The organism is Austwickia chelonae NBRC 105200 (assembly GCF_000298175.1).
GTDB classification, from domain to species: Bacteria; Actinomycetota; Actinomycetes; order Actinomycetales; family Dermatophilaceae; genus Austwickia; species Austwickia chelonae.
Window position 1 is genome coordinate 1 of record NZ_BAGZ01000024.1, and the last position, 84,673, is coordinate 84,673.

The 84,673-nt window shown below is 67.0% G+C and carries 71 protein-coding genes, 1 pseudogene and 1 riboswitch; of the genes and pseudogenes, 46 read left to right on the forward strand and 26 right to left on the reverse strand.

Going from position 1 to position 84,673, the window contains the following annotated elements:
* The 3 genes from AUCHE_RS16835 to AUCHE_RS14645 all read right to left on the reverse strand — a co-directional run.
* A partial coding sequence (locus tag AUCHE_RS16835; protein WP_006504106.1) for a hypothetical protein occupies positions 1–377 on the reverse strand: 377 nt, incomplete at its 3' end.
* Between the two features lie 303 nt (positions 378–680).
* Positions 681–1,424 carry a hypothetical protein gene (locus tag AUCHE_RS14640; protein WP_006504107.1) on the reverse strand — a complete coding sequence of 248 codons (744 nt, stop codon included), beginning with the start codon at positions 1,422–1,424 and terminating at the stop codon, positions 681–683.
* Between the two features lie 10 nt (positions 1,425–1,434).
* Entirely contained in the window at positions 1,435–2,661 is a 1,227-nt protein-coding gene (locus tag AUCHE_RS14645) for a TerC family protein (protein WP_006504108.1), read from the reverse strand.
* Positions 2,662–3,050: 389 nt separating this feature from the next.
* Here AUCHE_RS14645 and AUCHE_RS16840 point away from each other — a divergent pair, with 389 nt between their 5' ends.
* Positions 3,051–3,236: a hypothetical protein gene (locus AUCHE_RS16840; RefSeq protein WP_143115265.1), complete on the forward strand. Its 186-nt coding sequence runs from the start codon at positions 3,051–3,053 to the stop codon at positions 3,234–3,236.
* Between the two features lie 177 nt (positions 3,237–3,413).
* On the opposite strand, the gene AUCHE_RS14650 is transcribed toward AUCHE_RS16840, so the two are convergent.
* Positions 3,414–3,920: a hypothetical protein gene (locus AUCHE_RS14650; RefSeq protein ID WP_006504110.1), complete on the reverse strand. Its 507-nt coding sequence runs from the start codon at positions 3,918–3,920 to the stop codon at positions 3,414–3,416.
* A gap of 258 nt (positions 3,921–4,178) precedes the next feature.
* On the opposite strand from AUCHE_RS14650, the gene AUCHE_RS14655 reads away from it, so the two are divergent.
* Both AUCHE_RS14655 and AUCHE_RS14660 read left to right on the forward strand, forming a co-directional pair.
* Positions 4,179–5,435 (forward strand): saccharopine dehydrogenase family protein, encoded by a 1,257-nt coding sequence (locus AUCHE_RS14655; protein WP_006504111.1) that lies wholly within the window; start codon positions 4,179–4,181, stop codon positions 5,433–5,435.
* Complete coding sequence (locus AUCHE_RS14660; protein WP_052024949.1) at positions 5,432–6,448, forward strand: ROK family protein; 1,017 nt, start codon at positions 5,432–5,434, stop codon at positions 6,446–6,448. The genes AUCHE_RS14655 and AUCHE_RS14660 overlap by 4 nt, the downstream gene beginning before the upstream one ends.
* On the opposite strand, the gene AUCHE_RS14665 is transcribed toward AUCHE_RS14660, so the two are convergent.
* The gene (locus tag AUCHE_RS14665; RefSeq protein ID WP_006504113.1) at positions 6,403–9,336 is read right to left on the reverse strand and encodes an FAD-binding and (Fe-S)-binding domain-containing protein; all 2,934 of its coding nucleotides are present in this window, start codon (positions 9,334–9,336) and stop codon (positions 6,403–6,405) included. The two genes, AUCHE_RS14660 and AUCHE_RS14665, sit on opposite strands and share 46 nt — an antisense overlap.
* Before the next feature lie 182 nt (positions 9,337–9,518).
* Between AUCHE_RS14665 and AUCHE_RS14670 the strand changes: the two genes are divergently transcribed.
* From AUCHE_RS14670 to AUCHE_RS15940, 3 genes are all read left to right on the forward strand, one after another.
* Positions 9,519–10,091, forward strand: a complete 573-nt coding sequence (locus AUCHE_RS14670) for a TetR/AcrR family transcriptional regulator (protein ID WP_006504114.1) — start codon at positions 9,519–9,521, stop codon at positions 10,089–10,091.
* 297 nt (positions 10,092–10,388) lie between these two features.
* Positions 10,389–10,856 (forward strand): hypothetical protein, encoded by a 468-nt coding sequence (locus tag AUCHE_RS14675; RefSeq protein WP_006504115.1) that lies wholly within the window; start codon positions 10,389–10,391, stop codon positions 10,854–10,856.
* 52 nt (positions 10,857–10,908) lie between these two features.
* Positions 10,909–11,211 carry a hypothetical protein gene (locus tag AUCHE_RS15940; protein WP_006504116.1) on the forward strand — a complete coding sequence of 101 codons (303 nt, stop codon included), beginning with the start codon at positions 10,909–10,911 and terminating at the stop codon, positions 11,209–11,211.
* Between the two features lie 27 nt (positions 11,212–11,238).
* On the opposite strand, the gene AUCHE_RS14680 is transcribed toward AUCHE_RS15940, so the two are convergent.
* Positions 11,239–12,303 (reverse strand): nitronate monooxygenase, encoded by a 1,065-nt coding sequence (locus AUCHE_RS14680; protein ID WP_040322825.1) that lies wholly within the window; start codon positions 12,301–12,303, stop codon positions 11,239–11,241.
* 88 nt (positions 12,304–12,391) lie between these two features.
* Positions 12,392–13,642 carry an MFS transporter gene (locus tag AUCHE_RS14685; RefSeq protein ID WP_006504118.1) on the reverse strand — a complete coding sequence of 417 codons (1,251 nt, stop codon included), beginning with the start codon at positions 13,640–13,642 and terminating at the stop codon, positions 12,392–12,394.
* 132 nt (positions 13,643–13,774) lie between these two features.
* Here AUCHE_RS14685 and AUCHE_RS14690 point away from each other — a divergent pair, with 132 nt between their 5' ends.
* Positions 13,775–14,845: a tartrate dehydrogenase gene (locus AUCHE_RS14690; protein ID WP_006504119.1), complete on the forward strand. Its 1,071-nt coding sequence runs from the start codon at positions 13,775–13,777 to the stop codon at positions 14,843–14,845.
* 71 nt (positions 14,846–14,916) lie between these two features.
* Complete coding sequence (locus tag AUCHE_RS14695) at positions 14,917–15,681, forward strand: response regulator transcription factor (protein WP_006504120.1); 765 nt, start codon at positions 14,917–14,919, stop codon at positions 15,679–15,681.
* Positions 15,682–15,720: 39 nt separating this feature from the next.
* Here the strand turns inward: AUCHE_RS14695 and AUCHE_RS14700 are convergent, their stop codons facing one another.
* From AUCHE_RS14700 to AUCHE_RS14710, 3 genes are all read right to left on the reverse strand, one after another.
* Positions 15,721–16,050, reverse strand: a complete 330-nt coding sequence (locus tag AUCHE_RS14700; protein WP_006504121.1) for a pentapeptide repeat-containing protein — start codon at positions 16,048–16,050, stop codon at positions 15,721–15,723.
* A 218-nt stretch (positions 16,051–16,268) separates the two neighbouring features.
* Complete coding sequence (locus AUCHE_RS14705) at positions 16,269–16,940, reverse strand: SanA/YdcF family protein (RefSeq protein ID WP_006504122.1); 672 nt, start codon at positions 16,938–16,940, stop codon at positions 16,269–16,271.
* 5 nt (positions 16,941–16,945) lie between these two features.
* Entirely contained in the window at positions 16,946–18,325 is a 1,380-nt protein-coding gene (locus AUCHE_RS14710) for a UTP--glucose-1-phosphate uridylyltransferase (protein ID WP_006504123.1), read from the reverse strand.
* 152 nt (positions 18,326–18,477) lie between these two features.
* On the opposite strand from AUCHE_RS14710, the gene AUCHE_RS14715 reads away from it, so the two are divergent.
* The 6 genes from AUCHE_RS14715 (at position 18,478) to AUCHE_RS14740 (ending at position 23,727) form a co-directional block, all read left to right on the forward strand.
* Entirely contained in the window at positions 18,478–20,271 is a 1,794-nt protein-coding gene (locus tag AUCHE_RS14715; RefSeq protein ID WP_006504124.1) for an aminotransferase class V-fold PLP-dependent enzyme, read from the forward strand.
* Between the two features lie 53 nt (positions 20,272–20,324).
* Positions 20,325–20,633, forward strand: coding sequence for a monooxygenase (locus AUCHE_RS14720; RefSeq protein ID WP_006504125.1), 309 nt, complete (start codon positions 20,325–20,327; stop codon positions 20,631–20,633).
* Positions 20,634–20,721: 88 nt separating this feature from the next.
* Positions 20,722–21,027 carry a hypothetical protein gene (locus AUCHE_RS14725; protein ID WP_074788573.1) on the forward strand — a complete coding sequence of 102 codons (306 nt, stop codon included), beginning with the start codon at positions 20,722–20,724 and terminating at the stop codon, positions 21,025–21,027.
* Positions 21,028–21,141: 114 nt separating this feature from the next.
* A complete protein-coding gene (locus AUCHE_RS14730) occupies positions 21,142–22,128 on the forward strand; it encodes an ABC transporter ATP-binding protein (RefSeq protein ID WP_006504127.1) in 987 nt (328 codons plus the stop codon).
* Between the two features lies 1 nt (position 22,129).
* Complete coding sequence (locus AUCHE_RS14735) at positions 22,130–22,975, forward strand: ABC transporter permease (RefSeq protein WP_006504128.1); 846 nt, start codon at positions 22,130–22,132, stop codon at positions 22,973–22,975.
* On the forward strand, positions 22,972–23,727 hold the full coding sequence (locus AUCHE_RS14740; protein ID WP_006504129.1) for an ABC transporter permease: 756 nt from the start codon (positions 22,972–22,974) through the stop codon (positions 23,725–23,727). Before AUCHE_RS14735 ends, AUCHE_RS14740 begins: the two co-directional genes overlap by 4 nt.
* 69 nt (positions 23,728–23,796) lie before the next feature.
* Here the strand turns inward: AUCHE_RS14740 and AUCHE_RS14745 are convergent, their stop codons facing one another.
* Complete coding sequence (locus tag AUCHE_RS14745; RefSeq protein ID WP_281242677.1) at positions 23,797–25,254, reverse strand: glycoside hydrolase family 1 protein; 1,458 nt, start codon at positions 25,252–25,254, stop codon at positions 23,797–23,799.
* Between the two features lie 313 nt (positions 25,255–25,567).
* On the opposite strand from AUCHE_RS14745, the gene AUCHE_RS16845 reads away from it, so the two are divergent.
* Positions 25,568–26,287, forward strand: coding sequence for an AMIN-like domain-containing (lipo)protein (locus AUCHE_RS16845; protein WP_143115264.1), 720 nt, complete (start codon positions 25,568–25,570; stop codon positions 26,285–26,287).
* 47 nt (positions 26,288–26,334) lie between these two features.
* Here AUCHE_RS16845 and map read toward each other — a convergent pair whose 3' ends face one another.
* Entirely contained in the window at positions 26,335–27,108 is a 774-nt protein-coding gene (gene map / locus AUCHE_RS14760; protein ID WP_006504132.1) for a type I methionyl aminopeptidase, read from the reverse strand.
* A 235-nt stretch (positions 27,109–27,343) separates the two neighbouring features.
* Between map and AUCHE_RS14765 the strand changes: the two genes are divergently transcribed.
* From AUCHE_RS14765 to AUCHE_RS14785, 5 genes are all read left to right on the forward strand, one after another.
* Positions 27,344–28,555, forward strand: a complete 1,212-nt coding sequence (locus AUCHE_RS14765) for an alanine racemase (protein ID WP_006504133.1) — start codon at positions 27,344–27,346, stop codon at positions 28,553–28,555.
* 310 nt (positions 28,556–28,865) lie between these two features.
* Complete coding sequence (locus tag AUCHE_RS14770) at positions 28,866–30,173, forward strand: D-arabinono-1,4-lactone oxidase (RefSeq protein ID WP_006504134.1); 1,308 nt, start codon at positions 28,866–28,868, stop codon at positions 30,171–30,173.
* Complete coding sequence (locus AUCHE_RS14775; RefSeq protein ID WP_040322857.1) at positions 30,173–31,420, forward strand: MFS transporter; 1,248 nt, start codon at positions 30,173–30,175, stop codon at positions 31,418–31,420. The genes AUCHE_RS14770 and AUCHE_RS14775 overlap by 1 nt, the downstream gene beginning before the upstream one ends.
* A gap of 231 nt (positions 31,421–31,651) precedes the next feature.
* Positions 31,652–33,109, forward strand: coding sequence for a tyrosine phenol-lyase (locus AUCHE_RS14780; protein WP_006504136.1), 1,458 nt, complete (start codon positions 31,652–31,654; stop codon positions 33,107–33,109).
* A 130-nt stretch (positions 33,110–33,239) separates the two neighbouring features.
* Entirely contained in the window at positions 33,240–34,367 is a 1,128-nt protein-coding gene (locus AUCHE_RS14785) for a DUF1648 domain-containing protein (protein WP_006504137.1), read from the forward strand.
* A gap of 98 nt (positions 34,368–34,465) precedes the next feature.
* Here AUCHE_RS14785 and AUCHE_RS14790 read toward each other — a convergent pair whose 3' ends face one another.
* A complete protein-coding gene (locus AUCHE_RS14790; RefSeq protein ID WP_006504138.1) occupies positions 34,466–35,302 on the reverse strand; it encodes a S1 family peptidase in 837 nt (278 codons plus the stop codon).
* Positions 35,303–35,512: 210 nt separating this feature from the next.
* On the opposite strand from AUCHE_RS14790, the gene AUCHE_RS15945 reads away from it, so the two are divergent.
* Positions 35,513–36,019 (forward strand): rhodanese-like domain-containing protein, encoded by a 507-nt coding sequence (locus AUCHE_RS15945; protein ID WP_006504139.1) that lies wholly within the window; start codon positions 35,513–35,515, stop codon positions 36,017–36,019.
* A 44-nt stretch (positions 36,020–36,063) separates the two neighbouring features.
* On the opposite strand, the gene AUCHE_RS14800 is transcribed toward AUCHE_RS15945, so the two are convergent.
* Positions 36,064–37,113, reverse strand: a complete 1,050-nt coding sequence (locus AUCHE_RS14800; protein WP_006504140.1) for a homocysteine S-methyltransferase family protein — start codon at positions 37,111–37,113, stop codon at positions 36,064–36,066.
* 144 nt (positions 37,114–37,257) lie between these two features.
* Positions 37,258–37,452: riboswitch (cobalamin riboswitch) on the reverse strand.
* A 283-nt stretch (positions 37,453–37,735) separates the two neighbouring features.
* Between AUCHE_RS14800 and AUCHE_RS15950 the strand changes: the two genes are divergently transcribed.
* Positions 37,736–38,575, forward strand: a complete 840-nt coding sequence (locus tag AUCHE_RS15950) for a class I SAM-dependent methyltransferase (RefSeq protein WP_006504141.1) — start codon at positions 37,736–37,738, stop codon at positions 38,573–38,575.
* Positions 38,576–38,814: 239 nt separating this feature from the next.
* On the opposite strand, the gene AUCHE_RS14810 is transcribed toward AUCHE_RS15950, so the two are convergent.
* The 4 genes and pseudogenes from AUCHE_RS14810 to AUCHE_RS17635 all read right to left on the reverse strand — a co-directional run.
* Positions 38,815–39,657 carry a S1 family peptidase gene (locus AUCHE_RS14810; protein WP_006504142.1) on the reverse strand — a complete coding sequence of 281 codons (843 nt, stop codon included), beginning with the start codon at positions 39,655–39,657 and terminating at the stop codon, positions 38,815–38,817.
* A gap of 460 nt (positions 39,658–40,117) precedes the next feature.
* The gene (locus AUCHE_RS17965; protein ID WP_081578267.1) at positions 40,118–40,597 is read right to left on the reverse strand and encodes a trypsin-like serine protease; all 480 of its coding nucleotides are present in this window, start codon (positions 40,595–40,597) and stop codon (positions 40,118–40,120) included.
* A gap of 29 nt (positions 40,598–40,626) precedes the next feature.
* Positions 40,627–41,451: a hypothetical protein gene (locus AUCHE_RS14820; RefSeq protein WP_040322835.1), complete on the reverse strand. Its 825-nt coding sequence runs from the start codon at positions 41,449–41,451 to the stop codon at positions 40,627–40,629.
* 253 nt (positions 41,452–41,704) lie between these two features.
* A pseudogene (locus AUCHE_RS17635) lies at positions 41,705–42,331 on the reverse strand (diphtheria toxin); the annotation flags it as partial.
* A 1,293-nt stretch (positions 42,332–43,624) separates the two neighbouring features.
* Here AUCHE_RS17635 and AUCHE_RS14825 point away from each other — a divergent pair.
* Positions 43,625–45,016 (forward strand): MFS transporter, encoded by a 1,392-nt coding sequence (locus AUCHE_RS14825; RefSeq protein WP_006504145.1) that lies wholly within the window; start codon positions 43,625–43,627, stop codon positions 45,014–45,016.
* A 110-nt stretch (positions 45,017–45,126) separates the two neighbouring features.
* Positions 45,127–45,417 (forward strand): YciI family protein, encoded by a 291-nt coding sequence (locus tag AUCHE_RS14830; RefSeq protein ID WP_006504146.1) that lies wholly within the window; start codon positions 45,127–45,129, stop codon positions 45,415–45,417.
* 42 nt (positions 45,418–45,459) lie between these two features.
* On the opposite strand, the gene def is transcribed toward AUCHE_RS14830, so the two are convergent.
* The gene (gene def, locus AUCHE_RS14835) at positions 45,460–46,218 is read right to left on the reverse strand and encodes a peptide deformylase (RefSeq protein ID WP_006504147.1); all 759 of its coding nucleotides are present in this window, start codon (positions 46,216–46,218) and stop codon (positions 45,460–45,462) included.
* Positions 46,219–46,351: 133 nt separating this feature from the next.
* Between def and AUCHE_RS14840 the strand changes: the two genes are divergently transcribed.
* From AUCHE_RS14840 to AUCHE_RS14860, 5 genes are all read left to right on the forward strand, one after another.
* Positions 46,352–49,372: a glycine--tRNA ligase gene (locus tag AUCHE_RS14840; RefSeq protein WP_143115266.1), complete on the forward strand. Its 3,021-nt coding sequence runs from the start codon at positions 46,352–46,354 to the stop codon at positions 49,370–49,372.
* 228 nt (positions 49,373–49,600) lie between these two features.
* Complete coding sequence (locus AUCHE_RS14845; RefSeq protein WP_006504149.1) at positions 49,601–50,431, forward strand: ABC transporter ATP-binding protein; 831 nt, start codon at positions 49,601–49,603, stop codon at positions 50,429–50,431.
* The gene (locus AUCHE_RS14850; protein ID WP_006504150.1) at positions 50,428–51,252 is read left to right on the forward strand and encodes an ABC transporter ATP-binding protein; all 825 of its coding nucleotides are present in this window, start codon (positions 50,428–50,430) and stop codon (positions 51,250–51,252) included. Before AUCHE_RS14845 ends, AUCHE_RS14850 begins: the two co-directional genes overlap by 4 nt.
* A 120-nt stretch (positions 51,253–51,372) precedes the next feature.
* Positions 51,373–52,863, forward strand: coding sequence for an ABC transporter substrate-binding protein (locus AUCHE_RS14855; RefSeq protein ID WP_006504151.1), 1,491 nt, complete (start codon positions 51,373–51,375; stop codon positions 52,861–52,863).
* A complete protein-coding gene (locus AUCHE_RS14860) occupies positions 52,860–54,647 on the forward strand; it encodes an ABC transporter permease subunit (protein WP_006504152.1) in 1,788 nt (595 codons plus the stop codon). The genes AUCHE_RS14855 and AUCHE_RS14860 overlap by 4 nt, the downstream gene beginning before the upstream one ends.
* Before the next feature lie 87 nt (positions 54,648–54,734).
* Here AUCHE_RS14860 and AUCHE_RS14865 read toward each other — a convergent pair whose 3' ends face one another.
* On the reverse strand, positions 54,735–56,366 hold the full coding sequence (locus AUCHE_RS14865) for a methyl-accepting chemotaxis protein (protein WP_006504153.1): 1,632 nt from the start codon (positions 56,364–56,366) through the stop codon (positions 54,735–54,737).
* A gap of 126 nt (positions 56,367–56,492) precedes the next feature.
* On the opposite strand from AUCHE_RS14865, the gene hisC reads away from it, so the two are divergent.
* The gene (gene hisC / locus AUCHE_RS14870; protein ID WP_006504154.1) at positions 56,493–57,608 is read left to right on the forward strand and encodes a histidinol-phosphate transaminase; all 1,116 of its coding nucleotides are present in this window, start codon (positions 56,493–56,495) and stop codon (positions 57,606–57,608) included.
* Between the two features lie 49 nt (positions 57,609–57,657).
* On the opposite strand, the gene AUCHE_RS14875 is transcribed toward hisC, so the two are convergent.
* Entirely contained in the window at positions 57,658–58,236 is a 579-nt protein-coding gene (locus tag AUCHE_RS14875) for a hypothetical protein (RefSeq protein WP_006504155.1), read from the reverse strand.
* Positions 58,237–58,552: 316 nt separating this feature from the next.
* Between AUCHE_RS14875 and pdhA the strand changes: the two genes are divergently transcribed.
* From pdhA to AUCHE_RS14890, 3 genes are read left to right on the forward strand one after another with little or no spacing between them, the layout of a single operon-like run.
* On the forward strand, positions 58,553–59,767 hold the full coding sequence (pdhA, locus tag AUCHE_RS14880) for a pyruvate dehydrogenase (acetyl-transferring) E1 component subunit alpha (RefSeq protein ID WP_006504156.1): 1,215 nt from the start codon (positions 58,553–58,555) through the stop codon (positions 59,765–59,767).
* A complete protein-coding gene (locus tag AUCHE_RS14885) occupies positions 59,764–60,744 on the forward strand; it encodes an alpha-ketoacid dehydrogenase subunit beta (RefSeq protein ID WP_006504157.1) in 981 nt (326 codons plus the stop codon). The genes pdhA and AUCHE_RS14885 overlap by 4 nt, the downstream gene beginning before the upstream one ends.
* A gap of 13 nt (positions 60,745–60,757) precedes the next feature.
* Positions 60,758–62,620, forward strand: a complete 1,863-nt coding sequence (locus tag AUCHE_RS14890) for a 2-oxo acid dehydrogenase subunit E2 (protein WP_006504158.1) — start codon at positions 60,758–60,760, stop codon at positions 62,618–62,620.
* Between the two features lie 100 nt (positions 62,621–62,720).
* Here the strand turns inward: AUCHE_RS14890 and AUCHE_RS14895 are convergent, their stop codons facing one another.
* A complete protein-coding gene (locus tag AUCHE_RS14895) occupies positions 62,721–63,974 on the reverse strand; it encodes a benzoate/H(+) symporter BenE family transporter (protein WP_006504159.1) in 1,254 nt (417 codons plus the stop codon).
* 126 nt (positions 63,975–64,100) lie between these two features.
* The gene (locus AUCHE_RS14900; protein WP_040322839.1) at positions 64,101–64,967 is read right to left on the reverse strand and encodes a maleylpyruvate isomerase family mycothiol-dependent enzyme; all 867 of its coding nucleotides are present in this window, start codon (positions 64,965–64,967) and stop codon (positions 64,101–64,103) included.
* 144 nt (positions 64,968–65,111) lie between these two features.
* Between AUCHE_RS14900 and AUCHE_RS14905 the strand changes: the two genes are divergently transcribed.
* Positions 65,112–67,061 (forward strand): cytochrome c oxidase assembly protein, encoded by a 1,950-nt coding sequence (locus AUCHE_RS14905; RefSeq protein WP_006504161.1) that lies wholly within the window; start codon positions 65,112–65,114, stop codon positions 67,059–67,061.
* 53 nt (positions 67,062–67,114) lie between these two features.
* Here the strand turns inward: AUCHE_RS14905 and eccB are convergent, their stop codons facing one another.
* The gene (gene eccB / locus AUCHE_RS14910) at positions 67,115–68,770 is read right to left on the reverse strand and encodes a type VII secretion protein EccB (protein WP_281242678.1); all 1,656 of its coding nucleotides are present in this window, start codon (positions 68,768–68,770) and stop codon (positions 67,115–67,117) included.
* Between the two features lie 97 nt (positions 68,771–68,867).
* Between eccB and AUCHE_RS14915 the strand changes: the two genes are divergently transcribed.
* Together AUCHE_RS14915 and AUCHE_RS14920 are read left to right on the forward strand one after the other, a co-directional pair.
* On the forward strand, positions 68,868–70,277 hold the full coding sequence (locus AUCHE_RS14915) for a type VII secretion protein EccE (protein WP_040322841.1): 1,410 nt from the start codon (positions 68,868–68,870) through the stop codon (positions 70,275–70,277).
* Positions 70,274–70,951, forward strand: a complete 678-nt coding sequence (locus AUCHE_RS14920; protein ID WP_006504164.1) for a hypothetical protein — start codon at positions 70,274–70,276, stop codon at positions 70,949–70,951. Before AUCHE_RS14915 ends, AUCHE_RS14920 begins: the two co-directional genes overlap by 4 nt.
* Before the next feature lie 8 nt (positions 70,952–70,959).
* On the opposite strand, the gene mycP is transcribed toward AUCHE_RS14920, so the two are convergent.
* Together mycP and eccD are read right to left on the reverse strand one after the other, a co-directional pair.
* Entirely contained in the window at positions 70,960–72,273 is a 1,314-nt protein-coding gene (gene mycP, locus AUCHE_RS14925) for a type VII secretion-associated serine protease mycosin (RefSeq protein ID WP_006504165.1), read from the reverse strand.
* A 20-nt stretch (positions 72,274–72,293) separates the two neighbouring features.
* Complete coding sequence (gene eccD, locus AUCHE_RS14930; RefSeq protein ID WP_006504166.1) at positions 72,294–73,643, reverse strand: type VII secretion integral membrane protein EccD; 1,350 nt, start codon at positions 73,641–73,643, stop codon at positions 72,294–72,296.
* Positions 73,644–73,729: 86 nt separating this feature from the next.
* On the opposite strand from eccD, the gene AUCHE_RS17820 reads away from it, so the two are divergent.
* The 10 genes from AUCHE_RS17820 to AUCHE_RS14985 all read left to right on the forward strand — a co-directional run bounded on the left by AUCHE_RS17820 (position 73,730) and on the right by AUCHE_RS14985 (position 84,635).
* On the forward strand, positions 73,730–77,671 hold the full coding sequence (locus tag AUCHE_RS17820; RefSeq protein ID WP_006504167.1) for a type VII secretion protein EccC: 3,942 nt from the start codon (positions 73,730–73,732) through the stop codon (positions 77,669–77,671).
* A 328-nt stretch (positions 77,672–77,999) separates the two neighbouring features.
* The gene (locus AUCHE_RS14940; protein ID WP_006504168.1) at positions 78,000–78,311 is read left to right on the forward strand and encodes a WXG100 family type VII secretion target; all 312 of its coding nucleotides are present in this window, start codon (positions 78,000–78,002) and stop codon (positions 78,309–78,311) included.
* A gap of 59 nt (positions 78,312–78,370) precedes the next feature.
* A complete protein-coding gene (locus tag AUCHE_RS14945) occupies positions 78,371–78,655 on the forward strand; it encodes a WXG100 family type VII secretion target (protein ID WP_006504169.1) in 285 nt (94 codons plus the stop codon).
* Positions 78,656–78,820: 165 nt separating this feature from the next.
* Positions 78,821–79,135 (forward strand): hypothetical protein, encoded by a 315-nt coding sequence (locus AUCHE_RS14950; RefSeq protein WP_006504170.1) that lies wholly within the window; start codon positions 78,821–78,823, stop codon positions 79,133–79,135.
* Between the two features lie 58 nt (positions 79,136–79,193).
* Entirely contained in the window at positions 79,194–81,914 is a 2,721-nt protein-coding gene (locus AUCHE_RS15955; RefSeq protein ID WP_162137266.1) for a cell envelope integrity protein TolA, read from the forward strand.
* Positions 81,914–82,210 carry a hypothetical protein gene (locus tag AUCHE_RS14965; RefSeq protein WP_006504172.1) on the forward strand — a complete coding sequence of 99 codons (297 nt, stop codon included), beginning with the start codon at positions 81,914–81,916 and terminating at the stop codon, positions 82,208–82,210. Before AUCHE_RS15955 ends, AUCHE_RS14965 begins: the two co-directional genes overlap by 1 nt.
* The gene (locus AUCHE_RS14970) at positions 82,207–82,740 is read left to right on the forward strand and encodes a YbaB/EbfC family nucleoid-associated protein (protein WP_006504173.1); all 534 of its coding nucleotides are present in this window, start codon (positions 82,207–82,209) and stop codon (positions 82,738–82,740) included. The genes AUCHE_RS14965 and AUCHE_RS14970 overlap by 4 nt, the downstream gene beginning before the upstream one ends.
* Entirely contained in the window at positions 82,737–83,051 is a 315-nt protein-coding gene (locus AUCHE_RS14975; RefSeq protein WP_006504174.1) for a type VII secretion target, read from the forward strand. Before AUCHE_RS14970 ends, AUCHE_RS14975 begins: the two co-directional genes overlap by 4 nt.
* A complete protein-coding gene (locus AUCHE_RS14980; protein ID WP_006504175.1) occupies positions 83,048–83,866 on the forward strand; it encodes a WXG100 family type VII secretion target in 819 nt (272 codons plus the stop codon). Before AUCHE_RS14975 ends, AUCHE_RS14980 begins: the two co-directional genes overlap by 4 nt.
* A gap of 16 nt (positions 83,867–83,882) precedes the next feature.
* Positions 83,883–84,635, forward strand: coding sequence for a hypothetical protein (locus AUCHE_RS14985; RefSeq protein ID WP_006504176.1), 753 nt, complete (start codon positions 83,883–83,885; stop codon positions 84,633–84,635).
* Positions 84,636–84,673: the final 38 nt, after the last annotated feature.

Consider the following 84,673-nt stretch of genomic DNA (forward strand, 5'->3'; position numbering starts at 1 on the left):
CTGCGGGCGGTCCGGCGCACCTGGAGGGTGATCTCGGCGGCGCGGCGGGTGCGCGGGCGATCCGAGCCCCTGTCGTGCAGGGGCAGATGCCGGGTCATGTGGATGAGGTGGACGTTCATGATCTCGTCTTTCTTCACTGGTCTTCGGGGTGACAGCCCTGGTCGGGCGGCGGGCTGTCGTGCATCGTCTAGGTGGGTCGGACGGGGTTCTTCGCGCCGCAGGACGTCGTCGACCTTCCCGGCGCTCGCGGGCAGACTGACGGTCGGTGGCCGACCGGTGGGTGCCGCCGCGGGGCAGGCGTCGTCGTACGTCGATGCGGTGGTGGTGTCGTAGCCCTGGCGATTCGACGGTGAATCGGCGCTACGGGGCGGCGGCATCGGGCCTGGCTCTGTGCTGCCGCGGGGGCGCGTCCCTGCGCGTGTGTGTCGGTTCTCAGACTGCCTTATCACCTGGGGGGTGGGGCAACTGATTTTGCATACCGTGGGTGGCGTGTCGACGGGGCGGGGTGTGGACGGCCGGGCGGGTGTGGGCCACCGGGCTTCGTGGAGAGTCTTTCTGGGGTTGTCCCGGGGTGTCTTCGGTGCTCCCGGGGCTGTTGTCGCCGCTGCCCGGTCGGTGAGAAGGGGATCTCACCGGCCGGGCAGCCCCGATGTCGGGTTCGGGATCGGTCCGGTCCGGGATCATCCGGCGGAGGACTTCACCTTCTCGAGTTGTTTCGTCAGTACTTTCTCGAGGACTTCTTTGTTGGCCTTCTCGTCGACACCGGTGAGACTCAGGCTCACCAGGTTTCCTCCTTGCGGGGCGCGCACCATGTCCAAGGAGATCTTCTCGGTGCCCATGGTGATGTCCATCCCCAGTGCCGAGGATCCCTTCGTCTCATAGGTGGGTTTGCGGAGTTTCACCGACAGTTGCTGGCCTTCCCGGGAGAGGTCGAAGGAAGGGCAGGTGCCGACTACTTTCTGCGGGTCCGGCAGCTCGGGGAAATTCTCCTGATATCCGCGGACGGTGACGGAGAGTTCTCGCCCACCGATAGCGGACTCCGAGGGCTGGGAGAAAGTCAGCTGCGCGTACGCCGACGGTTTACCGAGCTGGGCATTGAACTGGGCGAGGGCATTTCGGCAGGCTTCGGAAACCCCTTCGGACTGGTTGAGGAATTCACTGACGGAGGTGTCCTCACGTTCGGGAGCGACTTCGTTGGCTTCCCCGGCCGACCAGTTCTGTCCGGGGATGTCCCCGGTCTCGACGAGCGCGCCGCGGACCTTCTCCTGGGTGACCGGTCGGTCTCCGCCCCCGCAGCCGGCCAGGGCCAGAGCGCCCGCGACGAGGACGAGGAACGCTCCGGTGGTCCGGCCCGCACGCCCCCGGACCGTCGGCGCCGCCTCGGCGGACGCGGGGTGGGGGATCGCTGTCTCAGGAGAGGTCACGGGTTCCGTCCTAGGCTTTTTCGGGCGGCGGCTGCCGGTTCTCGGTCTCCGCCGGTTGCTGCTGGAGGTAGCGGTCGTGTGTCTCGTGGGCTTCCTTCAGCCGGGCCAGCAGCTGAGGCTCTTCACGGATGAGACGACGGTACTTCACGGGTAGCGCTGCCAGCGCGGCTTCCTCCTGCATGAGGCGGCTGTAGTTCTGCTCGCGGACGGCCTGGTCGCTCTCGAATCCGAGGTCGAGATATTGGTCGACATGGCGACGGATGTTGTTGATCGTGGTGACCGCTTTCCCCCGGGGGCTCAACAGGGAAGCGATGACCGTGAGCGCGAGCACACCGACGATGACCAGGAGGGAGAACTCGACCGAGATCTCCACGACCTTCACGGGGTTTCCGTCGTTGATGATCGCCACATTGTTTTCGTGGAGGGCGTGCAGGATCAGTTTGATGCCGATGAAGCCGAGGATCGTCGCCAACCCCCACGACAAATAGATCAGTCGATCAAGTAGACCGTCCAGTAGGAAGTACAACTGCCGGAGTCCCATGAGGGAGAAAGCCGTTGCGGTGAAAACGATGAAAGTGGATTGAGTGAGCCCGAAGATCGCCGGAATGGAATCCAACGCGAACATGATGTCGGTGCCGCCGATCGCCACCATGACGAGCAGCATCGGAGTCATCACACGTTTTCCGTCGACCGTCGTGAAAAGTCGGTCGCCATCGTAATGATCAGTTGTATGGATGAATTTCTTGGCGATTCGGATGATCACATTGTCCGCGTCGTCGTTGTCATGGCCGACGAGCATGTGTCCCGACGTGGCCAGGAGGACCACTCCGAAGAGGTAGAAGACCCAGGCGAACCGGTCGATCATCGCGGCGCCGACGAAGATGAAGGCCGTGCGGGCGATCAGGGCGATCACGATGCCGAAGAGCAGGACCTTCTGCTGGTCCGCGCTGGGCACCCGGAAACTGCTCATGATGATCAGGAAGACGAAGAGGTTGTCGACCGACAGGGCCTTCTCCGTGATGTAACCGGCGAAGTACTCGGTGCCCATCTGGGAACCGCCGAGGGCGAAGAGACCGAGACCGAAGACGATCGCGATACCGACGTAGAGCGCCGACCAGATCGCCGCCTCACGCAAGGTCGGCGTATGGGCCTTGCGGACGTGGAAGAAGAAGTCGTAGACGAGCAGGGCGACGATCAGCGCGATGGATGCGATCCAGGCCGACAGGGAAACGGTCATGGAGGGCCTCAAGGTGGTGTGGGGACGTCGGAACGGGGGAACGCGTCGGCCGGTTCCTTTGTTCCTCAAACGGATATATCGGCTGAAGCAGGGCGGGTCGCCGGGGCGAAGGATTGCGGGCCGGGCTGGGAATCCGAGAGGGGCGCGCTCACGGAGAAGGTGAATTTTCCATAAAAATCGGTCGACGGAGCGCAAACATCGACCACGACCGTGCAGGTGGCGAGACTTAAACGGTGCGAACGAGTCTTAACAGTCAGGTCGTCCGACACGAATGTCGACATTTACTGGTGACTTTAACTGCAAAGGTTCAGTAAAGTTAACCGCGTCGGTGAGGGCCGACAGTGACATGGAAGTCACTTGAGGGGAAGAACTATGGAGGCCAACTGATCATGGGTGTCACCACGATTACGCAGGACACGCAAACAACTCCGGTCGCGAGGCGGCAGCTGCGCCACGTCGAACTCCAGGGGATCGACGCGAGCCGCATCATTTCCAGCCTGTCGGGACGAAATGGCCGGAGCTGGCCGACGGCCTCCCAGGGCAACGATTCTGAAAACGTTTCCAACACACAATGAAAACGTTTTCAGACCCCTTGAAAACGTTTCCACCGGCATAAGAAAGGCCAGTGAGAACGACGGAAAGTCACGACAACACCAGAGCGAACACACAGAGGGAGGGCCGCTGACAGCAGCCCTCCCTCTGCGGCGTCCCAGGCCGACCCGCCACGGACACTGCCGACCCGACAGCCACACTCACCCCGCGCGATGCCTCCCCGCCGGACGAACACCCTCCACCAGACGCTCCCGCCATTCCACACCCAGATCCACGACCTCCAAAGAGATCTCACCCCGCCGATCCAAACCGCCCACCAGGGCCTTCGCCGAATCGCGGGCCTCCTCACAGGCGAAAAGCAACACCGCACGACTCCCCGGATGCGCCGACGCCACCAAGGACAACGTGAACATGTCCCGCGCCAGATGAGCACCGGCATCCTCCGGCAACACACCCTGATACGAGATCGGGATCACGAACAGGTCCTCGTCCGGGGAAACCCCGTCCACCTGCACGATCTGATCACCCTCCAGACGCACCGTCCTCGGCGCCAACGGCGGCACATCCTGCCCCGCAGCGAACACGGTCAACATGTCCCGCTCCGCCATCGCCGGAAGCAACGACGGATGCACATGCCTGGGCGGGCGCACCTTCGCCACGGTCTTCTTCGTCACAGTCGTCGCCTCGGCGGCGGTGTCGATGTCCATCGTGATCCTTCACATCCGAGGATGGGCGGCAAGACAAGAGGTCTCCCACACCCCATCGGCCCCGCCCACGAACCGCTGAAGGGTTCCGAACGGACACTTTTCGGTGTGCGACGGCGTGTCGAACAGACACGCCGCACGGCCGCACCCACCCCCACGACGACCGGCCGACGACCCAGCACGGACACTGATCGACAACGGTCTTGCGCACCTGCCCCAAGAAGCCCACCAGATCCCCCCGACATCGGTAGCGTCACCACCATGCACGAACGCGAATACGACATCGTCCTCTTCGGTGCGACCGGCTACGTCGGCAGGCTCATCGCCAGACACCTCCTGCACCACGCCCCGGGCGACCTCCGCATCGCGCTCGCCGGACGATCCCTCAACCGCCTCGAAGCGGTCCGCCGCTGGCTCGGCGGAGAAGCCGTCTCCTGGCCCGCGCTCCGCGCAGACTCCGAGGACATCCCCTCCCTGCAGGAAATCGCCCGCCGCACCCAGGTCGTCATCTCCACCGTCGGCCCCTACCACGGAAGAGGACTCGCCCTCGTCGGCGCCTGCGCCACCGCAGGCACCCACTACACCGACCTCACCGGAGAAGTCCTCTTCGTCCGAGACAGCATCGACTGCTTCGACCGCGCAGCCCGAAACAGCGGAGCCCGCATCGTGCACAGCTGCGGCGCCGACGCCGTCCCCTCCGACCTGGCCGTCCTCACCACCGCGCTCGCCGCCCACCAAGCCGGCGACGGCCACCTCGCACAGGTCGACGCCTACTGGCGCGACCTACGCGGCGGCGCCTCCGGCGGCACCCTCGCCTCCCTCGCCGAGGACATCCGCGCCAGGCAGACGGACCGGGACAAAGCCCGCCTCGCCGCCGACCCCTACGCGCTGAGCCCCGCCCGGGACGACGAACCCGAACCACGCACCGTCCGGAACCGCCTGCACGTCGGACGGGCCCGCAGCATCCCCCACTGGGAGACGCCCTACCTGCTCTCCGCCTTCAACGCGCAGATCGTGCGCCGCAGCAACGCCCTCACCGACTGGTCCTACGGACGCACCCTCCGCTACCACGAAGCACTCACCACCGGACGGAGCCCCCTCGGCGCCGTCCGCGCCGGAGCCCTCGCCACCGGCCAAGCCGCACTGGTGACCGGATTGTCCTCCGCCCCGACCAGGGCGCTGTGCCGACGGATCCTGCCCGGCCCCGGCCAAGGACCCAGCGAGATCTGCCTCGCCAGAGGACGCTTCATGGTGGAACTCCACGCGGAAACCACCGGTGGCGCGTCGTGGATCACCCGGTTCGGCGCCCGCAAGGACCCCGGATACACCGGCACCGCCGCGATGATCGGCGAATCGGCGCTGGCCCTCGCCCTCGGCGAACAGCTCCCCGACCGGGCCGGGGTCCTGACACCCGCCACCGGGATCGGGAACATCCTCACCGACCGGTTGCGCGCCCAAGGGTTCATCATCGACACCCGCCGGGAGAGCGGCGGCCCCGAACCGACACCCACCCCATGAACGGACGCTCCCTGCGCGAGCTGGTCGTCGCCGTCCACATCGACGGCATCGCGATCTCCGCGACACTGGTCGACCACGACGGCAACCTGGTCACCGGCGACGAAGGCGAACTCGTCTACCAGGTGGCCACCCCCACCCGGCGAGGCGGGGACGCCGTCGTCGCCCAGACTCTCCGTCTGATCGAACAGGCCCGCAGCACCGCACCCCGGGACCACCGGACGGTCGCGGTCGGGATCGGCAGCGAAGGAGTGATCGACCGCTCCGGGCAGGTCGTCTCCGCACCCGCCCATTTCACCGGGTACGCCGGCACCGCACTGACCGCCCGGATCACCGCCGCAGCACACCTGCCCGTGCACGCCGCCACCGACGTGCACGCCTACGCCCTCGGCGAGGCCTGGCGCGGCGCCGCGGCCGGCGCGAACACGGCGATCTTCATCGGCGTCGGCTCCGGAGTCCACGGATCCCTACTGATCCACGGCCGACCCTGGCAAGGCGCCCGATGCGTCGCCGGGCAGATCGGCCACACCATCAGCCCGCAAGCACTCGGCCTGACCTGCACCTGCGGCAAAGAGTCCCACGTGGAAGCCGTCGCCTCCGGGCCGGCCATCCGCGCCGAGTACGAACGACGTGGCGGCGGACACCTACCCACCGGACAAGGGGTGATCTTCGCCGCCGAACGCGGCGAACCGGTCGCCCTGGAGACGGTCGCTTTCTGCGCGGCCGCCCTCGGCACCACCGTAGGGGCACTGGCCAATGTGGTCGACTGCGAGATCGCGGTGATCGGCGGACCCGTCCCCGAAGCAGGGCCCTGCTGGTGGGCCCCCATGGAAGAAGCCCTGCGCGCCACCCTCATCGAGGAACTGACCGGCCTGCCCGTACGTCGTGCCGAACTCGGCCACGAAGCCGCCCTGGTCGGAGCAGCCAGACTGGCCTGGGACACTGCCGAACGAGCCGCCCGGCAGGCCACCTACTCCGGCACGTCCCCCACACCCCGACCCCGGGAATGGCTGTGACCCCGTCCGGGTAACGCCCGCGCCAACAACTCGGCCAGATGCCTGGCCTGCGCGCCGGTGCCCTGCCCCACCTGGGTGCGACAGCTGAAACCGTCGGCGGCGACACGAGCCCGGGCACCACCACCGGCGCGGACCTTCGGATACAGCTCCCGTTCGGCGCACGCCTGGGAGACCTCGAAATGTCCCGGCTCGAAACCCCAGTTGCCCGCCAGCCCACAACATCCGGCACCGACCTCGTCGACCTGCCAGCCCAACCGGCCCAACACCCGACGGTCCGCCTCGAACCCCCGCCGGGCACGCTGATGACAATGCACCTGGGTGACCAACGGACCCGAACCGGCCACCGCGGTGAACGGCCAGACGGCACCCCCCTGCCGCGTCCGCGCGTCGACGAACTCACCCAGGGTGTGCACCGCCGTCCCCAAGGCGACAGCGCGAGCATCGTCGGGGAACAGCTCCGCGGCGTCGGCGAGCATCACCGCGCAGCTCGGCTCCAGGACGACGACATCTCGTCCTTCGGCCAGATGCGGGGCCAGGACGTCCAGGGTGCGGCGCAGCACACGACGGGTCATGTCGAGCTGGCCGGTCGAATGCCAGGTCAGACCGCAACAGACCGGGGCAGTGGGGACGACGACCTCGCAGCCGAGTGCTTCCAGGACCCGGGTCGCGGCGATGGCGATCTGCGGACTGTGGTGGTTGTTGAAGGTGTCCGGCCAGAGCACCACGGGGGTCGCGTTCTCGGGGCGCGCGCCGGGGTCACGTCGGCGGTTCCGCCACCAGGCGACGAAGGACATCGACGCGAAGGGGATCATCCGGCGGCGTGGTTCGACCCCGGCCGCGCGGAGGGCGAGGCGTTCGACGGGTCGGATCGAGAACATCCTGTTGGCCAGGGGGCCCAGACCTGGGGCCGCGGAGACCGCTGCGGAGACCACGGGGAGCCATCCCATCGAGTAGTGGGCTCTCGGCCGGATCCGCCCGGCGTAATGACGGTGCAGGAATTCGGACTTGTAGGTCGCCATGTCGACATTGACCGGGCATTCGGTGGCGCACGCCTTGCACGACAGGCACAGGTCGAGGGCTTCGCGGGCCGCTGTCGACCGCCATCCGTCGAGATGTTCGCCACGGACCATCTCGGCGAGCACCCGGGCCCGTCCTCGCGTGGAGGCGACCTCGTCCTTCGTGGCCTGGTAGGAGGGGCACATCCCGCCGGAGGCGTCTCGGCAGAGGCCTACGCCGACACAGCGGGTGACGGCTCGGGCGAAACTGCCGCCGTCGCCGTGCAGGGCGTGCACCGTGGTGACGTCGTGGCTGCGCAGCCCCGGGCCGGGGCGCAGGTCGTCGTCGAGGGGTTCGGGGTCGACCAGCACTCCCGGGTTGAACACCCCGTCGGGGTCGAAGATCGTTTTGAACCGGCGGAAGAGGGCCAACATCTCCGGGGAGTACATGGTGGCCAGCAGTTCGCTCCGGGCGCGTCCGTCGCCGTGCTCCCCGGAGACCGAACCGCCGTACCGGACGACCAGTTCGGCCGCCGAGGCGATGAAGGCGCGATAACGGTCGACGCCTGCGGCGGTGGCCAGGTCGAAGTCGATCCGGACGTGCACGCAGCCTTCTCCGAAGTGCCCGAAGGGGATGCCCTGCAGTCCTTGCCGGTCCATCAGGGTGTAGAGGTCGCGGAGGTAGGCGCTCAGGTTCTCCGGGGGGACGGCGGAGTCCTCCCAGCCGGGCCAGGCTTCGCCGCCGTCCGCGCGGCGGGTCGTGATCCCGGCGGCGTCCTCCCGGATCTTCCACAGGGCACGGCAGGCGGCGGGGTCGGTCACCACGACTCCGCGGGCGACGGCTCCACCCACGGTGGCCGGGTCGTCGTCGCCGGGGTCGTCGCCGCGGGCTGTCGCCGCTGCCAGGAGAGACTCCGCGGCGGCCTGTGCGGCCTGCGGGTCGGCTCCGGCGACATCGCAGTACAGCCAGGCACCTCCCGGTGGAAGTTCCCGGCCGGCGTCCTCCCGGCCCGGCCTGGTGCGCAGCGCCGCCACCAGGTCGGCACCCATCCCTTCGACGGTCAACACGCCGGGGACCCTGAGCCGGGGCGCGGCCGCGGCCGCCGCGAACGGGTCGTCATAGGCCAGGACGAGCAAGGCCGTCGCCGCGGGCGGTTCGACCAGGGCCACGGTCAGTTCGGTGAACACCCCCAGGGTGCCCTCGCTGCCGGCCAGCGCCTTCGCCACGTCGAAACCGTGTTCCGGCAGCAGATGGTGCAGGCCGTACCCGGACACCTGCCGGGGGAAACGTCCCAGCTCGCGGCGGATCAGCTCTTCGTTCCCGGCGACCAGCGTCCGTAGGGCGTCCTCGATCACCGGGTCGGAACACCATCCTCGTCCGGCGGCGATCTCGCGCCCGTCGGCCAGGATCAGGCGCACCGTGGTCAGGTTCTGCGCGGACGTGCCCCAGGCCACCGAATGGGAACCGCAGGCATTGTTCGCGACCATCCCGCCGATCGTCGCGCGGCTGTGCGTCGACGGGTCCGGGCCGTAGGTCAGGCCGTGGGCGCGGGCTGCTTCCCGGAGGGTGTCGCAGATGACACCGGGCTGCACCCGAGCGGTACGGGCCACCGGGTCGATCGCCACGATCCGGTTGTGGAACCTGCTGTGGTCCAACACCATCCCCGTGGAGACGGCATTCCCGGCGACCGAGGTGCCGCCGCCTCGGGGAACCACCGGCCATCCCTGTTCCCGCGCTGCTGCGATCGCGGCACGCACCTGCGCCACCGATCCGGGCTCGGCCACTGCGGCCGGCCAACGCCGGTACAGGCCCGCATCGGAGGTGTACGCGGCGCGCGTCGTCGCATCGGTGCGGACCGGCGGGTGCCGGTCACCGCGGGAAGGTTTCTGCACCGGCTCTCCTCCTGAGTCGGAACGGCCCCGGCAGATGTCCTCCGGGACGTCCTTCGACAGTACTGCCCGCAGGCCGGGTGCAGCGGACGGACGGACAGCCCGTCGGCGGGGTCGACCCCGAAGCGCCGGGGCATCCTTCGTACACTCCCTCAGGAGAAGACCACCCAGGCCAGGAGTGCGCCGTGCCGAAGATCCAGGCCCCCACCGTCGCCGAACACCGTGCGATGAGACGACGCGCCGTCGTCGACAACGCCGTCTCCCTGCTGGTCGAATCCGGTCCTGCCGCGCTCACTCCGGCCGCGGTCGCCAAGATGACCGGGTTGGCCCGCACCAGCGTCTACCAGTACTTCCCCACCGGCGGTGACCTGTTGGGTGCCGCTTTCGAGGAGCTGCTGCGCGGATGCCGCCGCGATCTCGACGAAGCGCTCGCCCAGGCCGGTGACGACATCGACGCCCGCATCGACGCCTATGTCCGTACCACTCTGATCGCTGCCCGACGAGGGCATCGGCCTACTCTTCTGGCCGGGGTCGAACCGCCGCCGTCCTGCCGGGAGCGGCTGCGTGAACTTCACCGGGAGATCGCCCGCCCGCTGCGCGACATCGTCGTCGACACCGGGGTCGAGGACGTCGATACGGTCACAGCGCTCGTCGAGGGGACGGTCCATGGCGCGGTGACTCTGTTGGAGCGGGGTGTTCCTCTGGAGGAGGTCGTCGGACGGACGGTGGTCTTCCTGCGGCGGGCGTTGGCGGTGTAGCGCGTCCGGGCCGGGGGCTCGTGGCGAGTCTTGTGTTCAGGAAGACCGACTGACCGTTGAGGGGTTGTGCGGCGGCTCGTGCGGCGGTGAGTCCATGCGGTTTCGCCCTTCCCCGGTCGGTATGTCGACAGTTAAAGTGCCCTCAGGAATACATGTCATGTGGTTCATGGGTGGGGCGTTTCACATGCGGCTCGGGGTGGATTTTCCCTCGCTTTGAGAAGTGAGTTCCAGGCAAGAGATCGCCGCGCGTTCTTGCACTCGTCGAGAGTCAACTGTCCATTTCTGAGGAGGGTGTCGATGACTTCCAGGGTCAAGCGGATCGTGACCGGTGTGGTCTTGGGGGCGGCGCTCGTCGGTGGGGTGGGTGTGGTGGCCAGGGCTGTCGCGACATCTGGTGGTCAACCGGAGGTCAAGGAGATTTCTGTGCCTCCTCCAGGGGCGTCTCGGGAGGCCAGGTCGGCGAAGCCGTCATTGCCGCCGGGGCAGGTGCCACCGGGCCAGGAGGGGAGGCGGGACGAGTTGTTGAGTCATTTTCTGACGAACGACAAGGGCCAGCATTATGGCAAAATGGCTGACGGTGCGGAAATCGGCGTCATGCCTGATCTGATTCAGGCCAGGGCAACCAATGGCAGGGTCGGCTATATCCTGGTCAACGATCTGGACGCGGCGGGATATTCTCAGGATCCGGTCCGGATTCCTGTTTATGATGTGAATATGGAAAAAGTGCTCGGGGAATATGTATCCGGTGGCGGCTCAGAACCGTGAGGTTGCCTGTTTCCACGGGGTGGGGGCTGTTTAAACCTGCCCGACATCACTCATGATCGATGGTATCTACTCATGTAAAGTGGGGAAATTCGAGGTGGCCAAGCGTTCGTCGGGGAACTCCTGGGGTGAGCTCACCCTCTGGCTGGCATTTGCCCTGGTCATGATCGTCTTCGGTCTCGAAAATATTTATCGAGAGCCATCCCCGACGATGCCGTTGATCATTTTCTACTGGGCGCAAGTAGCAGCGGGAGGATCACTTTTCGTGGCCTTTGTGCTGGGCGTGAAAGGCAAGATCGCAAAGAGCCCCCGAACCGCCGCCGACGAGGGTCCTGTCTCTCCCCGGAAGAACCGGTGATCCACCGGCACGTCGAGGCCCTACGGTCTACCGGCACTCGCCCCCGGCCAACCGCCGGACGATCTGGGCCGCGGGCTCCTCGGTAGCGGCACGCCACCCGGAACCGGCCCACACGGACACGCCGCCGAGATCACCGGCCGCAGCAGCCGCAGCCCTCAACGGAGCCGTCAGCCGGCGCACGTCAGGGTAGGCGCTCGGGGCCTGCCCGTCGTGCTCCGCCACGAAACGGTTGCGCAGCCCACGCGCTGCCCGCCCCGTGAACGCCCGGGTCACCGTCGACACCCCGGCCGGATCGGAAAGCGCCATCCGATGGACAGCCCCGGTGCCGGCCTCGGGGGCGAGCAGGAAAGCAGTCCCGACCTGGACGGCCACCGCCCCGGCAGCGCGGGCGCGTTGCAGATCCCCGGCCGTGGTGACCCCTCCCGCGGCGATCATCGGCAGACCGAGGTCGGCGATCATCGGCAGCAGCGCCAGATGGTCGAGAGTGTTGGGGACATCGTCGACACGGTGGGTCCCGCGGTGCCCACCGGCCTCGAAACCCTGCACGACGAGGGCGTCCACGCCGAGATCACGGGCCCGGCGGGCTTCCTCGACCGTCGTGACCGTGGCCAGGACGGAGGTGCCGACCGCATGCAGGTCCTCCACGAGTCCAGGCCCGGGCAGGCCGAAGGTGAAAGAGACGACCGCAACCGGATCGACGAGAGTGAGCAGCGCGATCTTCTCGTCCCACTGATCCGACCGGTCGTACTCCTCGTCCACGAGCGAGACCGGCAGGTCGACCCCCAGCCGCCTCGCATCGGGCAGCAATGCACCCCGGTAAGCAGCCAGATGGGTACGGACCTCCTCGGCGCGGGCACCGGCCGGGGGAGCCTGCGGAACGAAGAGGTTCACCCCGAAAGGACGTTCGGTGAGCTCACGCACCAACGTGATCTGAGCCGCGAGGTCGACAGCGGAGGTATCACCGCCTGCCAGGAAACCCAGCCCGCCTGCGCCACAGACCGCCGCGACCAGTTCCGGGGTGCTCGGGCCACCGGCCATCGGCGCGGCGATCACCGGAGCAGCCAACTGGGACAAGTCGATACGAGCAGCCATGGTCTCCACCCTGCCATGGCGCCTCGAGGAACCCGCCCCGGCGCACCCCGACCGGAAAGACCCCCGCCCGGAAAGACTCCCGCCCGGATCAGCCGGCCATCCGGGCCAACGGGCCGAGCCCACGCCGCCCGTGCACCAGGTGGTACAGCGGAAGAGCCAGCAGGACGACCACGGCGAGAACGCCGTACATCCCCCGATATCCGACAGCGGTGACGACGACACCCAGGAACATCGGACCCAACCCGGTGCCGACGTCGAACAACAGGAAGAACGTGGACGTGGCCAACCCGATGCGATGCGGCGGAGCCAGCGCGGCGACGATGGCCTGAGCACTGGACATGAGGGTGCCGAAACCCACGCCGCACAATGCGGACGAGGCCAGGACGGCCCCCGTCGAATCGGCCACGGCGAGCAGAGCCATCGATCCGGCGAAGGCCAACAGCGTCGGATACATCACGATCCGGTCGCCGCGCAGGTCGAGGAGCCGACCGGTCAACGGCCGACAGGTCACCGTGGTCACCGCATAACCGAGGAAGAAGAGCCCCGCCGCTTCGGCGAAGCCGGCCTCCGTGGTGAACGGCCCCAAGAAGGTGAGCACCCCCGAATAGGCGGTGCCCAACAGAGTCATCAGGACGGCGATCGGCAGAGCCGAGGTCTCCACGACCTCGCGGGGATGGTAGCTGTGCGCGGCGCGACGCTGCTCGGGCGTGACCTCGACCCGCGGCAATCGCACCCCCAGGGCGAAGACGGTGCCGAACAGGCAGAAGACCGTCCCGACGAGGAAGGACGCCCGGATCCCCCAGTGGTGCCCGATCGTCAGCCCGAGCAAGGGCCCTGCCGCAGTGGCCAGGGTGGACGACAGACCGAACCATCCGGTTCCTTCACCACGCCGACGAGGAGGGATGACACCCTGCACGCTGGCGGACATGGCCGTCGAAGCAGCGCCGAAACCGAGCCCGGCGACGAACCGGGCAGCTTCCAACATCCCCAGCGTGGGAGCGACGGCCTGAGCCCCGCTGAACAGCGAATAGACCAAGGTCGCGGCGATCAACATCTTCTTACGGCCGACGATGTCGAGATATTTCCCGGCGAACACCCGCGCCACGATGGCCCCGACGATCAACATCCCGGTGGCGATCCCGGCGTCGACGGCATCGGCCCCGAAGGCCTGCCGGGTGTACTGGGCCATGGTCGGCATGAAGAGGTAGAAGACCATGGCGAGACAGAAATTGCTGGTCCCCAGCAGGATGAACGAACGTGTCCACAGGTGTTCCGGTTCGGCCCAGACGTGTGCCGACGGCCCCCTCGGGATCCATTCCCGGCGAGGTCGTGCCCCCATTCCCCGATCATCCTTCCCGCACCTGACGAAATGCCCAGTCAAGGGTAGGGGAGCGGCTGCCGTCCGTCGTACGTCGGTTGCGTGCTAGGCAGAATGTCTGCACAGCACAGTGCGCGGACGATACTGTGTCGCATGAGAATCCATCGGATCGCCCTGATTCCTGGTGACGGCATCGGCCGCGAGGTACTGCCTGCGGCCTGGGCGGTACTGACCGCTGCGGGGGCCCGGCACGGTTTCTCGATGGCCGGCGAGGAGTTCGACTGGGGATGCGAACGACACGCGGCGACCGGCGCGATGATGCCGGCCGACGGGATCGCCCGGCTCCGGCACGCGGACTCGATCCTCCTGGGCGCCGTCGGTTACCCGAGAGTCCCCGACCACGTGAGTCTGTGGGGGCTGCTCATCCCGTTGCGCCGGGAATTCGACCAGTACGTGAACCTGCGCCCGATCCGGGTCTTCGAGGGCGCGCCCGGCCCGCTGCGTGAGGCAGTGGGCACCGACCTGGTGGTGGTCCGGGAGAACGTCGAGGGCGAGTACTCGGACGTCGGCGGGCGGTCGTACGTCGGGACACCCTGGGAGCAGGCGAGCCAACAGTCCCTGTTCACCCGCCGCGGGGTGGAACGGGTGGCCCGGTATGCCCTGGACCTGGCCGAGCAGCGCCGCGGCAGGTTGACCAGCGCGACCAAGAGCAATGGCATCATCCACACGATGCCCTTCTGGGACGAGGTGGTGGCCGACCTGGTCGCACAGCGGCGCCTGGCGGGCCAGGAGGTGGACTTCGGATCCGAGCACATCGACGCCCTCGCGGCGAAGATCGTTCTACGACCGAAGGAGTACGACGTGATCGTGGCCTCGAACCTGTTCGGGGACATCCTGTCGGACCTGGCCGCAGCAGTGGCCGGGTCGATCGGGATCGCCCCGGCAGGGAATATCAACCCCGAACGGGAATTCCCGAGCATGTTCGAACCGGTGCACGGATCCGCACCGGATATCGCCGGTCAGGCAGTGGCGAATCCGTTGGGCGCGATCTGGGCCGGAGTGATGATGCTCGAACATCTGGGGGAAGCGGAGGCCGCCGCTGAGATTTTCAGCGCCATGACCGCTGTTATCAATCATTCCCGTTGTCTCACACCGGATTTAGGGGGATCAGCGAACACTCGAGAGGTGGTCGACGCTGTCATCGAACGCCTCTCCGCGGGCTGACCTGCGCATCGGACATCACAGGAGCAGACGTTCCACTCACAATGAAGTGAGCTGGAGGGCCGGGAGATGACATGACGCAGCGAAGACAAGTCCTCATCGTCGACGACGAGACCCATATCCGTCACCTGCTGCGGCCATACCTCGAAACGGACGGTTTCGCCGTCGACGAGGTGAGTACCGGACTCGACGCCGTCGACACGGCCCGACGCATCCACCCCGACGTCGTCCTGCTCGACCTGGGACTGCCCGATATCGACGGACTCGAAGTACTACGACGCCTCCGCACAGGCAGCGACGTCTGCGTCATCCTGGTCAGCGCGCGCGCCGACGAGGTCGACAAACTGGTGGGACTGGCCGTCGGCGCGGACGACTACATCACCAAACCGTTCAGCCCCCGCGAGGTCGTCGCCCGCGTCAACACGGTGCTGCGTCGGGCCAGCCGGGCGCTCGGCCACCCCATGTTGATCGAGGCCGGGGAGATCCGGCGCTTCACCGACCTGATCGTCGACTGCCGCCGCCGCGAGGTCTACGCCAAGGGACGCGAGGTCGCCCTGTCCACCTTGCAGTTCGACCTGCTGTGGACGCTGGTCGAGGACCCGGGAAGGGTTTTCTCCCGGGCGAAACTCCTCGAACGTGTCTGGGGGTACGACTTCTACGGCGACGAACGGGTCGTCGATGTGCACGTCCGCAACATCCGTAGAGCCTTGGGTGATGACGCGGCGCATCCGAGGATGATCGGCACCGTGCGCGGTGTCGGCTACAAATTCCTCCTGCGCCCCCAACCGTTCACCTGGTCGGGGGCGCACTCGGTCGCCGGCGCGGGTATCCCCGAATGACCTGCGCGGGGCTGTCGACGACGTCGGCCCGCTGCCGGGTCAGCCGAAGAGTCCGGCCTCGGCCCAGAACGCGATGACGTCCTGATCGGTGGTCGGCGCATCGACCTTGCTCTGGGTGAAGTTGCTCTGGGTGAAGTTCGACTGCGTGAAGTTGGACTGGGTGAAGTTGGACTGCGTGAAGTTCGACTGGGTGAAGTTGCTCTGGGTGAAATTGGACTGGGTGAAGTTCGACTGCGTGAAATTGCTCTGCGTGAAGTTCGACTGCGTGAAGTTGCTCTGCGTGAAGTTGCCGGCATGCGCGCTGCCGCCGATCCCACCGGCAAGAGCGAGGCCGAGAAGAGCAGCAGCGGCGATACGGGAACGGTTCATGAGGTCCTCCTGGAAGCAACGGTGGAACGTGTTGAGGACCAGACAAGTCGCAGCCTGTGAAAGCACCGGTGCTCACCCTGTGAAGCTTCTGTGAAGTGCGCGGATACCCAGAAAAGGAGCCCCCGGACACCGGCGGTCACCAGTGCTCCGACCCCGACGACGACAGCGACCCGGCCTCCCGCTCGGCACTCGCGGAAGGTCGGGTCATCCTCGACAGATCAACCTCGGCGGACAGCGTCCGACAGGGACGACTCCGGCTCACCCAGTAGCGGATCGCGGCGGGAGAGCACATCCCAGGCCGCTTTCACCCCGGCGAAGAACTCCCGCTGTTCACCGGCCACCCACGTGTCCTCGCTCAGCCGGCCGCTCTCGTCCCCCACGCCCACCGCATCCAACCCGAGCGCCCGGCAGATCGCCAGCGCCCGAGGCAGGTGGTAGCTCTGACTGACCAGCACGACCGAGGTCACCCCGAAGACATCCCGCGCACGACGGCACGAGTCGTAGGTATCGAGACCGGCGTGGTCGCGGACGATCCGATCACCGGGCACCCCGGCCTCCACCAGGTAGTCGTACATCGACTGCGGCTCGTTGTAATCGGCACGTCGGTTGTCCCCCGAGACGAGGATCGCCCGGACCGCGCCCCGGTCGAACAGGTCGCGGGCCACGTCCAATCGCCCCGCCAGATATGGCGTGGGAGTGCCGTTCTCGCGCAATCCCGCACCCAAGACGAGCGCCACCTCCCGATCGGGGACATCACCCGCCGGATACGACCGGCCCCGGGAGGCCACCCGCACCCACAGCCGACTCAGCCCGAGGGCACCACAGACCGCCCCGGCACCGACCCCGGCGAGACAGCCCACGCCGAGAAGGGCCCGTCCGATCGGCCTCACCCGGCTTACCGCAGCACCGCGCCGTCAGGAATGCTCTGCGGCTCGTCGTGCTCCGCCAAGGAGACCTCCCCGACGCAGGAGACTCCTGCGCCGAACGACCAGTCGCCGCGCACGGTCAAGGACACCGTCTCCTTCAACGAAGGGGAACCGTGCGGGAAACGCTCCTCGAAGTCGGTGATCCGCCGGTAGTACCGGTCGTCCAGGTTCACGGTGGGGATGCACGCGCTGACCCGGGCGACAGTGCCATTCCCGGCGACCCGGTAGGCGTCCGAGCGCATCAACAGCAGATCGTTGGTGGTCTTCACCGGGAGGAAACGGGTGCGGTCGACCTCGATGGCCTGGGCGCCGTCGAAGATCTCCACGGCGGCCCCCATCGCGCTCTCGATCTGGTACACCTTCGGCGACGACGGGTCGGCAGGGTCGACCGTCTTGGCATTGCGGATCAGCGGCAGCCCCAGGACGCCGTCCCGGGAACGCAGCACGTCCAGAAGCTGTTCGAGGTCGAACCACAGGTTGTTGGTGTTGACGAAGGCGTGCACCTTCTCGTCGGTGAAATGGACCATGTCCTCGTCGGAGGTCTGCGCCGTCTCACGCAGGACGAGACGTCCGTCGGCCTTGCGGACGGCCAGGTGCCCGCCCTTGCGGTCGCCGACGGTGCGACGGCAGACCTCGGCGGCATAGGGCGCCCCGGAGGCGGCGAACCACCCGGCGATGCGGGGATCGGGGGTGGCGCCCAGGTTGTCCGAGTTGCTGACGGTGGCATAGCGGAAACCCATGTCGATGAGTTTCTCCAGGATGCCGGTGGCCAGCAGCGCCGTGTAGAGGTCGCCGTGTCCGGGCGGGCACCACTCGAGTTCGGGGTCGTCCGGCCAGGTGACGGGGGTGAGATCGTCGGCGCGCAGCTTGGGTTCGGAGTTCTGCACGAAGTCCAGGGGGAGCCCGTCGTAGGCGATGTCGGGGTGGGCCTTCATCGCTTCGAGGGTGTCCGCGCTGGTGCGGAAGCTGTTCATGAACAGCAGGGGTAGACGGGCGCCGTACTCCTGGCGGGCATGGCGTACCTGGGCGCAGATCAGGTCGAGGAAGCTGCGTCCGTCGCTGACCTCGAGCAGGGATTTCGCCCGGGACATCCCCATGGAGGTGGCCAGGCCGCCGTTGAGTTTGAGGACGACGGTGCGGTCCAGGGCGGCCCGGGCCTCGTGGTCGTCGATGTCGATATCGGTCAGATGCGGGGGGCGGGGGAGCGGGTCGATGCTGCTCTCGGGGATGAGGCCGGTGGCTCCGCCCTCGAGTTCTCGGTAGTAGTGGCTGAAGACGTCGATCGCTTCCTGGCAGATGCCCTCCCGGGCCATCTTGTCCTGCGCCTGTGCCAAGCCCTCTGCGCTCATACGGCCAGCTTATCTGGGGCACAGGGAGATCCCGGGTGGGAGCGCATGCTTAACAAGAGGTTTGCTGCTCAACTCAAAAGTTAATCCAGTGTTATGGAAGTCGGAAACAGATTGCTCTTGTCCTCAGCCACACCACAGCGCAACGTAGGGACATGACCAGCGCCGCGCAGCCCCAGAACCTGACCGACACACCAGGGTCCACCCTCCCCGGCGACCCCGGGGAGCCACACGAACCTGCCGCCGCGCCCGTCGAGACCCCCCTGCTGCGCACCATCCGCGAAGCCGTCATCGGCGACGACCTCGTGATGACCGGCCCCTACGGTCCCCGCCGGGTCACCTACGCCGACTACACCGCCTCCGGGCGGGCCCTGACCTTCATCGAAGATTTCGTCCGCGACGCCGTCCTGCCCTCCTACGCGAACACCCACACCGAATCCTCCGGCACCGGCCTGCAGACCACCCGCCTGCGCGAGGACGCCCGCCGCATCATCCACGAATGTGTCGGTGCCGACGACGGCGACGCCGTCATCTTCTGCGGAGCCGGGTCCACCGCCGCCATCGACAAGATGGTCGGCATCCTCGGCATCCGCATCCCCTCCGAACTCGACGACCGACACCGGCTCAGCGACCACATCCCCGCCGACCAACGCCCCGTGGTCTTCATCGGACCCTACGAACACCACTCCAACGAACTGCCCTGGCGGGAATCCACCGCCGATGTCATCGAGATCCGCGAGGACCGCGACGGACACATCGACCTCGAGGAGCTCGAAGCCCGGCTCGTCGAATACGCCGACCGACCGTTGAAGATCGGCTCCTTCTCCGCCGCCTCCAATGTCACCGGCATCGTCACCGATACCTGCGCCGTGGCCACCCTGCTGCACCGGCACGGCGCCCTCTCCTTCTGGGACTTCGCCGCAGCCGGGCCGTACATCGACATCGACATGCATCCCTGCCAGCAGACCTTCCCCGACGCCCACAAGGACGCCGTCTTCCTCTCCCCGCACAAGTTCGTCGGCGGCCCCAGCACCCCCGGCGTGCTCGTCGTCCGTCGCGAACTGTGCCGCAACCGGGTGCCCGATGTGCCCGGCGGCGGCACCGTCGCCTACGTCAACCCGGTCGACCACAGCTACCTGCCCGACGTGGTCCACCGCGAGGAAGGCGGCACCCCCGCCATCGTCGAATCGATCCGCGCCGGTCTCGTCTTCGACCTGAAACGGGCCGTCGGTGTCGACGTCATCCGCGCCTTCGAGGACCACTACCTGCGCCGTGCCGTCCGCTCCTGGACGAGCCACCCGCAGATCGAGATCCTCGGCAACCTCGACGCCGAACGCCTCTCGATCACCTCCTTCGTGGTGAAAGCACCCTCCGGGAAGTACCTCCACCACAACTTCGTGGTGGCTCTGCTCAACGACCTCTTCGGGATCCAGTCGCGCGGTGGCTGCTCGTGCGCCGGGCCGTACGGGCACCGGCTGCTCGGGATCGACCTGGAGCAGTCCAAGGAGTTCGAGGTGGAGATCACCGGCGGCTGCGAGGGCATCAAACCGGGCTGGGTGCGGGTCAACTTCAACTATTTCGTCTCCGAACGGGTCGTCGACTACGTCGTCCGGGCCGTGGAACTCGTCGCCGAAGAAGGATGGCGTCTGCTGCCCGACTACCGTTTCGACCCGGCCACCGGCCGGTGGCGCCACCAGGCCGGGCCGGTCGAGCCCCCGCTGCGACTGTCGATGCTCGACTGGGACGAAGGCCGCCTGACCTACCCGTCCTCCCATGTCACCGCCCCGGAACGTGCGCTGGCCGGGTATCTGGACGAGGCTCGGGAGATCTTCGCCGCGGCGGCCGCCGACCCGCACCGTGACCCGCAGACCTGGGGTGTGCCTGCGGCCTCGGCCGAATTCGAGCACCTGCGCTGGTTCGAACTGCCCGCAACCAGCCTGGATGAGTGAATCTGACTGGTACCAAATGGGATCCGACTACCGTGCGGTGTCATGCTGAGGCGATGACGACCGTCCTGTTGCAGATCGACTTCCCCTCCCAGGGCCCCTGGAAGGAGGAGATGTCCCAGGCCTACGCCGGGCTCGCCCGACAGATCGCGGACGAGCCCGGCCTGCTGTGGAAGATCTGGACGGAGGACGAAGCGCAAGGCATCGCCGGCGGCGTCTACCTCTTCACGGATCGCACCCACGCCCAGGACTATCTGACCCGGCACGAAGCCCGCCTGGCCGGATTCGGCGTCACCGATATCCGCGCCCGGATCCTCGACGTGAACTTCCCCCTGAGCGCACAGACCCAGGCCCCGGTGCGCTGAGGGCCCTCGAGCCCGCCCGCGCGTCGCCGCAGGACAGGTCGCCACTCATGTGAAAATCCGGAGAAATCAGACTTTTCCGGGAGTGTTCATGAGTGAGCTCAGGTCGGAGGAAACCAGCCCCAGGTGGTCCTGGCCACGACTCGACGGCGTCGAATCCACCCTCGGAGTCGTCATGGCCGTCACCACGATCCTGCTAGTGGTCGGGCTCCCACCGCTGTCCCGCACCGCCTTGACCGTCGTCCTCACCGGGGCGGCGAGCCTGCTCTGCCTCTACCTCGGCGTGAAAAAGGGCTATCGCGGCGACCGCGAACACACCCCCTACTACTTCGTCGGTGCCCTGGGCTGGGGCATCCTCTCGATGTCGATCTTCCTGAGCAGCCGCGCCGGCCACTGACCCGCCGCGCCGGGGTCGGCTCCGCCGACCGAGAGGACGAACGGATCAGCCGCGGAAAAAGACAGGAAACGCAGACCCGGAATGGCTAGCGTGAATCGACCACGAGGAGAGCCGATGAGCGACGGCAGCACCGAGGAACCGCCCGAGCCCGGAGACGCACCGACCCACTCGGACCACGAACTCGTCCGAGCCCGCGCCCTCCGCAAGAACTACGGCACCTTCGAAGCCGTCAAAGCCGTCGACATCACCGTCCGCCGCGGCGAACTCTTCGGCTTCCTCGGCCCCAACGGCGCCGGAAAATCCACGACCATGCGCATGATCGCCACCGTCAGCCCCCGCACCGGCGGCGACCTCAGCGTGCTCGGCCTCGACCCGGCGACCGACGGATCCCGGATCCGCGCCCGACTCGGCGTCTGCCCCCAGGAAGACACCCTCGACAAAGAACTGTCCGTCCGGGAGAACCTCACCGTCTTCGGACGATACTTCGGACTCTCCCGCTCCTACCTGCGAGAACGCGCCGACGAACTGCTCGACTTCGCCAATCTCACCGAGAAGGCCCAGCACATGGTCGACGAACTCTCCGGCGGGATGAAAAGGCGACTCACCATCGCCCGATCACTGGTCAACACCCCCGACCTGCTCCTCCTCGACGAACCCACCACCGGCCTCGACCCGCAGGCCCGACACCTGCTCTGGGACCAGCTCTACCGCCTGAAACACTCCGGAGTCACCCAGATCCTGACCACCCACTACATGGACGAAGCCGAACAACTGTGCGACCGGCTCGTCGTCATGGACGACGGCCGCATCGTCGCCGAAGGGTCACCGGCCGAACTCATCCGGGCCCACTCCACCCGGGAGGTCGTCGAAGCCCGGTTCGGAGTGATCACACCCCAGGAGATGGCGACGGTCGCCGCACGACTCGACGGCCTCGTCGACCGCGCCGAATTCCTCCCCGACCGGGTCCTGCTCTACACCGACGACGCCGACCACACCCTGTCCGCCGTGCACAGCCGGGTACGCGCCGAGACGACCTTGGCCCGCCGCTCCACCCTCGAAGACGTCTTCCTCCACCTCACCGGCCGGGCCCTGGTCGACTGACATGTCCGCCACCCCCGAGCTGCCGACACCCACCACCATCCCACCGGGACCCCCACCCGGACCGCCCGGCCACCTGACCCTCGTCGCCCGGCAGCTCGACTACTGGGCCACCGTGTACCGGCGCACCTGGCGCGGGTCGGTCGTCAACTCCTTCGTGACCCCGGTGCTCTATCTCACCGCGATGGGGGTCCTGCTGGGACGACTCGTCGACGGATCGGGCAGCACCGTCGGCGGAGCACCCTCGTACCTGCACTTCGTCGCACCGGGCATCCTCGCCGGGCACGCCATGCAACTGGCCACCGGCGAGGCGCTCTGGCCCGTCCTGGGCAAACTCAAATGGGACAAGACCTTCTTCGGGATGATCTCCACCCCGTTGCGGGCCGTCGACATCTTCGGCGCACACCTGGCCTTCATCACCTTCCGGGTCGCCACGGCCTGCGCCGTCTTCATGGCCGCCATGGTGCCCTTCGGGGTCTACCGCACCTGGTGGGGAGCCCTGCCCGTCCTCCTCACCCAACTGCTCATCGGCGTGGCCTTCGCGACACCCTTCTACGCCGTGGCCGTCTCCGCGCAGAACGAATCCCAGTTCTCGATGATGATGCGGCTCATCGTCATGCCGCTCTTCCTGTTCTCCGGGGCGTTCTTCCCGATCACGAACCTGATCGAACCCCTGCAATGGGTGGCCTGGGCGACCCCGCTGTGGCACGGCGTCGAACTGACCCGCATGTTCATGTCCGGCCCGGTGTCCTGGCCGGCAGCGGCCGGTCATGCCACCTATCTCGCGGTCCTGGCCGGCGCCGGAGCCTGGCTCTCGATGCGACGCCTGGAGAGGCGGCTCAGCTCATGAGAGCGTGGCATCTCGTCGGCCGACATGCCCTCTCCTACCGGCGCGCATGGTTCGTCTTCCTCAGCGGTTTCCTCGAGCCGGTGTTCTACCTGATGTCCATCGGTGTCGGCGTCGGAGCGATGATCCACGACGTCCAGGTCGGTGGAGAAGCCGTCCCGTACGCGGTCTTCGTCGCCCCGGCTATGCTGGCGGCCTCCGCGATGAACGGCGCGATCATGGATTCCACCTTCAACCTGTTCTTCCGGATGAGATACGACAAGTTGTACGAATCGGTGCTGACCACGCCTCTGACGGTGGGGGATATCGCTCTCGGCGAGCTCATCTGGTCGCTGTCGCGCGGTGGGATCTATGCCGCGGGTTTCCTCGGGCTGATGGCTGCGATGGGTCTGACCCTGTCGTGGTGGGCCTTCTTGGCCCTGCCGTCGGCGCTGCTCATCGGGTTCGCCTTCGCCGGCGTGGGCATGTGGGTGAGTTCCCGTGTGCGCAGCTGGCAGGACTTCGAATTCGTGAACCTGGCCCTGATGCCGATGATGCTCTTCTCCGGCACCTTCTTCCCCGTGGACGCCGTCTCCGGGCCGGTGCGCTGGGCCGTCGAGGTGACCCCGCTGTACCGGGGAGTGGTGCTCTGCCGGGAACTGACCATGGGGGTGCCCGGTTGGGCGAGCATCCTCTCGGTGGGATACCTGCTCGCGATGGGCAGCTGCGGGTTGTGGGGTGCACGGCGTCGACTCGCCCGGCTCCTCATGAAATGACGACGCCCGGGCCGGCGCGCCGGCCAACCGGTGGCCAGGCAAGCGCACCCGACCACCGGCCCCCGCAGGTCACCGCAGCGAGGCGCCCTTCGACGCGATCACATCGCGATACCAGCCGAAAGACTTCTTCCGGTACCGGGCCAGGGTGCCCGAACCGTCGTCGTGACGGTCCACGTAGATGAAGCCGTACCTCTTCGACAGCTCGGCGGTGGACGCGCTGACCAGGTCGATCGGCCCCCACGTGGTGTACCCGAGCAGGTGCACGCCGTCGGCGAGCGCTTCCCGGACCTGCACCAGGTGGTCGTTCAGATAGGCGATGCGGTAGTCGTCGACGACGGTTCTCACCCCGTCGACCTCGACCAGTTCGTCCTTCGCGCCGAGGCCGTTCTCCACGACGAACAAGGGTTTGCCCCACCGCTGCCAGTAGTCGTTCAACACGATGCGCAGTCCGACCGGGTCGATCTGCCATCCCCACTCGCTGGCCGGGATGGTCGGGTTGGGGACGCCGCCGATGATGTTGCCCTGGCCGCTCACCCGTTTGGCCGGATCCGCCGTCTCGCAGACCGACATGTAATAGCTGAAGGACACGAAGTCGACGGTGTGCTTCAGATCGGCCCGATCCTGTTCGGTGACGGCCAGCTCGACGCCCTCCTCGCGGAATCGGCGCAGCAGATAGCCCGGGTATTCGCCGCGGCAGTGCACGTCGGCGAAGGCGTAGTTGACCTCCTCGGCCTTCTTCGCCGCCAGGACGTCCCGCGGGTCGGGCGACAGCGGGTAGGTCGGCATGGCCAGGACCATGCAGCCGACCTGCGATCCGGGGATCATCTCGTGGGCCATCCGGGTGACCCGCGCCGAGGCGACCAGTTCGTGGTGGATCGCCTGGTAGAGGTCGGTCGGTGTCAGCTCGTCCTTCGGTGTCGGGATGCCACCGGACATGAAGGGTGCGTGCACCACCGAGTTGATCTCGTTGAAGGTCAACCAGTACTTCACCCGGTGGCCGTACCGGTCGAAGAGCACCCGGCAGTAGCGCTCGTAGAACTCCACGAGCCGGCGGTTCGTCCACCCGCCGTATTCACGGGCCAACGCCAGCGGCGTCTCGTAATGGCTGATGGTGACCAAGGGTTCGATGCCGTGCTTCTCCAGTTCGTCGAGCACCCGGTCGTAGAACGCCAATCCGGCCTCGTTCGGGGTCTGCTCGTCACCGCGGGGGAAGATCCGCGACCAGGCGATGGAGAACCGGAAGACGGTGAACCCCATCTCCGCGAACAGGGCGATGTCCTCGGCGTACCGGTGGTAGAAGTCGATCCCCGCCAGGGTGAGATTGTCCGGGGTCGGCGCTTCACTCGGCGGGCCGGCCAATCCGCCGTGCGGCATGACATCCCGGATCGACAGCCCCTTCCCGTCGACGTCGTAGGCGCCCTCGATCTGGTTGGCGGCGGTCGCGCCACCCCACAGGAAGTCGTCGGGGAAAACTGCCGGGTCGGACATCAGGTCTGCTCCTTCGCGGATGGGGTCGACCACCATCATCCGTCGGGAGTCTCCCCGCGGGGGAAGCGCCCGGCCGGTGTCCTGCGTCCGTCGCCGACGCACCCGGAAATCTCTGATCCCGGGAATGTCCGTGTCATCATCTATGGTCGGCAGGATGATCGCAGGTCAAGACAGGCCACGAGCCGAGGACACTCGATCGTCCCGGTGACGACGACGGTCACCGAACGGCTGCAGTCAGGTCACCAAGGCGTCACGATCACCGCCACGCGCTTGAGAGTGTCCGGAACCTGCGCTGATTCTGGTAGGAAAGACGACGCCCGACCGGCTGACGTCGACCACGGAGGAGTCCGAGATGAGCACGAGGTTCGACACTCACCAGGTGAGCACGAACACGGGAACACCGCGCACTCTGCGCCGCCCGGCCGCGACCAGGTTGAAGCGTGCCCTCGCCGTGGCCTGTCTCCCGCTGGTGGTGGCGTCCTGCGGCGGGCAGGAGAAGATGGCGAACACTGCTTCGACGTCGTCGATGACGTCCTCCTCGAGTGCTTCCTCCACATCGCCTTCCCTGCCGACGGTCGGCACCTCGACGAGCAGCACCCAGAAATGCAGCTTCGACGGTGCGTTGACCACACCCGGCGACACCGCCCTGTCGAAACTGACCGTCACCGGGGTGCGCACCGGCAAACAGGACTGCTTCGACCGGCTGGTCATCGACCTGTCCGGCGACGCCAGCAAGAAACCCGGCTACCAGGTCCGCTACGTCCCCCGCGTCCTCCAGGACGGCTCCGGGAAACCGGTGACCCTCCGCGGCGGAGCCTTCCTGACCGTCGGTGTCGGCGCAGCCTCCTACGACGCCTCCGCGCAGCCGACCTTCATCCCCGCCGACAAGAACGAACTGTCCGATGTCACCGGCTACGCCGCCTTCAAACAGGTCGCCTGGGCCGGGAGCTTCGAAGGCATGACCACCATCGGCATCGGCGTCCGCGAAGAACTGCCCTTCAACGTCCAGGTGATGGACGAAGGCGGCAAGGTCCGTCTCGTCATCGACGTCGCCCACCAGCGTTTCAGCTGACCGTCGCCACCGGCGACACGTCCCGCCCGGGCCGGACGGCAGCCACCTCACACGCCGGGGCGGGCCGTCAACACCAACGGGTCGCCCTTCGTGACCGCGATGGTGTGTTCCGAATGCGCGCCCCGCGAACCGTCGACGCTGCGCAGCGTCCACCCGTCCGGATCCGTCACCACCTGGGCGGTGCTGTGCAACAGCCACGGCTCCAAGGCGAGCACCAACCCCGGACGCAAGGTGATCCCCTGACCGCGGAAACCGTTGTTCGGCACGTGCGGTTCCTGATGCATCGTCCGCCCCACCCCGTGCCCCCCGAACTTCAGATTCACCGCATACCCGGCCAGGCGGCACACCGACCCGATCGCCGCGGACACATCCCCCAACCGGTTCCCCGGCCGGGCCGCAGCGATCCCCGCAGCCAAGGCCTCCTCCGTGGTCGCGATCAACCGTCGGTCCTGCGCCCGCGCCGTCCCCACGATCACACTGCGCGCCGAATCGCTCACCCACCCGTCGACCGACACCGCGAAATCCAGGCTGAGCAGGTCGCCGTCCCGCAAGGCGTAGTCGTGCGGCAGCCCGTGCAGGACGGCATCGTTCACCGACGTGCAGATGACATGACCGAAGGGCGAACCACCGAAGGACGGGTGATAGTCCAGATAACAACTGGTCGCACCCCGCTCCCGGATGGCCTCGTGCGCCCAGGCGTCGATCTCCAACAGATTGGTGCCCACCTCCACCCGGGAACACAGGTCGTCCAACACCTGCGCGACGAACTCCCCGGCCGGGCGCATCTGCTCGATTTCCTTCGGTGAACGACGGTAAGCCACTCGGCTGCCCTCCAGCGTCGACGAACTACGGATGACCGGGGACCTCGCGCCGCCGGACCGCGCCCCCGCGCGGCCACCGCACCGGCCCCACCCCGCCGTACACCGGGCGCACCCGGCAGGACAGCGCACCGGACCCCACCGATCACCGTAACGGACGCCCGGGCTCCCCGGGCGGAGGGCCACCGCACCGTACGCTGACCGCGACCGGCCGCACCCCAGGCGAAGGAGCCCCACCGTGTCCGACGACCGTGACAGCCCCGGCGAGGAAGTCCGCGCCGCCGTCACGGCCGCCCACGCCGCCGGCCTGATCCGTGCCCCCGCCGCCGTCGTCGACCTCGACGCCTTCACCGCCAACGCCCACCTCCTCCGGGCCTGCGCCGGGGACCGCCCGATCCGGATCGCCAGCAAATCGATACGTTGCCGGCCGCTCCTCGAACGAGCCCTGGCCTTCCCCGGTTTCGCCGGAGTGATGGCCTTCTCCCCGGCCGAGGCCCTCTGGCTCGCCGACCACCCCGACAGCCGGTTCGACGACATCCTCGTCGCCTACCCGAACCCGGAACGGACGGCCTGGGCCGCACTGACCTCCTCGGCCGGAGCCGCCGAACGGATCACCGTGATGATCGACGACGACACCCAACTGGGTGACACCACCGACGCCACGACACCGATCCGGATCTGCCTCGACGTCGACGCCTCCCTGCGCATCGGCCCGGCGCACCTGGGCGCCCGACGCTCACCGTTACGCACCCCGGAACAGGCCGCCGCCCTCGCCCGCCGGCTAGCGACCCGCCCAGGATGCCGCGTGACCGGGCTGATGTTCTACGACGCCCAGATCGCCGGCCTGCCGGACCGGTCCGCACCGGTCCGGATGATGAAGGCCCTGTCCGACCGCGACCTGCGCCGACGACGCAGCGACGTGGTCGCAGCAGTCGCCGCCGAACTGGACCGGCTCGGCGCACCCCCGCTACGCCTGGTCAACGGCGGCGGCTCGGGCAGCCTGCGGACGACCGGAACCGACCCCTGCCTGACCGAGCTCGCCGCCGGGTCCGGACTGTACGCACCGACAGCCTTCGACGGCTACCGGGGATGGACGCCCCGCCCGGCGTTATTCCTGGTCACCCCGGTGGTGCGCCGTCCCGCGCCGCGCATGGTGACGGTCTTCGGCGGGGGATATGTCGCCTCGGGCCAGGCAGGGCACTCGCGGCTGCCGCGTCCGGTGTGGCCGTCGGGGTTGCGGTTGACGGCGGCGGAGGGTGCGGGTGAGGTGCAGACGCCCTTGCGGGTGGCGCGGGGCGGCCGGGTTCCGCGGGTGGGTGAGCTGGTGTGGTGGCGTCCCACCAAGGCGGGTGAGCCGTTGGAGCGTTTCGACCGGGTGTTCCTGGTCGGGGGTGGGCGGGTGTGCGCTACGGCGGCGACCTATCGGGGTGAAGGGTGTGCCTTCGGGTGACCGGGTGTCGTCCTCTCCGGGGGATCGGTGGGTGCCGTTCGGCGCTCGGGTGTTTCGTCGGAGGTGTCCGGTGCCCGGGGTGTGTTTGCGTCGGGGGTGGGCCGGGAACCACCGGGCGGTGCCCGTTGGTTGGAGCGGTGCGGTGGAGGTCCTGTCTTCAGCAGGCCGGGGTGTGTCCGGTCTGTCGCCGTGGACGAGGTGCGCCGGTTGCCGGGTGGCCGGGCCTGGATGAGGAGGTACGGGGATGATGCGTGGTCCGATGTCGGTCGACGGCCTGGCCGAGGAGGATGTGCCGCCGGTGGACGGGACGGTGGCATGGCGGAATTGGGCGGGCACGGTGGAGGCCTTCCCTGTCCGGCGGGTGTCGGTGCGGGACGAGGACGAGGTCGTCGCGGTGCTGCGTGGCGCGGTGGAGGAGGGTTTGCGGGTCAAGGCGGTCGGTGCGGGGCATTCGTTCACCGGGGCGGCGTACACCGACGGTGTATTGGTCGATCTGTCCGCGTTGGCGGGTCTGCGGGGGGTGGTGGCGGATGGTGCGGGGGCGCGGGTGCGGGTCGGTGCGGGGACGACTTTGCGCGAGTTGAATGTCCTGCTCGACGAGTCCGGTCTGGCGGTGCCGAATCTGGGTGATATCGACGCGCAGACGATCGCGGGGGCGATCAGTACCGGCACTCATGGCACGGGGGCGACCTTCGGGGGTCTGTCCTCGTTCGTGACGGCATTGCGTGTGGTGACTGCCGACGGGCGGGTGTCCTGGTGTTCTCGGGCGGAGGATCCGGAGTTGTTCGCTGCGGCCGGTGTGGGTCTGGGGGCTTTCGGCGTGGTCGTCGAGGTCGAGTTGGCGTGTGTGCCGGCTTTTCGGGTGCGGGCGGTGGAGTCGCCGGAGAGGCTGTCGGAGTTGCTTCCGCGGTTGGACGAGGTGATGACGGAGCATGATCATGTCGAGTTCTTCTGGTTCCCGTACACGGATTCGTGTCTGGTGAAGCGGCATGACCGGTTGCCGCCGGAGGATTCTTCGGGGGTTCCGTTGCCGGAGTGGCGCCGGTTGTGGGCCGATGACGTGGTCGACAACAGGTTGTTCGCGGCGGCGAATCGGGCGGTGGTCCTGCGTCCGTCGTGGGTGCCGACGGTGAATCAGGTGGGTGCGAAGGTGATTTCCCGGCGGGAGTACACGGATGTCTCTCATCGGGTGTTCGTCTCGCCGCGGACGGTGCGTTTCCGGGAGAGCGAGTATGCGGTGCCTCGTGACGCGGTGGGGGAGGCTTTGGTTTTCCTGCGGGACTGGTTCGAGCGGACGGGTGAGCCGGTGACCTTTCCGTTGGAGGTGCGTTATACCGCGGCGGATGATCTGTGGTTGTCGACGGCGTCGGGCCGGGATACGGCGTATATCGCGGTGCATCAGTACGTGGGGCAGGACCATACCCGGGTGTTCCGGGTTTTCGAGGATGTGATGGACCGGTGTGACGGGCGGCCGCATTGGGGCAAGCTGCACCGGTTGACGGCGGATCGTTTGGCGGCCTTGTATCCGCGGTTCGGTGATGCGTTGCGGGTGCGGGATCGGGTGGATCCGGGTCGGCTCTTCGCGAATCCGTATCTGGATCGGGTGTTGGGGGAGTGATGTCCGGCGGGGGGCACGGCTCGGGCCGGTTGGAGTCGGCCAAGGTGGCGACGAGTCTTGTCTTTGCGCTGAACGGGTGGACTTTTGCGACGTGGGCGGGGCGTATCCCGACTCTTCGGGAGGATCTCGGGCTGTCTCCGGGGCAGTTGGGTCTGGTCATGTTGGTCGGTTCGGCGGGTTCGCTGTTGGGTTTGCCTTTTGCCGGGCGTCTGGTGGGTCGTTTCGGGGCTGCGTGGGCGGTGCGGACGGGGGCGGCGCTCAGCTTGTCCTCGCTGATGGGGGTGGGTTTCACGGCGGGGGTGCTTCATTCGGTTCCGGTGACGGCGGTGCCTTTGTTCCTGTCGATGTTGGGTATCGGGATCTGGGATGTCTCGATGAATATCGAGGGTGCGGCGGTCGAGCATCATCTGGGGCGGACGATCATGCCGCGGTATCACGCGGCGTTCAGCTTGGGGACGGTGTTCTCGGCGTTGCTCTCGTCGGGGTTGACGGCTGCGGGGGTGCCGATCGTCGTGCATTTCTGGGTGGTTTCGCCGTTGATCTTTTTCGCGGTGGCCTGGTGTGTCCGGGCTTTTCTGCCGCGGGCGCAGGAGGCCGACGAGGCGGGTGTCGGGCAGGTGGGGGGTGTGTCGCCGGCGGTGGATCCTCCGGCGGGTGGGTCGGCGTGGTGTGAGCCGCGGACTCTTCTGATCGGTGTGGTCACCATGGTGGCGGCGTTCACCGAGGGTGCGGCGAATGACTGGTTGTCGGTGGCTTTCATCGATGGTTATCGCTTGCCGCAGTGGGCGGGGGTGTTGGGTTTTGCGGTCTTCTTGGGTTTCATGACGGCGGGGCGTTGGTTCGGGGCGCCGTTGTTGGACCGGTACGGGCGGGTGCCGGTGTTGCGTGCGTTGTTCGTCCTTGCCGGGGTGGGGTCGTTGTTGGTGGTCTTCGGGACGGCTTCTTGGGCTTATCTGGGGGCGGCGGTGTGGGGTGTGGGGGTTTCGTTGGGTTTTCCGGTGGGGATGAGTGCGGCTGCGGATGATCCGGGGCGGGCGGCGGCTCGGATGAGTGTGGTGTCGACGGTGGCGTACGGGGCTTTTCTGATGGGGCCGCCGGGGTTGGGGTGGTTGGGTGATCATGTCGGCGTATTGCGGTCGTTGGGTGTGGTGTCGGCGTTGTTGCTCTGTGCGTTGGTGGCGCTTCCGGTGGTGGGGGAGCGTCCTCGTGGGGTGTCTGGGAGGGGCGGTGGCGAGCCGGGGGTATAGCGTGAATTTCGGTGGTAATGAGTGTTTTTCGTGTTTCATGCGGGTTGATCACCGGTCGTGCCGGCTTCTGTGGCTGGACGCAATGTCCAGCTCCCCGCAGCGACACGCTGAATCGCTGGACAAAGTGCACAATCTGCTTACGTAACAGTGGACGCAATGCCATGATGAGCGGCATTGAGGTACGCGAAGTGCCCGAAAAATCGTCGCTCGTCCACTCGTCAGGAGGCCGTGATGTCACCCATACGTACCCAGGCCGCTGAGCCCTACCGGATCAAGACCGTCGAACCCCTCACGATGACCACCCGCGCCCAACGCGAACAGGCCATCAAGGACGCGGGGTACAACACCTTCCTGCTGCCCTCGAAGCTCTGCTACATCGACCTGCTCACCGACTCGGGCACCTCGGCGATGAGCGACCAGCAGTGGGCGCACATGATGGTCGGCGACGAGGCCTACGCCGGCGCCAAGTCCTTCGACCTGTTGAAGGACACCGTCGAGGAGGTCTACGGCTTCCCGTACGTCGTGCCCACCCACCAGGGGCGCGGCGCCGAACACCTGATCAGCCGCATCCTCATCAAGCCGGGCATGCACGTGCCGGGCAACATGTACTTCACCACGACCCGTCTGCACCAGGAGATGGCCGGGGCGACCTTCCACGACGTCATCATCGACGAAGCCCACGACCCGACCGCCGCCCACCCCTTCAAGGGCAATGTCGACCTCGCCAAGTTCCAGAAACTGATCGACGAGGTCGGCGCCGACAAGATCGCCTACATCAACGTCGCCCTCACCGTGAACCTGGCCGGCGGGCAGCCGGTCTCCATGGAGAACATCCGCGCCATCCGCAAGATGTGCGACGACAACAAGATCATCATGTGGTCCGATGCGACCCGCCTCGCCGAGAACGCCTACTTCATCCAGGAACGCGAAGAGGGCTACGCCGACAAGTCCTGCGCCGAGATCGTCAAGGAGCAGCTGTCCTATTTCGACGGGCTCACCATGTCCGGCAAGAAGGACTGCCTGGTCAACATCGGTGGCTTCCTCGCCATGCGCGACGAGAAGATCCTGATCGCCGCCCGCGAACTCGTCGTCGTCTTCGAAGGCATGCCCTCGTACGGCGGTCTGGCCGGCCGGGACCTCGAAGCGATGGCCATCGGTCTGCGCGAGGCCGTCGACGACCACTATCTGGCCCACCGCATCGGCCAGGTCCGCTACCTCGGCGAGCGGCTCCTCGAAGCCGGGATCCCGATCGTGGAACCCATCGGCGGGCACGCGGTCTTCCTCGACGCCCGTCGTTTCCTGCCGCACGTCCCCCAGGACGAGTACCCGGCGCAGGCGCTGGCCGCCGAGCTGTACGTCGAGTCCGGGGTGCGCTCGATGGAACGGGGCAATGTGTCCTCCGGGCGCGGCCCCGACGGCAAGGACCGATTCCCCGCATTGGAGCTGGTCCGGTTGACGATCCCGCGTCGGGTCTACACCGACCGGCACATGGACGTCGTCGCCGACGCCGTCATCGAGTGCTACAAGAACCGCGAGCACATCACCGGCCTGAAATTCGTCTACGAGTCGCCGACGCTGCGTTTCTTCACCTCGCGCTTCGAGCCGCTGGCGGCCTCGGTCGTCGCCGAGCGCGTCGACGCGATGGCAGGCCAGGTACCGCAGACGAACCCGGGGCAACTCGTCCCCTGACGTCCTCCCCGGCCGTGGGGCCCGAGCCTGCAGCGGACTGTGTTCCGCTGTAGGCTCGGGCCCTTCGTCGTGCGCGACACCACGAGCAGTCCACCCTTTCGACCGAACCCACCGAATCAGGTGAACCCGCATGACCCTGTGGCTCCTGCTACCGCTGACCGCCGTCGTCGCCCTGGGCCGGACCATGTACCTCCTGCCCTCTCGCACCGCTGACACCATCCCGCTCGGCGTCCGCGTCCCGAACACCCACACCGGTCACCAAGTCATCCGCGACGCCATCGCGACCTACCGACGCCGAGTCCTCGTCATCACCGCCCTCACGACAGTGCTGGTGGCCGCCGTCTCCGCCGCCCTCGACCGCGCCGGAGGACAGCTGCGCCCCACCGGGGTAGGCGTCCTCGCCCTCGGCGCCATCGTGCTCATGACCGTGGCCGCCGGCGTCACCATGAGCCGCTGCGCCGCGCCGATCCGCCACGCCAAGGACGAACAAGGCTGGTACGACAGCGTCCACGTCGGCCTGGTCGCCTCCCCCGACCCAGAGGAACCTTCTTCCGACGTGCCCTGGGCATGGCATGCAGCCGCAGCACTGATCCTCGCCGGAACAGCCGCCTACGGTGCCACGACCTACGACTCGATGCCGGCCGCCGTCGTCACCCACACAGGCATGGACGGCCCGGACTCGTGGGCCGACAAGAGCTTCTGGTCGGTGTTCTCCCCGCTCCTGCTCGGTGCGGCACTCGCGGGGATGATGCTCGCCTTCGCGGTACCCCTGGCCCGCCGCCCGCTGCCGCCCCTGCCCGCGGGCGACATCGAACGGGCACGCGCCATCGCCCGCGCCAAGGCGGGCGCCACCCAGAAAGGGCTGGCGTTGAGCGCAGTGTCCGCTGCCGCCGTCTTCTCCCTCTTGAGCATCGGCACGTGGACCGAGGCCGCCTGGACGACACCGGCGGTGCTGCTGACGGCGATGGGCAGCACCCCGGTCATCCTGATCACCATCATGCTGAGTCACCCGCTCGCCCACGAGAACACGCCGCGCGCGCAGGGTGCGGGTGGCCCTGAGTCGCCGGACGGCGACAGGTACTGGAAGTGGGGTTTTTACAACAACCCTGACGATCCCCGCATCATGGTCGACGGCCGGACGGGTCTGGGCAGTGACCTCAACCTTGGCCATCCGTTCGGTCGTCTCATCACCATCGCCGGTGTCGCTGTGCTCGTCGGTGGTGTGGCCTTGCCGATTCTGGCCTGGCTCGGCGGGTGACCTTGTTCGTGTCGCTGCGTTGACATTCTTCCGACGGGGCGGGCCCGGCCGTGTCTTTGCACGGCCGGGCCCGGTTCATGGTCGGTTCGGGTCGGGGGTCACAACCCGAAGGTGTTCCACAGTGTGGCGGAGGCCGTCGAGGCGAAGAACGAGGGGTGTTCGGCCTGTCCGCAGAACTTGCCCCAGGAGACGATGCCGATCTGGTAGAGGCGGCCGGCGTGTTTGCGGACCAGCGGGCCGCCGCTGTCGGCGAAGCAGGCGCCTTTACCGGCGGCTCCGCCGCACAGGTCGGTGTCTGCGTTGAACTCGTGGCCGCCGGCTTCGGCGCATTTCGCGGTCGGATGCAGCGGAATGGTGACCTTGCGCAGCGTCTCGGGGGTCTCTCGCCCGCCGGAGGGGTTGGTGGTTCCCCAACCGATCACGGTCGCCTGCCCGGATGTGGTCAGGTGGGTCGCTCCTCGCGGGGGAAGTGCCACCGGTGTGATCTCGTGGACGGGTTCGCTCAGCCGCAGGATCGCCGCGTCGTGTCCTACGACTTCGCCGTACCGGGGGTGCACGATGATCTCGGCTCGGCCGTCGACTGACTTGATCCCGCGGGTGATTCCTTGGGAGGTGTCGGACAGGGTCGTCCGTCCGATGACCACGCTCAGGCCTTCGGCGGATCCGCCGACTCGGGAGCTGACGCAGTGGGCTGCGGTCAACACGGTGTTCGCGTCGATGAGTGATCCTCCGCAGAAGTGCCGGTCTCCGTCCTGGATGGACACCATGAAGGGGAACTCGTTTTCCTGGGCTTCGACGCCACCGATGATCTTCGGTGACGGCTTCTCCTCGACCGGTGACGAAGCGCGGGCGGCGCCGGGTGCGAGCAGTCCGCTCACGAGCATCGTCGCTGCCGCCACACTCAGGATTCGGCCGGTTCGGTTGGACATGGACATGTGTTGGAGCTCCCCTCGGGTGGGTGACGCATCTACGGATGCGATCAGAGTAGGGACGTGCGAGGTCGTCCCGGTCGGGAACAGTCCGGATGTTGTCCTTCTTTGCCGAGGCCAGACCAGGGCTTGGGGGCAGCTATATCCGGCGACCCGGTCTGGTGTCGGGCTAGCCTGGGTGCGAAGGGGATTCCTCCGCAGGGCCAGGGAGAGCAGATGACTGATGCGCGCGTGGGCAGGTCGACTACCGGAGCACGGCCGGGGGTGACCTTCGTCGTGTGTGCCGCTGTGGTGCTGGTAGGGGCGGCCGGGTGCTCGTCCGGGGACGGCATGTCATCGTCCGGGGGGTCGGTCACTTCGCGGAGCGCGTCGCAGGGTGTCTCGTCGAGGGCGGGCGGGAGCAGCGGGAGGACTCTGGAGGCGGAGGCTTTCGACAAGGCTGCGCAGGCTCCGGGGACGGTGCTTCTCGACGTGCGTACTCCGCAGGAGTACACGCAGGGACACCTGCCGGGGGCCCGCAATATCGATATCGCTGCCGCTGATTTCCGTCAGCAGCTCGAGGGCCTGGACCGGAAGGTCCCTTACGCCGTGTACTGCCGGTCGGCCAATCGTTCCGCTCAGGCGATGAAGATCATGAAGGATCAGGGGTTCGTCGACGTCTACCACCTCGGTGGGGGAGTCGTCGGCTGGCAGAATTCCGGACGGAAGCTCGTCACCGGTTGAGTGCTGCTGCCGCCCCGAGGGTTTCGTCGGGGCGGCAGGTTCGTTCAGGCGCGGTCGCCCAGGGCGACGATGTGTTCGGGCAGGCGGGCGTTGTCGCCGTACATGAAGTGGTTGTTCATGCGTTCGGAGAATCGGCTGGCCTCGGTCGTCCGGCCGACGGCTTCGGCGACCTGACGGATGAGCATCGGCGAGGCGCCGCAGCATACGCCCAGGTAGCGGACGTCCATGCCGTAGGCGAGCCGGGCGAAGGCGTCGATCTCGTACCGGTTGGTCGACAGCGGGTCGAGCGCGGTGGGGAAGGCCCGTCCGTGGGGGGAGGGGACGGTGGCGGCCGGGTCGGACAGATTGAAGAAGGTGGGTTCTTCCTCGGTCGTGCGGTAGGGGATCGGCAGCGCGGCGACATGGCAGCTGACGGCTTCGCGGATCTGTTGGAGCCAGGGCAGCATCGTCCGCGGTCCGCGGAAGCAGTTGAGTCCGACGACCTGGGCGCCGCCCTGTTCGAGTCGTCGGGCACTGTCGACGATGCCGACGTCGTCGGACATCCGGTTGCCGGCCATGGGGGCGAGGGTCATCACGACGGGGAGTCCGCTGGCGGCGGCCACTTCGAGGGCGACCTCTGCTTCGCCGGCGTAGTAGAAGGTCTCGCCGATGATGAGGTCGGCGCCTTCGTCGACGGCCCAGCCGACCATCTCCTCGAACATGCCGCGGACCTCGGCCTGTCGTTCCGGGTCGGCGGGATCCCAGATGTTGGTGTTGGAGATATTGCCGGCCATGAGGTCGCCGGGGCGGGCGTCGGCGACCTGCCGGGCGATCTGCAGGGCGGCCCGGTTCAACGGTTCGAGCAGGTCTTCCTTGCCGATGACCCGCATCTTCTCGCGGTGGCCGTTGTAGGTGAAGGCTTCGACGATGTCCGAGCCTGCACGTTGGAAGTCGGTGTGCAGGGTGCGTAGGGCGTCGGGGTTCTCCAGGGCGACTTCGGGGACGAATTCACCGGCGGTGAGATATCCGCGTCGTTCCAGTTCGAAGAGGAATCCTTCGGCGCAGATCACCGGTCCGGTGTCGAGGCGTTCGGTCAGGTCGTGTCGGTCGCTCATGCTGCTCTCCTCGGCAACGATGGTCGTTGCCTCCCCGGGGAGAGAAACCTGTGCCCGGGTCCGGTGAGGGACGCGGTGTGCGGTGGACATGATCCGTCGGGCGGATGTGTGTCGTCATGGCCAGGCCATCTCTCGTGGTTCGGCATCTGTGTGACGGCGCAGGCGGTCTCCTGACTTCCGGATCGAACGCTCGCCTCGGCCTTCCCGAATCTGGATGATTCAGTGGCATCGTCGAGGCGGAGCTCTCCGGTCACAGTGGCGAGGACCGTGTCGGGCTTGCACCGACTTCCCGTTTCTGCACCGAGCCAGCAGTATATGGCCTGCTGCGAGCCAGTTCGTCCACGCAGGAAAGGGATTCGCAAACGGGGGTGGGTTCGTCGAAGGCCGACGAGGCTGCCCTCGGTCAGCGCTCGGTCGGCGCTCGGTGACAAGGGCGGCGAGAACGGCCGGTGAGCGCACCTTCCCAGAAGAACCGCGCAGCTAAGGTTACCCTTACCACCTGTCCGGGGAGAGGTGCCCCGGACGCCTCAGCTGGCGTGGCACCTCACGATCTCGACCGACATGCGATGAGGACCTCCACGAGGCCTCTTCCACCACACTGCGATGACTTCGAGGGAACGTTATGGCCATTGACAAAAACACAGAGCCGCGCCCGTTGTTCGGCAACGCCGTCGGTTCCACTCTCGTCACCGCGTTGTACGCGCGCGCCTTCGGCGCGCAGATGTTCGACGTGCCGGAGTGGGAAGATCCTCAGGCGTTGCAGGCATGGCAGGCTCTGGCGCCGTTGGCCGCGGAGCAGGGCATCGACCTGGAGAGCCTGGTCCTGAAAGAGGACGTCAACGTCGTGGGCACCATCCGTCGCTCCCAGGCACTGGACAGCCGGGTATGCGAGTTCGTCGCGGCGCATCCAGGAGCGCAGATCGTCACGCTCGGAGTGGGGTTGTGCAATCGTGCTTCTCGGCTCGCCGACCTGGACGCGGAATGGGTGGGGGTCGACTTCCCTGCGGTGGTCGACCTGCGTCGTCGGTTGCTTCCCGAGGATGCGACCCGGCTCGTGGCGGGGTCGGCCACAGATCGGCCATGGTTGTCCGAGATCGACCCCACCCGGCCGGCGGTCTTCGTCGCCGAGGGATTCCTCATGTATCTCGATCGGGCGCGGGTCACCCAGCTCCTGGTCCGGATCAGCGACCGGATGTGTGCCCCTGTGCGAGTCGTCGCCGACATGCATCACAGTCTTTTCGTCCTGCCCACCTCGCCGATCACGGGTAGGACGGGTGCCGATTACCACTTCGGGGTGAGCAGCCCGCAGGCGTTCGCCGAACTGTCCCCTGGGTGGAGTCTCGTGGGTGCCGACGACACGATGGCACCGATCAAACCTTCGTCCGCGCGGATCTCCCGGGTGTTCGCCCTGGCCACCAAGGGGATGGCTTTCGGCGTCGTCACGATCGAGAACGACAGGTAGTCGCGCCGCCCCCGCCGATGTCGTCGGTGGCGAGGACCGTGTCGAGCTTGCACCGACTTCCCGTTTCTGCGCCGAAGCCACCGAGCTGAGGGCGTCCCGTGGTGCAGATCGCTTGCGGGTGAAGGTTTTTCTGATGAACGTGCCCGCCTCGCCGGGGTATGGGCGAGGCGGGCACGTGCCTTGTGGGCCGTCGGGGACGGGGTCAGCCGTCCTGCTTCGGCCGCGGGTGCGGGCGGCTCTTAGAAGCCGAGGCCTTCCCGGACCAGTTCCGATGCGGTGGAGGTGTAGAAGCCGGGGTTGTCCTTCTGTGCGCAGCCTCTACCCCAGGACACGATGCCGATCTGGTAGAGGCGTCCGTCGACCTTGCGCATGATGGGGCCGCCGCTGTCGCCACGGCAGGAGTCCTTGCCTTCGACGCCGGCGCAGAAGTCGGTCTCCGAGTTGTAGTCGGTGCCGCCGGCCCGGGCGCAGAAGGCCGGGCTCTGGATCGGGACGTTGACTTTGAGGAGACGGTCGGGGTACTTCGGCGGCCAGGACGGGCGGGTGGTGCCCCAGCCGACGACGGTGGCTATCGAGCCGGGCTTGTACAGGGCGGTCGATCCTGGCTCGGGCAGGGTGGCCGGGGTGATGTCGTTCACCGGCTTGTCCAGGTGGATGAGGGCGGCGTCGAAGCCGGACTGCTGGCCGTACGACGGGTGCAGTCTGATGTCGGGTGCGTCGTCGGTGAAGCGGACTTTCCGTTCGACGCCCTGGGTCTTGTCGGACAGGACGGTGCGTCCGATGACCAGCGTCATCTTCTTGGCGCTCTCGGCGGTTTCGTCGTTCACGCAGTGGGCTGCGGTGAGCACGGTGGTGGAGTCGATGAGTGAGCCACCACAGAAGGGCTTTCCGCTGGTCTGGAGGGAGACGATGAAGGGGAATTCGCCGTCTTTCGCGGGGGTTCCGCCGATGATGAGCGTCGAGCTGTCGGCTTCACCGCTCGGTGGGGCGGCGAAGGCCGTGCTTGAGGCGAGTGTGCCCCCGATCATAGTTACAGCTGCGGCCATGCCCAGGAAGCGGCCGATAGGCCTGGAAGTAGACATGTGCTGGAACTCCGATCTACTGAATGACTACGGACGCGAAGATCATGATCATTAATGATTCTGATTGTCACGATCTGCAGCCGATTCCTTGACGTTCTTTACCCATATCGGGCGAGTCTTTGAGTTCGGCGGTATATTGCATGACTCGCTGAAAATATACAGGGTTGATCGGATGCCCGTTTCGCGGAAGCTTCGGGTGGTCAGATGGTTCATCTCGAGGGTATAAGGGTTTTACGGGGCCCCGACCAGGCCTTTTGCGGGTGATATGCGCTGCTGATCAAACGTATGGATACATATTCTCCACTATTCCTGATATGTATCTATTCGATCTCGGGCCTCTGTCTCTGTGTCGATTTCATTCAGGAATGAATGGGTATTCATCTGATGTATTCAACGCCCGTCCTTCGGGGTGAAACTCAGAAATGTGGATGGCCTGGCCGGGGTCATACCGGGTTCTGGGTCAGCGGCCCAGGCCTTTCCAGATGGCTTCCGATGTGGTGGAGGTGTAGAACCCGGGGTATTGCTTCATCCCGCAGCGCAGACCCCAGGAGACGACGCCGACCTGGTAGATACGGCCGTTGTGCTTGCGGATGAGGGGCCCGCCGCTGTCGTGCTTGCCGGAACCGCGCCCGGCCGCTCCGGCGCACAGGTCGGTGCCCGGGTTGTACTTGTTGTCACTGACCTTGGTGCAGACGGCATGCGACTGGACGACGATGTCCGTCTGGCGGAGGCGGTCGGGGAGAACGAGTGGCTCCTTCTCCCGGGTGGTGCCCCACCCCAGGAGGGCGACGGTGCTTCCCGGTGACCCGGTTCGACAAAGGCACTGCCTTTCTCGCCTTGCGGCGGCAGCTTGTCCTGGTGACGGGTGTTGTTCTGCGTCTTGGACGAAGTACGCCTGTGGTGGGTCGACCGGACCATCGACCCACCACAGGAAGAGAATGCAGTGTCTCCGAGGAGACTCAACTCATGTCAAAGTGTGTTCGAAGAATCGACCTTGTAGACCAGAGATACCTTGTTGGCGGTGATGACCTTGTTCTCGACGATCCTCTGGCCCAGGATGTCGACGGTGGGGTTCTTGATGGTCCCGTTTTCGTGTTCATTGGTCACATAAGACAGGTGAAGAGTTGCGGGGCTGCTCGAGCTCAAGAAAATCGGGCGGCTGGGACGGCAAAAGGCCAAGTTCCCTTCAGTCTCGAAGCAGGCCATAGGGGTCTTAATGCCGTTTTGCACAACAAAGGACCTGGGTCCATTTATTTTCAAAAATTTACTGTCAACGGCAACGGCGGCGCGTACAAAGGGGATCTCTTTGCCCTCCTCGGCGCTCAACACAATTCGCTGGAACTTCATCCCATAAGGGGAACCAATATGAAGTTTGGCATCTTCTTCCGTCTTCCAGCCAGCGCGTAACCCAAGTGAGACTGCGGGGCGGACGGAATCTGTGGCCTCAGTGGGAGGATTGGCGGCAGCGCTGCTGAGGTGGGTGGCCAGGTCGACAATGGTCTCCACCAGCTGGTAGACCAAGAGACCGAAGTCAACAGCTTCGCCGACCACCGGAATTGCCTGTGCTGCGAGCAGTCCTGCGAGCGAGATCGACTGTACGACAATCTCTTCGGTGTTTTCGTGCTTGATGCCGTCTGCGATTCCCAAGGCTTGGCCGAGGCCAGGAACCACGCTCAACGTCGCGGCAGTCTTGGTCAATGCGTCTGCTTTGGGGTCGGTGAAAGCCTGTGCGACTGCGACCCCCCCATGCTGCGGTCGAGGCTGCTGCACCAACTTTTCCAGAAGCTCGGGCACCTTTCAACGCTGAGAATGACTCATGTTCAAGGAGTGCATTGTGAAGCGCTGTTGTCTTTTCGACGCTAGGGGCCTCGCCGCGCTGGTGGTGGGTAGAAAGCTTGTCCATAAATTCTTTATCAGCATGCACCTTTTTGGTGAGGGCGTCTGCTTTTTCCCGAACATTCTTCCAGTTGATTTTTGAGAGGCATATCTTCCCCGGGCTTCGTTTGGCACGCACCGCTGAGGTGCTTGGGCAATTCGCCATATTCATGTAGCTGTTCATGGCATCTTGGCCGCGCTTACCAAGGTTATCAAACCTGACCTCCGTCTCTACTGAGAGTTGCTCAGCATCCTTCCAGTTGTGGATGAACTCGGAGTCCTCGGTGCCATCGGCAAAGGGCATTTTTAATACCACTCTATTTGCGCCATCCCCGTATTTTTCAAGGAATGATTTATCATTGAGCTGATCGATGAGGGGCTTTGCTGAATCGAGCCCTAATTTCCCTTTCAGTTCCGCTGCTGAGAGTGATTTAACGGCAAGAATCCTGGTTTTTCCTGGATAGGTGACCCTCACAACTCCGCCAGCTTTACCGCTAAGGACGCTTTCGTCACTGACTGTATATCCTGCCGCTGCATGCTTATTATCGGTGGTGTAGAAGCCTTTCCAATCCGGATCATTATTTCCCTGGGATCCTTTTTCGGGCTTTTTGATTCCGGTTAGAACCGCATTGAAAGATTCAGGCTTTGCTCCGTGATAAGACGTGAAACTGTCGACAGTCGTCGACTGGTCTTTCAGTACGACGTCATTCGCATATGCGGCGGGGAGCGCGACCAGGTGCGCGACGGCCATCAGACTGAGGGCGGTCAGGCCGGCAGCCGGCTTGAGGGCTTTTTTCATCGTCTGTTCTTTCTGTGTCAGGTGGAATGCGCCGCGAAATGGGCGCGATGAAATGGACCTACGGCGTCGCCGGGGTGCTGTCGGCGTGAAGGGCACGCGTAGGTGGGGGAGCTGGTGCGGTAAATCGCCCGTGGTCGATGTGTGCGACCGTTCTTGGCGGGCGGGGGATGCCTCAAGAAAAGGGCATCAAAAAATGGCGGGTCCTCCGGTGCTGAGAGGGCAGTGTGTCCATGCCCAGGAGATTTCTCCAGGGCAGGCGTCAGCGCGTCATGGCGACCCGCCATGGCTGGTGACGGTCTCGCGTAAGGCTCCCCTTCCTGTATATATGCATCATATATTCCGCAGCATGGAGGATAGCACCCCGAATGAGGGAAAAGACAACAGGGCAAAAGCCGCTAAAGTGGGCGAATCGATGCTTGATTTCTCAACTGTCGCGCCATATGGGACTCATCGGCCGAAGTGAATAATCCAGGCATCATCGGCAAATAAGGAATTCTTGATGAAAAGAATCTCGCCGACATTACGGAGAGGAGTCCGTCTGCCCGGTGGGAGCGATCGGCATCTGGATGGCGCCAGCGGGGGAAAGGCGGGTTCTGGCGCTCCCGCCTGGTCACTCCGCCCGCCCTGAGATATCGGAAAAGAAAAGGCGCGACTTTTCGGAGGGCGCGCTGAAAAGTGCCCCATTTTCGGTACAGAAAAAGGCGACAGGAAATCTGCCGCAGCATGAGATCCAGGAAGGACGGCCGTCCCGTCCCATCGCGGGCGGTGGAGAGAACCCGCCACCGCGGCGGCGAGGGCGGCGATCTTCAAGCATCCGCCGGAAGTAGTGGAATTCGGGCCCTGACCCGTCGAAGAGGGAGATGTGGCGGGACGCGACAGCGACAGAACAGCATTCGGAGACCGGCACGGTGGGTCACGCGGTGGCTCCCCGTTCCGTGACCGTGGGCGGCCGATCCGGAGCTCTCGGCGCGCGGGGATCGCCGTGGGTGACCTATCTCCTCAATCTGGCGATTTGCCCTCGCCGAGCAGATTTTGCAGGATTAAAGAGGAGTACTCGCGTCATCGTCCGTCCAAGGGAAGCCCCACGGACCTGCCGCGCCGCTCCGGTGGTCCTTTCCTGCTCTCCCTGTTCCCTGCACAACTGGCGTCACCGGTCGACAGACCGGATCCCCCGGGCGCTTTCACCCCTGGAATCCCGGCCGCGGCCGGGCACAGCCACGACGAAGTGTGTCGGGCCCCCGCCCTACGAGATCGGCCACATCCCCATCAACGTTGATTCAAGCGAGGTCTGACATGAGCAATGCCCCCTCAGCCACTCCGAAGAGTGGCGAATGGCTCGACAGCTGGGATCCCGAGGACGAGGCCTCCTGGGACAAAGGACTGGCCTGGAAAACCCTGTGGGTGACGACCTTCTGCCTGACCCTGTGTTTCGTTGCCTGGTTCCTTCCCAGCGCCATCGTGCCCAAGCTGAACGCCCTGGGATACTCCTTCTCCAAGGAACAGCTGTACTGGATGGCCGCCATGCCAGGCCTCGCCGGTGGTCTGCTCCGCATCATCTGGATGGTCCTGCCCCCGATGATCGGCACCCGCAAGATGGTCGCCGCCACCACGCTCATGCTCGTCTTCCCCACCGTCGGCTGGGGAGTCCGCGTGATGAGCCCCACCGCCCCCTACTGGGAGCTCATGATCCTGGCCTTCCTGGCCGGCATCGGCGGCGGCGCCTTCTCCGGGTTCATGCCCTCCACGTCGTACTTCTTCCCCAAGCGTCTCTCCGGTACCGCACTGGGTCTCCAGGCCGGCATCGGCAACCTGGGCGTCTCCCTGGTCCAACTCTTCGTCCCGATCCTGATCGGACTGGGCTGGCTCGGCGTCATCGGCGGATCCCAGCAGATGAAGCAGGTCGGTAAACCCTCGGTGACCGTCTGGTACCAGAACGGAGCCTTCTTCTGGATCCCGCTGATGGTGTGCGGCGCGATCCTGGCCTGGATGATGCTGAAGTCGGTGCCGATCAAAGCCAACATCAAGCAGCAGTTCGACATCTTCAACAACGTCGACACCTGGTGGATGACCCTGCTGTACATCATGACCTTCGGTACCTTCTCGGGTCTGTCCGCCCAGTTCGGTCTGCTCACCGGAAACCTGTACGGCGCCGCGAACCCCGCGATCGTCTCCAAGGCCGGTGAACTCCTCGTCGCCGGCTACACCGTTCCCGACCCGGTCAAATTCGTCTTCTGGGGTCCGCTGGTCGGCGCCGTGGCACGTTTCGCGTTCTCCCCGCTGACCGACCGGATGGGCGGCGCCATCTGGACCTTTGTCTCCGGGATTGGGCTGGTCGCCTCCATCGCCTTCACGATGACCGCACTCACCCCCGACACCTCGTCGGCCGCCGCCCTGCAAGGCGGATTCACCCGGTTCTTCTGGGGAATGATGGCGATCTTCCTGTTCGCCGGCATCGGTAACGCCAGTACGTTCAAGCAGATGCCGATGATCTTCGAGAAGCGCCAGGCCGGTGGCGTCATCGGTTGGACCAGCGCCATCGCAGCCTTCGGGCCCTTCCTCTTCGGCATCGGCCTGACCATGATGTCGGCCGTGGCCTTCTACGCCATCGGAGTGGTCTTCGCCGTCCTGTGCACGGCCATCACCTGGATGCGCTACGCCCGGCCGGGGGCACCGAAAGCCAGCTGAGCAGAGACACGGAATGTTCCCGGAGCCCGACAGGCTCCGGGAACACCGTGATGCGTGGACGGAACCGGAAGGCGCACCCCCGATCCCGAGAGACGCCTAGGGTGGGGGCCATGTCGATCTACGCCGTGCACTACACCTACACCGATGACAGCGACACCATCGCCGAGAAGCGCCCCGCCCACCGCGCCTACCTCGCCGAACTCGTCGAAGCCGGACACCTGCTGGCCTCCGGGCCGTACGTCGGCGTCAGCGAGGCACTGCTGATCTTCACCGCCGATACGGCCGACGCCGTGGAAGGCTTCCTCGCCGGCGACCCCTTCCAGAAAGCCGGGCTCGTCGCCACACACACCGTCACCGAATGGAACCCCATCCTCGGCGTGCTCAAGGACTACACCGCCTGAACGACCCCGCCCGCCCTGCTCGCCGGGGCCGTCCCCCGATCACTAACCGGACGCAGCGACACAGTCCTCGACATCCGGCGGCTCGGGGGACAGCTCCGCAGCCGGCGACTTACCCAACGCCAACGCACGCTCCTCCCAACGATCCCAGGTGTCCTGCTTCTCCGACTCCATCGCCTTGAGCACCCGGCGACGCTCACGACCGTTCAAATGGTCGATGTACAGCTTGCCGTCGAGATGGTCGCACTCGTGCTGCAGACATCTCGCCAACATCCCCGTGCCGTTGACCACCACCGGCTTGCCGTACATGTCGACGCCGTGCACGACAGCAGTCGCCGGACGGTTCACCGCCGCACTTGGCCCGGGCACCGACAGGCAGCCCTCCTCGTCCGCCTCCCGATCGGCCGGACGACGGTCACGCACCTCCACCACGGGGTTGATGACATGCCCGACATGACGCACCCCGTAGGCGTCATCGCAGTCGTAGACGAACAACCGCAGATCGACACCCACCTGATTCGCCGCCAGACCGACACCATGACAGCAGGCCATGGTGGCGTACATGTCGTCGATCAACGACCGCAACGTCGACCCACCGAACTCGGTGACCTCCCGGCACGGACGAGCCAGGACGTCCTCACCGACCGTGGTCACCCGGAGCCGCTGCCCCCGACGGGTCTCGGCGAGCACCTCCGGTAGCCGGTCCACCGGGATCCCGTCGATCCGCGGACGCCGATCCGCTGGAGCGGCAGGCCCCTGTCTTCCACGCTGTACCGAACCGAAAGCACCGAACACCGAAGTCATGCCCCCATCATGGCCGATCCGGTACGGAGAACCCGACCGAACACGCATGCTCCCTGGTGGCAGGCACCCGCACCCACCTGCACGCCACACGGCCACCGCGGACGGTCGCCGGTAGCCTAGAGACGTGCTGACGATGCAAGACGCCCTCCGGAAACTGGCCGACTACTGGACCGAGAAAGGCTGCCTCACCGTGCAGCCCTTCAACACGGAGGTGGGAGCGGGCACGATGAACCCGGCCACCGTGTTGCGGGTGCTCGGCCCCGAGCCCTGGGATGTCGCCTATGTCGAACCATCGGTGCGACCCGACGACTCCCGCTACGGCGAGAACCCCAACCGGTTGCAGATGCACACCCAGTTCCAGGTCATCCTCAAACCCGAACCCGGCGACCCGCAGGAGCTCTACCTGGGCAGCCTCGAAGCCCTCGGCATCGACCTGGCCGCCCACGACGTCCGCTTCGTCGAGGACAACTGGGCCCAACCGGCCATCGGCGCCTGGGGGCTGGGCTGGGAAGTCTGGCTCGACGGCATGGAGATCACCCAGTTCACCTACTTCCAGCAGGTCGGCGGGCACAACCTCGACCCGATCCCGGTCGAACTCACCTACGGCATGGAACGCATCCTCATGGCCGTCCAGGGAGTCACCCACTTCAAGGACATCGTCTACGCGACCAAACCCTCCGGGGAGACGATCACCTACGGTGAAGCCTTCGGGCAGAACGAATACGAGATGAGCCGGTACTACCTCGACGACGCCGACGTCGAGACCAACCGGGCGCTCTACGAGAGCTATGTCGCCGAAGCCACCCGCATGGTCGAGGCGCGACTGCCCGTCCCGGCGCACTCGTACATCCTCAAGTCCAGCCACGCCTTCAACGTCCTCGACGCCCGCGGAGCCATCTCCACCACGGAACGGGCGAAGGCCTTCGCCACCATGCGCCGCCTCATGCGCGACACCGCCACCCTGTGGATCGAACGTCGTGCAGAACTCGGCCACCCCCTGACCCGGGAGGACGCCCCCGACCTGCAACTCGTGGCCGACCCGGACGAGACCCCGCTGCCCACGACCCCGCAGACCCTCGCCTTCGAGATCGGCGTCGAAGAACTGCCCCCGCACGTCCTGCCCGACACCGTCGCCCAGGTGCGGGCCGCGCTGACCGAGAAGCTCGGCGCCACCCGCCTCGCCCACGGTGCGATCACCGTCGACGGCACCCCCCGACGCATCGTCGCCGTCGTCGAAGACGTCGCCCCCGAGGAACCCGACGCGACCCGTCAGGTCAAAGGCCCGAAGTGGCAGGCGGCCTTCGACGGGGACGGCGCGCCGACCAAAGCCCTCGAAGGGTTCATGCGCGGGCAGAAAGCCACCCTCGACCAGGTCGTCAAAGCCGAGATCGGCGGCAACGAACACGCCGTCGTCGAAGTGACCCAGGCCGGACGCCCCGCCCTCGAGGTGCTCACCCAGGTGCTCGGCGAGACGGTCTCCGGGCTGCGCGCCGAGAAGAACATGCGATGGAACGACCCCGAACTGGCCTTCTCCCGGGCCATCCGGTGGCTCGTCGCCCTGTGGGGCCCGGCCGTCGTACCGGTCACCGTGTCCCAGTTGACCGCCGGACGCACCACCTATGTGCTGCGCGGCGCCGCACAGCCCCACCTGGACGTCGCCCGGGCCGAAGACCTGCTGCCCTGCCTGCGTGACGCCGGCATCGACGTGCACATCGCCGAACGTCGGGCGTCCGTGGTCGACCAGGCCACCCGGCTGGCCGCCTGCTTCGACGGTCGGGTCGACATCGAAGCGGAAGCTGCCGTCATCGACGAGATCACCAACCTCGTGGAGAAACCGCACGGCATCATCGGTGGTTTCGACGCCCGTTATCTCGACCTGCCCGAGCAGATCCTCACCGCCGTGATGCGCAAGCACCAGCGGTACCTGCCGGTGCGGGACGACTCCGGCGCGCTCATGCCGTACTTCGTCACCATGGCCAACGGTGACTGCGACGACGACGTGGTCTGCCGGGGCAACGAGTCCGTGCTGCGAGCCCGGTACGAGGACGCGCTCTTCTTCTGGAATGCCGACCTGAAGACCGACAAGGTCGACGACTTCGTCCCTGGCCTGGCCAAACTCACCTTCGAGAACCGGTTGGGTTCGGTCGGGGAACGCGCGGCCCGGATCAAGGACGTCTCCACGGCCCTGGCCGGGCTGCTCACCGCGCGCGGTGCCGGGCTCGACGACGACGGCGCGGCCACCCTGGAACGTGCCGGGCAGCTCGCGAAGTTCGACCTGGCCACCCAGATGGTCGTCGAGATGAGTTCGCTGGCCGGTTTCGTCGCCCGCGAGTACGCGGTCCGCAAGGGGGAGTCCCGCGCGGTCGCCGACGCCCTGTACGAGATGGAACAGCCCCGCACCCAGGCCGATGCGGTCCCGGCATCGACGCCGGGTGCACTCCTGGCCCTGGGCGACCGGTTCGACCTGCTCATGGCGATGTTCGCGCTGGGTGCCAAGCCGACCGGGTCGTCCGACCCCTTCGGTCTGCGCCGGGCCGCGCTGGGTGTGCTGCGGATCCTGCGTGAACGTGAGGAACTGGCGGCGTTGACCCTGCGGGACGGCCTGGAGGCCGCGGCGGCCCGGTTGCGCGTCCAGGGTGTGGAGGTCTCGACGGACGCCGTCGACGCGGCGGAGGAGTTCACCATCGGCCGGTTCGCCCAGCTGCTGCGGGACGAAGGGGTGCCGGCCGGTTTCGTCCAGGCCATCCTGCCCGGGGCGGGTTCGCCCGGTCGCGCCACAGCCGTCCTGGCCGACCTGCGTTCCTTGTCGGAGGACGAGAGCTTCCGTCAGGTGGTGGCCGCTCTGCAGCGCATCGACCGGATCGTCCCTGCCGGGACCGAGGCCACCTACCGGGCCGAGTTGCTCGGCGAACCGGCCGAGGTCGAGCTGCGGGCCGCGGTGGAATCCGTGTCCTCCCGGCCGGGCCGCACCGTCGCCGCCTATGCGGTCGAGGCGTCCGGGCTGATCGCGCCGGTGGCCCGGTTCTTCGACGACATCCTCGTCATGGCGAAGGAAGAGGACGTGAGGGCTTCTCGTCTGGGCTTGTTGGCGACCGTGCGGGCCACCGCTCCGGAAGGCGTCGACTGGCGGGCCCTGGACATCGCCTTGGGCTGAATCGTTCGAGGAATTCTGCGGGGGCGTCCGGATCAGTTCCGGGCGCCCCCCGGCCTGATGGTTGATGCCTTGGGAATGACCTCTCATGTCAGGGGTTTCGGGAAGGGGTATCCAGGCGCGCAGGCGCTGTGATCAGGGGGTTGTCCGGGAGATGTCCGGCATGCCCTGTTTGCTCTATGAGAACGGCTATCAGTATCCTTACGCGATGCCGGTCACCGAGGAGAAAACATGAACAAGCAGGTCGCACATATCCGTGACCTGCGAGTTCGCTTCGGAGACCAGGAAATTCTGCACGGCGTGAACCTCGAACTGAGCGCAGGGAGACGCCTCGGCCTCCTCGGCGAATCCGGCTCCGGGAAAACCCTCACCGGACGGGCACTCCTCGGGCTCCTCCCCACGCACGCCACCGCCACCGGATCGATCCTCCTCCACGGCAAAGAAATGCTCGGCGCACCCGAACACCAATGGCGCCAACAACGCGGACACACCGTCGGCCTGATCGCCCAAGACCCCCGCACCGCGCTCAACCCCCTCGTCCGCATCGGCGACCAGGTCGCCGAACCACTCCGCGCCCGAGGACACGGACGCACCGAAGCCCGCGAACGCGCCCTCGAACTCCTCGAACAGGTCCGACTCCCCGACGCCCGCCGACTCGCCCGCCGACACCCCGGCAGCCTGTCCGGCGGACAACGCCAACGCGTCGGCATCGCCATGGCCCTCGCCGCAGGACCGGACCTGCTCATCGCCGACGAACCGACCTCCGCGCTCGACGTCTGCGTCCAAGCGGAGATCCTGCCCCTGCTCGCCGAGATCAGCCAGGACCGGGCCCTGCTCTTCATCACCCACGACATCGCCGTCGCCTCCGCGATCTGCGACGACCTCGTCGTCCTGCGCGCAGGCGAAATCGTCGACTCCGGACCCCTCCACCGAGTCCTCCACCAACCGGCCCACCCCTATGTCACCGAACTCCTCGACGCCTCCCGGGCCACCGCGCTACCCGCCACCGCCACCCCACCGCCCGTAGCCGTCCACGCCGAATTCGCCGGAGGACGCAGATGACCCGCGAAGACACCGAAACCGTGCCGCCCACCGTCCTCCTCGAGGCACACGGCCTGCACCGCACCTACCCGTCCGCCCACTGGCAGGACCGGATCCGCGGACGCGGCACCGTCCACGCCGTCGACGGCATCGACCTCATCGTCACCACCGGGACCCGCCTGGGCGTCGTCGGCGGATCCGGCTGCGGCAAATCCACCCTCATGCGGCTGCTCCTCGGACTGGAAACACCCGACACCGGGCGGATCACCTACCGCGGCCAGCCCGTCCACCCCCGCCACGACCTCACCTGGTACCGCAAACTCGTGCAATTCGTCCCCCAGGACCCCTCCAACTCGCTCGACCCCCACCTGCGCGTCGGCGCCAGCATCGCCGAACCCCTGGAATGCCTGGCCGTCCCCGGCGACCACGCCACCCGCATCCGCGAATGCCTCACCCACGTCGGACTCGACCCCGAACTGGCCGACCGATACCCGGCACAGCTCTCCGGCGGACAACGACAACGCGTCGCCCTCGCCCGCGCCCTCGCACCCGCCCCCGAGATCGTCATCGCCGACGAAGCCGTCAGCGCGCTCGACGCCTCCGCCCGACTCCACGTCACCCGCACCCTGCGCCGCATCTGCGAAGACGACGGCCCCGCCCTCGTCTTCGTCTCCCACGACCTGGGCATCGTCCACCACCTGTGCGACACCGTCGTCGTCCTGGACGCCGGACGGATCGTCGAACACGGACCGGTCGCCGACGTCCTCAGCAACCCCAGCCACCCGCGCACCCAAGCACTGCTCCGCGCCGTCCCCACCCTGCCCCCACCCACCGCCGCCTGACCGCACCGGCAGCCGGCCCCGACACGCCGCCCGACACCCCCACCCGCAGTCCACGACGACGAAGTCCGGACTCAGCACCCCACCAGCCACGCCCGTCCGGCACAGCCGTCAAGGAGAAAAATGAACCGCCCACTCGCCACCCTCGCAGCCGCCACCGCGCTCACCCTCACCGTGAGCGGCTGCATGGTCCAAGGCGGGACGAACGCCGACGGCAACTCCCGGCTACGCGTCGCCCTCAACTTCACCCCCCGCGCCGACCTCTCGCCCTACACCGACGACGCCGTGAGCCTCACCCGGCTGGGCATCATCGAACCCCTCATCACCTTCGACAAGGACGGCACCCCCCAACCTGGCCTCGCCGAAAAATTCACGATGGAAGACGCCTCCACCGCCACCTTCACCCTGCGAAAAGGCCTGACCTTCCACGACGGCAGCAAAGTCGACGCCAAAGCCGCCGCCGCCAGCCTCAACCACGCGCTCACCGCCACCCCCGCACCGGCCACCGTCAGCGGACGCGCCCTCACCATCACCGCCGAAGGTGAAGACACCGTCAAAGTCGTCTCCGAAACCCCCGACCCGATCCTCATGCAACGCTTCGGTAACCCCGACATGTCGATCCTGGCCGCCAAGGCCTACGAGAAGAACCCCTCCAAACCCGACACCCTCGGCGCCGGAACCGGACCCTTCGTCCTCAAGGAAGTCACCGGGAACACCGCCGTCAAAGCCGACGCCAACCCCTCCTACTGGGGTGGGAAACCCCGGCTCACCGGACTCGACGTGAAATTCATCAGCAAAGCGGACAGCCGCGTCGCCGGCCTACGCGCCGGCGAACTCGACGTCATACAGAACGTCCCCATCGCCCAGGTCGGCAACATCAAGGACCAGGTCGTCGACACCCGCCCCGTCCCACGCACCACCGGCATCTCCCTCAACACCCGCAGCGGACCCCTCGCCGACCCCGCCATGCGGGCCGCCTTCGCCAAAGCCATCGACGGAAAAGCCGTCGCCACCAGCGTCTTCGAAGGACAGGCCCACCCGGCCGTCGGATACTTCCGTGGAGACACCGTCTGGACCAAAGACCGCCCCGCCCCCCAGTTCCCCGCCCCCGCCGACCCCAAGGGGACCAGCCTCACCCTGGCCACCTACGACGACCGGCCCGAACTCCCCGAAGCGCTCACCCTCGTCGCCGACCAACTCCGCAAAGCCGGATTCACCGTCGACACCCCCGTCGTGAAGGCCTACAACGTCCTCGAACCCGAGATCATGGCCGGCAAATACGACGCCGTCATCGGCTCACGCATGTACATGTCCAAGGCCAACGACCCGATCTCCGTCCTCCAATCCGACTTCGGCTGCAAAGGCAGCTACAACCTCTCCTTCCACTGCAACGAAACCCTCGACAAAGAACTCACCGAAGCCGCCGGGATCACCGATGTCACCCAACGCCGCACCCGCGCCGCCGCCATCGAATCGACCGTCCTCGGCGCCGGAGCCTACGTACCCCTCGTCCACGAAGTCGTCCGCATCGGACGCACCAAGAAGGTCGACGGACTGAACGCCGACCCGCTGGAATGGACCTGGATCACGCACCGCACCACCCTCGCCGGATGACCGTCCCGCCCGCTCCGACGACCCGCCCCACCGACGCCGGGAGACTCCTCCACCTGCGCCGGTGGGGCGGCCGCCACGCCTACACCCTCCTGCGGCCCCTCGCCCTCATCGGGACCTGCGTGACCGCCGTCGTCCTCCTCGCCGGCAGCCTCCCCTGGCTCACCGGGGCAGACCCCGCCCGGACGGTCCTCCGCGCCCGCCAGGTCGAACGGGACGCCGACCCGGCCGCGCTCGACGCGATCCGCGCCGACCTCGACCTGCCCGCCTCACCCCTGGTCGGTGCCGCCCGCTGGCTCGGCCGCGCCACCACCGGTGACCTCGGCGTCTCCTGGGTCAGCGGCCGCGCCGTCGCCGACACCCTCGGATCGGCACTCGCCGTCTCCCTCAACCTCGCCGGGATCGCCGCGCTCACCTCCCTGATCGTCGCCGTGCTGCTGGTCACCCCCCGCGTCATCGGCGTCGGACTGGGCAGGCCCGCCGCATCCACCCGGCTGCGTGCCCTGTCCGCGATCCTGGCCGCCGCACCCGGTTTCGTCGTCGCCGTGCTCCTCACCTCGGTCTTCGCGGTCCGCCTGGGCTGGCTCCCCTCCAGCGGCTGGCGCGAACCCCGCGACATGATCCTGCCGGTCACCGCACTGTCCGTGGGTGCCACCGGAATCCTGATCCGCATCCTCATGACCGCGATCACCGCAGTCGCCGCCGAGGACTGGGTCCACACCTGGCGGGCCAACGGCGCCCGACCCTCCCGGATCGCCGGCTCCGTGGCCCGACGCGCCATCGCTGTCGCCCTGCCGCAGGTCATGCTGATCTTCGCCGGGATCATCGGCGCCGCCGTGATCGTCGAAGAGGTCTACGCCATCCCCGGACTCGGCCGGGTCACCCTCGAAGCCGCCCTCGCCCAGGACATCCCCCTCGTCCAGGGCGCCGTCGCCGCACTCGTGGTCCTCGGCACCGTCATCGGGCTCCTGGGTGCCGCACTGCACCGGCTCCTGATGAGTCCGGCGCTGACCGACGGCCACGGCAGTGCACCGGTCCGTCGAGAAGGCCGCTTCGCCCCGACCCTGCCCTGGTGGGTCAGTGCCTCGACCCTGACCGCGCTGATCGTCGGTGGACTCTTCCGGACGGTGGAGATCCACCCCGACCGACGTCACCTGGCCCCTTCCCTCCTCCACCCGCTCGGCACCGACCACGTCGGACGGGACGTCTGGGGGCGGGTCGGTCAGGGCGCGCTCCTCACCATCGGACCGGCCCTCCTGGTCAGCCTGATCTGTCTCGCCGTCGGACTCGCCGTCGGACTGGTCTCGAAGCAGGCCTCCGCCGGGGTCACCGACGTCCTCAACGCCGTCCCCTCGGTCTTCCTCGGACTGGTCGTCGCCGCCGTGCTCGGACCGGGGCTGCTCAGCGCGTCCCTGGCGATCTGCCTGGTCGGCTGGATCCCCCTGGCCGTCCACACCCGTACCCTGGCCGCCGAGGCCCGCGCCACCGGTTTCCACCAGGCCGCCGTGGTCGCCGGCGCCACCCGCCGGAGGATCATGGTGCGGCACCTCCTGCCCGGCGTGATCCGCCCCGTCGCCGGCCACGCCGTCGTCCGCCTGGCCCGCCTCGCCCTCGCGCTGACCGGGCTGGGATTCCTCGGACTGGGCGCGGGACACGATTCGGCCGAATGGGGAAAACTCCTCGCCGACTCCGTCGTCCACCTGGAACGCGCGCCCTGGGCGATGGCCGCGCCAGCGGTGGGACTGGTCCTCCTGGGCCTCGTCGCGAATCTCGCCGGGGAGGACTGAGCCGGATACCGGTCCGGGCCGGCCTGAACCGGTCTGAACCGGCCCGGACCGTCCGCCTCGGCCCAGCTCAGCCGGGCCACCCCGGGGTCACAACCGGAAGCGGCCGACCAGTTCGTGCAATTCGGCTGCGCTGTCGGCCAACTCCTGCGAAGCCGCTGATGTGGTCGTCGCCGCGGAGGTCGCATCGGCGGCCGTGCTCACGGCATCACGCACCTTCTCGGAGATCTCCGAGGTCTGCTGAGCCGCCACCGTCGCATTGCCGCCCATCTCGTTCGTCGTCGCGGTCTGCTCGTCCACCGCGGCGGCAATGGTGCTCTGCGTGTCGTTGATCGTCGAGATGATCGTGCTGATCTCGCTGATCGCCGCCACCGCCTCCTGGGTCTCCTCCTGGATCGCGGTGATCTTCGACGAAATGCTCTCGGTGGCCTCGCTGGTCTCCCGGGCCAACTCCTTCACCTCGTTGGCGACCACCGCGAAACCCTTCCCGGACTCGCCGGCCCGGGCAGCCTCGATGGTGGCATTCAACGCCAACAGGTTCGTCTGCCCGGCGATCTGACCGATCACCTTGATGACATCGCCGATCTCCGCGCTGGAAGCCCCCAACCTGCTGACCGTGTCATTGGTCCGCGCCGCCGCGGTCACCGCCTGACCGGCCACCGCCGCCGCATTGTTCGCATTGTCGGCGATGGCCCGGATCGACGCCGTCATCTCCTCGGTGCCCGCCGCGACCGTGTCGACCGTCATATTGACCCGGTCGGACGCCGAACGTACCTCCTCCAGACGGTGACGGGTCGCATCGGCCGACCCGTTGAGCTGCGAGGACACCTCGGACAAGGACGCCGAGGAATGGGCCACATGGGTGGAGGCCTCGCGGACCGAACCGATGACCTCCCGCATCGACAACCGCGCCCGTTCGGCGTCCCGGGCCATCTCGGCGACCTCGTCATGGGAGTAGGCCACGGCCGGAACGGTCAGATCACCCTGACCGAGAGCGGTGATGCTGCGATGGACACTGTGGATCCCCCGCACCATCCGCTTCGCAGTCAGGAAGGCGATGCCGAGGATGACCACGGCCAACACCGGGAGCGCGAACCACAGACTCCTGGTCGTGCGATCGGCGGCATCATCGGCGGCGGCCCGCTGGGCGCCGACCCTTTTCAACACGGAAGCGTTGAGCTCGCGTCCGGCCTTGTCGAGATCTTCGTACGCGGTGACACAGATCTCCTCGTTGATGATCTTCGTGCCCCGCTCCAGGCCGGCCTCAGTGCCGGTGGCGAAAGCCTTCACCGCGGCAGCGTCCCCGTCCATGAAGTCCTTCCAGCTCTTCTTCATGCTCTCGAAGTGGGCCTTCTCCGCGGCGGTCATGGCGGAGGTGTCCATCCTGTCGATCTTGGACTGGGTCTCCTTGGCCGCTTTCTCGAAGCCTTCACGATTCGACTTCGGCGTCGGCTTCACCGCCTCCACCTGGTTCTCCAAACGGGTGCTCCACGCGTAGAAACCCTGCCAACCGTTCGTGTCGGCATTGCTGAAACGCAGTTCCTCCACCGCATAGGACAGCGACTGCAGACGGCCCAGCTCCGTATTGGCCTCCCTCATCTCCGAGACACTGCCCAGCGCCAGAGCGCCGAGAGCACAGGCCCCCAGAAGCCCGATCGCACCGACCCCGGCCACCTGGTTGTGCACGGTCGAGAGACGTTGCAGAGCAGGAGGGAGGCGCATCGTATTCCTCTGGTGCGTGGGCGGCGAGAGTGCAGACCCCTTATCGGCCGGCAACGACGGCGGTTGAGCCCCGCCTTCGGACGGGTCATGCCGTGAAACATCCGCGCGACGCATACAGTGGCTCCCATGAGCGAGGCCGACCAGTCCCGAACGTCAGAGAACGTTCCCACTCGCGCGGCGCTGCGGAGCATCCCCGCCTATCGCCCCGGCCAGTTGCCGAAGGCCCGAGACGGGGTCACTCCTCACAAGATGAGCAGCAACGAGAACCCCTATCCGCCCTTGCCGGGAGTCGTGGAACGGGCCGCCCAGGTCGCCGGGCGGATGAACCGTTATCCGGACATGTTCTGCACGAAACTCACCCAGCGGCTCGCCGACGAATGCCAGGTGCCCGAGGACGACGTGATCATCGGCACCGGTTCCTCCGGCGTACTGCAGCAGACCGTGCTCGCCCTGTGCGAGGCCGGCGACGACGTGGTCTACGCCTGGCGCAGCTTCGAGGCCTACCCGATCATGGTCGGCCTGGCCGGGGCCCGTTCCGTGCAAGTGCCTCTCGACGATCAGGGCCACCACGACCTGCCCGCCATGGCCGCCGCGATCGGCCCCCGGACCAGGATCGTGTTCGTCTGCACCCCGAACAATCCCACCGGCCCGGTCGTCACCGGCCCGGAGATGCGTGACTTCCTCGCCAAGGTCCCCCGCGACGTCCTGGTCGTCGTGGACGAGGCCTACGTCGAATTCGTCCGCGACGACCAGGCAGCCCAAGGGCTCGAGCTCTACCGGGAATACCCGAACGTGATGGTGCTGCGCACCTTCAGCAAGGCCTACGGTCTGGCCGGTCTGCGCGTCGGATACGGCATCGCGCACGCGCCGGTGTCCACGGCGATCCGTAAGACAGGGGTGCCCTTCGGGGTCAGCGCCATCGCCGAGGAGGCCGCGCTGATCAGCCTCGACGAGAAGCCCGCACTGGACGAACGGGTCGCCCGGATCGTGGACGAACGTTCCCGTGTGGTCGCTGCGCTCGCCGCGCAGGGCTGGGATCTGCCGCGCAGCGAGGGCAACTTCGTGTGGTTGCACACCGGGGAGCGCACCGACGCGGTCGCTGCCGCGCTGGGACAGTCGGGACTGTCGGTCCGGGCCTTCTCCGGTGAGGGGCTTCGGTGTTCGATCGACAGTCCCGAGGCCAATGACGCACTTCTCGAGGCGTTGAAACCGTTCACCTCGCGGGGCGGTCAGCATCGGTGATCCCTGCCCGGGCGGTCCGCCTGGTCCTGTCGGCGTGTGCCGGGCCGGGTCAGGCGGCGTCCTGATCCGGTCGGGAGCGCCGCGCGACGTCCTCTCCTGAGGTGTCTTCCGAGGCGTCCCGGCCGTCTCCCGGGAGGCTGTTGTCGTGGGACGGCCGCTCAGCGAACTCGTCCTCGTCGACGGCGTAGGCGAGCATGGCGTCCTGCATGCGGGAGATCGTGGCCCGGGTCAGGGCCAGGCTCAGCGCGACCAGCAGACCTGCGGTCGCCCACGGCCGCCATCCGGCGGGTCGAGCGGTGCCGTCCTCGTCGAGGGAGACCGTCAACCGGTCACCGGCCTGCGGGATCATCATGCCCGGATCGGCCAGTGAGGTACGGATTTCCTGGCCGTCCCGGGTGACGGCGATCTCGCATCGCCCGATGAATCCCCCCGGCTGCGGGCAGGACACGACCTGCGCGTCGTACCCGGGACGGCCCGTCTGCGCGACCGCCGTGCCCACTCGCGGCAGGGTGGCGGCCCACAGGAGAAGACACAGAGCACCGACCACGGCCAAGGCGACGGCCCGCCCCGGTCCGCTGTGCGCGGACGTCCGGGGGAGGCGGGTGCCATAGGGCGTGTGCTGGTCCATGCCCTATCTATCGGCGAGGCGGTAGCCCTCCTGACCGGTGTGCGCGCTTTTCGGTCGGGCGATCGTCCATCTCCGGCGAGAGCCTCCCCGGGTGGAGGGAACACTGTTCGCGGAGAGGCTCTTCCTCTCGGGAGAAGCTTTCCCTCGGGTCGCCCGTGCGGATCGGGGCCTCTGGACGGGGTGGGTCGGGTAGCGTGACGGAGAAGCGAGCACCTCGCCCGCACCAGGGCGGGCGCGCACCCGCAGGCAGCGACGATGCCGGTGGGAGGCTGCGGGCCCGGCGATCCTGGGCCCCGATAGGTACGAAGGAGTACCAGTGAGCGATTCTGCTGTTCACCGGGCGTTCGGTGGTGAGTTCTCCGGCGTCGACCATCACGTTTCCACGGTCGGTACGCCCCATCTGTCCACCGACGGCGGCCCGGAGACGATCCGGTTCATCGACAAGGACGGGCACCGGATCCGTAATGAGGTCAATCTCGAGTACGACCCGATCGTCGACGTACTGACCGATCAGGACGGCCGGGACCTCTACCGGGACATGGTGTTGATCCGGCGGCTCGACGCGGAGGGCACGGCTCTGCAACGGCAGGGTGAACTCGGCCTGTGGCCGGGTCTGGTGGGCCAGGAAGCAGCCCAGGTCGGGATCGGGCGGGCGATGGCCGCTCAGGATTACGCCTTCCCCAGTTACCGGGAGCACGGCGTCGCTTACTGCCGGGACGTGGACCCCTTGGCGATCTTCGGGATGTTCCGGGGCACCAGCCTGGGCGGTTGGGATCCGAACGAGCACAATTTCCACCTGTACACGATCGTCATCGGCAACCAGGCGTTGCACGCTGTCGGCTACGCGATGGGGGTGCAACGCGACGGGCAGGTCGGCACCGGCGACCCGGACCGGGACACCGCGGTGGTGACCTTCTTCGGTGACGGGGCGACCAGCCAGGGCGATATCAACGAGTCCTTCGTCTTCGCCGCGGTGAACCAGTGCCCGATCGTGTTCTTCTGCCAGAACAACCAGTGGGCGATCTCCGAGCCGAACGAACGCCAGACCCGGATCCCGTTGTATCAGCGGGCGCGGGGTTTCGGTTTCCCGGGCGTGCGGGTCGACGGCAATGACGTCCTGGCCTGTTATGCGGTGGGTCGGGCGGCTCTCGAGCATGCCCGTTCCGGTCAGGGTCCTTTCCTGATCGAGGCCTTCACCTATCGGATGGGTGCGCACACCACGAGCGACGATCCGACGAAGTACCGGGATTCGGCCGAGGTCGACCTGTGGCGGGAGCGCGATCCGATCCAGCGGATCAAGACCTTCCTGTTGGCCCGGGGCGCTACCGAGGAGTCCTTCTTCGCGGAGGTCGACGCCGAGGCGGACGAACTGGCCCGGACGATCCGTCGGCGGGTGCAGGAGTTGCCGGATCCGCCGGTGACCGACATGTTCGATCACGTCTATCACGACCCACATCCGGGGATCGATGCCGAACGTGCGGAGTTCCTCGAGTACCAGGCTGGATTCATCGGTGAGGAGGAGGGCCGATGACTGCGCTCACCTTGGCTAAGGGCATCACCGCGGGTCTGCGTCGGGCGATGGAGGCCGACCCGAAGGTCTTGGTGATGGGGGAGGACGTGGGCCGTCTCGGCGGGGTCTTCCGGGTCACCGAGGGTTTGCAGAAGGATTTCGGTGAGGACCGGGTCATCGACACGCCGTTGGCCGAGTCGGGGATCGTCGGTACGGCGATCGGTTTGGCCCTGCGGGGATATCGGCCGGTCGTGGAGATCCAGTTCGACGGTTTCGTCTACCCGGCGTTCGACCACATCACCAGCCAGGTCGCCAAGATGCACAACCGTTCCCTGGGGCAGGCGAAACTGCCGATGGTCATCCGGATCCCCTGTGGCGGGGGTATCGGCGCGGTCGAGCACCACAGCGAGTCCAATGAGGCGTACTTCCTGCACAGCGCGGGTCTGCGGGTCGTGTCCTGTTCCAATGCGGAGGATTCCTACTGGATGATCCAGCAGGCTGTCGCCACCGACGACCCGGTGATCTTCTTCGAACCCAAACGTCGTTATCACGACCGGATGGAGGTCGACGACACGGCGGATGCTGCGCCGCGCAGTCTGTACGAGGCGGCGGTGGTGCGTCCGGGTGAGCATGTGACCGTGCTCTGTTACGGGCCGATGGTGAAGACCTGCCTGCAGGCGGCCGAGGCGGCTGCGGAGGAGGGCAAGGAGTTGGAGGTCATCGACCTGCGCGGCCTCAATCCTTTTGATTTCGCAGCCGTGCAGGCGTCGGTGGAGCGGACGGGCCGTCTCGTGGTGGTGCACGAGGCCTCACGTTTCATGGGTTTCGGCGCGGAGATCGCCGCCCAGGTGCAGGAGAAGCTCTTCTACCACTTGGAGTCGCCGGTGATCCGGGTGGCGGGATATTCGGTCCCCTATCCGGCGAGCAAGTTGGAGGAGCATCACCTGCCTGATCTGGATCGTGTGCTCGACGCCGTCGACCGCGCGCTGAGTTTCTGAGGAGGGGCCGGACATGGGCGTGAAAGTGTTCAACCTGCCTGATCCGGGTGAGGGTCTGACGGAGGCGGAGATCGTCTCCTGGAAGGTCGCGGCCGGTGACCGGGTGTCGGTGAATCAGGTCGTGGTGGAGATCGAGACGGCGAAGTCGTTGGTGGAGTTGCCGATCCCGTGGGAGGGCACGGTCGGGGAGTTGTTGGTGCCTCAGGGGACCACTGTTCCGGTCGGGACACCGATCATCTCCGTCGAGGTGGCCGGAGCAGACGCGGACCCCTTGCCCCAGGGCTCCGGTGCCAGCGGCCAGGCCGCGGTTGCCGGTGAGATGGCCGGAATCGCCGAAGGCGGCGCAGCCGTCCCCGGCGATTCCGGCCGGGTGGTCGACGATGCCCCCGGCGCGAGTCCCAGCGGTTCGGTGAAGACCTTCCCCTTGCCCGACCCGGGTGAGGGTCTGACGGAGGCGGAGATCGTCTCCTGGAAGGTCGCGGCCGGTGACCGGGTGTCGGTGAATCAGGTCGTGGTGGAGATCGAGACGGCGAAGTCGTTGGTGGAGTTGCCGATCCCGTGGGAGGGCACGGTCGGGGAGTTGTTGGTGCCTCAAGGTGCCACTGTTCCGGTCGGGACACCGATCATCACCGTCGTGGTGGCCGGTGCGCCGGAGGAGGGTGCCGCAGCCGCGTCCGCCGCGCAGAAGCGTGAACCGAATCTTGTCGGGTACGGCGCCATCGCCGGTTCGACGCGGCGGCGTGCCCGCCGAGGCGGGGTCATCCCAGCGCCTGCGGGCGGGGCCGCGTCCGCCACGCCCGTCGCGTCTGCACCGACGGCTCCGCCTGTTTCCGGGGCGGCTGCGCCGGTGATGGCCGCAGCGCCGGCGACTTCGCCTGCCCCACAGGTTTCGTCGTCGATGCAGGATCGTCCGGTCGGTCCGGCGGGGCCGGTCTCCCGCAGTGGGCGGCCCTTGGCCAAACCTCCGGTCCGTAAGTACGCCAAGGATCGTGGTGTCGACCTGGCGCAGGTGCCCGGTTCCGGTGAGGGCGGGATCATCTCCCGGGCGGATGTCGACGCCTTCCTGTCCGGAGCGTCCGGAGCGTCCGGGGCATCCGGGGCGTCCGCTCCGTCCGAGGCTGCGGCGGCGTCGGCTCCGGTCGGGGTGTCGCGTCCGGCCGGTGAGCGGGAGACCCGTATCCCGGTCAAGGGTGTCCGGAAGATGACGGCCGAGGCGATGGTGCGCAGCAAGTTCACTGCTCCGCATGTCACCGAGTTCGTCACCATCGATGTCACGGCGACGATGGATCTGGTCGAACGGTTGAAAGCGGATCGCGAGTTCCGTGACGTCAAGGTGACTCCGTTGCTGGTCGTCGCGAAGGCCCTGATCCTGGTGTGTCGGCGCCATCCGGGGGTCAACGCGGTGTGGGACGAGGCGGCGCAGGAGATCGTGGTCAGGAACTACGTGAACCTGGGGATCGCCGCGGCGACTCCGCGCGGGCTGGTCGTCCCGAACATCAAGGACGCCGACGCCATGACGATGCGTGAACTCGCCGAGGCCCTGGGCGGTCTGGTCGATACGGCTCGGGCCGGGCGTACGCAGCCGGCCGAGATGGCCGGGGGCACGATCACGATCACCAATGTCGGGGTTTTCGGCGTCGACACGGGGACGCCGATCATCAACCCGGGGGAGTCCGCGATCCTGGCCTTCGGCGCGGTGAAGCGGATGCCGTGGGTGATCGACCACGGCGGCCAGGAGATGGTCGTGCCGCGATGGGTCACCCAGTTGGCGTTGAGTTTCGACCACCGGTTGATCGACGGGGACCTGGGCAGCCGTTTCCTCGCCGATGTGGCCGCGATCCTGACCGACCCGGCGAAGGGTCTCGTCTGGGGGTGATGACCGACGTCCGGTGACCGTGCAGGTCCCGGTCGGACGGACGAGAGGCGGCCGGGCCACGGACCCCCGGCCGCCTCTCGGTGCCGTGGAGATTTCCCGGTCAGCGGGTCGTCTGCGCGGCGGGGGTGGCTTCTGCCGTTCCTGTTGCCTCTGCCGGGGTGTCTTCCGTCGCGGGGGTGGTCGGCGCCGGTCGGCGGGCGGCGTGGGTGACGAGGTACACGATGAGCCCGGCCAGCAGCGACCAGAAGGCGGCGCCGATCCCGGCGACGGAGAAACCTGAGGCGGCGACGAGGAAGGTCACGGCGGCGGCTTCCCGGTGGTCGACGTCGCCCATGGCGCTGCTGGCGGCATTCGCGAAGCTGGCGATGAGGGCGAGTCCGGCCACGGCGGCGAGCAGTCCGGCCGGGGCGGCTTGTGAGATCTCCGTGACGGCGCGGGACGCCGGTCCGAGCAGGATGTAGACCACTCCGCAGGAGACGCCGGCGATCCATCGTCGGTCGCGGTCGGCGCCGGCTTCCGGCCCGGCGGCCAGGGCGGCGGCGATGGCGGAGAGGTTGATGGCGTGTCCGCCGAGGGGTGCTCCCAGCGCGCTCAGGGCGCCGGTGCAGGTCAGGGCGCCACGGACCGGCGGGTGGTAGTCGAAGGATTGCAGGACGGTGATGCCGGGGATGTTCTGGCTGGTCATCGTCACGATGTACAGGGGGACACCGACGGCGACCATCGTCGGTAAGGACAGCGCCGGGGTCACCCAGACGACTTGGGGCAGCAGTGATTCGGTGGAGACGGCGGTGAAGGCCCCGCTGAGTCCCATGATGATCAGGGCGACGGCGAAGGCTCCGGGGACGGACCATCGGCGGGCCAGGCGGAGGAGAAGGAGCCAGGTGATCACGATGGGGGCGATGGTGGCCGGGCTGCGGGCGAGGTCGCGGAAGGGGGCCAGGCACAGGCTCAGCAGGACTCCGGCGAGCATCGCATTGGCGACGGGGGTGGGGATCTGTCGGACCAGGTCGCCGAAGGACGGGACCAGGCCGGACAGGGCGAGGAGTATCCCGACCAGAATGAAAGCCCCTACTGCGGTGGCGAATCCACCTTCAGGTGCGGCTGCGGTGGCCAGGAGGGCGGCTCCTGGGGTCGACCAGGCCGCGGTCACCGGCGCCCGGTACCGCCAGGACAGGAGGATCGAGGAGACTCCCATCGCCAGGCAGAGCACGGCGAGTCCCGACGAGGCCTGTGCCGAGTCGGCGCCCATGGCGGTCAACCCGGTGAGTACGACGGCGAAAGAGCTGGTGAAGCCGACGATCCCGCAGATCACCCCGGCTATCACGGGCTGCATCAGCAGCAACGGTTCGCGCACGCGTCTTCCCTCTCCTCGGACGGCAGGGGAAGTTTAGCGATCAGCCGTATGTGATGTGCGATATGTTCCACGGCCTGCCCGGGAGGACCGACCGACGGTGCGATGCCTCGAGGAACGGGCGTCGGCTCAAGGAGTGATCGTCAGACACTCCATGAACCGCCGGGCCACGTCCTCGTCGCCGAGCACCGTGTAGACACTGTCCTCGGCGGAGCGACGTCCGGCCGCCCGCCGGGTGAAGACATCGGTGGACATCTGCAACGAGATGGTGCGACCGATGGCCGGGATCGGCCCGGTCTCGTCGTGTGAACCGGCGAACATCAGGTGCCCGCAGATCTCCCCGTCGTCGACCTTCTCGACCCGCACTCCCGACCGGGCGACCACCGGGCCGGTCAGCTCGACCATGAGGACCCGGCCGGGCTCCAGGCCGACCTTCTGGACGACGATCTCGGGCAGGGCATCCAGGATGCGGGCCACGGTGACGGCGGCAGCAGGGGAGTCCAGGTTGCCCGGGCGTCCTAGGGCATCACGGATGTCCTGTTCATGGCACCACACGTCGAAGATGCGCAGTCTGAGCAGGTCGGCGAGGGTTGTCGGGCGGCCGCCGATCCCTTCGACCTCGGTGTCCTCGGTGAGTCCGCCGTCCCTGAGTCGACCGAGCCGGGCGGCGAGGGTGTGCTGGAGTTCGGTGACGATGTCGCCGACGGTGCGCGCCCGGCGGAATTCGACGCCGTTCTCCATGGCCCGACCGATGCTGTTGCGCAGGTAGTCACGTTCGGGGACGTCGACGACGGGATCCGGGCGGCCGATGAGTGCCGCTTCCAGGCTGACCACGTGGCTCACCTGGTCCTTGATGGTCCATCCCGGACAGGGTGTGGGCGCGGCCGCGTCCTCTTCGGACAGGGCGAAGGTGAGATCCACCACGGCTTGCGCCGTTCCCGCGAATGCTTCTACGAGGCCGTGCAGATCTTCGGGTGCTGCCGGATGCATTGGCATGGCCCCACAATATCTAGGCTGGGAGACATGGCCACCTCAATCGGTTCCTCGAATGCACTGCGGAGCGGCTTCGTAGGAAATCGGACTCCCCTTTTTCTGTTGTGGTCCGTAGTCAGTGCTCTCGCGTTGTGCGGGGTGTTGGGAATGTTTCTGGCGGGGGCTTACGGGGGTGCTTTTGCTGCTCTCGACGGTTTTTCCGACGGCGGTCGTTTCACACGTTACGGTCTGCCCCTGGCCCGGACGGTGCACGATGTCTTCGGGACGCTCACCGTGGGTCTTCTGCTGTTGGCGGGGACGATCCTGCCGGATACGACGTCGACGCGGCGCCGGGAGACGGCGTGTCGTCTGGGGGCGATGACGGGGGCGGTGTGGGTCGTCGCGGGCACGGTCACGATGCTCCTGCTGATCAGCAATGTCGCGGGGGTTCCGGTGGGGGATGCGGCTTTCCTGTCGACGGTGTCGAGTTTCGTGTGGTCGATCGACCTGTTCCGGGTGTATCTGATCAGCGTGTTGATCGTGCTGGGTGTGGTGGTGGGTGCTGCGACGGCGCGGTCGAAGACCACGATGGTGTGGATGGCGGCGCTGTCGGTGGGGGCGCTGTTGCCCTTGGCCTTGGCCGGCCATTCGGGGGGGAGCCTGTCTCATGACACGGCGGTGAACTCGTTGGCGGTGCACCTGGCGGCGGCGTTCGTGTGGTGCGGTGGTCTGGCGGCGATCCTCATCCTGTGGCCGATCCTCGGATCGACGGCAGCTGTTGTGGTGCAACGGTATTCGGTTCTGGCTGCGTGGGCTTTGGGTGGGGTGGCGGTCTCGGGGGTGCTCAACGGCGCGGTGCGCCTGGGCGAATGGTCGCAGCTCACCAGCAGATACGGTCTGGTGCTGGTCGCGAAGGTGGCGCTCCTCGCGCTCCTGGCGGCAGCCGGGTGGCGGATGCGGGCGGGCGTCGTGGGGCGCTTGTCCGAGGGGCGGGTGCGGGGCACCTTCGTCCGGTTGGCTGCGGCGGAGATCGCGGTCATGTCCTTGGCGATGGGAGTGGGCGCGGGATTGGCCCGCAGCCAGACCCCGGTACCGCGTTCCTTGCAGGCCGACCCGGACGTCGCCGTGGCACTGACCGGCTATCCGGCACCGACACAACGCCTTTCGGGATGGGATTGGTTCACCGTCTGGCGGATCGACTGGCTGTGGCTGGCGGCCTCCCTGCTGGCGGTGGGGGTGTACGTGTGGGCCGTGCTGCGTCTGCACCGCCGAGGCGACGCCTGGCCGATGCGGCGCACCGTGATGTGGACCTTCGGCTGGTTGCTGTTCGTGTGGACGACCTCGGGCGCGCCGGGGGTCTACGGGCGGGTGCAGTTCTCCACGCACATGTTCATGCACATGATGCTGACGATGGGGATCCCGGTGTTCCTGGCGGTGGGTGCGCCACTCAGTCTGATCTCGCGAGCCCTTCCTGCCCGTCGCGACCGGACGATGGGTCCCCGGGAGATCCTGTTGGCGACGGCACATTCACGATGGTTGACCTTCTGGGCCAATCCGGTGATCGCCTCGATCAATTTCGCCGGCTCGCTTTATGTTTTCTATTTCACCGGTCTGTTCGAGTTGGCGCTGCGCACCCATACCGGCCATGTGGCGATGGTGGTGCATTTCATGTTGGCCGGTTATGTGTTCTGTTGGTCGCTGATCGGCATCGATCCCGGACCGCGTAGATGGCCGCCTTCGCTGCGTCTGGTGGCCCTTTTCGTGACGATGAGTGTGCACGCTTTCTTCGGCGTGGCGATCATGTCGGCGTCGACCTTGTTGGCGCCGGGATTCTTCGAGCTGCTGCACACCGGCGGGACCACCGGATGGGTGGGTGACCTCTTGGCGGACCAACAGGCCGGAGGCGGCATCACCTGGGGAATCGGAGAATTCCCGATGCTGGTGTTGGCGCTGCTCACCGCCTTGGCGTGGATGCGGGCCGACGAGAGCGAGGCCCGCCGCCAGGACCGCCAGGCCGAACGGGACCACGACGCCGCCCTCATCGCGTACAACGCCGAGCTGGCGCGTCGGGCCGAAGCCTTGCGCCGGGCCGAGGAAGCCCAGGGACGCCGTTCGTGAGGGAGCCCTCCACGCCGTAGATCCGGCAGGTCACTCCTGACCTGCCGGGCGATTCATCGGCTGGGAGACGGTCTGGCCGTCGTACCCGGCGTCGACGACTTGGCCGAGGCCCCGGGCGACGGCGACGGCGAACCTTCCGCCTGACCGGTGGCCGTCGGCGTGGCCGACGCGGACGGGGACGCAGAAGGCGCGGACGAGGTCGGCGGTGACGACGACGGCGAGGCATCAGGGGTTTTCGTCGGTGCAGGACCCGACCCCCGGGCTTCCGCCAGCCGCAATGCGGCCTGGGTGTCCAGGCCCGGCCCCTGCGGAAGCAACTTGACCAGTTCCGGTGACACCGCCTGGACCCGCTGGCCCAGGCCGAGCAGACGCAGCGTCCGCGCATCCGCGACCGGGAAACTCATCCCCCGATCGGTGATCAGCACCGGGTTGCCGTCGTTGGCCGTCGCACCGTCGGGCCACGGACCCACGACCAGACCCCAACCGGGACGCACGTAGATGCGCTGCGCCGAATGGTTCGTCTCCTTGGCCGGCGCCTCCACCGGTTTCACCCCCGACGGGAGGGGCACCGCACGGGTCGGGTAGATGGTGCGCTGCGGGCCGCCTTCGGCCGCGGCCCAGTCCAGGCAGAGCACCGGGGACGTGGCAGCATCCACCAGCGACGGCCGGACCGTCGGATAGGGCGAGGTGTCCAACGGGTGACTGGTGATCTTCGCATTCGACAGGTCGCTGGGCGGGACGGCCGGGATGTCACCGTGCTGCCCGGTCACCGAGCGGAGGAGATCCGCGGTGACGCTGGTGATCTTCTGGACGCCGTCGTTGTGGACCACGTAATAGGTACGGCCGGTGGTGGCCTGCTCGGCCCGCACCACATCCCCGATGGACAACCGGCGACTGGCCAACTGGATCGGCTTGCCCTGGTCGGGAACGGACGGGGAGACGATCTCGGGACGTTCCGGGATCGCGTTGAGCAGACCCAGACTGATCGGCCGCAGCTTGGCGTTGTCGATGCCCAGACCGAGCGCCAGCTTCGGGTCCCGCAGATTCACCTTCGAACGGTGACCGTCCATCAACAGGTAGGTGGTGTTCCCCCGATCGGCGGTCACCAAGGAGGCCACCTCCGGGCCCGGCTGGATCCCGCCGCCGTTCTCCCCGATCACCACGGTCGTCTTCAGACCGGGCAGCGGCTGAGGAGGACCGCCCGGATCCTTCTGCGTCTCGTCGCAGACCGTCCACCGGCTGTCGAGCTGATGGGCGTCGTCGGGCACCGACCCCGGCGCATCCGGGATACCCAGCAGCGAGCCCCGGGAGAACTCCTTGATGCTCTCCGTGTTCACCCGCCGCACGATGTCCGACTGGCGACGCAGAGGCACCTCCCCGGAGGCCGCAGGCGCCGCGGCGAGCATCGCCGACGTCAGATTGGTGGTCGGGTGCAACACCCGCTCCCGCACGACATAGGACACGCCGGTGTCGGTGTCCACGAGCACGGTGGCGTCACCGACCGACGGGGCGGGCTTGATGATCCCGTAGACGAGCATCCCGGCCAGACCGAGCGATGCGATGACGACGCCGACGAGGAAAGCAGTCCCGGAACGCGGCCCGTGCGGATCCCGCCGGTAGGCCTCACCGGTGGCGACGGCCTCCTTGAGCCGTTGCACGCCGAAACGGTATGCCTGGACTTGCGTTGTCGATCCACGGTCAGCTGCCATCTGCACGCCCCCTATCCTGGACAAGGATATTGCGGGCCGGTGGGAAGTCGTCCCCTGGTGTCCGTGAACGACAGGGTGGCGGGATGCGAGGGCAGTGATGTTGGAGATCGCAGCCGACGGCCGTCGCGGCAACGCAGGCGGCGGGCATCGTGATGGCCGTAAACCGGGACGCCGCCGGACGTCGGGCGGCGGACCGTCCCGCACACCGGGCGGCCCCGGCGGTGGCAGCAACCGTGCAGGACACGGCCGCCCGCAGGAGGGCACTCCGCAGATCCGCCGCAAAGGCCGCGACCTGACCTTCGGTCCAATCCCGGTGAGCGCCGTCGTCAGCCTGGAGATCCTCGCCGTCGGCGTCCTGATCGCCGTCTTCGTCCGCGAACCGTGGGCGCGCGCGCTGGGCGGCGGGCTGCTGATCCTGGTCGGTCTGTTGACCTTCCCCGTGGGGCGCGGCGGAACGCTGTGGGCCCATCTGGTGCGTCTGCTGTCCTTCCGGTCGAGGACGAGGAGTTTCTCCGCGGTGGAGAATCCTGTGGACGAGGAGGGGCAGGCGGTCCGTGACCGTCCTGAGCCGGATGTCGGGGACGAACCCGGCTGGGGGGAGACTGCGGTCCCTGCGGATCTGGACGTCCTTTTCGACCACGACCTGGCGGTCTTCTCCGTGTCCGACCGGATGGGGCGGGAGTTCGGGGCTTTCCGGCATGCGGGGCGGTGGGGTGTCGCGATCCGCGTCTGCTCGTTCGAGGGGGTCCTGGTGGAGGCCGGGGTCCGTGAGATTCCGCTGCACCTGATGTGTGAGCGGCTCGCCGCATTGGACGTGCTCGGCGTGGGCGTCCGTGTCGTGCAGTACACCTCGGGTCAGGGGCGGTCCGTCCTGCCTCCGGCGTTGGCGGCGCTGGCTGACGAGTTGCGGGCTCGGGACGGGTGGGGTCTGCGTTCTGCTCGTGAGGCGTTCGTCTTCCTGTCGGTGGACCCGCAGCAGGCGAAGGAGGCGGTGGCCGTGCGTGGCGGCGGCGCGCCGGGGGTCTCCCGTCTGTTGACGGTGTTGACCGACGTGGCCAGGACGGCTTTGGCGGCTTCGTCCGTGCAGGTGGACGTCCTGGAGCGCGGTGACCTGTTGAAGACGGTGGAACAGTTGGCGATGAATCCGGTACGGATGGTCGAGGGGGCGACCACGTGGACGGAGTCGCGTTGGCAGGTGATCTCCGATATGACTCATCATCGTGTGCTCGCCGCCACGGCGTGGCAGGCGGGCGCGGACATCAGCCCGGTTCTGGCGGTGCCTGCCCATGCCGTGGTGACGGCCTTGGACCTGCAGCTCGGACGGCCCGGGGAGGGCGCCGACGTCGTGCAGCTGGTGCGGGTGACCGCGCAGAGCCTGGCCGAGTTGGAGGAGTCGACGGCGGCGGTGGTGTCGGTGGCGCAGGAGGCCGGGATGTCGCTCAGACCTGTGGCGGGTCATCAGCGGATGGCTTTGTTGGCGACGATGGGGCCGGGGGCGTGCGGATGAGAACCGTGGGACGACGGATGATGCCGACCTTCCGGGCTTCGGACGCCGCGGTGGCGGGGCTGCGGATCCCGTTGGCGTCGAAGGGTGGTTTCGGGGAGACGACGGTGGGTACGCCGCTGACGGTGCATCTGTGCGGTCCGACCCCGACGAGGTTGGCTTTCGTGGGGACGGATTCCTTGGCGACGGCGTTGTGTCTGCGCGCCGCGGCGACCGGCGCCGAGGTGTTGGTGTCGACCGACCGGCCTGTCCCGTGGCAGGTGTTGTCCGATCAGGTGGGCGGGCGTCAACCGTTCGCGACGGTCTTCCCTGCCGGGGCTCTTCCCGCGATCACCGGTACGCAGGGGGCCTTGGTGACGGTTTTCGACCATGTCCGGGGCAACGGCGAGGCTCATATCAGTCGTAGTCCGTGGCACACGTCGGTGCATGTGGTCGGTCAGGCGGAGCCGTCGGCGCAGAGCCTGTTCGACGCGATGGACCTGATCGCTGTCGGCCCGTCGGGTGCCGTCGACGTCGAGTCGACCTTGCAGACCCTTCGCCTTCCCGAAGCGATGTCGGCGGCTTTCCAGGCTCTGCGGGACGACGAGGTGTTCGTGGCGACCCGGACGGTGGCTCGGCTCGTCCGGGTCCGGTTGACCGATGTGGAATGGCGTTGTCTCGGGGCTGCGGCCCGCTGAGGGTCGGATCAGTCGGTGGGGCGGCGTCGCCGGACGCCGATGGAGATCACCCAGACGGTGAGCAGCGAGGCGATCGCGGCCGTTGACCACAGTGCGGGTGCCCGGCCGGGCGGTGCCGGCGCGGGTTCGGGCATCGGCGGCATGGTGTCGGCGGCGGTGGAGGGGCGACGGGCGTTCTCGCCTTCCTGGGGGCGTACGGCGGTCAGGGCGCCGCGTGGGTCGATGATGCCCCGGCCGACGGCGTGGTTGCTGCCGCCGACGGCGCTGTCCAGGATCCGTTCGGCGACCTGGGCCGCGGTGAGTTGCGGGTGGCGTTCTCGGATGAGCGCGGCGACTCCGGCGACATAGGGGGCGGAGAAGCTGGTGCCTTGGATCTGTTGGGAGCCGTTTCCGCTGAGCATGGCGTCCACCTGGTGGGCGCCGCCGGGGAAGGGGTTGGTGGAGATGATGTTCATCCCAGGGGCGGCGATACCGACCCAGGGGCCGGCCAGGGAGAAGGGTGCGGCGATCCCTTTGGCGTCGACGGCGCCGACGGCGATGACCCCGGGGATCTCGGCGGGGGTGGCGGAGGTCACCGGGATCTTCCCGGGGGTGTTCTGTGTCTGGCAGGGGCCGCCGCTGAGGTTGCCGGCGGCGGCGACGATGACGACGTCCTTGGCGAGTGCGGCTTGGACGGAGGCGGTCAGTTTGGGGTCGTTGACGGTGCCGGCGATCCCGCATTCCGCTTCGGAGATGTTGATGACCTTGGCGCCTTGGGCGACGGCGAGGTCGATCGCGGTGCCGAGCGACTGGGTGGTCCCGGCGGTCTGTCGGCCGGTCTGTTGCAGGGGCGCATAGGACAGGCTGGCCTGCCGGATGGACAGGATGGTGGCTTCGGGGGCTACTCCGGCGAAACCGGTTTCGAGGTCGACCGATCCGCCGATGATCCCGGCGACGAGGGTGCCGTGGCCGTCGCAGTCCCGTAGTCCGCGTTCGCCGGGGATGATCAGGTCGCCGCCGCCGACGAGGCGTTTCCCGAAGGCCGGTCCGGGGTTGATCCCGGTGTCGATGACGGCGACGGTGACGCCTTTGCCGGTGGCCAGCGGCCACAGTTCGGAGTAGCGGAGCTGCTGTTGCGCCCAGGAGACTCCGCGGGTCACGGTGGCGGGGGACGGCCCTTCGGAGAGGCATCGGCGGGTCTGGCGGTAGGGGCCTTCGGCGTGGGCCGTGCCCGGGGTCAGGGGGACGGCCATTCCGGTGAGGGTGGTCATCGCGGCGATTGCGCAGACCAGGGGGCGTCGTAGGTGCTGGGTGAGGGTGCGGGGGAGGAGTGTCTTCTTCACAGCTGGAGGAGGCGTGGCGTTCACAGGTGTCGGACGACGGAGTAGAGGTTCGCGGCCCCGACGGCGAGGGGGACGAGACTGACGACGAGGAGGCTCTCGCCGAGGTCGAGGGCTCTGGCGGTCAGGGGATTGAGGTGGGCTTGCGGGAGCATCGTGGTGGCGACGGCGCCGACGGCTGCGGCGAGGAAGACGACGAAGAGCGGGGCTCCGGCGACGCCGGGGTTGTTGGCCAGGGCGAGGCCGACGCCGAGGACGCATCCGGCGAGCATGGTGATGATGACGGCGAGTTTGGTGCCTCGATGGTCCATCCGGCGGATACGCATCAGCATGATCGACACGATCACGGCGGCCAGGATGCTGCTGATGAGGTCACCGGAGTGGATCAGCGCGGCGACGCTCACTCCTGCGGTGGCGGTGCAGCCGATGACCATGCCGGTGTGGTAGATGGAGGCGGTCTCGGCTCGTTGCATCGCTTCGGTGACATCGAGCCCGTGGTCGGTGTCACCGAGTTCGGTGGCACTGCGGGGCACGACCGGCATCGGTAGCCGGGCCATGCGGACCACGATCCAGGGCAGCAGGGTGAGCACGGCCACGGCGACGCATCCGGTTCCGCTGGCGATCTGCCCGGCGCTGGCGGGGAGGAGCACTCCGACGAGGGAGCCTCCGGCGCCGATGAGGCTGGAGATCCCGATGGCGGTGAGGGGGACGGCAGCGCTGGGGACGAGCGCTCTCATCGACAGCGCGTAGACGATGCTGAACATGAAACCCAGGAGCAGCCCGGGGAATCCGTGGTCGCCGGGGATGATCAGCAGGCCGGCCAGGACGACATGGCCGCTGCCGGCGACGGTGAGCGTGTCGGCGAGGAGATGTTCACCGACGCGTTCGATGGCGGTGGCTGCCGCGATGATCGCGGCGACGGTGCCCAGGGCCATCAGTTGGTTGCCGAACTGGCTGGTGCTGTGGAAGAGCACGATGCCGGCGAGGAGCAGCATGGTTCCGCAGATCGCTGCTCCGGTGACCGAGCGGAGGGTGCGCCGGTCGTGTCGGTCACGGACGGTGCGGGCGATGACGTCGACGACGTCGTCGTAGATCGGGGGCGGTTCGGTGACGCCGCGGGGTACGAGGCGCAGCAGCGTCCCGTCGAGGATGTCCAGGGAACGCAGCGTGTGTGCCGTGTCGAGCCGGGAACCGTCGTCGAGGGACAGACACCAGCCGTCGTGTTCCATGCCGGCCGTGTCACGTTCGCCGACCATGTCGAGGACGAAGGGCAGGAGTTCACCGATGGTCAGGTCGAGTGGCAGCGCCATGTCGACCCGGGTGCGTGGCGCGACCACCGTGACTCGTGACTGGACCTGTGCGGCTGCCGCCATAGTCATCTCCCTGTGAACCGCGACGCGAAGCTCCTGGCATTATGGCAAACGTCTGTTCGCGCTGATGGTTGACCGGAAGGTAAGCAATGAGTACGCGCATCTTTTCCCGTCGAGCGCGCATCATGCCCCCGGAGATGCCATCGGGTGAACTGCATCTGGAGCCACCGCCGGAGATCCCCCGGACGGCACCGACGAATGTGATGACCTATCTGTTGCCGGGGGCGATGATCCTGATGGTCGTCGGGTTCATCGTGGTCGGCGGGGTGAACACGAGCTCACTCATGATGGGCTCGATGATGCTGATGATGACCTTGGGCATGTTCGCCTCCGGGCTCGCCCAGAACAAGGACAAGGTCCAGCTCAACGTCGACCGGCACGACTACCTCGCCTATCTCGACATGCAGCGTGAACGGGTCGGCCGGGTCAGGCAGGCGCAGTGGATGTCCTTGATGTGGTCGAATCCGCATCCTGACCTGCTGTGGTGTTACGTCGGTGGCCGCCGGATGTGGGAACGCCGACTGCTCGACGAGGACGCCCTGGTGGTGCGGGTGGGCGTGGGCACCCAACGGTTGGCGCAACGACTGCGGACCCCGCAGACCGGCCCGGTGGAGGAACTGGACCCGATCGGGGCGGTGGCCCTGCGCAAGTTCGTCCGCGGCCATTCCCTCGTGCAGAACCTGCCGATCGCGGTCCGGCTCAGGTCGTTCCCCGCAGTCACCGTCGCCGGGGACCAGGAAGAGACACGGGCGCTGGCCCGGGCGATGATCCTGCAGCTGGCGACCTTCCACGGACCGGACTCGTTGGTGGTGGCCGCAGCGGTCGACGGCGGAGGCCGAGCCGCCTGGGACTGGCTGAAATGGCTGCCCCACAACCAGCATCCCACCTTGAGCGACGGGGTGGGTTCACTGCGGATGGTCGCTTCCTCACTGGGGGAGATCGACGCGTGGCTGTCCGAGGAGCTGTCGTCCCGGCCGCGTTTCTCCCGCAAGGAAGAACCGGACGGGGAAGCCCGCCACGTGGTCATCGTCATCGACGGCGGCCATGTCACCTTGAACGAAGGAGCCTTCGTCACGACCGGCCTGTCCGGGGTCACCTTGATCGACCTGTCCGGGGCCCTGGCGGGCGGGGTTGCCCGACGCGGGCTCTCCCTGACGGTCGAGGACGGCCGACTGGGCGCGCGGAGCCGGGAAGGCATGGAATGGCTGGGCTCGGTCGACGGGATGTCCGCGGAGCAGGCGGTGATGACCGCCCGCGCCCTGGCGGCGTACCGGTTGAGCGATTCGCGGGCGCAGGAGGGCGAGGACGCCCTGGTCGGGTCGACCGAGCTGGTCGACATGCTGGGCGTGGGCAATCCGGCGTTGATCGAGGCGGCCACCGCATGGCGTCCCCGGTCGGGACGGGACATGTTGCGGGTACCGATCGGCGTCGGCGTCGGCGGGGAGATGGTCGAACTCGACCTGAAGGAGTCCGCACAGGGCGGAATGGGCCCGCACGGCCTGGTCATCGGAGCCACCGGTTCAGGTAAGTCGGAGTTGCTGCGGACCCTGGTGGTGGCCCTGGCGGTCACCCACCCGCCGGAGGCGCTGAACTTCGTCCTGATCGACTTCAAGGGTGGCGCGACCTTCGCCGGCCTGCAGGACCTGCCGCACACGGCCGCAGTGATCACCAACCTGGCGGACGACCTGGCGATGGTCGACCGCATGTACGACGCCCTCTCCGGCGAGATGAACCGCCGACAGGAGCTGCTGCGTGACTCGGGTAATTACGCGAACATCCGTGATTACGAGAAGGCGCGCTCGCGGGGGGTGCCGCTGCCACCGCTGCCCTCCCTCCTGGTGATCTGCGACGAGTTCTCGGAGATGCTCTCGCAGAAACCCGACTTCGCCGAGCTGTTCGTGGCGATCGGCCGACTGGGTCGTAGCCTCGGCGTGCATCTGCTGTTGTCCAGCCAACGTCTGGAGGAGGGGCGGCTGCGCGGACTGGACAGCCACCTGTCCTACCGGATCGGTTTGAAGACCTTCTCCGCGGCGGAGTCCCGGACGGTGTTGGGGGTGGCGGACGCCTACGAGCTTCCCCCGGTGCCGGGCTCGGGCTACCTGAAGTTCGACACCACGACGATGGTGCGTTTCAAGGCGGCGTACGTGTCCGGCCCGTACACGGGGGACCGGGAGCGGGAGGAGGCGCGCGCGGTCATGGGCGAGTTGACTCCGATGACTTTCGTCTCCGACGCGGTGGGTTCTGCGCCGTCGGCGGTGCCGGTGGAGGACGTCCCGGTGGTCGAGCCTGTGGCGGACGACGCCCAGTCGGTCCTGGATGTGGTGGTGGGTCGGTTGGCCGGTCAGGGGGATCTGGCTCACGAGGTGTGGTTGAAGCCTTTGGACGAGCCGCCGACCCTGGACATGTTGTTGCCGCCGTTGGCGGAGGATCCGGCGTTGGGTCTGGTTCCCGGCGGGTGGGCCGGGTTGGGCACCTTGCGTGCTCTGCTCGGTGTGGTGGACATGCCTTACGAGCAGCGGCGTGACCCGTTGATGGTGGACTTCTCCGGGAGCGCCGGTCATATGGCTGTGGTGGGTGGTCCGCGCAGCGGTAAGAGCACGGTGTTGCGGTCGTTGATCGCGACCTTGTCGTTGACTCATACGCCCGGTCAGGTGCAGTTCTACGTCATCGACTTCGGTGGTGGTTCGTTGGCCTCGACGTCTGCTCTGCCGCATGTGGGTGGGGTGGCGCATCGTGATCCGGATGCGGTGCGTCGGACGGTGGCGGAGGTCGCCGCGATCATCACCTTCCGGGAGCAGTTGTTCCGGGACGAGGGTGTGGAGTCGATGGCGCAGTACCGGGCGCAGCGTCCTGAGGGGGTGGAGGATCCCTTCGGTGACGTCTTCCTGTTGATCGACGGGTGGGGTGTTTTCCGCCAGGACTTCGAGGAGTTGGAGCCGAAGGTCACCTATATCGCGACGCAGGGTCTGACGTACGGCGTGCACGTGGTCCTGTCGACGGGTCGGTGGGCGGAGATCCGGCCGGCGTTGAAGGATGTCATCGGTGCCCGTCTGGAGTTGCGTCTGGGTGATCCGATGGAGTCGGAGATCGATCGGAAGATCGCGCAGGGTGTCCCGCAGGAGCGTCCTGGTCAGGGTTTGACGCCGTTCAAGCGGTATTTCCTGTCGGCTCTGCCGAGGATCGACGGGGTGGGCGATCCGGCGAATGTGCAGGTCGGTTTCGCGGATCTGGCGGCGCGGGTGTCGTCGGCGTGGTCGGGGCCGTCGGCTCCGCCGGTGCGGATGTTGCCCGACGATCTGTCGATCGAGGAGTTGTACGCGACGGTGCCGGAGGAGGCTCTGGCGTCGGGGGCGATCCCGGTGGGTCTGGGCGAGGAGGCGTTGGCTCCGGTTCTGTTGAACTTCGATGCCGATGCGCACTTCTTGATGTTCGCCGACGGGGAGGGCGGCAAGTCGTCCTTCCTGAAGGTGGTGGCTTCGGGTCTGATGGCGACGCGTTCGTCGGACGATGTGCGGATGTTGGTGGTCGACTACCGAAGGACGATGCTCGATCACGTGCCGGCGGAGTATCTGGCCGGTTACGCCTCGAATGCGCAGACCTTGCGGGGTTTGGTGACGGATCTGGCGGCGTTGTTGCGTGGGCGTCTTCCGGGGCCGGAGGTGACGGCGCGTCAGTTGCGGGAGCGGAGCTGGTGGTCGGGGCCGGAGGCGTTCATCCTGATCGACGACTACGACCTGGTGGCGACGATGGACAATCCGTTGTCGGTGTTGGTCGAGTTGTTGCCGCAGGCGAAGGACATCGGGTTGCACGTGGTTCTGGTGCGGCGTACCGGTGGCGCGGGTCGGGCGTTGTTCGATCCGATGATCCAGCGGCTTCGGGATCTGGCGACGCCGGGCTTCGTCGGTGGGGGCAGCCGCGAGGAGGGCGCTTTGTTGGGTACGGCGAAGCCGGTTCCGGGTCTGCCGCCGGGGCGTGGTCACTTGGTGACTCGTCGCGGGGGTGTGGAAGTGGTGCATCTGGCGCGTCCCTGATCGGGGAGCGGGCGTGCAGGCTCGGTTCGGCTGTCTGCCGGTCCGGGCCTGCTTGCTGTGGGGAGCGTCGCGGGCGGGTGGGAGACGTCCTGCCGGGGGCGCAGGATTTGCGCAATTTTCTTCCGGCCGGGGCGAAGCGTCTTGGACGGATGCCCGGGATGGGTTTTTTGCCTGTTGGAGAGGCTGTTCATCCGGAGGTGTCGGTGGAATGAATCGATGATTTCGAGCCCGGAACTGTACGCCTGTCACATAACATCGCACTTGCCGCCGTGACGGGGGCGCGTCGCGAGGCTGCGGGCCTCGATCACACGAGACAAAAGGATGTGTCATGTCGGGTTTCCAGACACAGACCGACCAGATGCGGTCGGCTTCAGCGAAGGTGGATGAGGTCAACAACGCCATTCAGGCCCAGTTGTCTTCGCTGCGTGGGGAGATCTCCGGAGTCAGTGGTCACTGGAAGGGTTCGGCGGCAACGACTTTCCAGCAGCTGATGCAGCGTTGGGATGCAGACGCGAACAAATTGAGCCAGGCACTCCAGGGCATCTCCGAGCAGATCGCTGCTTCGGGGCGGGCTTACCAGGCGCAGGAAGAGTCGAGCGCTCAGGCCGTCCGCTCCGCTGGTTCCGGCCTCAACATGTGATGTGCCTTTCGGCATTCACCTTCAACACTTCACTTCATTAAGAAATGGGAGGTTTCAGCATGTCTGAGATCGGTGTGAACTTCGGTGGCCTCGCTGGCACGCATCAGCGGGTCACGGCCACGGTCAACCAGATGAACACCCAGCTGAGCGACCTGAAGAGCATGTTGGCTCCGATGGTCTCCACGTGGACCGGTGAGGCCGCCACCAGCTACAACGAGAAGCAGCGTCAGTGGGACCAGGCCGCTGCCGACCTCAACGCGGTGTTGGCTGCCATCGGTAATGCCGTGGCCCAGGCTAACGACGGTTACCAGTCGACCGAGCGGGCGAACGCCGGTCGTTTCTGAGTGGTGCTGCTGGGTCGGTGCGGCGGCGTGATGTCGCACCGACCCAGCGGTGGTTTTTCTGACAGTTGTCGAGGGCGTTGTGTTCTTCGGTATGTCCCGGAAGATGCGCGGTGTTCGGGGTGCCGGGTCTTGAATGGTTCGTGGTGAAGACAGAGGGATAAGGGCATGTCGGACGGGTCGGTGAAGGCGACTTATGACGCGATGCGGAAGGGCGCTCGGTTCTTCCAGGACGCGGGGGAAGCGACATCTCGAGAGGCTCAGCGTCTTGCTGACCCTGGTATCACGGGCGGCAATATCGGGGAGCACTATGCCCGTTACGGCGCTCAGATTCGAGCAGGTCTTCTGGAACTCGGTTCTGCTGTAGGGGATATGGGGAAGACCTTGGATGCCACTTCGTCGAGCATCGTGAAGTCTGCTGCGGCATATCAGTCGACGGACGAGTCAGCTGCATCGAATCTGCAGAGTGCGGCGAAGGGCTGATATCTGATGGGTTGTTCTGAGGGGACTGGCTATGGCGGGTAAGCGCGCCAAAGAAAGGTTGAGAGCATCGAAGGTTCCCGAGGCGCCGAAGCACTCGGATCACTCCTCTCCGCCGGCGAAGGCCCCGGAAGCGCCGAAGCATTCGGAGACGCCGAAGCCGGATCATCCGTCTCCACCGGCGAAGACCCCGGAGGCACCGAAGCATTCGGAGACGCCGAAGGCTCCCGAGACACCGAAGCAGGCGGATCACCCGTCCCCGAAGAAACCTGCTGAAGACCCGGCGAAGAAGTCCTCAGATGCGGCGAGGGATGCCGAGGAAGGCGCAAAGAAAGCCCTCGAGAACGCCAAGAACGCCGAGGACTCCGCTGTCAAAGCCGCAGATGAGGCCAAAAAGTACGCAAAAAAGGCCGAAGACGAGGCAAAGAAGTCGCCGGAAGCAGCCAAAGAGGCCGAACGGGCCAAGAAGGCAGCCAGGGAGGCCGAGGATGCTGCGAAGAAAGCCAAGAAGACTGCAGAAGAAGCACGAAAGACGGCTGAAGACGCCAAGAAAAAAGCCGGTGAATCCGACGGCAAGGAAAAAGACGGTCTCGGGAAGCGCGCCAAGGAGAAGTGGGACAAGCTCAAAGAGGCAAAAGATACTTTCGACGAGCTCAAGGAGAAGGGGGAGTCAGCAGCTGCTCGTGCTCGCGAATGGTGGGAGAAGAACACTCCTGCCGGCTTGGGAAAAGATGGGGACGAACGTCGTAAAGATCTGACCTCAAAGATCGACAAGGGGAAGAAGGACATCCAAGACGCCCTTCGTCAGGGCAAGTCCGGGACGGTGACGGGCAAAGCGGACACGATGCTGGCTTCCGTAGAGCCTGCGCTGCAGTTCTTCACCGAGTTCGACGACGCCTACTCTGCTGCTGGAGGCGGAAAGCTCGATATCCCCGAGATGCGTAAAAAATTGTGGTGGGAGCGCGGGATGGACTTCGGTGTCATCTACGCCGAGGGAGGTAAGTACCGAGCTTCCGCCGCGATCGTCTCAGGTTATGTCGACGGAACAAAAGATGCGACGGGGAAGATGCTCGGCAGCTGGACGGGGAGTGCCGCAGCTAGTTTTTCGTCTTCGTCGAGCAAGACCCAAAGTTATTCGAACAGTACTTCCGGCGCGATGAAGAGTGCGGGCTCCGGGATCGAAGACATGGGGCGCAACCTGCAGGCATTTGTCGGCCGTAAGGCGGAAGCCGTCGCTGACCTCTGGGGTGGAGGCACCATCTCCGGGATGAACGGGGTCCAAGCCAAGAAGATCGTGGAGATATCCCAGGGCAAGGGCGGGGTCGGCGACCACATCTGGGCGCTGCACAGTATCGGCGGAAATAAATCAGCTCTTGATTTCTGGGTCAAAGAGACCAATAAGATACTCGATTCCATCAGGCCGGATATTGCTGCATTCGATGCCGCAAAACAAAAAATGGAATCCGATCTCCGGGAGAAGGCGGTCCAGATCAGTAAGACCTGGACCCAGGAGCAGCTCGTGAAGACTGTCAGGTCCCGGCAGGAGAGTTTCGAGAACGCCGTCCGTCAATGTGAGAAGTCTGTCAACGATTCGTATTCAAAGGTGTCGACGGCTCTGGGATCGTTCACCAACCCTTTCCCACCGGTGAAATCTGGTGGCGGAGTGTCTTCGCCGTCAGCTCCTGGCGGACCTCGCCGACCGGGTCGGGTACCTCAAGCGCCTCCGTCAGGTCGGGCTCCTGGCAAGCCTGGAGGAGTGCCGAAGATGCCTTCGCCGACGGTTCCGCGCGGCTCGGGGGCTGCCGGCGGCGCACCGAAGGTGCCTTCTCCGACAGCTCCGGGCGGCTCCGGTGGAGGGAGCGGTTCCGCCGGTGGGGCCGGAGGCGGCAAACCTCCTGCCATCCCGAAGCTGCCGTCGCCGACGGTGCCCAGCGGGGTGGATGGTTGCCCTGGCCGGGATGCCGGTGACAAACCGAGAATGCCTGCGCAGACCCTGCCCGGTGAGTCCGATGCCCGGGGTTCTGGGGTTCCTGGCGACGGCAGGTCCGGAGTGACTTTGCCGAAGTTGCCGTCGCACACGGTTCCGGGTGGCACGGGAGTGCCGGGGGATATCCCGAAACTGCCCTCGCCGACCGTGCCCAGCGGGGTGGATGGCTGCCCTGGCGGGGACACCGGTGACAAGCCGAAGAGCACTCTGCCGCCGAAGGGCTCTTGTCGGACGGACGAATTTCCTCGTGGACAGGCGCCCGTGGTGGGCACGCTGCCCGGTGTTCTCGGGCAACCACCGACCTCCCCGGGCGGTGGTGCCGGCTGCGGGCCTGCCACCGGCGGAGGCGCAGGCGCGTCTCTTGCGGCCGGGGGCCTGCCGAAGCTCCCCGATCCGGTGGTTCCCGGCGGTAGTGCACCTGCCTCCGGTGGCGGCGCATCGATCGGCGGCGCACCGATCGGTGGGGCCGTCGGTGACGGCGGGCACGGGGTCGGTGCTCCGGGGCATCCGGAGAAGCCCTCTCTCGCGGGCCCGTCTCAGTTCGGTTCTTCGAACTCGCAGCCTCCCGGCGGGCCGACTGCCGGCGCGGCGCACCCTGCGGGCGGTGGAGAGTCCGCCGGTGGGCAACGTGGCCCGGGAGGGATGGGCATGCCGATGATGCCGCCGATGGGCGGGGCCGGTGGCGGCGCGGGTCAGCGCTCGGAGATCAAACGTCGTTATGCCGCCAAGGAAGAACCTGTCATCGACCCCGATGAGGAACAGATCTGGGAACGGAAGGGGCCGGTGGTCGGCTGATGGGCGGATCGGGCCTGGAACAGCTGCAGGCAGAGCTGGCGGCGATTGCCGCGGAGGACGAGCGAGCTCACGAGGCAGCTCGTGAACGCGAACGCGAAGCCGCCCGGCGACGGGAGGAACAGTTGCGGCGTCTCGCGCAGGACAGTGTGAAAGCGATGACGGACGTTCAGGAGGCGTTGGGGCAGGAAGTCCGACGTCAGCATTTCCTGATGACCGGTCGCAAAGCACAACCTGCTTCGTCGTCGCGGTGGGTATTGGACGACGATGACGACTTCGAGGAGACCTGGCGTCGATGAACGGACATGAGCAGGGAAGGCCCGGCGCGATCCCGGAGATCGACGAGCTCACCGCGGTCGCGGACGGGTGGCGTGCACAGTACGACGACATCCGGGAGCAGGTCAGCCAGGCCAAGGTGACCGGTAGTTCGCCGTGCGGTGGAGTCCGGGTGGAGATGGCCTCCGGCGCCAATATCGTCGGTGTCCGGTTCTCCGAGGAGGTCCTCCGTAAGTCGCCGGCCGCGGTCGAGGGCGCGGTGATGGCGGCGATCAAGGAGGCCACCACGTCGATGTCTGCGCTGATGCAGGAGGCCGTGTCGCCTTATCTCACCGGCTTCGACGCGGGCGCGATCGCCAGCGGCGGTTTTCCGACCGGCCTGGCCGAGGCCTTCGAGGACGACTATCACCGGCGCAAGGAGCAGAAGGAGCCAGCGGAGCCGCCGCAGGCAACTCCCCGTCCTTCGGGCGGGGTGCCCTCGGGGAGGGCCGTCCCTCCGCAGACCGGACGCCGGGGTGGCGTCGATTGGTTCGACGACGAGGACGAGTCATGAGCGGTGAGTTCAGGGTCTCCCCGGAGGCAGTGCGGGCGCTGGGGGACAGGTTCTCCCAAGCCTCGTCGACGGTGTCCTCGGCGCAGTCCAAGCCGCGGGCTGCCGCGGTTCCTGGCCAGTCGTGGGGTGTCGTGGGTCTTTTCGTGGAGAGCCACTACCAGCGGATGAGCCAGGGTGCGGACAGGTCGTTGGGTCAGATCGCCGACTATGCGACTCGGCTGAGCGAGTCGTGCCGGGCCAGCGCGCAGAGTTACGAGGAGCAGGACCGGAAGGTCGTCGTGGCATTGCGGCAGATCGGGAAGCGGCTATGACCCGGGCTGCGGCTGCTGCCGGTTTGGGCACTCCCGGTTCGGGGGTTCAGACTGCGGCCGAGTTGACGGCGATGCTGTCTCCCCTGATGGGGGACATCGGTTCTTTCGTCGGCGAGGCCGCGGGTTTTGTGGCTGATCCGTTGGGTTCGATCATCGCCTACGGCCTGGATCTGATCCTGGAATTGGTCGCGCCGCTGAAGAAGCTGCTTCAGATGGTGACGGGAAACCCCGGAGCGTTGACGGCCTGTTCTGCCCAGTGGCGGGCCGCGGCGACGGAACTCCGCGCGGTGAAGGACGAGTCGACGGATGCTTTCACCGCTGCTTCTGCCGACTGGGTCGGTGCGGCGGCCGATGCTTGTGGCGCAGCGACGGATCGGATGGCGCAGGCCTGCGAGCAGGTGTCGCAGATGTGTGAGACGGCGGCGACGGCTTTGGACGGTAGCGCTGACCTCATGGCTGCTGCCGAGGATCTGGTGAAGGGCATCATCGTCCAGGTCGTGAAGTGGTGCATCACCACTCAGGCGATCGGCGCCGGCGCGGCGGTGGTGACCGCTGGCGCGAGTGTGGCTGCGGCGCAGGCTGCGTGCGCTGTCCAGTGTGCGATTGGTACGGCGTTCGCGGCGGCGAAGGTCAGCCGGGTCGTCGCCTTGTTGGTGCGGCTCACCGAGGTGATGTCGGCCTGTGTGACGGCCTTGGAGATGGCGCAGATGACGGTACGGATCGGTAAGGACGTCTATGACATCTCCGGTGTCGGCGGCGTGATCGCCGGCCCGGGCGGGGTGTCGAAGGTATTGGCCGGCGGCGGTGCCGCATGAGTGATCGGGGTGTGCGGTGTCCGAGACATTGACCAGGGAAGAGTTCGCGTCCTTCTTGTGGGACAACGGGGTGAACCTGCCTTTTCCGTTGCGGCTGGGCCCGGCCGGGCCGGTTCCTGTGGCGCCGGGGCGGGCCTTCGACGCGGAGGTGGCATTGCGGCGGAGGCTGTGGTCGCCGGCGATGATCCGTCGGTTGGACGGGTTGTTGTGGGTGATGCGGGCTCCGGAGTCGGTGGCTTTCGCCTATGTCGTCCTGGGTGAGGAGGATGTCGCCGAGTCGCGGCGGGTCACGGCGGGCATCGTGCGCGGCAATGACGCCGTGGTGGTGGAGGAGTCCCCGGAGTGTGTCCGGCTGTCGATGGTTCCGTGGTCGCAGGTGACTTCTGCCGTGGCGGCTTCGGTGCCGCAGATGTTGGGTGTTTCCCTGCCGAGGATGTTCGTGCCGCAGGAGGGGATCCTGGCGATGGCGCAGGCCGCGGAGTCGGGGCTCTCGGAGCGAGCTCGTGAACGTGCTTCCGTCGCTGCGGGTGTGCCGGCGGGGGTTGAGGCGAGGTTGGAGGACCTGGTGTCGCGTTCGGTGATCCGGGGGTTCGTGGGCGCGGGGTGCACGGTCGGCGGGGAGCAGATGATGAGCCCGGTGTCGGGGGATTTCTTCGCTGCTCCTGACGGTGGGTTCATCGGTTGGGGGGATGACAGCGGCATGACGGTGGAGCCGGTGTCGACGGGCGTGTTGGCGCGCGTGTTGGGGGTGGCTTTGTCGAGGTTGTGATGACGGTCGGGTTCGGGTCGAGTCGGTGTGGTGCAGCG

What these genes read in the sequence shown, in the direction of transcription:
- AUCHE_RS14645 (WP_006504108.1), bottom strand. Translation starts at nt 2,661, where the DNA reads ATGACCGTTTCCCTGTCGGCCTGGATCGCATCCATCGCGCTGATCGTC.
- AUCHE_RS16840 (WP_143115265.1), top strand. Translation starts at nt 3,051, where the DNA reads ATGGGTGTCACCACGATTACGCAGGACACGCAAACAACTCCGGTCGCG.
- AUCHE_RS14650 (WP_006504110.1), bottom strand. Translation starts at nt 3,920, where the DNA reads ATGGACATCGACACCGCCGCCGAGGCGACGACTGTGACGAAGAAGACC.
- AUCHE_RS14655 (WP_006504111.1), top strand. Translation starts at nt 4,179, where the DNA reads ATGCACGAACGCGAATACGACATCGTCCTCTTCGGTGCGACCGGCTAC.
- AUCHE_RS14660 (WP_052024949.1), top strand. Translation starts at nt 5,432, where the DNA reads ATGAACGGACGCTCCCTGCGCGAGCTGGTCGTCGCCGTCCACATCGAC.
- AUCHE_RS14675 (WP_006504115.1), top strand. Translation starts at nt 10,389, where the DNA reads ATGACTTCCAGGGTCAAGCGGATCGTGACCGGTGTGGTCTTGGGGGCG.
- AUCHE_RS15940 (WP_006504116.1), top strand. Translation starts at nt 10,909, where the DNA reads ATGATCGATGGTATCTACTCATGTAAAGTGGGGAAATTCGAGGTGGCC.
- AUCHE_RS14680 (WP_040322825.1), bottom strand. Translation starts at nt 12,303, where the DNA reads ATGGCTGCTCGTATCGACTTGTCCCAGTTGGCTGCTCCGGTGATCGCC.
- AUCHE_RS14685 (WP_006504118.1), bottom strand. Translation starts at nt 13,642, where the DNA reads ATGGGGGCACGACCTCGCCGGGAATGGATCCCGAGGGGGCCGTCGGCA.
- AUCHE_RS14690 (WP_006504119.1), top strand. Translation starts at nt 13,775, where the DNA reads ATGAGAATCCATCGGATCGCCCTGATTCCTGGTGACGGCATCGGCCGC.
- AUCHE_RS14695 (WP_006504120.1), top strand. Translation starts at nt 14,917, where the DNA reads ATGACGCAGCGAAGACAAGTCCTCATCGTCGACGACGAGACCCATATC.
- AUCHE_RS14700 (WP_006504121.1), bottom strand. Translation starts at nt 16,050, where the DNA reads ATGAACCGTTCCCGTATCGCCGCTGCTGCTCTTCTCGGCCTCGCTCTT.
- AUCHE_RS14710 (WP_006504123.1), bottom strand. Translation starts at nt 18,325, where the DNA reads ATGAGCGCAGAGGGCTTGGCACAGGCGCAGGACAAGATGGCCCGGGAG.
- AUCHE_RS14715 (WP_006504124.1), top strand. Translation starts at nt 18,478, where the DNA reads ATGACCAGCGCCGCGCAGCCCCAGAACCTGACCGACACACCAGGGTCC.
- AUCHE_RS14720 (WP_006504125.1), top strand. Translation starts at nt 20,325, where the DNA reads ATGACGACCGTCCTGTTGCAGATCGACTTCCCCTCCCAGGGCCCCTGG.
- AUCHE_RS14725 (WP_074788573.1), top strand. Translation starts at nt 20,722, where the DNA reads ATGAGTGAGCTCAGGTCGGAGGAAACCAGCCCCAGGTGGTCCTGGCCA.
- AUCHE_RS14730 (WP_006504127.1), top strand. Translation starts at nt 21,142, where the DNA reads ATGAGCGACGGCAGCACCGAGGAACCGCCCGAGCCCGGAGACGCACCG.
- AUCHE_RS14735 (WP_006504128.1), top strand. Translation starts at nt 22,130, where the DNA reads ATGTCCGCCACCCCCGAGCTGCCGACACCCACCACCATCCCACCGGGA.
- AUCHE_RS14740 (WP_006504129.1), top strand. Translation starts at nt 22,972, where the DNA reads ATGAGAGCGTGGCATCTCGTCGGCCGACATGCCCTCTCCTACCGGCGC.
- AUCHE_RS14745 (WP_281242677.1), bottom strand. Translation starts at nt 25,254, where the DNA reads ATGATGGTGGTCGACCCCATCCGCGAAGGAGCAGACCTGATGTCCGAC.
- AUCHE_RS16845 (WP_143115264.1), top strand. Translation starts at nt 25,568, where the DNA reads ATGAGCACGAGGTTCGACACTCACCAGGTGAGCACGAACACGGGAACA.
- AUCHE_RS14775 (WP_040322857.1), top strand. Translation starts at nt 30,173, where the DNA reads ATGTCCGGCGGGGGGCACGGCTCGGGCCGGTTGGAGTCGGCCAAGGTG.
- AUCHE_RS14780 (WP_006504136.1), top strand. Translation starts at nt 31,652, where the DNA reads ATGTCACCCATACGTACCCAGGCCGCTGAGCCCTACCGGATCAAGACC.
- AUCHE_RS14785 (WP_006504137.1), top strand. Translation starts at nt 33,240, where the DNA reads ATGACCCTGTGGCTCCTGCTACCGCTGACCGCCGTCGTCGCCCTGGGC.
- AUCHE_RS14790 (WP_006504138.1), bottom strand. Translation starts at nt 35,302, where the DNA reads ATGTCCATGTCCAACCGAACCGGCCGAATCCTGAGTGTGGCGGCAGCG.
- AUCHE_RS15945 (WP_006504139.1), top strand. Translation starts at nt 35,513, where the DNA reads ATGACTGATGCGCGCGTGGGCAGGTCGACTACCGGAGCACGGCCGGGG.
- AUCHE_RS14800 (WP_006504140.1), bottom strand. Translation starts at nt 37,113, where the DNA reads ATGAGCGACCGACACGACCTGACCGAACGCCTCGACACCGGACCGGTG.
- AUCHE_RS15950 (WP_006504141.1), top strand. Translation starts at nt 37,736, where the DNA reads ATGGCCATTGACAAAAACACAGAGCCGCGCCCGTTGTTCGGCAACGCC.
- AUCHE_RS14810 (WP_006504142.1), bottom strand. Translation starts at nt 39,657, where the DNA reads ATGTCTACTTCCAGGCCTATCGGCCGCTTCCTGGGCATGGCCGCAGCT.
- AUCHE_RS14825 (WP_006504145.1), top strand. Translation starts at nt 43,625, where the DNA reads ATGAGCAATGCCCCCTCAGCCACTCCGAAGAGTGGCGAATGGCTCGAC.
- AUCHE_RS14830 (WP_006504146.1), top strand. Translation starts at nt 45,127, where the DNA reads ATGTCGATCTACGCCGTGCACTACACCTACACCGATGACAGCGACACC.
- def (WP_006504147.1), bottom strand. Translation starts at nt 46,218, where the DNA reads ATGACTTCGGTGTTCGGTGCTTTCGGTTCGGTACAGCGTGGAAGACAG.
- AUCHE_RS14840 (WP_143115266.1), top strand. Translation starts at nt 46,352, where the DNA reads ATGCAAGACGCCCTCCGGAAACTGGCCGACTACTGGACCGAGAAAGGC.
- AUCHE_RS14845 (WP_006504149.1), top strand. Translation starts at nt 49,601, where the DNA reads ATGAACAAGCAGGTCGCACATATCCGTGACCTGCGAGTTCGCTTCGGA.
- AUCHE_RS14850 (WP_006504150.1), top strand. Translation starts at nt 50,428, where the DNA reads ATGACCCGCGAAGACACCGAAACCGTGCCGCCCACCGTCCTCCTCGAG.
- AUCHE_RS14855 (WP_006504151.1), top strand. Translation starts at nt 51,373, where the DNA reads ATGAACCGCCCACTCGCCACCCTCGCAGCCGCCACCGCGCTCACCCTC.
- AUCHE_RS14860 (WP_006504152.1), top strand. Translation starts at nt 52,860, where the DNA reads ATGACCGTCCCGCCCGCTCCGACGACCCGCCCCACCGACGCCGGGAGA.
- AUCHE_RS14865 (WP_006504153.1), bottom strand. Translation starts at nt 56,366, where the DNA reads ATGCGCCTCCCTCCTGCTCTGCAACGTCTCTCGACCGTGCACAACCAG.
- hisC (WP_006504154.1), top strand. Translation starts at nt 56,493, where the DNA reads ATGAGCGAGGCCGACCAGTCCCGAACGTCAGAGAACGTTCCCACTCGC.
- AUCHE_RS14875 (WP_006504155.1), bottom strand. Translation starts at nt 58,236, where the DNA reads ATGGACCAGCACACGCCCTATGGCACCCGCCTCCCCCGGACGTCCGCG.
- AUCHE_RS14885 (WP_006504157.1), top strand. Translation starts at nt 59,764, where the DNA reads ATGACTGCGCTCACCTTGGCTAAGGGCATCACCGCGGGTCTGCGTCGG.
- AUCHE_RS14890 (WP_006504158.1), top strand. Translation starts at nt 60,758, where the DNA reads ATGGGCGTGAAAGTGTTCAACCTGCCTGATCCGGGTGAGGGTCTGACG.
- AUCHE_RS14900 (WP_040322839.1), bottom strand. Translation starts at nt 64,967, where the DNA reads ATGCCAATGCATCCGGCAGCACCCGAAGATCTGCACGGCCTCGTAGAA.
- AUCHE_RS14905 (WP_006504161.1), top strand. Translation starts at nt 65,112, where the DNA reads ATGTTTCTGGCGGGGGCTTACGGGGGTGCTTTTGCTGCTCTCGACGGT.
- eccB (WP_281242678.1), bottom strand. Translation starts at nt 68,770, where the DNA reads ATGGCAGCTGACCGTGGATCGACAACGCAAGTCCAGGCATACCGTTTC.
- AUCHE_RS14915 (WP_040322841.1), top strand. Translation starts at nt 68,868, where the DNA reads ATGTTGGAGATCGCAGCCGACGGCCGTCGCGGCAACGCAGGCGGCGGG.
- AUCHE_RS14920 (WP_006504164.1), top strand. Translation starts at nt 70,274, where the DNA reads ATGAGAACCGTGGGACGACGGATGATGCCGACCTTCCGGGCTTCGGAC.
- eccD (WP_006504166.1), bottom strand. Translation starts at nt 73,643, where the DNA reads ATGGCGGCAGCCGCACAGGTCCAGTCACGAGTCACGGTGGTCGCGCCA.
- AUCHE_RS17820 (WP_006504167.1), top strand. Translation starts at nt 73,730, where the DNA reads ATGAGTACGCGCATCTTTTCCCGTCGAGCGCGCATCATGCCCCCGGAG.
- AUCHE_RS14940 (WP_006504168.1), top strand. Translation starts at nt 78,000, where the DNA reads ATGTCGGGTTTCCAGACACAGACCGACCAGATGCGGTCGGCTTCAGCG.
- AUCHE_RS14945 (WP_006504169.1), top strand. Translation starts at nt 78,371, where the DNA reads ATGTCTGAGATCGGTGTGAACTTCGGTGGCCTCGCTGGCACGCATCAG.
- AUCHE_RS14950 (WP_006504170.1), top strand. Translation starts at nt 78,821, where the DNA reads ATGTCGGACGGGTCGGTGAAGGCGACTTATGACGCGATGCGGAAGGGC.
- AUCHE_RS14965 (WP_006504172.1), top strand. Translation starts at nt 81,914, where the DNA reads ATGGGCGGATCGGGCCTGGAACAGCTGCAGGCAGAGCTGGCGGCGATT.
- AUCHE_RS14970 (WP_006504173.1), top strand. Translation starts at nt 82,207, where the DNA reads ATGAACGGACATGAGCAGGGAAGGCCCGGCGCGATCCCGGAGATCGAC.
- AUCHE_RS14975 (WP_006504174.1), top strand. Translation starts at nt 82,737, where the DNA reads ATGAGCGGTGAGTTCAGGGTCTCCCCGGAGGCAGTGCGGGCGCTGGGG.
- AUCHE_RS14980 (WP_006504175.1), top strand. Translation starts at nt 83,048, where the DNA reads ATGACCCGGGCTGCGGCTGCTGCCGGTTTGGGCACTCCCGGTTCGGGG.